101 protein-coding genes and 4 pseudogenes are annotated in these 101,609 nt (G+C 67.5%); 71 read left to right on the top strand and 34 right to left on the bottom strand.

The genetic code is table 11. The annotated features are described in order from the left end of the window. The 3 genes and pseudogenes from DQP56_RS03230 to DQP56_RS03220 form a co-directional block, all read left to right on the top strand. Positions 1-192, top strand: a pseudogene (locus DQP56_RS03230) (M24 family metallopeptidase); the annotation flags it as partial. A 15-nt stretch (positions 193-207) separates the two neighbouring features. Beyond that, positions 208-1,173 carry an enoyl-CoA hydratase/isomerase family protein gene (locus DQP56_RS03225; RefSeq protein WP_013830359.1) on the top strand — a complete coding sequence of 322 codons (966 nt, stop codon included), beginning with the start codon at positions 208-210 and terminating at the stop codon, positions 1,171-1,173. A gap of 4 nt (positions 1,174-1,177) precedes the next feature. Further along, the gene (locus DQP56_RS03220) at positions 1,178-3,559 is read left to right on the top strand and encodes a CaiB/BaiF CoA transferase family protein (protein ID WP_112683556.1); all 2,382 of its coding nucleotides are present in this window, start codon (positions 1,178-1,180) and stop codon (positions 3,557-3,559) included. 87 nt (positions 3,560-3,646) lie between these two features. Here the strand turns inward: DQP56_RS03220 and DQP56_RS03215 are convergent, their stop codons facing one another. The 4 genes from DQP56_RS03215 to DQP56_RS03200 are packed head-to-tail and all read right to left on the bottom strand — an operon-like array spanning position 3,647 to position 8,169. Continuing rightward, entirely contained in the window at positions 3,647-4,666 is a 1,020-nt protein-coding gene (locus tag DQP56_RS03215) for a phosphotransferase (protein ID WP_112683559.1), read from the bottom strand. Positions 4,667-4,713: 47 nt separating this feature from the next. After that, positions 4,714-5,553, bottom strand: a complete 840-nt coding sequence (locus DQP56_RS03210) for a mycofactocin-coupled SDR family oxidoreductase (RefSeq protein WP_112683555.1) — start codon at positions 5,551-5,553, stop codon at positions 4,714-4,716. 48 nt (positions 5,554-5,601) lie between these two features. Next, the gene (locus DQP56_RS03205; RefSeq protein ID WP_112683554.1) at positions 5,602-6,807 is read right to left on the bottom strand and encodes a cytochrome P450; all 1,206 of its coding nucleotides are present in this window, start codon (positions 6,805-6,807) and stop codon (positions 5,602-5,604) included. A 33-nt stretch (positions 6,808-6,840) separates the two neighbouring features. Continuing rightward, entirely contained in the window at positions 6,841-8,169 is a 1,329-nt protein-coding gene (locus DQP56_RS03200; RefSeq protein ID WP_435673812.1) for a cytochrome P450, read from the bottom strand. Between the two features lie 111 nt (positions 8,170-8,280). Between DQP56_RS03200 and DQP56_RS03195 the strand changes: the two genes are divergently transcribed. Continuing rightward, on the top strand, positions 8,281-8,931 hold the full coding sequence (locus tag DQP56_RS03195; RefSeq protein WP_112683552.1) for a TetR family transcriptional regulator: 651 nt from the start codon (positions 8,281-8,283) through the stop codon (positions 8,929-8,931). On the opposite strand, the gene DQP56_RS03190 is transcribed toward DQP56_RS03195, so the two are convergent. Continuing rightward, positions 8,928-9,650, bottom strand: coding sequence for an enoyl-CoA hydratase/isomerase family protein (locus tag DQP56_RS03190; RefSeq protein WP_112683551.1), 723 nt, complete (start codon positions 9,648-9,650; stop codon positions 8,928-8,930). The two genes, DQP56_RS03195 and DQP56_RS03190, sit on opposite strands and share 4 nt — an antisense overlap. Before the next feature lie 57 nt (positions 9,651-9,707). Between DQP56_RS03190 and DQP56_RS03185 the strand changes: the two genes are divergently transcribed. The 12 genes from DQP56_RS03185 to DQP56_RS03135 all read left to right on the top strand — a co-directional run bounded on the left by DQP56_RS03185 (position 9,708) and on the right by DQP56_RS03135 (position 20,740). Then, complete coding sequence (locus tag DQP56_RS03185; protein ID WP_112683550.1) at positions 9,708-11,282, top strand: AMP-binding protein; 1,575 nt, start codon at positions 9,708-9,710, stop codon at positions 11,280-11,282. A 35-nt stretch (positions 11,283-11,317) separates the two neighbouring features. Then, on the top strand, positions 11,318-12,508 hold the full coding sequence (locus tag DQP56_RS03180) for an amidohydrolase family protein (protein ID WP_112683549.1): 1,191 nt from the start codon (positions 11,318-11,320) through the stop codon (positions 12,506-12,508). A 2-nt stretch (positions 12,509-12,510) separates the two neighbouring features. Beyond that, positions 12,511-13,968: a FadD3 family acyl-CoA ligase gene (locus DQP56_RS03175; RefSeq protein WP_112683548.1), complete on the top strand. Its 1,458-nt coding sequence runs from the start codon at positions 12,511-12,513 to the stop codon at positions 13,966-13,968. A 6-nt stretch (positions 13,969-13,974) separates the two neighbouring features. Continuing rightward, positions 13,975-14,151 carry a (2Fe-2S)-binding protein gene (locus DQP56_RS03170; RefSeq protein WP_112683547.1) on the top strand — a complete coding sequence of 59 codons (177 nt, stop codon included), beginning with the start codon at positions 13,975-13,977 and terminating at the stop codon, positions 14,149-14,151. An 87-nt stretch (positions 14,152-14,238) separates the two neighbouring features. Then, positions 14,239-14,850, top strand: coding sequence for a TetR/AcrR family transcriptional regulator (locus DQP56_RS03165; RefSeq protein ID WP_112683546.1), 612 nt, complete (start codon positions 14,239-14,241; stop codon positions 14,848-14,850). Positions 14,851-14,895: 45 nt separating this feature from the next. Continuing rightward, positions 14,896-15,573 (top strand): hypothetical protein, encoded by a 678-nt coding sequence (locus tag DQP56_RS03160; protein WP_112683545.1) that lies wholly within the window; start codon positions 14,896-14,898, stop codon positions 15,571-15,573. Between the two features lie 398 nt (positions 15,574-15,971). Next, positions 15,972-17,504: a nitric oxide reductase activation protein NorD gene (locus DQP56_RS03155; protein WP_112683544.1), complete on the top strand. Its 1,533-nt coding sequence runs from the start codon at positions 15,972-15,974 to the stop codon at positions 17,502-17,504. Positions 17,505-17,516: 12 nt separating this feature from the next. After that, positions 17,517-18,308, top strand: coding sequence for a CbbQ/NirQ/NorQ/GpvN family protein (locus DQP56_RS03150; RefSeq protein ID WP_112683543.1), 792 nt, complete (start codon positions 17,517-17,519; stop codon positions 18,306-18,308). Positions 18,309-18,322: 14 nt separating this feature from the next. Beyond that, the gene (locus tag DQP56_RS25540) at positions 18,323-18,454 is read left to right on the top strand and encodes a hypothetical protein (protein WP_019736260.1); all 132 of its coding nucleotides are present in this window, start codon (positions 18,323-18,325) and stop codon (positions 18,452-18,454) included. Further along, entirely contained in the window at positions 18,451-19,137 is a 687-nt protein-coding gene (locus DQP56_RS03145; protein WP_112683542.1) for a hypothetical protein, read from the top strand. Before DQP56_RS25540 ends, DQP56_RS03145 begins: the two co-directional genes overlap by 4 nt. A gap of 13 nt (positions 19,138-19,150) precedes the next feature. Further along, positions 19,151-19,555 carry a hypothetical protein gene (locus DQP56_RS03140; protein WP_112683541.1) on the top strand — a complete coding sequence of 135 codons (405 nt, stop codon included), beginning with the start codon at positions 19,151-19,153 and terminating at the stop codon, positions 19,553-19,555. Between the two features lie 6 nt (positions 19,556-19,561). Next, on the top strand, positions 19,562-20,740 hold the full coding sequence (locus DQP56_RS03135; protein ID WP_112683540.1) for a cytochrome P450: 1,179 nt from the start codon (positions 19,562-19,564) through the stop codon (positions 20,738-20,740). Here DQP56_RS03135 and DQP56_RS03130 read toward each other — a convergent pair. Genes DQP56_RS03130 through DQP56_RS03120 form a run of 3 tightly spaced genes read right to left on the bottom strand, consistent with a single transcriptional unit; the run spans position 20,735 to position 24,244 of the window. Beyond that, positions 20,735-22,228 (bottom strand): ANL family adenylate-forming protein, encoded by a 1,494-nt coding sequence (locus tag DQP56_RS03130; RefSeq protein ID WP_112683539.1) that lies wholly within the window; start codon positions 22,226-22,228, stop codon positions 20,735-20,737. The genes DQP56_RS03135 and DQP56_RS03130 overlap by 6 nt on opposite strands. A gap of 8 nt (positions 22,229-22,236) precedes the next feature. Next, on the bottom strand, positions 22,237-23,058 hold the full coding sequence (locus DQP56_RS03125) for a mycofactocin-coupled SDR family oxidoreductase (RefSeq protein WP_112683538.1): 822 nt from the start codon (positions 23,056-23,058) through the stop codon (positions 22,237-22,239). Positions 23,059-23,080: 22 nt separating this feature from the next. Continuing rightward, a complete protein-coding gene (locus tag DQP56_RS03120) occupies positions 23,081-24,244 on the bottom strand; it encodes an acyl-CoA dehydrogenase family protein (RefSeq protein ID WP_112683537.1) in 1,164 nt (387 codons plus the stop codon). Positions 24,245-24,348: 104 nt separating this feature from the next. Here DQP56_RS03120 and fabG point away from each other — a divergent pair, with 104 nt between their 5' ends. The 4 genes from fabG to DQP56_RS03100 are packed head-to-tail and all read left to right on the top strand — an operon-like array spanning position 24,349 to position 28,186. Further along, positions 24,349-25,089: a 3-oxoacyl-ACP reductase FabG gene (fabG, locus tag DQP56_RS03115; RefSeq protein ID WP_234825482.1), complete on the top strand. Its 741-nt coding sequence runs from the start codon at positions 24,349-24,351 to the stop codon at positions 25,087-25,089. After that, positions 25,086-26,306: an acetyl-CoA C-acetyltransferase gene (locus tag DQP56_RS03110; protein ID WP_013830334.1), complete on the top strand. Its 1,221-nt coding sequence runs from the start codon at positions 25,086-25,088 to the stop codon at positions 26,304-26,306. The genes fabG and DQP56_RS03110 overlap by 4 nt, the downstream gene beginning before the upstream one ends. Next, positions 26,303-27,496, top strand: a complete 1,194-nt coding sequence (locus DQP56_RS03105; RefSeq protein WP_013830333.1) for an acyl-CoA dehydrogenase family protein — start codon at positions 26,303-26,305, stop codon at positions 27,494-27,496. Before DQP56_RS03110 ends, DQP56_RS03105 begins: the two co-directional genes overlap by 4 nt. 3 nt (positions 27,497-27,499) lie before the next feature. Further along, positions 27,500-28,186 (top strand): GntR family transcriptional regulator, encoded by a 687-nt coding sequence (locus DQP56_RS03100; RefSeq protein ID WP_112683536.1) that lies wholly within the window; start codon positions 27,500-27,502, stop codon positions 28,184-28,186. Here the strand turns inward: DQP56_RS03100 and DQP56_RS03095 are convergent. The 9 genes and pseudogenes from DQP56_RS03095 to DQP56_RS03055 form a co-directional block, all read right to left on the bottom strand. After that, positions 28,165-28,593, bottom strand: a complete 429-nt coding sequence (locus tag DQP56_RS03095; protein ID WP_013830331.1) for a type II toxin-antitoxin system VapC family toxin — start codon at positions 28,591-28,593, stop codon at positions 28,165-28,167. The two genes, DQP56_RS03100 and DQP56_RS03095, sit on opposite strands and share 22 nt — an antisense overlap. Continuing rightward, the gene (locus DQP56_RS03090; RefSeq protein ID WP_041318694.1) at positions 28,590-28,844 is read right to left on the bottom strand and encodes a type II toxin-antitoxin system Phd/YefM family antitoxin; all 255 of its coding nucleotides are present in this window, start codon (positions 28,842-28,844) and stop codon (positions 28,590-28,592) included. Before DQP56_RS03090 ends, DQP56_RS03095 begins: the two co-directional genes overlap by 4 nt. A 73-nt stretch (positions 28,845-28,917) precedes the next feature. After that, positions 28,918-30,323, bottom strand: a pseudogene (locus tag DQP56_RS03085) (HNH endonuclease signature motif containing protein). Positions 30,324-30,414: 91 nt separating this feature from the next. After that, positions 30,415-31,968: a class I adenylate-forming enzyme family protein gene (locus tag DQP56_RS03080; RefSeq protein WP_112683535.1), complete on the bottom strand. Its 1,554-nt coding sequence runs from the start codon at positions 31,966-31,968 to the stop codon at positions 30,415-30,417. Continuing rightward, the gene (locus tag DQP56_RS03075) at positions 31,961-33,469 is read right to left on the bottom strand and encodes a class I adenylate-forming enzyme family protein (RefSeq protein WP_112683534.1); all 1,509 of its coding nucleotides are present in this window, start codon (positions 33,467-33,469) and stop codon (positions 31,961-31,963) included. The genes DQP56_RS03080 and DQP56_RS03075 overlap by 8 nt, the downstream gene beginning before the upstream one ends. Next, positions 33,459-34,916, bottom strand: a complete 1,458-nt coding sequence (locus DQP56_RS03070) for a class I adenylate-forming enzyme family protein (protein WP_112683533.1) — start codon at positions 34,914-34,916, stop codon at positions 33,459-33,461. Before DQP56_RS03070 ends, DQP56_RS03075 begins: the two co-directional genes overlap by 11 nt. Further along, positions 34,916-35,707 carry an enoyl-CoA hydratase/isomerase family protein gene (locus DQP56_RS03065; protein WP_435673813.1) on the bottom strand — a complete coding sequence of 264 codons (792 nt, stop codon included), beginning with the start codon at positions 35,705-35,707 and terminating at the stop codon, positions 34,916-34,918. The genes DQP56_RS03070 and DQP56_RS03065 overlap by 1 nt, the downstream gene beginning before the upstream one ends. Further along, positions 35,704-36,510: an enoyl-CoA hydratase/isomerase family protein gene (locus DQP56_RS03060; RefSeq protein ID WP_112683531.1), complete on the bottom strand. Its 807-nt coding sequence runs from the start codon at positions 36,508-36,510 to the stop codon at positions 35,704-35,706. The genes DQP56_RS03065 and DQP56_RS03060 overlap by 4 nt, the downstream gene beginning before the upstream one ends. Before the next feature lie 16 nt (positions 36,511-36,526). Beyond that, positions 36,527-37,306 (bottom strand): enoyl-CoA hydratase/isomerase family protein, encoded by a 780-nt coding sequence (locus tag DQP56_RS03055; RefSeq protein ID WP_234825481.1) that lies wholly within the window; start codon positions 37,304-37,306, stop codon positions 36,527-36,529. A gap of 149 nt (positions 37,307-37,455) precedes the next feature. On the opposite strand from DQP56_RS03055, the gene DQP56_RS03050 reads away from it, so the two are divergent. From DQP56_RS03050 to DQP56_RS03040, 3 genes are all read left to right on the top strand, one after another. Then, entirely contained in the window at positions 37,456-38,142 is a 687-nt protein-coding gene (locus tag DQP56_RS03050; protein WP_112683529.1) for a hotdog fold domain-containing protein, read from the top strand. Beyond that, positions 38,139-39,014 carry an enoyl-CoA hydratase/isomerase family protein gene (locus DQP56_RS03045; RefSeq protein WP_112683528.1) on the top strand — a complete coding sequence of 292 codons (876 nt, stop codon included), beginning with the start codon at positions 38,139-38,141 and terminating at the stop codon, positions 39,012-39,014. The genes DQP56_RS03050 and DQP56_RS03045 overlap by 4 nt, the downstream gene beginning before the upstream one ends. 74 nt (positions 39,015-39,088) lie before the next feature. Beyond that, complete coding sequence (locus DQP56_RS03040) at positions 39,089-40,264, top strand: thiolase family protein (RefSeq protein ID WP_112683527.1); 1,176 nt, start codon at positions 39,089-39,091, stop codon at positions 40,262-40,264. A 14-nt stretch (positions 40,265-40,278) separates the two neighbouring features. Here the strand turns inward: DQP56_RS03040 and DQP56_RS03035 are convergent, their stop codons facing one another. Next, entirely contained in the window at positions 40,279-41,016 is a 738-nt protein-coding gene (locus tag DQP56_RS03035) for a TetR/AcrR family transcriptional regulator (RefSeq protein WP_112683526.1), read from the bottom strand. Positions 41,017-41,183: 167 nt separating this feature from the next. Here DQP56_RS03035 and DQP56_RS03030 point away from each other — a divergent pair, with 167 nt between their 5' ends. From DQP56_RS03030 to DQP56_RS02995, 8 genes and pseudogenes are all read left to right on the top strand, one after another. Then, positions 41,184-41,945, top strand: coding sequence for a crotonase/enoyl-CoA hydratase family protein (locus DQP56_RS03030; protein ID WP_112683525.1), 762 nt, complete (start codon positions 41,184-41,186; stop codon positions 41,943-41,945). Between the two features lie 15 nt (positions 41,946-41,960). After that, positions 41,961-42,757 (top strand): annotated as a pseudogene (locus DQP56_RS03025) (SDR family NAD(P)-dependent oxidoreductase). Between the two features lie 139 nt (positions 42,758-42,896). Further along, positions 42,897-43,751, top strand: a complete 855-nt coding sequence (locus DQP56_RS03020) for an enoyl-CoA hydratase (RefSeq protein ID WP_112683524.1) — start codon at positions 42,897-42,899, stop codon at positions 43,749-43,751. Positions 43,752-43,755: 4 nt separating this feature from the next. Then, entirely contained in the window at positions 43,756-45,006 is a 1,251-nt protein-coding gene (locus tag DQP56_RS03015; RefSeq protein WP_112683523.1) for an amidohydrolase family protein, read from the top strand. 2 nt (positions 45,007-45,008) lie between these two features. Continuing rightward, on the top strand, positions 45,009-46,631 hold the full coding sequence (locus tag DQP56_RS03010; RefSeq protein ID WP_112683522.1) for an acyl-CoA synthetase: 1,623 nt from the start codon (positions 45,009-45,011) through the stop codon (positions 46,629-46,631). Between the two features lie 10 nt (positions 46,632-46,641). Then, positions 46,642-47,481, top strand: a complete 840-nt coding sequence (locus DQP56_RS03005) for an amidohydrolase family protein (protein ID WP_112683521.1) — start codon at positions 46,642-46,644, stop codon at positions 47,479-47,481. A gap of 1 nt (position 47,482) precedes the next feature. Beyond that, positions 47,483-48,538, top strand: a complete 1,056-nt coding sequence (locus DQP56_RS03000) for an acyl-CoA dehydrogenase family protein (protein WP_112683520.1) — start codon at positions 47,483-47,485, stop codon at positions 48,536-48,538. 13 nt (positions 48,539-48,551) lie between these two features. Further along, the gene (locus tag DQP56_RS02995) at positions 48,552-49,724 is read left to right on the top strand and encodes an acyl-CoA dehydrogenase family protein (RefSeq protein ID WP_112683519.1); all 1,173 of its coding nucleotides are present in this window, start codon (positions 48,552-48,554) and stop codon (positions 49,722-49,724) included. Here DQP56_RS02995 and DQP56_RS02990 read toward each other — a convergent pair. Then, positions 49,717-50,112 carry a carboxymuconolactone decarboxylase family protein gene (locus DQP56_RS02990; protein WP_165824882.1) on the bottom strand — a complete coding sequence of 132 codons (396 nt, stop codon included), beginning with the start codon at positions 50,110-50,112 and terminating at the stop codon, positions 49,717-49,719. The genes DQP56_RS02995 and DQP56_RS02990 overlap by 8 nt on opposite strands. A 265-nt stretch (positions 50,113-50,377) precedes the next feature. Further along, a complete protein-coding gene (locus DQP56_RS02980; protein WP_112683517.1) occupies positions 50,378-51,196 on the bottom strand; it encodes an AraC family transcriptional regulator in 819 nt (272 codons plus the stop codon). Between the two features lie 25 nt (positions 51,197-51,221). On the opposite strand from DQP56_RS02980, the gene DQP56_RS02975 reads away from it, so the two are divergent. The 11 genes from DQP56_RS02975 (at position 51,222) to DQP56_RS02930 (ending at position 61,606) form a co-directional block, all read left to right on the top strand. Further along, positions 51,222-52,484, top strand: coding sequence for an amidohydrolase family protein (locus tag DQP56_RS02975; protein WP_112683516.1), 1,263 nt, complete (start codon positions 51,222-51,224; stop codon positions 52,482-52,484). A 90-nt stretch (positions 52,485-52,574) separates the two neighbouring features. Then, positions 52,575-53,390, top strand: coding sequence for an SDR family NAD(P)-dependent oxidoreductase (locus tag DQP56_RS02970; RefSeq protein ID WP_112683515.1), 816 nt, complete (start codon positions 52,575-52,577; stop codon positions 53,388-53,390). Between the two features lie 7 nt (positions 53,391-53,397). Further along, positions 53,398-54,231 (top strand): SDR family oxidoreductase, encoded by an 834-nt coding sequence (locus tag DQP56_RS02965; protein WP_112683514.1) that lies wholly within the window; start codon positions 53,398-53,400, stop codon positions 54,229-54,231. Between the two features lies 1 nt (position 54,232). Further along, positions 54,233-55,129, top strand: a complete 897-nt coding sequence (locus DQP56_RS02960; RefSeq protein WP_112683513.1) for an IclR family transcriptional regulator — start codon at positions 54,233-54,235, stop codon at positions 55,127-55,129. A 93-nt stretch (positions 55,130-55,222) separates the two neighbouring features. Further along, positions 55,223-55,375, top strand: coding sequence for a hypothetical protein (locus tag DQP56_RS24615; protein WP_165824880.1), 153 nt, complete (start codon positions 55,223-55,225; stop codon positions 55,373-55,375). After that, the gene (locus DQP56_RS02955) at positions 55,369-56,379 is read left to right on the top strand and encodes an NAD-dependent epimerase/dehydratase family protein (RefSeq protein ID WP_112683512.1); all 1,011 of its coding nucleotides are present in this window, start codon (positions 55,369-55,371) and stop codon (positions 56,377-56,379) included. Before DQP56_RS24615 ends, DQP56_RS02955 begins: the two co-directional genes overlap by 7 nt. After that, on the top strand, positions 56,376-58,601 hold the full coding sequence (locus DQP56_RS02950; protein ID WP_112683511.1) for an acyl-CoA dehydrogenase family protein: 2,226 nt from the start codon (positions 56,376-56,378) through the stop codon (positions 58,599-58,601). Before DQP56_RS02955 ends, DQP56_RS02950 begins: the two co-directional genes overlap by 4 nt. A 24-nt stretch (positions 58,602-58,625) precedes the next feature. Then, the gene (locus tag DQP56_RS02945; RefSeq protein ID WP_112683510.1) at positions 58,626-59,834 is read left to right on the top strand and encodes a thiolase family protein; all 1,209 of its coding nucleotides are present in this window, start codon (positions 58,626-58,628) and stop codon (positions 59,832-59,834) included. Positions 59,835-59,840: 6 nt separating this feature from the next. Continuing rightward, a complete protein-coding gene (locus DQP56_RS02940; RefSeq protein ID WP_112683509.1) occupies positions 59,841-60,263 on the top strand; it encodes a Zn-ribbon domain-containing OB-fold protein in 423 nt (140 codons plus the stop codon). Then, entirely contained in the window at positions 60,256-60,744 is a 489-nt protein-coding gene (locus DQP56_RS02935; protein ID WP_112683508.1) for a nuclear transport factor 2 family protein, read from the top strand. Before DQP56_RS02940 ends, DQP56_RS02935 begins: the two co-directional genes overlap by 8 nt. Positions 60,745-60,832: 88 nt before the next feature. Next, positions 60,833-61,606: an SDR family NAD(P)-dependent oxidoreductase gene (locus tag DQP56_RS02930; protein ID WP_112683507.1), complete on the top strand. Its 774-nt coding sequence runs from the start codon at positions 60,833-60,835 to the stop codon at positions 61,604-61,606. Positions 61,607-61,668: 62 nt separating this feature from the next. Here the strand turns inward: DQP56_RS02930 and DQP56_RS02925 are convergent, their stop codons facing one another. From DQP56_RS02925 to DQP56_RS02915, 3 genes are all read right to left on the bottom strand, one after another. Further along, positions 61,669-62,898, bottom strand: coding sequence for an amidohydrolase family protein (locus DQP56_RS02925; RefSeq protein ID WP_112683506.1), 1,230 nt, complete (start codon positions 62,896-62,898; stop codon positions 61,669-61,671). Between the two features lie 84 nt (positions 62,899-62,982). After that, on the bottom strand, positions 62,983-64,128 hold the full coding sequence (locus tag DQP56_RS02920) for a thiolase family protein (protein WP_112683505.1): 1,146 nt from the start codon (positions 64,126-64,128) through the stop codon (positions 62,983-62,985). Beyond that, positions 64,125-64,550, bottom strand: coding sequence for a Zn-ribbon domain-containing OB-fold protein (locus DQP56_RS02915; protein WP_112683504.1), 426 nt, complete (start codon positions 64,548-64,550; stop codon positions 64,125-64,127). The genes DQP56_RS02920 and DQP56_RS02915 overlap by 4 nt, the downstream gene beginning before the upstream one ends. A gap of 83 nt (positions 64,551-64,633) precedes the next feature. Here DQP56_RS02915 and DQP56_RS02910 point away from each other — a divergent pair, with 83 nt between their 5' ends. Beyond that, on the top strand, positions 64,634-65,650 hold the full coding sequence (locus DQP56_RS02910; protein ID WP_112683503.1) for an NAD-dependent epimerase/dehydratase family protein: 1,017 nt from the start codon (positions 64,634-64,636) through the stop codon (positions 65,648-65,650). Continuing rightward, complete coding sequence (locus tag DQP56_RS02905; protein WP_112683502.1) at positions 65,647-66,444, top strand: thioesterase family protein; 798 nt, start codon at positions 65,647-65,649, stop codon at positions 66,442-66,444. Before DQP56_RS02910 ends, DQP56_RS02905 begins: the two co-directional genes overlap by 4 nt. On the opposite strand, the gene DQP56_RS02900 is transcribed toward DQP56_RS02905, so the two are convergent. Next, positions 66,441-67,655, bottom strand: a complete 1,215-nt coding sequence (locus tag DQP56_RS02900) for a CaiB/BaiF CoA transferase family protein (RefSeq protein ID WP_165824884.1) — start codon at positions 67,653-67,655, stop codon at positions 66,441-66,443. The genes DQP56_RS02905 and DQP56_RS02900 overlap by 4 nt on opposite strands. 57 nt (positions 67,656-67,712) lie before the next feature. Here DQP56_RS02900 and DQP56_RS02895 point away from each other — a divergent pair, with 57 nt between their 5' ends. Next, positions 67,713-69,269 carry an aldehyde dehydrogenase family protein gene (locus DQP56_RS02895; RefSeq protein WP_112683500.1) on the top strand — a complete coding sequence of 519 codons (1,557 nt, stop codon included), beginning with the start codon at positions 67,713-67,715 and terminating at the stop codon, positions 69,267-69,269. A 162-nt stretch (positions 69,270-69,431) separates the two neighbouring features. Here the strand turns inward: DQP56_RS02895 and DQP56_RS02890 are convergent, their stop codons facing one another. The 3 genes from DQP56_RS02890 to DQP56_RS02880 all read right to left on the bottom strand — a co-directional run bounded on the left by DQP56_RS02890 (position 69,432) and on the right by DQP56_RS02880 (position 72,797). After that, a complete protein-coding gene (locus DQP56_RS02890) occupies positions 69,432-70,643 on the bottom strand; it encodes a cytochrome P450 (RefSeq protein WP_112683499.1) in 1,212 nt (403 codons plus the stop codon). A gap of 73 nt (positions 70,644-70,716) precedes the next feature. Continuing rightward, a complete protein-coding gene (locus DQP56_RS02885) occupies positions 70,717-71,997 on the bottom strand; it encodes a cytochrome P450 (RefSeq protein ID WP_112683498.1) in 1,281 nt (426 codons plus the stop codon). 14 nt (positions 71,998-72,011) lie between these two features. Further along, complete coding sequence (locus tag DQP56_RS02880; protein WP_112683497.1) at positions 72,012-72,797, bottom strand: SDR family oxidoreductase; 786 nt, start codon at positions 72,795-72,797, stop codon at positions 72,012-72,014. Between the two features lie 146 nt (positions 72,798-72,943). On the opposite strand from DQP56_RS02880, the gene DQP56_RS02875 reads away from it, so the two are divergent. Then, complete coding sequence (locus DQP56_RS02875) at positions 72,944-73,753, top strand: NAD(P)-dependent oxidoreductase (protein WP_112683496.1); 810 nt, start codon at positions 72,944-72,946, stop codon at positions 73,751-73,753. 38 nt (positions 73,754-73,791) lie between these two features. Then, positions 73,792-75,219 (top strand): aldehyde dehydrogenase family protein, encoded by a 1,428-nt coding sequence (locus tag DQP56_RS02870; protein ID WP_234825483.1) that lies wholly within the window; start codon positions 73,792-73,794, stop codon positions 75,217-75,219. Here DQP56_RS02870 and mig read toward each other — a convergent pair. From mig to DQP56_RS02855, 3 genes are read right to left on the bottom strand one after another with little or no spacing between them, the layout of a single operon-like run. Then, positions 75,216-76,865 (bottom strand): medium-chain acyl-CoA ligase Mig, encoded by a 1,650-nt coding sequence (mig, locus tag DQP56_RS02865; RefSeq protein ID WP_112683494.1) that lies wholly within the window; start codon positions 76,863-76,865, stop codon positions 75,216-75,218. The two genes, DQP56_RS02870 and mig, sit on opposite strands and share 4 nt — an antisense overlap. Further along, positions 76,853-77,470 carry a cysteine hydrolase family protein gene (locus tag DQP56_RS02860; RefSeq protein WP_112683493.1) on the bottom strand — a complete coding sequence of 206 codons (618 nt, stop codon included), beginning with the start codon at positions 77,468-77,470 and terminating at the stop codon, positions 76,853-76,855. Before DQP56_RS02860 ends, mig begins: the two co-directional genes overlap by 13 nt. Beyond that, entirely contained in the window at positions 77,467-78,483 is a 1,017-nt protein-coding gene (locus DQP56_RS02855) for an aromatic ring-hydroxylating oxygenase subunit alpha (RefSeq protein WP_112683492.1), read from the bottom strand. The genes DQP56_RS02860 and DQP56_RS02855 overlap by 4 nt, the downstream gene beginning before the upstream one ends. Positions 78,484-78,568: 85 nt before the next feature. Between DQP56_RS02855 and DQP56_RS02850 the strand changes: the two are divergent. The 5 genes and pseudogenes from DQP56_RS02850 (at position 78,569) to DQP56_RS02830 (ending at position 83,162) form a co-directional block, all read left to right on the top strand. Next, a pseudogene (locus DQP56_RS02850) lies at positions 78,569-79,566 on the top strand (flavin-containing monooxygenase). Next, positions 79,563-80,672 (top strand): alpha/beta fold hydrolase, encoded by a 1,110-nt coding sequence (locus DQP56_RS02845; protein ID WP_112683491.1) that lies wholly within the window; start codon positions 79,563-79,565, stop codon positions 80,670-80,672. The pseudogene DQP56_RS02850 and the gene DQP56_RS02845 overlap by 4 nt, the downstream one beginning before the upstream one ends. Further along, a complete protein-coding gene (locus tag DQP56_RS02840; protein WP_205868785.1) occupies positions 80,669-81,739 on the top strand; it encodes a phosphotransferase in 1,071 nt (356 codons plus the stop codon). Before DQP56_RS02845 ends, DQP56_RS02840 begins: the two co-directional genes overlap by 4 nt. Then, positions 81,736-82,119, top strand: a complete 384-nt coding sequence (locus tag DQP56_RS02835; RefSeq protein WP_112683490.1) for an ester cyclase — start codon at positions 81,736-81,738, stop codon at positions 82,117-82,119. The genes DQP56_RS02840 and DQP56_RS02835 overlap by 4 nt, the downstream gene beginning before the upstream one ends. Next, a complete protein-coding gene (locus DQP56_RS02830; protein WP_205868784.1) occupies positions 82,116-83,162 on the top strand; it encodes a TIGR03857 family LLM class F420-dependent oxidoreductase in 1,047 nt (348 codons plus the stop codon). Before DQP56_RS02835 ends, DQP56_RS02830 begins: the two co-directional genes overlap by 4 nt. Positions 83,163-83,251: 89 nt before the next feature. Here DQP56_RS02830 and mftR read toward each other — a convergent pair whose 3' ends face one another. Then, positions 83,252-83,851, bottom strand: coding sequence for a mycofactocin system transcriptional regulator MftR (mftR, locus tag DQP56_RS02825; protein WP_112683488.1), 600 nt, complete (start codon positions 83,849-83,851; stop codon positions 83,252-83,254). A 109-nt stretch (positions 83,852-83,960) separates the two neighbouring features. On the opposite strand from mftR, the gene mftA reads away from it, so the two are divergent. The 7 genes from mftA to mftG all read left to right on the top strand — a co-directional run bounded on the left by mftA (position 83,961) and on the right by mftG (position 90,553). After that, a complete protein-coding gene (mftA, locus tag DQP56_RS02820) occupies positions 83,961-84,062 on the top strand; it encodes a mycofactocin precursor MftA (protein WP_041318669.1) in 102 nt (33 codons plus the stop codon). Positions 84,063-84,064: 2 nt separating this feature from the next. After that, the gene (gene mftB, locus DQP56_RS02815) at positions 84,065-84,382 is read left to right on the top strand and encodes a mycofactocin biosynthesis chaperone MftB (protein WP_112683487.1); all 318 of its coding nucleotides are present in this window, start codon (positions 84,065-84,067) and stop codon (positions 84,380-84,382) included. Beyond that, entirely contained in the window at positions 84,379-85,566 is a 1,188-nt protein-coding gene (mftC, locus tag DQP56_RS02810) for a mycofactocin radical SAM maturase (protein ID WP_112683486.1), read from the top strand. The genes mftB and mftC overlap by 4 nt, the downstream gene beginning before the upstream one ends. A 3-nt stretch (positions 85,567-85,569) precedes the next feature. Then, on the top strand, positions 85,570-86,763 hold the full coding sequence (gene mftD, locus DQP56_RS02805; protein ID WP_112683485.1) for a pre-mycofactocin synthase MftD: 1,194 nt from the start codon (positions 85,570-85,572) through the stop codon (positions 86,761-86,763). Positions 86,764-86,933: 170 nt separating this feature from the next. Continuing rightward, positions 86,934-87,689: a mycofactocin biosynthesis peptidyl-dipeptidase MftE gene (gene mftE, locus DQP56_RS02800; RefSeq protein ID WP_112683484.1), complete on the top strand. Its 756-nt coding sequence runs from the start codon at positions 86,934-86,936 to the stop codon at positions 87,687-87,689. Next, the gene (mftF, locus tag DQP56_RS02795; RefSeq protein WP_112683483.1) at positions 87,686-89,101 is read left to right on the top strand and encodes a mycofactocin biosynthesis glycosyltransferase MftF; all 1,416 of its coding nucleotides are present in this window, start codon (positions 87,686-87,688) and stop codon (positions 89,099-89,101) included. Before mftE ends, mftF begins: the two co-directional genes overlap by 4 nt. A 6-nt stretch (positions 89,102-89,107) precedes the next feature. Further along, a complete protein-coding gene (gene mftG / locus DQP56_RS02790; RefSeq protein WP_112683482.1) occupies positions 89,108-90,553 on the top strand; it encodes a mycofactocin dehydrogenase MftG in 1,446 nt (481 codons plus the stop codon). On the opposite strand, the gene DQP56_RS02785 is transcribed toward mftG, so the two are convergent. Beyond that, positions 90,535-91,788, bottom strand: coding sequence for a cytochrome P450 (locus DQP56_RS02785; protein WP_112683481.1), 1,254 nt, complete (start codon positions 91,786-91,788; stop codon positions 90,535-90,537). The two genes, mftG and DQP56_RS02785, sit on opposite strands and share 19 nt — an antisense overlap. Before the next feature lie 278 nt (positions 91,789-92,066). On the opposite strand from DQP56_RS02785, the gene DQP56_RS02780 reads away from it, so the two are divergent. Further along, positions 92,067-93,710 carry a carboxylesterase/lipase family protein gene (locus DQP56_RS02780; RefSeq protein ID WP_112683480.1) on the top strand — a complete coding sequence of 548 codons (1,644 nt, stop codon included), beginning with the start codon at positions 92,067-92,069 and terminating at the stop codon, positions 93,708-93,710. A 43-nt stretch (positions 93,711-93,753) separates the two neighbouring features. Here DQP56_RS02780 and DQP56_RS02775 read toward each other — a convergent pair whose 3' ends face one another. Next, positions 93,754-94,236 carry a hotdog fold domain-containing protein gene (locus DQP56_RS02775; protein ID WP_112683479.1) on the bottom strand — a complete coding sequence of 161 codons (483 nt, stop codon included), beginning with the start codon at positions 94,234-94,236 and terminating at the stop codon, positions 93,754-93,756. A 404-nt stretch (positions 94,237-94,640) separates the two neighbouring features. On the opposite strand from DQP56_RS02775, the gene rpsJ reads away from it, so the two are divergent. The 11 genes from rpsJ to rpsQ are packed head-to-tail and all read left to right on the top strand — an operon-like array spanning position 94,641 to position 100,207. Continuing rightward, positions 94,641-94,946: a 30S ribosomal protein S10 gene (rpsJ, locus tag DQP56_RS02770; RefSeq protein WP_003883485.1), complete on the top strand. Its 306-nt coding sequence runs from the start codon at positions 94,641-94,643 to the stop codon at positions 94,944-94,946. 15 nt (positions 94,947-94,961) lie between these two features. Continuing rightward, complete coding sequence (gene rplC / locus DQP56_RS02765) at positions 94,962-95,615, top strand: 50S ribosomal protein L3 (protein WP_112683478.1); 654 nt, start codon at positions 94,962-94,964, stop codon at positions 95,613-95,615. Then, positions 95,615-96,292, top strand: coding sequence for a 50S ribosomal protein L4 (gene rplD / locus DQP56_RS02760; RefSeq protein ID WP_112683477.1), 678 nt, complete (start codon positions 95,615-95,617; stop codon positions 96,290-96,292). The genes rplC and rplD overlap by 1 nt, the downstream gene beginning before the upstream one ends. Beyond that, entirely contained in the window at positions 96,292-96,594 is a 303-nt protein-coding gene (gene rplW, locus DQP56_RS02755) for a 50S ribosomal protein L23 (RefSeq protein ID WP_112683476.1), read from the top strand. Before rplD ends, rplW begins: the two co-directional genes overlap by 1 nt. 27 nt (positions 96,595-96,621) lie before the next feature. Continuing rightward, positions 96,622-97,458 (top strand): 50S ribosomal protein L2, encoded by an 837-nt coding sequence (rplB, locus tag DQP56_RS02750; protein WP_112683475.1) that lies wholly within the window; start codon positions 96,622-96,624, stop codon positions 97,456-97,458. Between the two features lie 17 nt (positions 97,459-97,475). Further along, positions 97,476-97,757, top strand: a complete 282-nt coding sequence (rpsS, locus tag DQP56_RS02745) for a 30S ribosomal protein S19 (RefSeq protein ID WP_006245110.1) — start codon at positions 97,476-97,478, stop codon at positions 97,755-97,757. Further along, complete coding sequence (gene rplV, locus DQP56_RS02740; RefSeq protein WP_112683474.1) at positions 97,754-98,371, top strand: 50S ribosomal protein L22; 618 nt, start codon at positions 97,754-97,756, stop codon at positions 98,369-98,371. Before rpsS ends, rplV begins: the two co-directional genes overlap by 4 nt. Beyond that, positions 98,371-99,228: a 30S ribosomal protein S3 gene (gene rpsC / locus DQP56_RS02735; protein WP_112683473.1), complete on the top strand. Its 858-nt coding sequence runs from the start codon at positions 98,371-98,373 to the stop codon at positions 99,226-99,228. Before rplV ends, rpsC begins: the two co-directional genes overlap by 1 nt. A gap of 3 nt (positions 99,229-99,231) precedes the next feature. Further along, complete coding sequence (rplP, locus tag DQP56_RS02730; RefSeq protein ID WP_112683472.1) at positions 99,232-99,648, top strand: 50S ribosomal protein L16; 417 nt, start codon at positions 99,232-99,234, stop codon at positions 99,646-99,648. After that, positions 99,648-99,890, top strand: a complete 243-nt coding sequence (gene rpmC, locus DQP56_RS02725) for a 50S ribosomal protein L29 (RefSeq protein WP_013830257.1) — start codon at positions 99,648-99,650, stop codon at positions 99,888-99,890. The genes rplP and rpmC overlap by 1 nt, the downstream gene beginning before the upstream one ends. Beyond that, positions 99,890-100,207, top strand: coding sequence for a 30S ribosomal protein S17 (gene rpsQ / locus DQP56_RS02720; protein WP_083037846.1), 318 nt, complete (start codon positions 99,890-99,892; stop codon positions 100,205-100,207). The genes rpmC and rpsQ overlap by 1 nt, the downstream gene beginning before the upstream one ends. Before the next feature lie 15 nt (positions 100,208-100,222). On the opposite strand, the gene eccE is transcribed toward rpsQ, so the two are convergent. Beyond that, positions 100,223-101,425: a type VII secretion protein EccE gene (gene eccE / locus DQP56_RS02715; protein ID WP_112683471.1), complete on the bottom strand. Its 1,203-nt coding sequence runs from the start codon at positions 101,423-101,425 to the stop codon at positions 100,223-100,225. Positions 101,426-101,609 lie beyond the last annotated feature (184 nt).

The raw sequence follows: 101,609 nt of genomic DNA, 5'->3' as shown, positions 1-101,609 counted from the left end.
ATGGGTTTCGACCCGCCGGTGGTCTCGGCGCGGCTGCCGCAGACCGCCGGCGCCGAACGGCTCGAACCGGGAATGGTGCTGGCCGTCACCGGGTATGTGTTCGAGCCCGGTGTCGGCGCGGTGTTCGGGCGCGAGGCGGTTCTGATCACCGAAGATGGCCACAAAGTTTTGACCACCAGTCCGTTCAGCTGAAGGAGCACAACACCAATGTCAGACACGCGCACGGACTCGGGCCGGCCGTCCGCCGAGGAGATCATCCGCTACCACAAGGACCCGGCCACCAAGATCGCCACCATCACTTTCGACCGGCCGGAATACCTCAATGCGCCAACATCGTCCGCGCGGCTGCGGTATGCGGACCTGCTGCGCGGCGCCAGCGTCGACAACGACGTCAAGGTGGTGGTGATCCGTGGTGTCGGAGACAACTTGGGCAGCGGCGCCGACCTGCCGGAGTTCATGGAAGGTGTCGATGAGCCCGAGAAGCGGTTGGCGGAACTGCGCTTGGAGGGCACCGACGTCAACTATCCGCCGAAGGGGACTTTCCGTAACGGCGCGACGATCAGCGCCTGGTACGCGAACGTGCAGGCCGGCAACCGGCCGCTGCAGGAGCTCAAGAAGATCAGCATCGTCGAGGCCAAGGGCTACTGCTACGGCTGGCACTTCTACCAGGCCGCCGACGCCGATCTGGTGATCTCCTCCGACGACGCCCTGTTCGGCCACCCGTCGTTCCGCTACTACGGGTGGGGGCCGCGGATGTGGACGTGGGTGCAGATGATGGGGCTGCGCAAGTTCTCCGAGATGGTTTTCACCGGAAGGCCTTTCACCGCCGCCGACATGGAGAAGTGCAACTTCCTCAACAAGGTGGTCTCGCGCGATCAGCTCGAGGCCGAGGTCGACAAGTATGCGCTGGCGTGCGCTCGCAACCGCCCCGTCGACACAGTGTTCATGCAGAAGATGTTCTTCGAGGTCTACAAGCAGCACCAGGGCGAGTACATGGGCAGCCTGCTGTCGGCGTTCTTCGAGTCGATGGGCTCCGGGGTGGCCCCCGACGCGGGAGACCTGATGCTCGATGAGGCCATCGAGTCCGGCCTGTCCGGAGCGGTCAAGGACAACGACTCGAGGTTCCCGCCCGACTTCAGGTTGAGCAAATCCAGTCGCAGCAAGGACAGTTGAGGTCGTGACACCGCTCGACGGCTTCACGGTCATCGATCTCTCCACCGGGATCGCCGGGGCCTACTGCACCAAGATGCTGGCCGACGGCGGCGCGGAAGTCATCAAAGTCGAGCCGCCGCAGGGCGATCCACTGCGGTACTGGTCGGCCTCGGGTGCCGATACCGCCGGCGAAGGGGCATTGTTCAGCTTTCTGTCCGGCGGCAAACGCAGCGTCGTCACCGATCCCGAATCCGGCACCGCGCTCGTGGACCGGTTGCTCTCCGGCGCCGACGCCGTCATCTGGTCGCGCGGATCGGCGCTGGCCGAGCACCCGGCGTTTGCGCCCCACCAGATCACCCGCGACCATCCGCATCTGATCGTCACCGCGATCACGCCGTTCGGCCTGGATGGTCCGTGGAGCGATCGGCCGGCCACCGAATTCACCCTGCAGGCGTGGTCGGGTGGCATCTTCGGGATCGGGCGCGGATCGCAGGACCGGCCACCGGCATTCGTCGGCGGACAGATCGGCGAGTACCTCGCCGGCGCCTACGCCAGTGCGCTGACCCTGGCATCGTGGTTCGCCCGCCGCGACCGTGGTGACCTGTTGGACCTGTCGATGCTCGAGACACAGATCATGGGCCTGACCTACTACCCGGTGACCTACTTCGAGATGCTCGACAAGCCCTGGCGCGACACTCGCAGGCTCACCGTGCCCGGTATCGCCTCCGCCAAGGACGGCCTGGTCGATGTCGGGTGCGGCACCGCCCAGCAATGGTTCGACCTGTGCGCGATGACCGGGCATCCCGAGTGGATCGACGAGGACTCGCCGCTGTCGATCACCGAGCAGGCCAACGAGAAGGCCGAGGAGATCTACGCCTGGTTCAAAGAGCAGACCGTCGAGGAGATCCGGGATCTGGCCACCGCGTTCCGGATCCCCAACGCCCCGGTCGGCAACGGCGCCAACGTCACCGAACTGGATCACTTCCAGGCGCGACAGGTCTTCGTCACCAACCCGCGCGGCGGATTCATCCAGCCCGATCGCCCCTATCGGATGCCGCAACTGGGCTGGGGACCCCCACAGCCGGCGCCGCGTCTCGGCGAGCATACCGAGCATTACCGTTCGACGCCGCCACCAGCACGTGTTGCCGGTGGGGGTGAGCAGCACGACGCCGGGCCGTTCAGCGGCCTTCGGGTGCTCGACCTGACGACGTTCTGGGCCGGCCCGAGCTGCACCCATCTGCTGGCCATGCTCGGCGCCGACGTCATCCATATCGAATCGACCGGCAAACCCGACGGCACCCGGCTCATCGCCGGAATCCCGGCCAGTGAACCGCAATGGTGGGAGCGTTCACCGATCTTCTCGGCGCTGAACACCAACAAGCGGGGGCTCACGACGGACCTGCGTCGGGAGGCCGGCCGCGAGATTCTGCGGAAGCTGGTCGCGACCGCGGATGTGATCGTGGAGAATTTCACCCCGCGGGTGCTCGAGCAGATCGGTTTGGATTTCGACACGGTCCGCCGGTTGCGGTCCGACGCGATCTTGTTGCGGATGCCCGGCTTCGGGCTCGACGGGCCGTGGCGTGACAATCCGGCGTTCGCCTACGCGATCGAGGCCGCCGCCGGCGTGAGCTGGCTGACCGGCTTCCCCGACCGCAACCCGTACGAGCCGTATTCGGTGGGCGATCCGAACGCGGGCGTGCACGCGCTCAACGCGCTGCTGTTGGCGCTGGAGCATCGTCGTCGTACCGGCGAAGGGATCCTGGTGGAAGCGGCGATGGTCGATGCGGCCCTCAACGTCGCCGCCGAGCAGGTGATCGAGTACTCCGCCTACGGCGCACTGTTACAGCGCGACGGCAATCGGGGTCCGACCGCAGCACCGCAAAACCTGTACCGCACTTCCGATATCGACGAGTTCGGCCGGCTTGACAGCTGGGTCGCAGTGGCGATCAGCACCGACGAACAGTGGATCGCGCTCTGCGAGGCACTGGGTCGACCGGCCTGGGCGGCCGACCCGAGCCTGGCGACCGCAGCGGGACGGCGCGAACACCACGATCTCATCGACTCCCGGCTCGGCGCCTGGTGCGCCGAACGCAGTGGCGATGAGATCGTCGAGTTGCTCTGGCCGGCCGGGATTCCGGTGGCTAAAGCTGTGCAACCGCACCGACAGGCCGAATCGCCACAGTTGGCGCATCGCGGCTTCTTCGAAGATGTCGCCCACCCGGTGAACCCGACGGTGCGGCACAGCACGCTGCCGGTGCGTTCGACGCACGGGCCCAGCCGGTGCCACCGTCGCCCGGCGCCGTTGCTCGGTGAACACAACCACGAACTGCTGCGCGAGCTGGGTTTCACCGAGGCCGAGGTCGCCGCCCTGCAAGCCGATGGCGTGATCGGCAACGCGCTCGGTTAGCCGGCAACCCGCCGTCGCAGTGACGCGCACTCACGGCGCACCCTTCTCGCACCATTTCGCCATGGGCTCAGCGTCAATGATCAACGGCTACGGCTTGTCCAGCGCGTCCAGCGCCGCCCGGGTGTCCAGGTCGGTGAATGCCGCGGCGTAGCGCTGCGCGAGCGCCAGGCTGATGTCGGGCCGCTGCCAGTTGTCGCCACCGGACAGCGTGGCGATCCAGATCGCCAGGCCGTGCGCCGCGGAAGCCCGGTAGTGCAACCAGATCTGTTCGGCTGAGGGCAGTTCGGCAGACGGAAGGCCCAGGGCGCCACGGTAGTCCTCGACCAAGTCACGCTCGGCGGCCTGCCGGTCGGCGATGGTCAGCGCACCCTGCAGGAAGTAGCCCAGGTCCAGCGAGAAGTTGCCGTGCCGGACCATCTGCCAGTCCAGGAAGCCGACGTCGCCGTCGGGCAGCACGTAGGTGTTGCCGATGTGCGGGTCGCCGTGCAGCAGAGTCTGCGGCCCCCGGGCCAGGCTACGGATGTAGCGGGCCCAGATGTCGCCGAAGAGTTCTGGCCCGCTCATCGCGGTGATCTCGGCGGGAACCGAGTCGCCCAGTCGCTGGTAGGCGACGTCCAGCGGTGCGAGCTCCAGACCGGCGAACGGCACGAACGGCTCCACCCACTCCAGCGCGGGATTGCCGGTGATGCGTTCACCCCAGAACGCCCCGTGCAGGCGGGCCAGGCCGCGGACTCCCCGGGCCGCTTCGTCGAGGCTCAGCGGCCGGGTCGCGTCGCGCGGGTCGGCGCCGCGTGCCACCACATCCTCCATCAGCAGCAGGAAGTCGCGGCGCTGCTCGTCGATCACCGCCCGGTAAACCGTCGGATGGTCAAGTGGCAGTTCGACTTGCGCGAGGAACAGTCGCGGCTCGTGGTACAGGCCGCTGGTCAGCTCGACCAGATCGGCGTGCTCGGGGTCGACTGCCTTGACGAATACGGTGGCCGGACCGCTTCCGGCCGCGTAGCGCAGCGCCAGCCGAGCCCGCCGGTTGGTGCCGTCGTCGCGCAACACGACCGAGACGTCCTGCACCACCGCTTCCGGGTGATGACCGCTGATGGCAGCGGTCATCCACTCCGGCGAAATCGCTTCCCAGCTGTCGGGAATCGTCTGCGGCACTACTTGAGGCAGCTTCCGGCGTCGACGGGCAGGGCGACTCCGGTGATGTAGCGGGCCTCGTCGGATGTCAGGAACAGCACGGCGTTGCTGATGTCCACTGCGTCCACCCACGGAATCGGCAGGGTGTGGAAGAGCTGGCAGATCGGCGCCATGTCGTCGGGGCCCGGGTTCTCCAGGTCCGGCCGGAACATCTTCCAGGTGCCCTCGTTCATGATCATTCCCGTGCTGACATGGGTGGGGTGCACGGTGTTGACGCGAATGTTGTGCTGCCCCAACTCGACGGCGAAGGAGCGCATGATGCCCACCACGCCGTGCTTGGCGGCCACGTAGTTGCCGCAGTGCGGGTAGGCCTTCAGTCCGCCCACCGAGCTGGTCAGCACGATCGAACCGCCGTTGCCCCCGGCAATCAGGTGCGGCACACCGGCTTTGACGGTCTTCCACACACCCGACAGGTTGATGTCGATCATCTCCTGCCAGTCGTGTTCGCTGCACTGGTCGAGGGTGTCGCCACCGTTGCCGATGCCGGCGTTGGCGACGATGATGTCCAGGCGGCCGAGCTCCTCGACACCGGCATCGACCGCGGCCTTGAGAGCGTCATAGTCGCGCACGTCGACTTCGGCGGTGTAGATCCGGCGGTTCAGCGCCTTGACCATGTCGGCGGTCTCGGCCAGCTCCTCCGGGGTGGCCGGCGGAATGGGCGAGTTCTCCACGATCGGCTTACAGACGTCGATCGCGATGATGTCGGCGCCCTCCTGGGCCAACCGCACCGCGTGGCTGCGGCCCTGGCCGTGCGCCGCGCCGGTGATGAACGCGACCTTGCCCTCAACACGTCCGGTCATGGGAAACCTCAATTCTGTTGTTGCGGAAAACTTCGGGTGACTAGGGGTTCAGGGAACGAGCGCCGGCATGGAGACCCAGCCCCGCACCGTCGACGTGGGGGAGATCTGCGTCGCCGACAGGTCGACCTCCCACTCCGGGAAACGCTTGAGGATCTCCTCGAGCGCGATCCGCGCCTCGAGCCGGGCCAGGGCATTGCCCACACAGAAGTGGGTGCCGTGACCGAAGCCCAGGTGCGGGCGCCGTTCCCGGTGGATGTCGAACACGTCGCCATCCGGCGGGAACCGGCGGTGATCGCGGTTGGCGGCACCGATCAGCAGGAGCATCGCCGAGCCTTCGGGCACCGTCTGGCCGTAGTACTCCACGTCGCGCGTGACGTACCGGGCCGCGTGCGGTGCCGGCGGCTCAAACCGGACCAGTTCCTCGACCGCCCGCGGGATCAGTGCCGGGTTGGCCGCCAGCTGCGCGCGCTGGTCCGGGTGGTCGGCCAGCACTTTGCCGGCCCAGCCGATCAACCGGGTGGTGGTCTCACTGCCGGCGGTGGCAAGCACGGTGAGGAACAGGTGCAGTTCCTCGCGGGACATTCGGCGTCGGGTGCCGTGTTCGTCCTCGAACTCCGCGTTCATCAACTCGGTGATCAGGTCATCGGAGGGGTTCGCGGTCCGGTAGGCGATGATGTCGGCGAACACGTCACCGGTGGCGATCGGACCGTCCGGGTTGTCGGTCATCTTCTGACCGGGCTCGGTGCGGATGGTGGCGTCACCGTGCTCGGTGACGTGGCGCTGCTGATCCTCGGGAATACCCAGCAGCATGCCGATCACCCGCATCGGCATCTCCGCGCCGAGATCGGTGACGAAGTCGAATCGGCCGGTGCCCACCAGTGGGTCCAGGCAGCGCGCGCAGAACTCCCGGATCTGCGATTCGAGGGCGTTCATCCGCCGCGGGCTGAACATCCCCGCCATCAGGTTGCGGTGGATGTCGTGGATCGGCGGGTCCTCGAAGATCAGGATGCCCGGCGGAATCTCCATGCCGGACTTGATGATCTCCAGGACGGCACCCTTGGCGGAGCTGAAGGTCTGGTAGTCGGCGAACGCGGCGTGCACGTCGTCGAATCGGCTCAGCGCGTAGAAGTCGTGTTCTTCGTTGTAGTACAGCGGCGCCTCCTCGCGCAGCCGGCGAAACATCGGGTACGGGTCGTTGTTGAGTTCGACGTCGTACGGGTCATAGCGCGCTTCGTCGGTGGTGGTCACCGTCATGGTTGCCCCTTTGAGTGGGTGGGAGAACAGCGGTCAGAGGCCGGCGGGGACGGGAGCCGTCACCGGGGTGAATTCCAGGTGGAGTTCGGTCAGGCCGCGCAGGATGAAGGTCGGTTCGAAACTGAATCGGCGGTCACCGGCCGGTCCGTGCTGCGACTCGTCGAGCCGGATGTCGGTCATGCGGTCCAGGATGCGTTCCAGCGAGATCCGGCTCTCGGCGCGGGCCAGCGGCGACCCCGGACAGGTGTGACTGCCGCGGGCGAACGCCAGGTGCTCGCGCACGTTGGGCCGGTCGATCCGGAACTCGTGCGGGTTCTCGAACTTGCGGGGGTCGCGGTTGATCGCACCGGGGAACATCACCACGACCGTGCCGGCCTTGAGCTCGACGCCGCCCAACGTCGTGGTCTTGCGCACCAGCCGCGGGTCGGTCTTGACCGGGCTCTCCATCCGCAGGGTCTCTTCGAGGAAGTTCGGGATCCTGTTGCGGTCCTCGCGCAGTTGCGCGACGAGGCCGGGGTCCTCGGCCAGGAACCGCAGCGCCGCGCTGAGCAGCTTGGTGGTGGTCTCCTGTCCGGCGGCGAACAGGAACGTGGAACTCTTGACCACGTCGGAGATCTCGGGGATCGACCCGTCCTCGTAGGTGGCAGTGGCCAGGTCGGTCAGCACGTCGCCGCGTGGATTCTCCCGCCGGTCATTCAGGTAGCCGCTGAACTTGTCGTCCAGCCACGCCAGCGGGTCGTGGGCCAACTCCTCGTGATCGAGCGAGCCGATCCGGGCGCCCGGCTGCGGGGCGCCCAGTACCTCCTGGAACGCCGGCCGGTCCTCCTCGGGCACACCGAGCAGGTCGGCGATCACCAGCAGTGCGAACGGCCGGGCGTACTCGGAGAGGAATTCGCATTTGCCGCTCTCGGCGAAGTAGTCGAGCTGACGGTCGGCCAGCTGCCACATGAAGTCCTGGTTCTCCTTGAGCCGCTTGGGCGTCAGCAGCCGATTCAGCAGCGACCGGGCCTTGGTGTGCATCGGCGGGTCCATGGTGACCATGTGATCGGCCATCGGCATCTGATGGCGATGCGCCTCGATCTGCTCGCTGATGTCGTCGCCCTCGGGCTCGAACGGCAGCGGCGGGAAGGGCCCACCCACGGCGACCAGGTTGGAGTAGGTGTCGGAGTCGCGGTAGACCTCGTTCGCTTCTTCGTGACCGGTCACGGCGACGACGCCGTAGACGTTCAGCGGGGTCACCGGGTTCTGCGCCCGCAGGTAGTCGAAGTACGGGTGAGGGTCCGGTATCAGGGACTGATCGGTGAAGAAGTCGATGGTGTCGAAGTCGGTCAACGTGGACCCCTCTGCTGAATGGGCTGACATGTGCTGTGCATCTGCTTAGCATGGGCGGGAGCGGGAAGCAAGGGTTGCGGCGGCATTACGCTGGACGCCGGACGTGTAAAGGATGGAATGTGATGATGCGAAGCGGACGGCATGCCCGAACCTAAGGGGCAGCGCAGAATTGGGGCTCCGGACGCGAAGAACCGGTTGCGGTTGCTTGATGCCGCCGAGGAGCTCTTGTTGACCGCCGGCCACACCGCCGTCAGCTCGCGCCGCGTCGCCGAGCGGGCCGGCCTCAAGCACCAACTCGTGCACTACTACTTCCGGACCATGGATGACCTTTTCCTGGCGATGTTCCGCCGCCGCGGCGATCAGGGTGTGGCCGAGCAGGCCGCGGCGCTCGCGTCGCCGCAGCCGTTGTGGGCGCTGTGGCGGTTCAACACCGACCCGGCGTGGACCGCGCTGACCATGCAGTTCATGGCGCTGGCCAACGAGCGTGCGGCGTTGCGGTCGGAGATCGCCAGCTATGCCGAGCGGCTGCGCGCCGAACAGATTGAGGCGGTGGCCGGCCTGCTGGCCCGTTATGGCATCGACGGCGACGAGTTTCCGGCGACGGTGTTGACGGTGTTGATGACCAGCGCATCGCGGATGCTGATCATCGAACACGAGGCGCTGGGCATGACCCTCGGCCATGCCGAGACCATCGAGTTCGTGGAGCGGTGGTTGCATCGCTTCGAGGGCGAGCCGCAATCGGTCGTCGGCGGCGATGGACAGGTGGCGCCGGCCGGGGCCGCTGCGCGCTAGCGGTTGTTGCGCTGCTGCTGCAGCGCGTCCGCGGCCGCCCAATGCTCGTCGGAGACCCAGAGCCGGGCAAAAGCGGCCACCGCCTCGTCCGCCGACGCGCCGGCCAGCACCCGTTTGATCTCACCCGCCGACCGGTTGGCCAGCGACCGCGCCAGCCCACGCCATTCGGCCTCGAACGACTCCCGTGGCACCACCCGGTTCACCAGCCCGATCCGTTCGGCCGCGGTGGCGTCGAGCATGGTTCCGGTGCCGGCCAGCAGCAGCGCCTGACTGTGTCCGACCAGGGCCGCCAGCCGCTCGGCGCCGCCCCAAGCCGGCATGATCGCCAGCGACACCTGATTGAACGCGATCTTGACGTCGGCGGCGGCGATCCGGATGTCGGCGGCCACGGCGACCTCGGCGCCGCCGCCGAGCGCGTGGCCGTTCAGTGCGGCGATCACCGGCGCGGGGAAAGCGGCGATGCGGTCGCACAGCAACCGCATCCGCCAGGCCATGGCCTGCGCGTCCGCTTCGGTGCGGATGGCGGCGAGCTGCTTGAGGTCGCCACCGGAGACGAAGGCCCGGTCACCGCCGCCGGTGATGACCAGCGCCCGTGCCGCGGCTACCGCGTCGAGGGCACGGTCGAGCTGATCCATCGTCTCCGGGGCGATCGCGTTGCGCGCCTGGGGACGATCGATCGTGATGACCGCCAATCCTTCATCCAGCTCGACATCAACCATGACTCTCCAATGAGGATATTGGCATTCTCGGATCAGGAGAATAGCATCGCGGGGGACATGCGAAAGATTCCCGACGATCTGGTGCGGCACTACGAAGCCAACGGGTGGTGGACCCGGGAGACCCTCGGGGACTTGCTCGGTGACGGCCTGTCCCGCGGGGCCGACAACCACTTCGAGGTGCACTCGGCGGTACGCCCGTGGGTCGGCACCTTCGGTGAGGTGGAGCTGACCGCCCGCCGGCTGGCGGCCGGGCTGCGGGCCCGCGGCGTCGGGCCCGGCGATGTCGTGGCGTTCCAGCTGCCCAACTGGATGGAGGCCGCCGCGACCTTCTGGGCGGCGGCGTTCCTGGGAGCGGTCGTGGTGCCGGTCGTGCACTTCTACGGGCCTAAGGAGCTGGGCTACATCCTGGCCGCCAGCAAGCCCCGGGTATTCATCACCGCCGAGAAGTTCGGGCGGATGAGCTATCGGCCGGAGTTGGCGGCGGACATCCCGATCGTCGGGATTGTGGGCGGGAGACCGGCGAGCGTGGCGGGCCAGGACTTCGACGAGTTGCTTGCCGCCGAACCGATGGCCGGGATTCTGGCCACCGATCCCGGCGCACCGGCGCTCATCGCGTTCACGTCCGGCACCACCCGAGACCCCAAGGGCGTCATACACAGTCACCAGACGCTGTGCTTCGAGACGCGCCAGCTGCTCGATAATTACCCCAAGGATCGCGGTCGGCAACTGACCGCAACCCCGGTCGGGCACTTCATCGGGATGCTCGGCGCCTTCTTGATCCCGGTGCTGGAGAGCGCTCCGATCGACCTCGCCGACACCTGGGATCCTGCCCAGGTGCTCGAGCTGATGACCAGTCAGGGGGTGTCGATCGGCGGCGGACCGCCGTATTTCGTCACCAGCCTGCTCGATCATCCCGGCTTTGCTACCGAGCATCTCAAGCACATCCCCAATGTCGGGCTCGGCGGGGCGACGGTGCCCGCGGCGGTCACCCGCCGGCTTGCCGATCTCGGCATCTACGTCTACCGCTCCTACGGCAGCACCGAGCATCCGTCGATCACCGGCTCGACCGCCAGCGCTCCGGAGGACAAGCGGCTGTTCACCGACGGCGACGCGCGACCCGGCGTGGAGATCCGGCTGGCCCCTGACGGGGAGATATTGAGCCGGGGTCCCGACCTGTGCCTGGGCTACACCGACGATGCCCTGACCGAGGCGGCCTTCGACGCCGAGGGCTGGTATCACACCGGCGACATCGGCGTGCTCGACGCCGACGGGTATCTGACCATCACCGACCGCAAGGCCGATGTGATCATCCGCGGTGGCGAGAACATCAGCGCCGTGGAGGTCGAAGAGGTGCTGTTGGCGATGCCGTCCATTGCCGAGGCAGTGGTGGTCGCAGCGCCCGACGCCCGACTCGGGGAGCGGGCGGCCGCGGTGGTGCGGCTCAAACCCGGATTCGCGACGCCGACGATGCCGGAACTGCGGGCCCACTTCGAGCGGATGGGCGTGGCGCGGCAGAAGTGGCCCGAGGAACTGCACGTGGCCGAGGACTTCCCGCGCACCGCCAGCGGCAAGGTGCAGAAGTACCGGGTGCGGCAGGGCCTTGCCAGCGAGGTTGCACCGACACCGTTGTGAGAATATGATTCTCATGAGCCGAAAAGGAGCATTTCATGGGTCAACTGTCACATCGCGTCGAGATCCCGTTTCCGTTGTTCGACGCCGACAACCACCTCTATGAGCCGCCTGAGGCGCTGACCAAGTACTTGCCCAAGGAGTACAAGGACATCGTCCAGTACGTGGAGATCAACGGGCGTACCAAGATCGCCATCCGCGGCCAGATCAGCGAGTACATCCCCAACCCGACGTTCTCCGTGGTCGCCAAGCCCGGCGCCTGGGAGGAGTACTTCAAGTTCGGCAACCCCGACGGCAAGAGCAAGCGGGAACTGTTCGGGGAGCCGATGAAGTCGATTCCGGCCTTCTTCGAGCCGGCTCCGCGACTGGAGCTGATGGACGAACTGGGCATCGACCGGTCCCTGATGTTCCCGACGCTGGCGAGCCTGATCGAGGAGCGGTTGCGCGACGACCCGGTGGCGATCCACGTCATCATCCACTCGCTCAACCAGTGGCTGGACGAGGTCTGGGGATTCAACTACAAAAACCGCATCTTCACCACGCCGGTGATCACCTTGCCCATCGTGGAGAAGGCGATCGAGGAGCTCGACTGGTGCGTCAAGCGCGGGGCGCGCGCCATCCTGGTCCGGCCGGCGCCGGTGCCCGGCTTCCGCGGGCCGCGCTCGTTCGCGCTGCCCGAGTTCGACCCGTTCTGGGAGAAGTGCGTCGAGTACGACGTGTTCGTCGGAATGCACTCGTCGGACAGCGGATATTCGCGCTACACCTCCGAATGGGACGGCGCCAGCCAGGAGATGCTGCCGTTCCAGACCAACGCCATGTCGATCCTCAACGAGTGGCGCCCGATTCAGGACGCGGTGGCCTCGTGGGTGATCCACGGCGCGCTGTTCCGCCACCCGAAGCTCAAGGTGGGCATCGTGGAGGCCGGCTCGAAGTGGATGTTCCCGCTGTTGGACTCCATGGCCGAGGTGTACAAGAAGGCACCGGAGGCATTCCTGGGCAACCCGATGGAGGAGATCAAGAACCGCATCTACGTCAGCCCGTTCTACGAAGAGGGCATCGACGATCTGATCAACCTGATCGGGGTGGAGCAGGTGCTCTACGGTTCCGACTGGCCGCATCCGGAGGGCCTCGCCGAGCCGACCCACTACGTCACGGCGTTGTCGCACCTTTCCGTCGAGGACCAGGCCAAGATCATGGGCGGTAACCTCGGTCGGCTCGTCACCGTTTAGCGGTGCCGCGCTGGCAGACCATTCCCGAGATGGTCTTGAGCGTCGGCGATCGCTTCGGGGATGCCGAAGCGATCGCCGACGGTCCGGTGAGGCTGAGTTTTTTGCAGTTGGCCGACCGGGTCCGCTGCGCGGCGGGGGCGTTGGCCGCGGCGGGGGTCGCCAAGGGGGACAGGGTGGCCATCTGGGCGCCCAACTCCGCGGAATGGATCATCGCCGCATTCGGGCTGCTGACCGCCGGCGGGGTGCTCGTGCCGGTCAGTACCCGGTTCAAGGCGGCCGAGGCCGACGACATCATCCGTCGCAGCGGCGCCAAGCTGGTCCTGGTCGAAAAGGGTTTCCTGGGGCTGGATTTCACCGCACCGCCCGGCATCCCGGTGATCGACCTGAAATCTGACTTCCTGTCCTCAGGTGCGCCGCTGCAGCGCGCGGTCGACGGTGGCGACATCGCCGACATCATCTTCACCTCGGGCACCACCGGCCGGCCCAAAGGCGTGATGATGAGCCATCAGCAGAATCTGCGGCTCTATGCCGAGTGGTGCGACCTGGCCGATCTGCGCGAGGGTGACCGGTATCTGATGGTCAACCCGTTCTTCCATACCTTCGGTTACAAGGCGGGCTGCATCGCCGCCTGCATCCGAGGGGCAACCATGGTCCCGGTTCGGGTTTTCGACGTCGACGTGGTGGCCGAACTCATTGAGACCGAACGCATCACGATGCTGCCGGGTCCGCCGACGCTGTATCAGTCGCTATTGGACGCTCCGTCCGGGCGTGACCTGTCATCGCTGCGCGCCGCGGTCACCGGCGCCGCCGACATCCCGGTGGACCTGATCCGCCGGATCCGCAGTGAATTGCCGTTCCAGTCGATCATGACCGGTTATGGACTGACCGAGGCCGGTACGGTGACCGCCTCACGCCCCGGTGACTCATTCGAGGACATCGCCACCACGGCCGGCCAGGCCTGTGCGGACATCGAGATCCGCATAGCCGGCGACGCCGAAGCCGGCGAGGTCCTGGTGCGCGGCTACAACGTGATGGCCGGCTACCTGGATGACCCGGAAGCGACCGCCGAGGCGATCGACCCGCAGGGCTGGCTGCACACCGGAGACATCGGGACGATCGACGACGCCGGTCGACTGCGGATCGTGGGACGCAAGAAGGACATGTTCATCGTCGGCGGCTTCAACGCCTACCCGGCCGAGATCGAGGGCTTCCTGCTGGAGCATCCGGCCGTCGCACAGGCCGCGGTGATCGGTGTCCCCGACGAGCGGCTCGGCCAGGTGGGCAAGGCCTTTGTGGTGAAACGGGATCCCCGGCTCTCGGAATCGGAGCTGATCGCGTGGAGCCGTGACCGGATGGCCGGTTTCAAGGTTCCGCGTTCGGTTCGCTTCCTAGACCGGTTGCCGCTGAACGCCACCGGCAAGGTGGACAAGGGACAACTGGAGACTCAGGCCGGGGCGTGAGACGTCATGTACGTCTGCCTGTGCGCGGGGGTGACCAGTCAGCAGGTGATCGATGCCGTCGCCGCCGGTGCGTCGAATACCAAACAGGTCGGTGAACTCACCGGAGCGGGCACGGTATGCGGGCGCTGTAAGAACAACATCCGCGCCCTGATAGCGGCAGCCCAACCGGAACGCAGTCACTGACGTAAGTCACCTTCTGGCGGGGCAGTACCGAGGCGGTACTGTCGTGACCGGCGAATGGTCACAACGCAGTAGGCAGAGGATCCGGGCATGGCCGTGGCGGACAAGTCAGACAAGATGACGGCGCGTGAAGCCAAGCGCCTGCAGACACGGGAGCGGCTGCTGGGTGCCGCGACGGCCGAGTTCAAGCGGACCGGGATGGCGCAGGCCGACGTCGGCGCCATCGTCGCCGCGGCCGGTGTCGCACACGGCACGTTCTTCTTCCACTTCCCCACCAAGGAACATGTGCTGCTCGAGCTCGAGAAGCGTGAAGAGGACCGGATGGCAAAGCAGTTCGGCCGGTATCTGGCCAAGGGCCATGACCTGGAATCCGCTTTGACCGAGGCGGTGCGACTGGTGTTGGGGCTGGAACGCCGCCTCGGTGAGCTGCTGTTCAAGGACTTCCTGGCGCTGCACTTCTCCCAGACCCGCCCGGCCGCCGAGGACGGTAGTGATCACTCACTGGTCCTGCTGCTGGGCAAGCGCATCGAGCAGGCCCAGGCCGACGGGGAGGTGGACCCGGAGGTCCGGCCGATCAACAGTGCGGTGTTCTTCTTGCTCGGTCTCTACGCGCTGGCGATCACCACCAACGATCCGCTGCGTCACGAGTTGCTCGACGATTTGGTGAAGCGCACCCTGCACAGCGTTGCCGTGATCGGCTGACCAACCCTTGCCGCTCGCGACACTGAATGACTAAAGTCAGTCAGTATGCCCGGTGCACTGTCGGTTGAAGAGCATATGGAAGCGTCGCGCCGAGCCCAGCGCCAGGCGGACAAATGGCTGATCAGCGGAAGCATCCTGATCGGGACTGCGGCACTGGGCATTTTCGGCCTGCCGCTGTTCCTCCGGGGGGTGTGGCTACTCCGGCAGGCGCAGCGGAACGGCATGTCGGTGCGGCCGATGCTGGTGACCCTGCTGGGATACCTGGTCATCGTCGACTCGGCGATCAACACCGTGGGGTGGGCCCTCGACCTGATCGGTAGTCACTCCTTGCTGGCGCGTGTGCTGCTCAGCGGCTGGGGCTACATGTTCGACGCCGGATACTTCTGGCATTTCAACGAACTCTGGGTTGGCGGCGCTGCCGGCCCAGGCGAAAAGGCCATGGAAGCGGGCATGATTCTCACCGTGTTCACCATGCGGATCGCGGCGGGGATCGGGTTCCTGCAGATGAAGCGCTGGGGCCACCAGTGGATGGTCGTCACCTGCTGGATGGGCGTGGTGATCTGGGTGTTGTACGTCTTCAACATGACGATGTTCGCCGACGTGCGGTTCGCCGGGGTGATCTTCCCGGTCGTGGGCTGGTGGCTCTACGACATCTTCTACATCACCCCCTTCCTCGCGATCCCCTATCTGCACACGGTGAACCGCGAGATCTTCACCGATTGAACACGCCCCGCGCCGCGGCGCTCCGAGCCCGGACCAACCTTCTGCAGGCATCCGTTCTATTGACTGAAGTCAGTCAATGGGTTAGAAACAGTGCACCATGAAGCCACCGGTGCGCCACCTCCGGCACGACACCCGCCGACGCCCGACGCGGGCGGCCGCGGTCTTCGAGAGGCTTCGCGGCGGCGAACGAAACATCGGGCGCTACAAGTTTTCCTGCGCCGCAGCGCCCGGCCTGAACCCGTCAACAAGGAGGTCCGATTATGGACTACGTCTGGGAGATTCTGCGTTACGTCGCGGCATGGGGCGGTACCGGTCTGGTCATCTGGTTCTGGTACTGGATGTTCTCCAACATCGGCACGTTCTGAACCCGGCGCACGGCTGCCCGGGAGCGACGGTTCATGACTGACCTCGACCAGACCGCCGCCATGGCGTTGGAACGCAGCTGCGCGGTCACCGCGGTCGCGCTCAGCGAGGAGAACCGCGCCGGTGCGCGGCTGGTCACCGGCGACCACCGCGGCTTCGGCCTCAGCGCATCGCGCAGTCACGTGCACGTGCCCTACCCGGTGTTGCGGACCGACTGGACCCGGCGATCGTTGACCTGCGGGATCGCCCTGCAATGCGCATCGTCGAAGGACCGGCTGGGCCAGTACCGGATCAACGAACTGTCGGCACGCGAACTGCGGGCGCTGACCGTCGTGGAAGCCGGCGTCGCCCTGGGCTGGATCGCGGCGCGGTGGCCGGGGCTGATGCCCGAGTTCGACCGTCTGCTACCCGAACTCGCACCGGCTGACCCGCGGCTCGAGGCGCGGGACATGATCGGTCGGGCCATCGAGACGGCCCGTGGATCGGATCAGGCGGAGCTCGACCCGCTGCTGGGCCGGCTGCCGGCGATCTACACCGCGCCCACCGGGCTGACCGACAGACTGCGGCGGCAATTCGGCAGGATGCCCTGGACCACGACGCAAAAGCGGATGCCGCGGCCGTACTCGGTGCCCGTCGGCGGTGACGGTGGAGTCCGCAATCCGAACCTGCCGCCCCCGAGCCGGCCGCAGGACAACGACACCGATGTCACCCCTGAGCACCGTCCGGGAATCCCGTACCCGGAGTGGAACTCCTGGACCGAGCGCCTGATGCCCGACCACGTGGCCGTTGTGGAGTTGGCGCGTGACCGACGAGTCGGTGCTGCCACCACGGCCTCGGCTGACCTGCGCAAGTGGTTTCAGGAGGACACCCATCGTGCGATGGTCAACCGGCTCGAGGACGGGTCGGATCTCGATATCGACCAGTACGTCCGCCATTACGTCGACCTGCGCACCGGGGAAGCCGACGAGCCTCGACTGTTCCGTGACCTGTTGCCGTGTGACCGCGATGTCAGCACCGCGCTGCTGCTCGACGGCAGCTCATCACTGGGGGTACACGGGGGACGGGTGTTCCGGCTCGAGTTGGCCTGCGCGGACGCACTGTCTCGCGCCATGACCCACGCGCGTGAGCGGCACGGGATCTTCGTGTTCACCGGCAACACCCGGCATCGGGTAGAAGTCCGTTGCCTGAAGGACTTTCCGGAAGCCCGCTTCGTCCCGCCGAGCGGCATGGGGTTGTCCGCCGGTGGTTACACCCGCCTCGGCGCCCCGATCCGGCATCTGACCAGCCGACTGCTCGACCAGCCCTCGGAGCGCCGCCTACTCATCATCATCGGCGACGGGATGATCTCCGACGAAGGCTACGAGGGCAGGTACGCCTGGTCGGACGCCGCACACGCGGTGGCGGAGGCCAACGAGGCCGGTGTGTCGGTCTACTACGTGGGCGTCGGCCCGACACGCGTCGACCCGCTGCCCGAGGTCTTCGGACCCAAACGCTCACAACGGATCAGCCGGGTCGAAGAACTGCCGCGTGTGCTGTCACGCGTGCACCGCGAACTGATCAGTACGTAGGGGAGGAGCCACATGAGCAGCGACCTATATTATTCGAACGGAAACGAGGTCCGACTCTTCGAGCAGGCCTTCACTCGGAAGATCCCGGTGATGCTGACCGGCCCGACCGGCTGCGGTAAGACCCGGTTCGTCGAACATATGGGATCGCTGCTGGGACGACCCGTCATCACCATCAGCTGTCACGACGACCTGACCAGCGCAGATCTCGTCGGACGCTTCATGGTGACCGGCGGTGACGTCACCTGGACCGACGGACCACTGACCAGGGCGGTCAAAACCGGTGCCATCTGCTACCTCGACGAGGTGGTGGAGGCGCGTCATGACTCACTGGCGATTCTGCACTCGCTCACCGATCATCGGCGCACGCTGTATCTGGACCGGGCCGACGAAGTGGTCCCGGCGCCAGACGATTTCATGCTCGTGTGCTCCTACAACCCGGCGTACCGGAGTTCGTTGAAAGAACTCAAACCGTCATTTCGGCAGCGCTTCGCCACCTTGCCGATGACCTACCTTCCCCCCGAGCGGGAGGCGCAGGCCGTCGTCGCGGAGACGGGCATCGAACTCGCCGCCGCGCAGCGACTCGTGCAGTGCGCCATCGCCATCCGCACCGCCGACGAGGCGTTCCACTTCGAGCCGCCGTCGACCCGGGTGCTGGTCACCGCGGCACAGCTCATCGCGGCCGGTGCCGGCGAACTGGAAGCCGCCGAAGCGTGCATCCTTGCGCCGCTGAGCACCGATGGCGCCATCAGTGAAGGGCTGCGCGAGATCGCGGCCGCAGTTCTGCTCGACGCCGACAAACTCTAGAAAGGACACCCGAAATGGCCGACCAGCGAGAGCAGAAGCGCAAGAGGGCCTTGATCGTCTTCCAGATCGTCATCTACGGCTACCTGCTCACGATGTTCCTGATCCAGCTGTACATGTCGTTCGAACGGGGCTGGTGGTACCTGTGACCGTCACCGGGCCACCGGTCGGTCTGGAAGACCACCAGGAGCAGTCCCGCCTCGCCCAGTGGCAGGCCGACAAATGGATGATCGTCGGGGCTGCGCTGATGGGTATGTGGGCACCCGGGTTGATCGGCTTTCCGATCTTCATGCGCGGGGTGTGGCTGCAGCGTGAGGCCCAGCGGGCCGGCCTGTCGGTGCGGCCCATGATCGTCACGCTGATCGGTTATCTGGTGCTGATCGACGGCATGCTCAACAGCCTGGGCTGGTCGCTGGACCTGGTTGCCAACCACACCCTGATCAACCGGGTGCTGATGATCGGCTGGGGTCACATGTTCGACGCCGGCTATTTCTGGCACTACAACGAACTCTGGGTCGGCGGTGCCGCCGGGCCCGGGGAGAAATCCATGGTCTTCGGCATGATCCTCACGGTGTTCGCGATGCGCTGCGCCGCCGCGATCGGCTTTCTGCAGATGAAGCGCTGGGGCCACCAATGGATGATCGTCACCTGCTGGATGGGTGTGTTGATCTGGGTGTTGTACGTGTTCAACATGACGATGTTCGCCGACGTGCGGTTCGCCGGGGTGATCTTTCCGGTCATCGGCTGGTGGCTCTACGACATCTTCTACATCACCCCCTTCCTCGCCATCCCGTACCTGCACACGGTGAACCGCGAAGTCTTCACCGACTAAAAGGAGCGCAACTATGGAAACCACTGCCGCCGAAGACCTCCCGCCGGGCACCACGCCGTACTACGCGCGCATGCACACCTGGATCAAGCGCGCCACGTTGGTGTGCCTGGTCGCACTGGTCATCGAAGGCGCTTTCACCCTGCCGTTCATGGCGATCTACTACGGTTACCCGACGCTGAGTCTCACCCAGATCTGCAGCGAGCTGCTCAAGGTGCGCTACTCCGACGACACCCTCGAGTGCAAGTACCCCTACCCGCCGCTCGGCCCTCCGGAGGGCGCCGAGGGCAAGGACACCGCCAAGGACATCTGGGGGATTCAGCCCGTTCCGCAATATGACCGGCTCGGCTTCCGGGAGCTGGTCGAGCGGTACCAGGCCCGGCTGGCCAGACAGCAAGCTGCACAACCGCAGGGTGGTTGAGCGGTCATGACCGACGTGCACGTGGCACCGGCGGTGCCGCACTTCGCTTACGCCGACCTGCCGATGGCCCGCGATCGTGGTGAAGGGTGGGCGGCGCTGCGCGATCTCGGGCCCGTGGTGTACGGCGAGGGCGCCTACTACCTCACCCGTCGCGATGATGTGCTTGCCGCGCTGCGTGACTGGGAGGTCTTCTCCTCGAGGATCCCCTACGGCGACATGATCAGCCCGGTTCCGCTGGTGCCGTTGGGGTTCGACCCGCCTGACCACACCCAGTACCGGCAGCTGCTACATCGCTACTTCAGCCCCCAGACCCTGATGGCTCTGCTGCCATCGTTGCAGTCGCAGGCCGCCGAGCTCATCGCCGGGATCGCCGAGCACGACCGGTGTGAGGTGATGGCCGAATTGGCCACCCCCTACCCATCGCAGGTGTTCCTCACGCTGTTCGGTCTGCCCCTGGAGGATCGGGACCGCCTGGTCGCCTGGAAGAACGCGATTATCGCGTTGAGTCTGACCGACGACCCCGCCAGCGTGGATCTGACCCCGACAGTGGAGCTGTTCGGCTACCTCACCGAAGCGGTTGCCCGCCAACGCAAGGAACCACGGCCCGGCATTCTCTCGGAAGTGTTGCACGGCGCAGACCCGCTCGACGACGACGAGGCCACCGGACTGTCCCTGGTGTTCGTGCTGGCCGGGCTGGACACCGTCACCGCCATGATCGGCATGACGATGCTGGAACTGGCCCGCCGGCCCGGGTTGCGTGCGGAATTGCGCGCCGACCCCGACGGTGTCGCGGTCTTCGTCGAGGAGATGATCCGCCTCGAACCTGCGGCACCCGTCGTCGGGCGAGCGACCACCCGCCCGGTCACCGTCGCCGGCATTGAGATTCCCGCGGGCGCCCAGGTCCGCCTCTGCCTCGGTGCGATCAATCGAGACGGCAGCGACGAGTTTTCCGGGGGGAAGCTCGTCCTCGACGGAAAGGTGCACAAACACTGGGGATTCGGCGGCGGACCACACCGCTGTCTGGGCTCACACCTCGCTCGGATGGAGCTCAAACTCGTGGTCTCGGAATGGTTGGCCCGCATTCCCGATTTCGGGCTCGCGCCGGGTTTCGTGCCCGAGATCACCTGGCCGTCGGCGACGTGCGCGCTGCCCGCGCTGCCGCTCAGGCTCGGGTTGCAATCATGACCGTCGCGCCTCGAACAGCGCGGCGACATCGGCGGGCCGCACCTTGAGCGCGGCATTGCGCGGCAGTTGTTCGACGACGACGATCGCCACCGGCACATGATGGCTGGGCAATGCGTTGCGGACCAGCGTCATCAGCTCCTCGCTCGAGGCGGTGGCGCCACCGTGCCGCAGTTCGACTGCGGCCGCGGGAACCTGGCCCAGTCTGGCATCGGGGATGCCGATCACGCACGCGTCGCGCACTGCCGGGTGTGACACCAACACCGCGCGCACCGTTTCCGGCAGGACCTTGAAACCGCCGCGGTTGATCGCGCCATCCGCGCGTCCGTGAATCGTGACGAAACCGTCGGCATCCACCGACGCGAGATCGGTGGTGCGGATCCACTCCGGTCCGATCACCTGTACGCGGGCTTCCAAAAGCCCCTGCTCGCCGGTCGGCAGCGCGGTGCCGGTAGCCGCGTCGACGACGCGTACCTGCACCCCCGGCAGGGGTTTGCCTGAACTGTCCGGCTTTGTCCGGCCATAGCGCCGATACAGCTCCGGTGTCCAGGCGCAGACCGAGCCGGCGAATTCCGTGGCGCCGTACGCCCAGAGCAGCGGTATGCCGTAGCGGCTCTCGAATTCCTCGCGCAACCGCGGGGCCAGCGGGCCGGACCCGCCGGGCAGGTACTCCAGCGAGGCCAGATCTGCTTTGGCGACGTCGGCATCGAGCAGCATCCGCAGTATCGCGGGCTGAACGCCGGTCCGCCTGATCCGGTAGGTCTTGACCGCTCGCACCCACTCGTCGACGGTGAACTTCTCCAGCAGCACCACCCGCCTGCCGGCGTAGGGCCCGGCCAGCAGCTGGCAGATGCCGATGCTGCCGAACGGCCAATACGCCAGTTCGGGAGGATCGTCGGGTGGCGCGGCCTTCCCACGCGGGTGCTGCCCCACGGTCATGGTCAGCACCGTGTGCTGCAGTGCCGACGTCGATACCGGCACCCGTTTGGGCGCCCCGGTAGTGCCGCTGGTCAAGATGTGCAGTCCGGGTGCGAGCCTACCGTCGGGCGCCGCTACGCCGACTTGCCTTCGCACGGAGATGGTTTCGACAGCGAGCGGCTCGGGAATCAACGCGATCCCGGCCGATCCGACGTGCGTGACCGCGTCGCGCACCGGTCCGGTCCAGTCCTGCTGGTCGGCCAGGATTGCCGGTAGCCGCAGTGCGCCGATATCGCGGGCAATGGACTGCGGCGATTGGTAGGAGTAGATCATCGCGACCGGACGCCCGGCGGCGATGAACCCCAGAATGACCGCGGCGTGCGGGACCCGATTGCGCACCACCACGCCGACCAGATCAGTTGGCGCGACCCCCGCCCGGGCCAGCTGGTCGTCGACAGCTGCGATGTAGCCGGTGATGTCGTTGCCGGAAAACCATTTTTGCTCGAATTCGAGGCACGGTGCCGCGCCGTAGCCGTGCAGGCCCGCTGACAGCGTTGCGCAGAACCGGTCCATTCCCCGCCTCAGTACTGGGTGGACCCCAGATCGACCGGGATTCGTGATGCGGTGACCATGCGTGATTCATCGCTGGCCAGCCAGCAAACAGCGTCTGCGATATCTTCCGGCTCGGCAATGTAGTCGGGCAGGAACGGCGTCACCATGTTCATCAGGCCGGGGTTGGTCTCGTTGGCCCGGTGCAACGCCGCCATCATCTCGCCGGTGCCCATCGGCGTGTTGACCGCACCGGGGTGCAGGCTGTTCACCCGAATCGAATGCTTACCCAGTTCGGCGGCGAGCCCGCGGGCCATCCCGGTGACCGCGTGCTTGCTGGCCGTGTAGTGGATCATGAACGGCTGCATCTTGATTCCGGCTGCCGAGCTGATCAGGATGATCGACCCGCCCCGGCCGCCGTCGATAATGTGCTGCGCGCCGGCCATCACCGTATTCCAGGTGCCGGTTACGTTGACGTCCATCACATCGCGAAATGACTCCGGGGTGATGGCATCCCAGACCTGGGGCGCGGTGATACCGGCGTTGGCGACGATGATGTCCAGCCGCCCCAATGCGGCCACGCCGGCGTCGGCGGCTTCACGTAATCCGTCGTAGTCGCGGGTGTCCACAACCGAGGACACGATGCGCCGACCGGTGGCTTCCACCAGCTGCACCGTCTCAGCGAGCTCCTCCGGGCTCGCCGAGTCGTACGGCACGCAGTCCGGGAGTTTGCCGGCGACATCGATCGCGATGATGTCGGCGCCCTCGGTAGCCATCCGCACCGCATGCGCGCGGCCCTGCCCGCGGGCCGCGCCGGTGATGAAAGCCACCTTGTCGGTTAGTCGTCCCGTCATTGCTGTTCCCTCCGTCGGTGATTCACGATTGGCGTTGCGCCGCTTTGACCAGACCCGAGCCGATGATCAGCCGTTGGATCTCGCTGGTGCCCTCATAGAGCCGCAGCAGCCGGACATCGCGGTAAATACGTTCGACCGGTACCCCCCGCATGTAACCGGTGCCGCCGTGGACCTGTACCGCGAGATCGGCGACCTTGCCGGCCATCTCGGTGCAGAACAGCTTCGCCGCCGACGGCGCGATTCGCCGGTCTTCGTCGGTGACCCACTTGCGCGCGGCGTCACGAACCATGGCGCGGCCGGCCAAAACGCCGGTCTGCTGGTCGGCCAGCATCGCCTGCACCAGTTGAAAGTTGCCGATCGGGGTGCCGCCCTGCGTGGCGGTGGCCGCATAGCCGACCGACTCGTCGAGCGCGCGCTGCGCCGCGCCGACCGCCAGCGCGGCGATGTGCACCCGGCCCCGGGCCAGCGACGTCAATGCCGCCCGGTAGCCGAGATCTTCGCTCCCGCCGACCAGCGCCGCATCGGAGACGCGTACGCCGGTGAAGCTCACGTCGGCCGTCCACGCCCCTTCCTGGCCCATCTTGGCGTCTTTGACGCCCACCTCGACCCCGTCGGCCCCGGCGGGCACCAGAAAGACCGCGATGCCTGCGCCCTGCTCATCGGCCGGGCGGGTGCGGGCGAAGACGATGAACAGCTCGGCCGTGGGCGCGTTGGTGATGAACCGCTTCTGGCCGGTGATCAGCCAGTCCGAACCGTCGCGGACCGCCTTGGTCAGCAGCCCGGCCGGGTTGGAGCCCGCACCCGGTTCGGTGAGCGCGAAGGAGGCCACGACGTCACCGGTGGCAATGGGGGCCAACCAGCGGCTCTTCTGCTCCTGCGTGCCGAACCCGACCAGCACCTGACCGGCGATGCCGTTGTTGGTGCCGAACATCGAGCGCACCGCCAGCGACGTGTAGCCCAACTCCATGGCCAACTCGACGTCCTGGGCGAGGTTCAGGCCCAGCCCGCCCCACTGCTGCGGGATCGCGTAGCCGAACAGGCCCATCGCCTTGGCCTGTTCGCGCAGATCGTCGGGCACGCGGTCCTCGGCGAGGATCTCGGCCTCGCGCGGAACCACCGAGCTGCGAACGAAATGGCGGGTCTGGGCGAGAATCTCGGCGAAATCCTCGTCGTTGACTTCACTCATCGACGCCGCTTCTCCTCACGTTCGACACTTGAACGGCCCGTTACCGACGACGATCATATATGAAATATGATGACGTAAACATCTCACAGAAGGCGGGTGATCGAGTGTCCTTGCTGACCGGTCAAACAGCGGTCGTCACCGGCGGCGCCCAGGGTCTGGGCTACGCGATCGCGGCGCGATTCATCGCCGAAGGTGCCCGGGTGGTGCTCGGCGACGTGAACCTGGCGGCCACCGAGGAGGCCGCCGCGCAGCTGGGCGGATCCGAGGTGGCGCGAGCGGTGCGCTGTGATGTCACCAGTTCCGCCGAGGTCGACGCGTTGGTCGCCGCCGCGGTGGAGATGTTCGGCGGGCTGGACATCATGGTGAACAACGCCGGCATCACTCGCGACGCCACCATGCGCAAGATGACTGAGGAGCAGTTCGACCAGGTGATCTCGGTACACCTCAAGGGCACCTGGAACGGACTGCGCGCGGCCGCCGCGATCATGCGGGAGCAGAAGCGCGGCGCGATCGTCAACATGTCCTCGATCTCCGGCAAGGTGGGCATGGTCGGTCAGACGAATTACTCGGCGGCCAAGGCCGGCATCGTCGGGATGACCAAGGCGGCCAGCAAGGAGCTGGCGTACCTGGGGGTGCGGGTGAACGCAATCCAGCCCGGGCTGATCCGCTCGGCGATGACCGAGGCGATGCCGCAGCGCATCTGGGACTCCAAGGTGGCCGAGGTGCCACTGGGCCGGGCCGGGGAGCCCGATGAGGTGGCTAATGTCGCGCTGTTCCTGGCCTCTGGGATGTCGTCCTACATGACCGGCACGGTGCTCGAAGTAACCGGCGGCAGGCATCTGTGAGCGTCCGGGAGGCGGTGATCTGCGAGCCGGTCCGTACCCCGATCGGCCGCTATGGCGGGATGTTCAAGTCGTTGACCGCCGTCGAGCTCGGCGTCGCCGCTCTCAAAGGCCTGATGGACCGCACCGGTCTGCCCGCCGACGTGATCGACGACGTGGTGCTCGGCCACTGCTACCCCAATAGTGAGGCACCGGCCATCGGACGGGTGGTCGCGCTGGATTCCGGTCTGCCCGTGACGGTTCCGGGCATGCAGGTCGACCGCCGCTGCGGCTCCGGGCTGCAGGCGGTACTGCAGGCCTGCCTACAGGTGAGCAGCGGTGATTGCGACGTGGTGATCGCCGGCGGCGCGGAGAGCATGAGCAACGTGGCGTTCTACTCCACCGACATGCGCTGGGGCGGGGCCCGCGGCGGGGTCCGGATACACGACGGCCTGGCGCGCGGTCGGACCACCGCCGGAGGCCGGCACTACCCGGTGCCCGGCGGCATGCTGGAGACCGCCGAGAACCTGCGCCGCGAGTACGGCATCTCCCGCGTCGACCAGGACGAGCTGGCGGTGACCTCGCACCGGCGCGCGGTGGCGGCCCAGCAGTCCGGGGTGCTGGCCGAGGAGATCATCGGCGTCAGCGTGAGCTCCCGTGCCGGCGAGCAGTTCATCGACACCGACGAGCATCCCCGGGCCGACACCTCGGTGGAGTCGCTGGCCAAGCTGAAACCGGTGCTGGGCAAGACCGATCCGGATGCCACCGTCACCGCCGGCAACTCCAGCGGCCAGAACGACGCGGCGTCGATGTGCGTGGTGACCACCCGCGAGAAGGCCGAGCAGCTGGGTCTGACCCCGTTGGTGCGACTGGTGTCGTGGGGAGTCGCGGGAGTCGCGCCCAACGTCATGGGGATCGGGCCGGTACCCGCCACTGATGTCGCACTGGGCAAGGCCGGGCTGCGACTGGCCGACATCGACCTCATCGAGCTCAACGAGGCGTTCGCCGCGCAGGCACTCGCGGTGATGGCCGCCTGGGAGTTCGGCGCCGCCGACCGGGAACGAACCAACGTGCATGGTTCGGGAATCTCGCTGGGGCATCCGGTCGGCGCGACCGGTGGGCGGATGCTTGCCACACTGGCCCGCGAGCTCAACCGGCGCGGCGCCCGCTACGGACTGGAGACCATGTGCATCGGCGGCGGCCAAGGGCTCGCCGCCGTCTTCGAAAGGGTCGGGCCGTGACCAAACTCGCACAAACCTTGGGGCTCACCGAGTTCCAGACCGAGATCCTCGACACCGTGCGTCGGTTCGTGGACAAGGAAGTCATTCCGGCGGCCGGCGAGCTGGAGCGGACCGACACCTATCCGCAGGCCATCGTGGACTCGATGCGGGAGATGGGCCTGTTCGGCCTGATGATCCCCGAGGAATACGGCGGGCTCGGTGAATCGCTGCTCACCTACGCGCTGTGCGTCGAGGAGTTGGCCCGCGGCTGGATGAGCGTCTCCGGTGTGCTCAACACCCATTTCATCGTCGCCTACATGTTGCGTCAGCACGGCACCGACGAGCAGAAGCAGCGTTTCCTGCCGCGGATGGCCACCGGTGAGACCCGCGGCGCGTTCTCGATGTCCGAGCCCGAACTGGGGTCCGACGTCGCCGCGATCCGCACTCGCGCCACCCGCCAAGCCGACGGCGGATACGTCATCGACGGACAGAAGATGTGGCTGACCAACGGCGGCAGTTCCACCCTGATCGCCGTACTGGTGCGTACCGACGAGGGCGCCGACAAACCGCATCGCAACCTGACCGCGTTCCTGGTGGAAAAGCCGGTCGGCTTCGGCGAAGTGGTTCCCGGCCTGACGATTCCGGGCAAGCTCGACAAGCTCGGCTACAAGGGCATCGACACCACCGAGCTGATCTTCGACGGGTACGCCGCCGCCGCCGATGACGTGCTGGGCGGGGCGCCGGGTCAGGGTTTCTTCCAGATGATGGATGGTATCGAGGTGGGCCGGGTCAATGTGTCGGCCAGGGCCTGCGGGGTGGGCATCCGGGCGTTCGAGCTGGCGGTGCGCTACGCCCAGCAGCGCGAGACCTTCGGCAAACCTATCGCCGAGCATCAGGCGATCGCCTTCGAGCTTGCCGAGATGGCGACCAAAGTCGAAGCGGCGCACCTGATGATGGTCAATGCCGCCCGGCTCAAGGACTCCGGCGAGCGCAACGACGTGGCCGCCGGGATGGCCAAATACCTGGCCAGCGAGTTCTGCTCGGAGGTCACCCAGCAGAGTTTCCGGATCCACGGCGGCTACGGCTACTCCAAGGAGTACGAGATCGAACGGCTGATGCGCGATGCACCGTTCCTGCTGATCGGCGAGGGCACCAGCGAGATCCAGAAACAGATCATCAGCAAGCGACTGCTCGCCGACTACCGGATCTGAGACGTGGGCGCCCCCGACTTCCCGGTGCGGTCACAGCTCTCCGAGGACGTGGCCCGCTTCGTGCGCAAGCGAATCTTCAACGGGGACTATGCAGCTGGGCAGTACGTGCGGCTGGACCAGCTGGCAGCCGAGCTGGGCGTCAGCGTGACCCCGGTGCGCGAGGCGCTGTTCGGCCTGCGCGCCGAGGGGCTGCTCGACCAGCAGCCGCATCGCGGATTCGTCGTGCTCCCGGTGACGCGGCGCGATATCACCGACGTCTCCGACGTCCAGGCGCACATCGGCGGCGAGCTCGCCGCGCGGGCGGCGGCCAACATCACCGACGACCAGCTGCGCGAACTCGACGAGATCCAGCACCAGCTCGAAGCGGCCTACACCGCCGATGACGAAGAACGGGCGGTGCGGCTCAATCACGAGTTCCATCGCGCCATCAATGTCGCCGCCGATTCGCCCAAGCTCGCTCAGCTGATGTACCAGATCACCCGCTACGCACCGGAATCGGTGTTTCCCACCGTGTCGGGCTGGCCGGCCGAATCGACCAAACACCACCGCGCCGTGCTGGCGGCGCTAGCCAAGCGCGACGAGGATCTGGCCCGCACCGCGATGGCCGAGCATCTGGCCGCCGGCGCGGCGCCGCTGATCGATCACCTGGTGGAGCACGGGGTGGTGGATCAGGACGGGCGGGTGTCGTAGGTCGCCAAGCCCAGTTGCGACCATGCCGCCAGCAGGCCCCGGTCACCGGATGCCGCGACCAGCATGTCGTCGGCGAGTTGAGCGGCCGATGCGCAGTGCACCGCGTCGTAGCCTCGCAGGGACAGTCGGTACGCGAGGTCCGCGGCCCGGTTGATGACCTGGTCGTCCGCTTCCACGATGTCGATCTCCAGCCACATTTCGTCGAGCCGCCGACGGCTTTGTCGATGCTGCCCCTGGGTCATCCGGCCCATCCGATACGCCTGGGCAAGTGCAGCCGCCGTCTCGACGTACAGCAGCCTCGATGAGACGACCACGTCGGCGTCGTCCCAGAATCGTCGGCATGCCGCGCTGGTCTGCTCCTCGATCAACAACGGCACGAACGCCGCTGTGCCGAGGTAGCCGATCACCGGCGCTGCTCGCTAATCAGGTCGCTGACAGTGCTACCGGTAGCCAGCGGTTCGGGCGCAGGGCGTTTGCGATTGCGGGCGCCCTGGACACGGCCCTCCGCACGGAGTTGCTCCAGCTTCGTCGGTCGCGCCACCGGGACGATCCGCGCGATTGGACGCCCGTGATCTGTGACGGTCACGGTCCTTCCTTGCCGCACCTCGGCCAGGTGCCGGCTCAGTTGGTCGCGCAGCTCGCGAACACCGATCTCCATGCCGACCCCACTAGATATAGCCATATATTCAGATCAAATTATAGCCACAAAATGGCCAACTCCCCCCGCGTCATTACGTCGGGGGAGGGTCGGGGTCGGCCAGCAATTCCTCGGGATGGTGGGCACGGTTGACCTGAAGCGAGGTGGTGCCGTCGGTCCAGCCCAGGCGGCCATCGACGGCGGCGGTGGTGTAGTGGCCGCGGGTTTCGGCACTGTGGTCGAACGGGCAGGCGAACCAGAGTTGGTCGGGGTTGCTGCGCCCGCCCATCGCCCAGCCCGGGCAATGATGAACCTCGCAGCGGTAGCCGGGCTGGGTACATCCGGGCCTGGTACAGCCGCGGTCTCTGGCGTGGCAGATGATGCGATGATCGGTGGTGGCGATGCGTTTACTGCGACCCAGGTACAGCGGACGCTTGCTGTGGTCGTCGAAGACCGCCAGGTAATGAATCGAACCGGCCGCCATTTGGATCAGATCCCGCATAGGCAGCCGGCTGCCGCCGCCGGTGCGTGCCGGGGCGGGCATGGCGACGGTGGGATCGACGATGGCGTGGGCTGCCTGGTTGATCTGGTCCAGGGTCGTGGTGACGATGACGGTCACCGGTATGCCGCGGTGGGTGCCGAGCTTCTCGGATTCGATCGCGTGACGCAGCGCGACTTTGAGTGCGTCGTGGGCGCGCTGGCCCTCGTCACGTAGATCCGGCTGCGTTGTGCCGCCTTCAGACTCGTCGGGTTGGTGGTGGCCGGGTCGCACGGCGGCGATGATGGGTTCGAGGTAGGCGCGGGCGGCCGGGTCGATGTAGCCGGTCAGACGGCTCATACCGTCGAGTTGTTGGGGTCCCAGTGTGAGCGAGCGGCGTCGTGCGCGGTCGGTGTCGCAGTATTGGCCGGTGCGTTCGGCGATGGTGTCGGCGATGGCGCGCCCGACGGCCGCCACGAACGGGGCATCCTGTTCGCGAGCATTGGCGACCAGGAGGTGTTCGGCTTGTTCCTGGTCGGCGGGGTTGCCTTGGAGGGCAGCTGGTCGAGGGCTCGGGTGACGGTGGCGATGTGGTCCTCGCCGAGGTGGCCGGCTTCGACTGCGGCGGCGAGCTCGGGCAGCGCCGGAGGCAGGGCGGGGCCTGTGAGCCGACGGCGGGGCAGGATTCGGGCAGCCAGCCGGAAGCGGCGGGTCACCTCGCCGCGGGTCAGCCGTAGCCGCCGCCGCAGCAAATCGCGAGCGCGTACACCGGGGGGTACATCGGGGCTGCCCAAATCATCGATGGGATCGGCGATCTCACCGAACATGCGGTACGACAGGCCGCGGTTGACGCGGTGCTGGGTTTCCAGGCGTTCGGCGACCTCGATGCGGAATGCGGTACCGACCAGGTCGGTGGTGGTATCGCGCATACGTTGCTGGGCTTGGTCTATGACGTCCAGGTCGGCAAGAAGCTGTGCACGCGCGGCATCGGCGGGCAGCAGGTACTGGTCGGCGGCGGACATGACACCACGGTATCGAACAATTGTGCGAATCAAGCGTTGGATTGTGCAGGCTGTGGATGAATACGACAACTGTGGATGGCGGCCAAAACCCCTACTGGGCAGCCGGAGGAGCATTTCCCAATGGCGCCTCAGTGACGCCCGTCAGCATCATCCGGAGTTCCCGAACGTTTACCTTGCCGGTTGGCCCGCGGGGCACGGACCCGTCGGAATCCGCCAGCAGCCACACTGTCGGTATTTTGAACGGGCTCAACAGCGTTCGAGCCCGATCCCGCAACTGACCCACCGTCAATGCGTCGCACACCACCACCGCCCCCACCCGATCCCGGACGCCGTCCGGCACATTCGTCACAAATGCCGCCGATACACCGTCGATGGCCCGCAGTGCCTTCTCGACCTCGCTGGGATACACGGTGGCGCCGCTGACCTTGAACATGTCGTCGGATCGGCCGTGGTAGAACAGGAACCCGTCGTCATCAAGGCGTCCCAGGTCACCGGTGGGGTAGAAGCCGTCGGCGGTGAAGGTCTGCTCGCGGCTGCGGCGGCAGATGCCGCGCAGCATGTGTGGCCCGCGCAGCTGGATCATGCCCACCGTCCCGGCCGGTACTTGCTCGCCGGTGTCGGTGTCGACGATCCGAACCTCCATGCCGGCGAACGGTTTTCCGCAGCTGCCCCAGGCGGACCGGGGCATGTCGGTGTCGGCGGGATAGCCGCAGTACGGTCCGAACGATTCGGTCATCCCGAACAGGTTGGCGCGTGCGCCGGGCTGGGCGCGCAACTGCGGCGGCAGCAGTGCTTCCAGGCTGCCGGGTTGCAGCGCCGACAGGTCGGCGTCGCCGCGATGGCGCGCCAGTGTCTCGGCTTGGTCGGGCCAGCCGCGAAACAACGTGACGCGTTCGGATTCCAGCAGTTTCAGGGTTGTCTCGGGTTTCGGGATCTGCTCGGTGACCAACGTCGCGCCCGCCAGCAGCGCCGATAACACGCCGCCGCCGAAGCCGCCGACCCAGAAGAACGGCATCGGCAGGTACAGCCGGGTGCCGGCGTGGATGCGGCGGGCGGCCAGACCGGCCCGGACGGCCCCCAGTGCGCTGCCGTGCGAGTGCAGCACCCCTTTCGGCGGGCCGCTGCTGCCGGAGGTGAACATGATCACCAGCGGGTCGGAGGGCGTGACGGACGCGGCGAGCGCGTCGACGACCCGGGCGGATCCGGCACCGGCGGCGGCGGAAGCCAACTGTTCGGCATCCCAAATCTGTTGCAGCGCGGGAAGGTCAGCAGTCTGCGTTTCCAGCCCGTCGAGGTAGCGGCGGCCACGGAATTCGTCGACGCTCACCAGAAATTGCACCGCCGCGACGCGAAGCTGCGCGACCAGTTCCGGCGGGGTCAACAGGGTGCTCAGCGGCACCAGCACCGCGCCGATGCGGGTCAAGGCGATCGCCGTGCGCACCCATTCCACGCCGTTGGGCATGAGCAGCCCCACCCGGGACCCCTTGCCGACACCGGCCTGCACGAAGACCGCCGCCAGCTCACGAGACGCTGTGTCGAGTTCGGCGTAACCGACCCGGGTGCCCGGATCGATCACTGCTGGCTTGTCGGGATGCGAACCGGCACGAGATCGGACCACGGCGTCGATGGTCGTGGCCTCAGGCATCGAAGACCTCCACCAGCCGGCGCCGATCGACTTTGCCACTGGTCAGCAATGGCAGCTCGGCGGCCGGGATCGCGGCAAAGCGGCGCGGAATCTTGTAGGCCGACAGCTCCGGCTTGAGAAGCTCCGGCAGCGATGCCAGATCCAGGTCGGCGTCCTGCGCCACGACGACGGCCGCCACCAGCTGTCCGCGATCGGCGTCGGGAAGGCCGACCACGTGGGCCACGGCCCCGCCGGTCACCTTGGCGAGGGCGCGTTCCACCTCGACCGGTGAGACATTCACACCGGCGGTCTTGATCAGCGCGTCACGCCGGCCCTGGTAGTAGTAGAAGCCGTCGGCGTCGGTGCGCACCAGGTCCCCGGTGGCAAACCAGCCGTCGGCGTCGAAACACTCCTCGCGGCTGCGCTTGTGATAGCGCTGCATCAGGTGGCGTCCGCGCACCAGCAGTTCGCCGTCGCGGATTCGGCACTCGAATCCGGGTGCGGGCCGGCCGAAACTGCCGCGCCGATGCTCCGGCTGGTCGGTGACGTCCGCACTGAGCAGCACCGGGCCACCGGTCTCGGTCATACCCAACATCTGGTGTCGCAACTGGGGATCGGCGGGACGCGCGTCGGGGGCCATCAGCGGATACAGGTTGCCGCGGCGCAGCGTGGACAGATCACGGCGGGCCAGGCTCGGGTGACGCGCCAGAGCCGCTATTCCGCTGACGAAACCATTGGTTATCGTGGGCTTTTCGGCCTCGATCAGGTCCAGCGTGGCGCCCGGGTCGGTGGCGTTGGAGCACAGCAGCGTCGATCCTGCCAGCAGGCTGGCCAGCAGCGCGAAGGCGAACCCCCCGATCCAGAAGAACGGCGAGTTGCAGAACAGGATGTCGGCGGCGGTCAGTCGGCGGATGTCGTTCAGATTGCGCTGATGTCCCAACAGGCCGGCGTGGGTATGGATCACGCCTTTGGGAGCCCCGGAGGATCCGGAGGTGTAGATGATGCACAGCGGATCGCTGCCGTCGACATCGGCCTCCAAGGCTTCCAGGAATTCCGGCGTCTCGCCGTCGGCATCGGCATCGAAGACCACCCGGCGCAGCTGCGGGGCATGGACGCTGAATACCGGCTCACCACAGTCGAGCTCGACGTCCAGCGCCTCGGTGAGTCGCTGCCGGTAGTCATGAGACCGGTAGGACTGGCCGGCCAGCAGGATCTGTACATCGCTGTGGGCCAGTTGGCGGCGCAGCTCCGAGGCGGTGGCGAAGGTGGGTAAGGGGACCACCACCGCTCCGATACGAGCGGCGGCCAGCATACCCAGCAGGAAGGCCACGCCGTTGGGGTACAGCAGGCCGACGTGGCTGCCCCTGCCGACCCCGAGCGCGAGCAGTCGGGCGGCCAGCTGAGCGGAACGCCGCTCGGCGTCGCGGTAGGTGATCCGTTCGGTGTCGCAGATCAGCAGCGGATGAGACCCGCGCGAATGAGCTTGGGCACGCAGGATTCCCGGTAGGGCATCAGTGGACATGCCGTCCCTGTGAGCCGATCAGCTCCCGCACCGCATTGAGGTCGGCCTTGCCCGACGGGGTCCGCGGCAGCGCCTCGACGATCGTGATGTCGGTGGGGATCTCGTAGCGGGCGAGCCGAGTGCTCAGGAAATCGGCCAGTGTCTCGGCATCGGTGACGGCGCCGGTGTGCAGCTCGACCGCGGCCACCGGCGTCTGACCGAGGCGATCGTCGCTGCATCCCACCACGGCGGCGCCCTTCACCGCCGGATGGGTCTCCAACGCGACCCGCACATCGTCGGGCATCACCTTGAAGCCACCGCGGATGATGGCCTGATCCGCCCGGCCGAGGATCCACAGGAATCCGTCGGCGTCGATGCGGGCCAGGTCGGTGGTACGCATCCAGTCCGCGTCCGGCCCGAGTTGGCCCGGCTTGACCTCCAGCAGTCCGGGCTCATCGGGACCGAGCGGGGACCCGTCGTCACCGACCACCCGCAGTTGTGCGCCCTGGCTGGCCCGTCCCACGCTGCCGCGCTTGTCCCGCCAGAACTGCTGGTAGTCGCCCAGTGACCAGCCGGCGACACCGCCGCCGAATTCGGTTGCCGCATAGGAGGTGAGCACCGGGATGCCGAATTTGGCGGTGAAGGCGTCGGAGTCGTCGGCCGACAGCGGCGCGGTGCCCGAGGTGACGGCGCGGATACTGGACAAGTCCTCGCGGGTCAGGTCCGAGTGCAGCACCATCCGCAACGCGGCCGGCACCAGCGACACCGCCCGCGGCCGATACTTCCGCACCGCCGCGGCCCAGCCGTTCAGCTCGAAGCGGTCCAGCAGCACGAAGGAGCGCGCCTCGGCGACACACTGCAGGATCCGGAACACTCCACCGATGTGTACCAGCGGTGAGTTGACGATCGCGACACTGCTGCGCAACTCGATGGGCGCCGGGCCGGGGCCGATCACGCTGTGCGCCAGCATGTCGTAGGTCAGGTCGATGCGTTTCGGTGGGCCGGTGGTCCCGCTGGTCAGCATCCACACCGCCACGCCGGGGCGGGCGGTGTCGGAGGCGGGTTCGGTGGCATGGGTCAACACTGGTTCGGCGGCGAGGTCGGCGATCGACACCAGCGTGGTGTTCGGTGTCGGCGTGACCAGGGCGGCCAGATCGTCGGGTTCGCCGATGACCACCGGCAGTTCGAGCGCGGCGATGTCCGCCCGGGTGCGGTCATCACCGCGCGACGGGTTGATCACCACCACGCAGCCTCCGCCCAACAGCACCCCGAGCAGCGCGGCCAGCTGCGGGGGACGGTTGCGCAGCAGGATCCCGACGCGGGTGCCGGCGGTGGTCAACTCGGCGATACCGCGCGCCGCGTTGCCGAGCTGCGACCAGGAGAACCACTGGCCGGCGTGCTCGAACGCGCGCGCGTCGGGCTGCAGCTCGAGCACCGCGGCGATCCGTTCGGTGAGCGGGTGCGCCATCAGCGGATCCGGGGCTGGGTGGCAGGGCGGGGTGGTTGGGCGTCGAGTTCGGCTTTGCCGATTGGATTTCCCAGCCGGGTGTAGATCAGGCCCTGGTCCAGGGCGGCGCGGTAGGGTTTGTCCAGCGATTCCCAGATCGCCTTCACCGTGCCCTGGGTCGCCGACGGAGGCTTGGCCGCGATGGCGGCCGCGATCTCGTGTGTGCGGGCCCAGAGCTGTTCGGGCGCCACGACTTCCGACACCAGGCCGATACGCAGCGCGGTGTCGGCGCCGATGCGTTCGTCGTTGCCCATCAGCGCGACCCGCAGAGTCTCGCCCAACCCGATGCGGCGCATCAGCCCGATCGGTTCGAGTGCACTGACCAGCCCGGCCGAGACGTGCGAGTCGAAGAACGTCGCTTCGGTCGAGCAGATCACCACGTCGGCTTCATTGACGAAGTAGAAGGCGCCCGCGGTGCACATGCCCTGCACCGCGCAGACCACCGGCTTGAACATCTTCTGCCACTTCGGGCTGAGCAGCTCGCCGGGATCCTCGTGATTCCAGACGTTGTCGGGCTGCCCGTAGGAGGACTTGATGTCCAAACCGGCACTGAAGGCCCGGTCGCCGGCGGCTCGCAACACGACGGCGTTGACATCATCGTCGAGTTTGACGATGCGCCATGCCGCAGCCATCTCCTCGCACATCGTGCGGTTGAATGCATTGAGCCGATCCGGGCGGTTCAGCGTGATGGTGGCGACCCGGTCGGCTCGGTCGACATCGAGCAGGATCGTCTCGAAACTCGGCGGCTTCATCGGCACTGCCATTCCGGTGCCCGCTTCTCCACGAACGCCTTGGGCCCCTCCAGTGAATCCTGGGTGTGCAGGTTGCGTTCCCGGAAGGCCTCGGCGAGCATTTCGGCTTCGTGCAGCGGCAGGTCGAGGCCTTTGAGGATCGCCAGCCGAGTCCCGCGCACCGCCAGCGGCGCATTGGAGTTGAGGATGCCGGCGATCTCGTGGGCGCGTTCCAGCAACCGGTCGTGCTCCACCACCTCGCTGATCATGCCGAGGTCGTAGGCCCGCTGGGCGTCCATCCGTTCGTGTTTGCCCATCATCGCCATACGCAGTGCGACCGAGCGGGGCAGTACCCGGGCCAACCGCACCACCTCGCGGCCGGCGACCAGGCCGATCGAGACGTGCGGGTCGAAGAACGTGGCACGCTCCGAGGCGATGACGATGTCTCCGGTGGTCACCCAGTCAAGCCCCGCGCCGCAACAGATTCCGTTGATCGCGGCCAGGACCGGTTTGGCCATGGTCCGGAACGGCGGCGTCCCCTCCTGCGGGGCCTCCCACTGCTCGTAGGTCGACAGGTAAGGCCGTTCGTTGATCACCTTCCCGTCGCCGGGGATCGCCTTCACATCGGCGCCGGTGCAGAACGCCCGCCCGGTTCCGGTCACGATCAGCAACCACACCCGCTCGTCGTTCTCGGCCTCGGCGTAGGCGGCCCGCAGTTCGGTGACCATATGCGGGCTCAGTGCGTTGAGTGCCTCGGGACGATTCAGGGTGATCGTCGCGGTATGGTCCTCGCGTTCGTAGGTGATGGTGTCGAATGTCGGCATGACCGGTCCCTTCTCCTCAGCGTCCGGTGAATCCCGGCGGGCGCCGCTGCGAAAACGCGGCCAGTCCTTCTTTGAAATCCATGGTGCGGCAGCTCAGTTCGAGGTTGAAAAGCTCCTGGGTCATAGATTGGGGCAACGTTGCGTGCTGGCCGTAATGCAGCGCCTGCTTGGTCAGGCCGATGGCGACGGTGGGTCCGTCGGCCAACCTGCCCAACAGCTCGTCGGCCGCCGCGTCGACGTCGTTGGGCGCGACGGCCTGATGGATCAGGCCCCAGTCTTCGGCGCTGGCGCCGTTCACCTGCTCGCCGAGCAGCAGCATGCGCTTGGCCCGGGCCAGCCCGACCAGTCGTGGCAGCAGCCAGGTGGCTCCGGAGTCGGGGCTGAAGCCGCGGGCCAGGAACGGCTCCCAGAAGACGGCGTCGGAGGCGGCGATGGTGAAGTCGGCGGCCAGCGCCAGATTGCAGCCCAAACCGACCGCCCAGCCCCGCACGGTGCACACCACCGGCAACTGGATGGTGTGCACCAGTTCGATGACCCGGTGGGCGGCGTGCGGGATACGCCGGACCAGATCGCCGGTGCGGGGTCGCCGGTCGTCCGCGTTGGTGGCGACCCAGTCGGAGCCCGCGGAGAAATCCTCGCCGGAACCCCGGATGTGGACGGCCCGCAGCGTATCGTCGTGCGCCGCCTCGGTCAGGGCGCTGATCAGCGCTTCGGTCATCGGTGGACTCAGCGCGTTCCGGCGATCAGGGCGGACCAGCGTCAGTCGCAGCAGTGCGCCGTCGCGCAGCACCGTCACCGAGCCATCAACCGGGGAGTCCGCGGGACTAGACCCGGAATCGGGAGAGTCGGCCACTGTGCTGCCCGCCTTTCGACACCATATCGTGAGAGCTACAGTATGCTATACGATTGGCGCGTTTCGCCGCGGATTCGACCGGGAAGGGCCTCATGACCGACGGCTCGGGCAGCTCAGTGGCTTCGGCCGGTAGCAGCCGTTTCGGCGAACAGCCGCTGCAGCAGACCGTGGCGGCGGCCGGCGCCCTGCGGCGGCTGACCGGGCTGCTGCTGGCGCTGGAGCATCCGCACCCGGTGGTCGACGACATGCTGGCGCGATTCGCCGACTGGGAGCGACAGCTGGGCGCGGTCTCCCGGGCGGAGGCGACGCCCCGCCTCGAATCCGATGACAGCGGCCGGGTCTACCTCAACCACGCCTTCGACGTCGGGGCGTTCAACCCCTGCTTCCCGGAGTATCGGTTCGACCTGCTCGACAGCGACACGGCGTCGGGACGCGTCACTTTCCCGCTGGCCTACGAAGGGCCCCCGGGGCTGGTGCACGGCGGGTTTCTGGGGGTGTTCTTCGACTGCGTCACCCAGCACCAGAGCTGCGCGGCGGGGCTGGCCGGCCGCACCCGCTCATTGCTGGTCACCTACCGCCGCCCGACGCCCATCCTCACCGAGTTGGAATTCGACATCACACGAGCCGAGACCGAGCGCGGGATCACGTCCACCGCGCGACTGAGCCATGGCGGCGACCTGCTGTGCACCGGCGAGGTGTCCACCGCGGCGATGCCGCCGGAGCAGGTGAGCGCCAATCGATTCGGTCGCAGGCGGCCGGGCAAGGAGACGCAGCGATGAGCGACGGCACCGACGACCGGGTGCTCTTCGACGTCGACCCCGACGGGCGGATCGCCACCATCACGCTGAACAACCCCGGCCGGCGCAACTCCTACGATCCCGCGATGCGGGATGCGATCGCCCGCTTCCTGGACCGGGTGGCCGACGACGATGACGTCGTCGTGGTGCTGCTCCGAGGTGCCGACGGCGTGTTCAGTACGGGAGCCGACATGAACAACGCCTACGGCTGGTACGGCGAGCGGGGCGAGCAGCCGCCGGCCAAGAGTCGGCCGAGCCAACGTCGCCGTCTCGCCGTGGACCGCCGCTCGTTCGGCTTCTACCACAACCTGATGGGCTTTCCGAAGGTCACCGTCGGCGAGATCAGCGGGTACGCGCTGGGGGGCGGTTTCGAGATGGCGCTGATGACCGACATCTCGGTGATTGGGCGCGACACCAAGATCGGCATGCCCGCCACCCGCTTCCTGGGGCCCGCGCTGGGCAGCCTGCACATGTTCTTCCATCGCCTGGGTCCGGTGCTGGCGCGGCGACTGCTGTTGACCGGGGACATCATCGAAGCGGGCGCGGTCGAGCACCTCGGCGTCTTCACCGAGACCTGTGACCCCTCGGCGGTTTCGGCGCGGGCACGCTATTGGGCGCAGAAGGCGGCCAAGATGCCCGCCGACGGCGTGGTGATCGCCAAGGAGGCCTTCCGGCTGGTCGAGCAGAGCCAGGCCTACCAAGGCGAAGAGGTGGCCAGCTACCTGTTCCACGCCTATGGCACCAACCTGCAGTTCGGACCGGGCGAGTTCAACTTCGTCAAGACCCGCGCGCTGCACGGCACCAGGGAGGCGTTCCGGCTGCGTGATGAGCATTTCCACGTGCCGGAACCGTGATCCGGCCCCGGGCGGCGCCTGCCGCCGCAAACCGGTAGCTTTACAGAAACAATCAACAATGTAAGGTTCGAAGAATGTCCACACCTGTCATCGTCGGCGCCGTTCGCACAGCCATCGGACGCTCATTCAAGGGAACACTGGCCAACACCTCCGCGGAGACGCTGATCACCACGGTCGTGCCCGAGGTGATCCGCCGGGCCGGTATCCCGGTCGCGGATATCGACGACATGATCTTCGCCGAGTCCCACTACGGCGGTGGCGATATGGCGCGCTTCGCGGCCGCCGCCTGCGGGATGGAGTCGGTGCCCGGCCAGGCCGTCAACCGGCACTGCGCGGGCAGTCTGACCGCCATCGGCAACGCCGCCGCACAGATCGGATCCGGGATGGAGCGGGTGCTGATCGCCGGGGGCGTGCAGACCCTGTCGATGCTGCCGGTGATGAAGATGCGCATCCCGGGCCCGGAGCTCAGCTTCGCCGAGCCGTGGATGCCGCCGACCCACCCGGAGACCGTGGATGCGCCCACCCGCGACATGTCCATCACGGTGGGCTGGAACACCGCCCAAGCCGTCGGCATCAGCCGCGAGGAGATGGACGCGTGGGCGGCCCGCTCACATCAGCGGGCGATCGCCGCGATAGACGCCGGCAAGTTCGCCGACGAGATCGTGCCGCTGAAGGTGCAACTGCCCGACGGCTCCGTCACCGAGTTCACCGTGGACGAGCACCCCCGCCGCGACACCACGGCGGAGAAGCTGGCCGGCCTGAAGGTGCTGCACCCCGAGATCGAGGGATTCACGATCACCGCGGGCAACAGCAGCGGCACCAACGATGCCGCGGCCGCGGTGGCCCTCGTCGATGACGGCTACGCGAAAGCGCAGGGGCTCAACGTCATGGGCACGGTGAAGGCGTGGGCGTCCGCCGGTGTGGCCCCGCGTGACACCGGCCTCGGCGCGGTCAAGGTGATCGGCAAGGTGCTGCAGCGGGCGGGCCTGCAGCCCGGCGACGTCGCGCTGTGGGAGATCAACGAGGCGTTTGCCTCGGTGCCGATCGCGGCGTGCCGCGAGTACGGCCTCGACGAGGAGCTGGTGAACTTCTCCGGCAGCGGCTGCAGCCTTGGTCACCCGATCGCGGCCTCCGGCGCGCGGATGGTGACCACCCTGGCCTACGAGCTGCGCCGGCGCGGTGGCGGCATCGGGGTGGCCGCGATGTGTGCCGGCGGCGGCCAGGGCGGCGCCGTGGTTATCGAGGTCTAAGACGACGCCGAGGTTTACGGTGAGCCGGTGCGACGCCGCGCCGGCTTACTGTTCTGCTCGATCAACCGCTCGGCCTGGTCCAGGATGCAGTTGAGCCCGTATTCGAAGTTGATGTCATCGGCTGCACCGATCCGATGACCCTGCCGCTTGGTCTGCGCCAGCAGCGGGGTGGCCTCGGGGTCGATGACGAGCGCCTCCTCGAAGTCCGACGGGCCCTCGGCGTCCGACGCCTGGTTCTTCTCGTAGAGCCGCCGCAGCACAACCGAGCCGCGAATGTGCAGCGAGATCGCCGAGTAGATGTCGAAAGCGTCCTGCGGGGAGAGCCCGGCTTCCACCAGGCCGGCGATGGCGCGCTCCACCTCCTGAACCCCGAGCTGCGCGGCTCTGGGGCTCAGCGCGGCCCGAATCAGGATGAGGTCGCACAGAATCGGGTTGCCCAAGAACGTCGTTCGCATGGTGTGGGCATGGTTGCTTAACGTCTGGCGCCAATCCTTGGCCTGGACGTACGGGGTGGCGAACACGTACTGGCGCAGCGCCCGCGAGGTCATCGCGTTGAGCAGATCGTCCTTTTTGCGGAAGTACCAGTAGATACTCGTCACCCCGACACCGAGGTGTTTGCCGAGCAACGGCATGCTCAGGTTGTCGACCCCGATCTGTTCGGCGAGCTCGAACGCGCCGTCGATGATGTCATCGGGATTGATGGATCCGCGTTCGCGCCGCTGCCGCTTCTCGGCGACAGGCTGTTTTGCCACTGCGGGTACCTCCAGTTCTGGTCGACACGGCCGGATTCTTCGCCGTCAAACCTAGCCGTCAAACTTACCTGTGCCGACCGCAGTTACCGGGCATTGAGCTTCTCTTACCGTAAAGCATATGGTAAGAATTTTGATATCAATTGTCGCTACGCGTGTAGGGGTGGCCGGTGTCAGAAGCAGTGCTCAGCGAACGTCGTGGACGAACCCTCATCATCACGATCAATCGTCCGGAGGCCCGCAATGCGGCCAACAAGGCGGTGGCCGAAGGCCTGGCCGCCGCCTGCGACGAGCTCGACGACACCCCGGAACTGTCGGTGGCGGTGCTGACCGGCGCGGGCGGAAACTTCTGCGCGGGCATGGATCTCAAGGCATTTGCCGCCGGAGAACTGGCGTATGTCCCGGGTCGGGGGCTGGGCTTCACCGAACGCCCGCCGCGCAAGCCGATCATCTCCGCGGTCGAGGGTCACGCGGTGGCCGGCGGCACCGAGCTGGTGCTGGCCACCGACCTGGTGGTGGCGGCCAAGGGCGCGAAATTCGGTATCCCGGAAGTCAAACGGGGCCTGGTGGCCGCGGGCGGCGGGCTGTTGCGGTTGCCACACCGCATCCCCTATCAGAAGGCGCTCGAGCTGGCGTTGACCGGCGAGAGTTTCACCGCCGACGAGGGTGCGCAATGGGGCTTCGTCAACGTGCTGACCGAGCCGGGTGAGGCACTGAACGGGGCGATCGAGTTGGCCGAGCGGATCACCGCGAACGGTCCACTCGCGGTGGCGGTGACCAAGGAGATCATGGTGAAGGCCGCCGGGTGGTCCCAGGACGAGATGTGGGCCAAGCAGGGCGAGCTGATCGCGCCGGTGTTCGCCTCCAAGGACGCCAAAGAAGGTGCCATCGCGTTCGCCGAGAAGCGTGCCCCCAACTGGACCGGCGCCTGACCCCGGCGGGTAGCCGTGGATCTGGGCTTGCGCGACGCGCGCGCCGTTGTCGTCGGCGGCGGTCGCGGGATGGGGCTGGCCACCGCGCGCTGCCTGGCCGACGACGGCGCACGGGTCGCTGTCGTGGCGCGCACGGCCGCCGACCTCGAGCGCGCGACTGACGATCTGACCCGGCGCGGCAGCCCGGACGCGCTCGGATTGGTCGCCGACGCCGGCGACGAACAGCGCATTGAGCAGGTCTTCGCCGAGCTGAGTGAGCGTTGGGGCGGCGAACTCAACATCCTGATCAACACCGCCGGACCAGACGTGCAGGGCAGCTTCGACGAGCTCACCGACGAGCAGTGGCGCCGGGCCATCGACCAGGCGTGATGGGGATGGTGCACACCGTGCGGGCGGCATTGCCGTTGCTGCGCAACGCCGAATGGGCCCGAATCGTGAATTTCTCGGCGCATTCCACGCAGCGCCAGAGCACCGTGCTGGCCGCCTACACCGCGGCCAAGGCGATGGTCAACAGTGTCTCGAAGAACCTGTCGCTGCTGCTGGCCCCCGATGAGATCCTGGTCAACGTGGTCTCCCCGGGCAGCGTCGCCTCCGAGGCGCTGACCGGCTGGGCCCGCTCGATCGGGGTGGACAGTGATGACCCCTACCGGCTGATGGACGCCATCACCGAGCATTTCGGTCATCCGGCGCACCTGCCACGGGCCGGCCTGCCGGACGAAGTGGGCGCGGTGGCGGCCTTTTTGGCCTCGCGCCGCAACTCCTACATGACCGGCGCCAACGTCAACGTCGACGGCGGCTCGGATTTTCTCTGATCGAAGCGGCAGAATCCAGCTCTGACCTGCTGACATGCCAGTCCTCGTCGGGATGGACGTGGGTTGCAGAATGCGCTACCGAAAGGTATACAGTAAGAATCATTCCGAATGATTCCCAAGGTGCGGAGGTGCGGGATCGATGGCCGCTGCCGACGACGGCACGCTCGTTGACGCTGGCGCCGCGGTTCTCTACGAGGCGCGAGACGGTGTCGCGGTGCTCACCTTCAACCGGCCGCAGCGGCTCAACTCCTGGGGCGCAGACACCGCAGCGGGCCTGTACGCGGCGATCGACCGCGCCGAGGCGGACCCGGACGTGCGGGCGATCGTGCTGACCGGCACCGGCCGCGGGTTCTGTGCCGGCGCGAGCCTGGGTCCCACCACCAGCCTCGAAGCCGACGGCGACAGCTCGCAGACCGATGTCGCCCAGCTGGTCGGGGACCGTCCGGCCTATTTTCTGACCGAACTGCGCAAGCCCGTTATCGCGGCGATCAACGGCGCCTGCGTCGGCATCGGGCTCACCCACGCCCTGATGTGCGATGTCCGATTCGCCGCTGCGGGAGCCAAGTTCGCCACCGCGTTCACCCGCCGCGGCCTGATCGCCGAACACGGGATCACCTGGATCCTGCCTCGACTGGCCGGCTTGGGGGCGGCGATGGATCTGCTGCTCAGTGGCCGGACCTTTCTCGCCGAGGAGGCCCGCGAACTCGGCCTGGTCAACCACGTCGTCGCGCCGGAACAGCTGGTGGAGCGCGCCATGGCCTACGCCACCGACATCGCCGCCAACTGTTCGCCGGCGTCGCTGGCAGTGATCAAGGCGCAGGCCTACCGCGACGCGCTCGACGACGTCGCGGCGGTGAGCGCGCGCGCCGAGACGCTGATGTACGAGTCGCTGCAGCGGCCCGACCTCATCGAGGGGATCACGAGTTTCTTCGAGAAACGCCCGCCGAACTTCCCTCCTCTCAGGGACTTCCCTCCTCTCACGGAGAAAGGTTGAGCACATGACTGCCACACCGCAACGGCTCCCGTACTTGGCCGTCGACGTCGACAACCACTACTACGAGCCGCTGGACGCCTTCACTCGGCACCTGCCCAAGGAATTCCGCAGTCGCGGTGTCCAGATGGTGCAGGACGGCAATCGCACCCTGGCAGTGTTCGGCGGGGTCGTCAACCACTTCATCCCGAATCCGAGCTTCGATCCGATCATCGAACCCGGCTGCCTGGATGTGCTGTTCCGCGGCGAGATCCCCGAAGGTGTGGATCCGGCGTCGTTGATGAAGCTCGATCGGCTCTCCGAGCATCCCGAATACCAGAACCGCGACGCCCGCGTGCAGGTGCTCGACCGGCAGCGGCTGGAGACGGTGTTCATGCTGCCGACGTTCGCCTGTGGTGTGGAGGAGGGACTCAAGCACGATATCCCCGCCACCATGGCGTCGGTGCACGCGTTCAACCTCTGGCTCGACGAGGATTGGGGTTTCGACCGTCCCGACGGCCGCGTGATATCCGCACCGATCATCTCGCTGGCCGACCCCGAGAAGGCCATCGAGGAAGTCGAATTCGTGATCAGTCGTGGCGCCAAGCTGGTGTGTGTGCGTCCGGCGCCGGTGCCCGGCGAGGTCCGGCCCCGCTCCCTCGGTGACCCGGTGCACGACCCGGTGTGGGCGCGCCTTGCCGAGGCGGGCGTCACAGTCGTCTTCCACCTGTCCGACTCCGGTTACATGGCGATCCCCGCACTGTGGGGCGGCAGCGGTGTGTTCAAGGGATTCGGCAAGCGCGACCCGCTGGACATGGTGATCATGGACGATCGCGCCATCCACGACACCATCGCCTCGATGATCGTGCACCAGGTGTTCACTCGTCACCCCAAGCTCAAGGTGGCCAGCATCGAGAACGGCTCATACTTCGTTTACCGGCTGATCAAGCGGTTGAAGAAGTCGGCCAACAATGCGCCGTACCACTACAAGGAAGATCCGATCGAGCAGCTGCGCAACAACGTCTGGATCGCCCCCTACTACGAGGACGACGTGAAGCTGCTGGCCGACACCATCGGCGTCGACAAGATCCTGTTCGGTTCGGACTGGCCGCACGGCGAGGGCCTGGCCGACCCGACCACCTTCACCGCCGACATCCCACAGTTCCCTGAGTTTAGCGTGGAAGATACCCGAATGGTGATGCGGGACAACGCATTGACCCTGCTGGGCGATCCGAACCGTACTGCACCCGGCGCCGCCCACCTGGCAGCTTCGGTCTGACGGTGGGCGAATGGACGATCGGCGGCGTCGTCGACGCGATCGCCGAGGTCGTGCCCGATCGTGAGATGACGGTATGCGGCACCCGGCGTAGCACGTTTGCACAGAGTGCCGATCGCACTCGCCGGCTGGCCAATTTTCTGGCCGGCCGCCGGCTGGGCGTCCGGCGAGAGCGCGCCGAGCTGGCGAACTGGGAGTGTGGCCAGGACCGAGTCGCGCTGCTCATGCACAACGACCTGTACCCCGACATGGTGGTCGGCTGCCTCAAGGCGCGGACCGTTCCGGTCAACGTCAATCACTACTACACCCCGGTCGAAGCGGGCGAGCTGCTGGACTACGTGCGGCCCCGTGCGGTCATCTTCCACGCGAGCCTGGAGCCGAAATTCGCCGACACGCTGCGGGACTGCGGGGCCGACTTGCTGATCCGGATCGACGACGGTGCCGCCGACGCGCCGATCCTGGACGCGACATCGCTCGATGATGCGCTGGCGCAAGGCGATACCGATCAGCAGATTGTTCCGTCACCGGACGACGTGTTGATGATCTGTACCGGGGGGACCACCGGCCGCCCGAAAGGTGTGCTGTGGCGCCAAAGCGACATCTACGTCTCGTCGATGGTCGGCGACGACCATGCGTCGGCCGCGGAAATCCACCAGAAAGTGCAGTACGCCGGCCCGCCGTGGTTCGCGCTGTCACCGCTGATGCACGCCGCGGGACTGTGGACGGCGTTCTCGGCGATTCTGAGCGGGCAGACGGTGATCCTCAACGACACCCGCACCAAGTTCGACCCCCGTGCGGTATTGGAAACCATCGAGCGCGAGAAGGTCGGGTTGATGACCATGGTCGGCGACGCCTACGCCGCACCACTTGTCGCTGAACTGGGACGCTCGAACCACGACCTGTCGTCGCTGCACTCGATCGGAACCGGTGGCGCGGCAACGAATCCGAAATACCAGGCGGCACTGCTGGAATACCTTCCGCAGATCACCCTGATCAATGGGTACGGGTCCTCGGAGACCGGGAACATGGGATTCGGGCGCAGTCAGCGCGATGCTCGGCGCGACACCTTCGAGCTGCGGACCGGGGGATCGGTGGTTTCGCAGGACCGTACCCGATTCCTGCAGCCCGGTGATCCCGAAATCGGCTGGGTGGTGCGGGCGGGCCGGATCCCGCTCGGCTACTTCGACGATGCCGACGCGACCCGACGCACGTTCTGTGAGGTCGACGGTCAACGGGTGGTGATCTCCGGAGACCGGGCATCGATCGAGAAAGACGGAACCCTGCGTTTCCTCGGCCGTGATGCACTGGTGGTCAACACCGGCGGGGAGAAGGTATTCGTCGAAGAGGTCGAAGAAGTGATACGCGCCCACCCCGGGGTCGCGGACGCGCTGGTGGTGGGACGTCCCAGCGAGCGGTGGGGCGAAGAACTCGTTGCGCTGGTGGCACTGCAGCCGGACGCCGATATCAGCGACGACCTGCTGGCCGCACAGTGCAAGTCGGTGCTGGCCGGATTCAAGGTGCCCAAGGAGTTCATCGTCGTCGCGCAGGTGCGCCGACTGGGTAACGGCAAGGCCGACTACCGGTGGGCGAAACGCCGGGTGAATCAGGAGGCGTCCACCCCGTCATGAGAGAGCCAACATGAGAGCAATCGACTGCCTGGTCAATGTGCACTTCGGCGAAAGCGAACAGCCGGCCTGGATGCGCAAGACGCGCGACGAGTACTTCAAGGGGCCGGCGTCGATGTTCGATCCGGTCGACATGTCGGCGCTGCTCGACGAGATGGACGCCAACGGTGTGGCCAAGGCCATCTTGATGGACAACCTCACCAAGCCATCGGTGACCGCGCGAAAGTTCGTGGCGGACAGGCCGGATCGTTTCGCCCTGGCGATGGGCGGGGCGAACCTGTTACGGCCGGTACCGTCGCTGCGCGAACTCAGGGCCGTGGTCAAGGACCTGCCGGTCGCCTACGCCGTGGTGGGGCCCAGCTTCTGGGGCGATGGCCAATACCCGCCCAGTGACGCTGTCTACTATCCGTTGTACGCCAAGTGCGCAGAACTGGATCTGCCGTTATGCGTCAACACCGGCATTCCCGGCCCGCCGATCCCCGGCGAAGTCCAGCATCCGATTCACCTGGATCGGGTCTGCGTGCGCTTCCCGGAACTGCGGCTGTGCATGATCCACGGTGCCGACCCCTGGTGGGACGTTGCCATCCGCATGCTGATCAAATACCGCAACCTGCGACTGATGACGTCGGCATGGTCGCCGAAGCGGTTGCCGGGGGCGCTGCTGCACTACATGCGCACCCGCGGCGCCGACAAGATCATCTTCGCCTCCGACTGGCCGGTGTTGCGGATGAACCGCGTGGTGCCCGAAGCGTGCGCACTTGACCTGCCTGACGAGGTGATGGACAAGTACCTGTACCGCAACGCCAACGACTTCTTCTTCACCGACCCGCGCGTCCCCGAACACGAGAGCTGATATGGACCGTTTCGAGCTGCGCAGGCTGGACTACAGCCTGACCGAGGATCACCAGGCGCTGCAGGCCGCCTACAAGCAGTTCTTCACCACCCACTGCGATATCGAAACCGTATGTGCCGCCGAGGAATCCGGCTTCGACAAGAATCTGTGGGAGCGGCTGTGCGCGATGGGCGCCACCACAATGGCGCTGCCGGAGTCGGCCGGCGGCGACGGCGCCACCCTGGTGGACCTCACCCTGGTCGCCGAGGAGATCGGCCGGGCGCTGGCGCCGGTGCCCTGGATCGACCATGTCTGCGCCGCACGGCTACTGGAACGGCTCGGCGCACTGTCGAACGGCGACATCGTCACCGGGACACGCTTGGTCGCGTTCGACCCGCATCAGGACAGCGCTGTGGGCCCGCGGCTGCTGCCCACCGGTTCGGTCGCCGACGAGATCATCGTCCGCGACGGTGACCAGATCGTCCGCCTGGTCTTCGATACCCGGCCGGCGACCGTCGACAACATCGGCCGGCTGCCGATGGCCTGGATCGACCCCGACACCGCCGACGCCCGGACCGTGCTGGCCGAAGGTGCCGACGCCGTCGCGGAATACCAGCGGGCGCTGGATGAATGGCGGCTGCTGACCGCCGCCGCGCTGGTCGGGATGGTGGAGCAGACCATGACGATTGCTGCGGAGTTCGCCAAGACCCGCTACACGCTCGGGGTTCCGATCGGGACCCTGCAGGCGATCTCACACCCGCTGGCCAACATGGCCATCACCGTTGCCAGCGGTCGCAATCTGGCCTACCGCGCCGGCTGGTTCATGGACAACGAGCCCGATGAGCGGCCGGAGCTGGCCGCCTCGGCGTTCGTGTTCATGGCCGAAGAAGCCGCCAAGGCCGCCACCATGGCGGTGCACATCCAAGGTGGTCTCGGGGTCTCGGCGGAGGCCGCGGCCACGGCGTATCTGGTGCGGGCCCGCGGCTGGCCATTGGCCGGCGGCGACCCCGGTTCCAGCGCATGCCGCATCGCCGAGATCGTCGCCGCCCGTGAAACCGCCGACCCCGCAGCCGAATAGGACACCGAACATCATGGACTTCTCCCGACCGCAACTGACAGACGACGACCTGGCTTTCCTCCAAGAGGCACGTACCTTCCTCGCCACCCACGTCACCGAGGACGTCAAGCGCCGCGACCGCGAGACCGGAGACAATTTCGACGAAGGGGTTCACCTGGCGCTGGGCGCCGCCGGCTACCTGGAAAAGGAATGGAAGACCGAGGCCGACGGCGGCTTCTCCCGGGTGCGCCGACGCATCTGGGAGCTGGAGAAGCGCCGCGCGCACGTGCCCTGGGTGACGTGGGGGACCACCGCAATGGTGGCGCGCTCGGTGGCGTCGTTCGGTTCGCCGGAGCTGTGCGAGGAGATCCTGCCCGGCGTCTTCAGCGGCCACATCCGGCTCTGCCTGGGCTACACCGAACCCGAAGGCGGCTCCGACGTCGCCACCTGCAAAACCCGGGCGGTCCGCGATGGGTCAAGCTGGATTATCAATGGCTCCAAGATGTTCACCACCGGCGCCCACAACTGCCAGTACGTCTTCCTGATCACCAACACCGACCCGGAAGCGCGAAAGCACAAGAGCCTCACGATGTTCCTGGTGCCACTGAATTCCCCGGGTATCGAGATCCAGGGCCTGCGCACCGTCGACGGCGACCGGACCAACATCGTCTACTACAGCGATGTCCGCGTCGACGACAAATACCGGCTGGGGGAGGTCAACGGCGGCTGGACGGTGCTGCGCGTACCGCTCAACGTCGAACACGGTGCTGTGGACGCCGATCCCGACGGGCTACAGGATGTGTCGATCATGATGCACCAGGCCGGCTTCATGGCCGAGGCCGTCGACAGAGCCGGCGCGGTCGTCGGGCGGTCGGGACGCATCGACGATCGTTCGGTGGCCTACCGACTCGGTCGGGCCGCCGCCCGGGTGGAGGCGTCCCTGTCGGCCCCGTCCATCTTCGGCCGGGTCGCGCTCGCGCAGGCGATGCGCGACGTGTCACCGGATCTGATGGACCTGCTCGGCAGCGCGTCGGCGCTGCCGATCGGCACCGACGGCGCCGTCGACGACGGTGCGTCGGACTACGTCTACCGGTTCGCTCCGCTGGTCGGCATCTACGGCGGCACCCTGGAGGTGTTCCGGAACATGATCGCCCAGTACGTGCTCGGGCTGGGCAAGCCGAATTATTCGCCGCCGCTGGTCAAGTGACGGCGGTTTCGCCGTTGTCGGCCCGCTTGGCGAAGGCCCGTAGGGCCGCCTTCTTGGCCGCGTTGGCAGCGGGGAAGCCGACGTAACCGGTGGTGTGATAGACCACTTCGGCCAGTTCGTCGCGGGTCAGGCCATTCTGCTCGGCGATCCGGAAGTGCGACTCGAGTTCATCTTCGGCGCCCAGTGCTATCAGCATGCCCAGCGTGAGCAGACTGCGGTCCCGGCGTGCCAGGCCTTCGCGCGACCACAGCCGGCCGAAGACGCCTTCGACGCCGATATCCATGAGTTCCGGCGCGAACCCGTGGTGGAAGTCGACGTCGCCATCGGGCAGCACGCCCGGCAGCATCTCCCGGAAAACTCGAAGACCTTTGGCACGCCAGTCCGTCATACGCTCATCCCTTGGGTTAGGTGTGGATCAGTTTGGTTGCAGGATACGGTTATTCAGTAGGCCTCGTCACTCGGGCGGCCTATTCGCCGCGTCGTCAAGCCGTCGTGCCCCCGCGGCGGTTCCAGCTTCGGCTCTCCTGCGTCGAGCCTCGCTAAACCGCCGTGCCCCCGCGGCGGTTCCAGCTTCGGCTCTCCTGCGTCGAGCCTCGCTAAACCGCCGTGCCCCCGCGGCGGTTCCAGCTTCGGCTCTCCTGCGTCGAGCCTCGCTAAACCGCCGTGATCCGGCGGTGGTAGCGCGACGGCGCTTCGCCGGCGAACCTGGTGAACGCTCGAGTGAACGCGGACAGGCTGTCGAATCCAACGGCCGTCGCCGTCTGCTGCACCCCCTGATCGGGCGCCGCCAGCAGCGCCATCGCCTGCAGCATCCGGGCGTGCAGCAGATACGTCCGCCACGACATCCCGGTCACCGCTTCGAACTGCCGGCGCAGCGTGCGCTCGGAGACCGCGACAGCGCGGCTCACCTCGGCCGCGGTCGCCGAGGCGAGATGCGCCTTGGTGTAGACCATGGCCGGGCCCACGATCGGGTGATCGGACACCGGTAGGCTCAGCGGGGCCTCGTGGTCGAGCGCGGCCGAGACCAGATGACCCAGCGTGCGGAAGAAGTCGTCGGAGACCGTGTCGCCGTCGGATCGCTCGATCGGCCAGCGCAGCGAGTACAACATCATCTCCCGGATCAGCGGCGAGACGGTCAGGATGCGGGCGCGATCACCGGCGTGCGCGACCAGTTCCGGGTCGAACATCACTGCCACGGTGCGCACCTCCGGGCGCATGACGGCCTGATGCTCCAGCCCCGCCGGAATCCAGGCCGCCTGCTGCGGCGGCAACAGGTAGTGCGCCGCGGCGGTCTCGACCTCCACCACCCCGCCGACGGCGTACTCGATCTGGTGCATCTCATGGGAGTGCCACCCGGTGACCAGATGCTGCCCCTCGTAGAGATAGCTGCCGGCGCGGGCACGACCGCCCCGACGCAGATCGATGTTGGCCGGTTCTGCAAAGTCTATGGCCGAACGCGCGGAGACGGTCACGGTTTTCCAGGGTACTAGTAGAGGTATGAACATCGACGACTTGATCCTGGTCAGCATCGACGATCACGTGGTGGAGCCGCCGGACATGTTCCTGCGTCACGTGCCCGCCAAATACAAGGACGAGGCACCCATCGTCGTCACCGACGACAAGGGTGTCGACCAGTGGATGTACCAGGGCCGCCCGCAAGGGGTCAGCGGGCTCAACGCGGTGGTGTCGTGGCCGGCCGAGGAGTGGGGCCGAGACCCCGCCGGGTTCGCCGAGATGCGCCCCGGCGCCTACGACGTGCACGAGCGCGTCCGCGACATGAACCGCAACGGCATCCTCGCCTCGATGTGCTTCCCGACCTTCACCGGGTTCTCCGCGCGCCACCTCAACATGACCCGCGAGAACGTCACGCTGGTGATGGTGTCGGCCTACAACGACTGGCACATCGACGAATGGGCGGGCTCGGCGCCGGGCCGGTTCATCCCGATCGCGATCCTGCCGACCTGGAATCCCGAAGCGATGTGCGCGGAGATCCGCCGGGTGGCGGCCAAGGGCTGCCGGGCGGTCACCATGCCCGAACTGCCGCACCTGGAGGGCCTGCCCAGCTATCACGACGAGGACTACTGGGGGCCGGTGTTCCGCACGTTGTCGGAGGAAGACGTGGTGATGTGCCTGCACATCGGCACCGGCTTCGGTGCGATCAGCATGGCCCCCAACGCCCCGATCGACAACATGATCATCCTGGCCACCCAGATCTCGGCGATGTGCGCCCAGGACCTGCTGTGGGGCCCGGCGATGCGCAACTACCCGAATCTGAAGTTCGCGTTCTCCGAGGGCGGCATCGGCTGGATCCCGTTCTACCTGGACCGCAGCGACCGGCACTACACCAACCAGAAGTGGCTGCGCCGTGACTTCGGCGACAAGCTGCCCTCGGAGGTGTTCCGGGAGCACTCGCTGGCCTGCTACGTCACCGACAAGACCTCGCTAAAGCTGCGCCACGAGATCGGTATCGACATCATCGCCTGGGAGTGCGACTACCCGCACTCGGACTGCTTCTGGCCGGACGCACCCGAACAGGTGCTCGCCGAGTTGGAGGCCGCCGGTGCCGACGACTCCGACATCAACAAGATCACCTGGCAGAACTCCGCGCGGTTCTTCAGCTGGGATCCGTTCGCCCATACCCCGCGCGAGCAGGCGACGGTGGGTGCGCTGCGCGCGAAGGCCACCGATGTCGACGTCTCGATCCGGCCGCGTGCCGAGTGGGCGCGCCGGTACGCCGAGAAGCAGCTGGCCAAAGCTTGACTTCAATCTGCCGCCGCTGGTGCGGGACCCCGGTTCGCTGCGGGCCGCTGATCTTGCCTGCGTCGGATATTCGACGTATCGTTCGAAAATGTGACGGTCGATGTCGGCAAGTACGGGCCGTGGGCGCTGATCGTCGGCGCCTCTGACGGCGTCGGCGCGGCTTTCGCCGAGGCGCTGGCCGAAGGTGGGCTCAACGTCGTGCTCGTGGCGCGCCGCCGGCAGCTGCTCGCCGAGGTCGCTACCGGGATCGCGCAACGTCATGGCGTCCAAACCCGAACCGTGGCGGTCGATCTCACCGAACCCGGCGCGGCGAACACCGTGATCGACACGGCGAGCGACTTGGACATCGGGTTCCTGGTGTATTGCGCCGGCGCCGACCCCGACTTCAAACCCTTTCTCGACAACACGATTACGGCGGCCGAGGCGATGGTGCAGCGCAACTGCGTCGGGCCGATGCAGCTCTGCCATGCCCTTGCCCCGGCCATGGTTCAGCGCGGGGCGGGCGCCATCGTGATCCTGGGCTCGGGTGCCGGCTTCGTCGGCGGCCCCAACATGGTGGTCTACGGTGCGTCCAAAGCCTTTGACATGGTGTTCGCCGAGGCACTCTGGTGCGAGTTGCGTGACACCGGCGTCGACGTGATCGGCCTGATCCTGGGCAAGACCGATACCCCGGCGCTGCGGCGGCTCGAGCACGAACGCGGCCAGATCGGGTCGACAGAACAGGTGCCGCCCGGCGCCGCGCCCGTCGAGCGGGCGGTGGCCACGGCACTGAACAACCTCAGCAACGGACCCACGGTGTACGTCGGCGACGAGATCACCGGCGCGGCACAGTTATTCGCTTCGATGGGCCGCAACGAGTCGGTCGCGTTCATGGCCCAGGCGATCAGCGCCGCCATGGGGAAGTGAGGGAGTCATGTCAAAGGTATCGGTGATCACCGGCGGTGCAGGAGGTATGGGTGTGGCCACCGCGAAGGTCGTCGGACGCGATCATGCGGTGGTGCTCTGCGATGTCCGGCAGGACCGGCTGGACGCCGCGGTCGCCGCGCTGAAGGACCTTGATGTCACGGTCATCAACGGTGACGTCACCGACCCCGACGCCGTCGCACGGCTCTTCGACACCGCAGCCGCCGTCGGGCCGATCGCCTCGGTGATCCACGCCGCCGGGGTCAGCCCGAGCATGGGTGAGGCCGATTACGTCATGCGGACCAACGCGATCGGCACGCTGAACGTCAACGAGGCGTTCTACGGCGTTGCGCCCGAAGGGGCTGCGATCGTCAATGTGGCGTCGATGGCCGCGCACCTGTTGCCGGAGGAACTGATCCCGGTCGGCAAATTCCCGGCGGCGCTGCGCGAAGCCGACTCCTTCCTCGCCGATATGGCGGCGGTCTGCGAGCCGATGCCGGCGGAGGTGCGCTCGGGTATCGCCTATGCCGTGAGCAAGGCGTTCGTGCGCTGGTACAGCAGTGCGCAGGCGGAACGGTTCAACGGCCGCGGACTACGCATCGTCTCCGTCTCGCCGGGGTCGATCGACACCGAGATGGGCCGGTTGGAGGAACAGGCCGGCGCGGGTGCGCTGGTCGCCGACGCCGCGGTCCCGCGCTGGGGCAAGCCCGAAGAGATGGCGGAACTGCTGGCGTTCTGCGCCAGCGACCAGGCGGGTTACCTCACCGGGACCGATATCCTCAACGACGGTGGAGTGGTCGCCTCGGTGCGCGAGCGCGCGCGTTTAGCCACCGAAAACGCCTGATATGACGGCGAATGTCGGCGAGCCCGGCCGGCCGGTGTCGTCGCCGCCGACCGAGCGGGTGATCAGGATTCTGGAACTGTTGGCGTCTGATCCCGAACGCGGCTTCTCGCTGTCGGAGATCGCCCGGATTCTCCATATCAGTCACGGGACCTGCCACGCGATCGTCACCACGTTGGCGGCTCGGCAGTGGATCGTGCGTGACCGGCACTCCGGCGGTTACTCATGGGGGCCCGCGCTGGCCGCGCTGACCCGGCCGGTCAACAAGGCGGCGTTTCGCCCGGAACTGCAGCGGCTCTCCGACACCGTAGGCATGCAGGTCGTGCTGGGTGCCCGGCAGGGACCGACGGTGGTGGTGACCGACACCGTCGGCGAATCACTGGCGGCACCGCTGGTCAGTGTCGGGTTCCGGATGCCGATAGTGGCCCCGTTCTGCCGGGAGTTCGTCGCCGAGGCCGGCGACCAGGTCAAGCGAGAGTGGCTAGGCGGATTGGGCGCCCCCTCACCGCGCCTGCGCCGGCGGCTGAGTGCGGTGCTCGACGAAGTGCGCAGCCGCGGGTACGCGATCGAGCGGATGAGCCGCGAATATGTCCGGGTCTATTCGGCGCTGCAGGCGCTGGCCGCCGAGGGCGAGCCCGACGAGATCACCGCCCGGCTGGCCAGCGCCTTCGCCGACCTGACGGTGGTGGACTACCTGCCGGGTGAGCTCGACAGCACTGAGCACCGGGTCGCCAACGTGGCCGCACCGATCCACGACGCGGATGGCACGGTCACCATGTCGGTGGGGGCGTCCCCGTTCGCGACGATGACTCCGGCAGAGGTCAGCGATTTGGGCGCGGCCGTGCGGGAGACCGCGACGCGCATCGAATCATTGTGGGTGGCAAGGAAGGATCCAGCATGACTGGCCAGGACGCTGCGAAAGCCGACATCACCGATGTCCTGCTGCGGTATGCGACCGCGATCGACACGAAGGATTGGGAGCTGTTACCGGAGAATGACGATGCGCGCTGTGGTGCTCAACGAGGGCGGACTGACCGTCCGCGAGACCGCCGACCCGGTGCCCGGCGAGGGGCACCTGCTGCTGCGGACGCTGCCCTGCGCCAGCTGCGGTGGCCACAGCATCGGCCAGCAGCGAGTCACATGGTGAAAAAGAAATTGGTGATCGGGGCAAGCGGGTTTCTCGGCTCCCACGTCACCCGACAACTCGTCGACGCCGGCGAAGACGTACGGGTCCTGATCCGCGCCACCAGCTCGACACGCGCGATCGACGGCCTCGATGTCGAGATCCGGCGTGGCGATATCTTCGACCAGGACGCCGTGCGCTCGGCGATGAGCGGATGCGATGTCGTCTACTACTGCGTCGTCGATGCGCGGGCGTGGCTGAGCGATCCGGAACCGTTGTACCGCACCAACGTCGAAGGCCTGCGCTATGTCCTCGATGCTGCGGCCGGTGCGGAACTGGACCGGTTCGTGTTCACCAGTTCGATCGGAACCATCGGGCGGGTCGATCACGGTCTGGCCGATGAGCGCACCGCGCACAACTGGCTCGACTCCGGTGGGGACTACATCCGCAGCCGGGTGCAGGCGGAGAACCTGGTGCTGGATTACCACCGGGAGAAGGGCCTGCCGGCGGTGGCGATGTGTGTCGCCAACACCTACGGCTCCGGCGATTGGCAGCCCACCCCGCACGGCGGGCTGGTCGCCGCTGCCGTCCGCGGGAAGCTGCCCTTCTACATCTGCGGTGCGCAAGCCGAGGTCGTCGGCGTCGATGATGCGGCGCGCGCCCTGATTCTGGCCGGGCAACATGGTAGGCCGGGCCAACGCTACATCGTCTCCGAACGGTTCATGAGCGCTCGCGAGATCTACCGGACGGCATGTGCCGCGGTCGATGTCGAGCCACCCAGATGGGGCGTGCCGGTCGCGGTGATGTCGGCACTGGGACATCTCGCCCGGTTCGCGGCGCGGCTGCGGCGGCGCGACACCGCACTCACCCCGCTGTCGATACGACTGATGCACATCATGTCGCCGATGAGTCACGACAAGGCTGTCCGGGAACTCGGCTGGGAGCCCGCGCCGGCCACCGAGGCACTGGCCGAAGCCGCCGGCTTCTTCCGCAGCAGGCGGCGCACCAAGAATAAGGAGGGCTCGTGAGCGTGGCACTCACCGTCGAGCAGCGGGAACTCGGCGAATCACTGCGACGCTTCGCCGCCCGGCACGCGCCGATCGCCGACGCCCGCAAGGCTTTCGACGCGCTGGCGGCAGGGGAGCTGCCGGGATGGTGGCCGGAGCTGGTGGCCAACGGCTTTCACGCCATCCACTTGCCCGAATCGTGCGGCGGGCAGGGCGGCGGCCTGCTGGACGCCGCCGGTGTCCTGGAGGCCGCCGGAAAAGCGTCCCTGCCGGGGCCGCTGCTGGCGACGGTCACCGCGGGAGCGGTCGGGCTGCTCGCCGATGCGACACCCGCCCGCGAGGCGTTTCTGAGCGCCTTGTCATCGGGTGCGCCGGCGACCGTGCTCCTGCCGCAACACGCGAAGCTCACCGCGCTTCCGATCGGCGATGGATGGCTCATCGACGGTGCCGCCGAACTGATCTCGGCGGTCTGCTCGGCGCGGCTCGCGCTGGTCTGTGCGGAGCTCACCGACGGTGCGGCGATCTGGCTGGCCGTGGACATGTCCCGGCCGGAAGTGGCGGTCCGGCCGGCCGCGGGTACCGATCTGCTCACCGACGTGGGAACGATCACGTTTACCGGCTACCCCGCGGCGGCGGCAGACGTCATGACCGGTATCGACGCCGGCCGTGCCGAATGGCTCACCGTCGGGCTCGCCGCGGCGGTATCTGCAGGTATCGCCGGTTGGTGCGTCGAGGCGGCCACCCAACATCTGCGCACCCGCGAACAGTTCGGCAAGCCGATCGGGACATTCCAGGCGCTGCAACACCGAGCGGCCATGCTGTTGGTGAACAGCGAACTGACCAGCGCCGCCGCCTGGGACGCTGTTCGCGCGGCCTCCGACGATCCCGGCCAGCATGAGATGGCGGCCGCCGCTGCCGCGTTGATTGCCATCGCGCCGTGCCCGGATGCCGTCCTGGACACGCTGACGATGTTCGGCGCCATCGGCTTCACCTGGGAACACGACCTGCACCTGTACTGGCGCCGGGCTACCAGCATCGCCGCATCGATCGGCGCCGTCACCGGTTGGGCACGACGCCTCGGCGAGCTCACCACCACGCAGCAGCGGGATTTCACCGTCGATCTCGGCGGCGCCGAAGCCGAGTTCCGGGCGGAGATCGCCGCAACGCTTGATGCCGCGAGTTTGCTGCGCAACGACGGACCCGGACGGCAAGGCGACTATCCGCACTTCGAGACAGGTCCGCAGCGAACCCTGATCGCCGAGGCCGGACTCATCGCGCCGCACTGGCCGGCGCCGTGGGGTATCGACGCCACCCCGTTGCAGCAGCTCATCATCATCGAGGAATTCGCCAACCGCCCTGCGCTGGTGCGGCCGTCGCTGGGCATCGCCGAATGGATCTTGCCGTCGCTGCTGCGGGCAGCGCCGGAAGCCCTGCAGCAGCAGCTGATTCCACCTACGCAGCGCGGTGAGCTGGCCTGGTGCCAGCTCTTCAGCGAACCCGGGGCCGGTTCGGACCTGGCGTCCCTGACCACGCGGGCGGTCAAGGTCGACGGCGGCTGGCGCGTCAACGGACACAAGATCTGGACGTCGTGTGCGCAACGCGCCGACTACGGCGCACTGCTGGCCCGTACTGATCCCGACGCGGCCAAACACCGCGGCATCGGCTACTTCATCGTGGACATGCGCTCGGAGGGTATCGAGATCCAGCCGATCGTGCAGGCCACCGGCGACTCCGAGTTCAACGAGGTCTTCCTCACCGACGTCTTCGTCCCCGACGACATGCTGCTCGGCGAGCCCACCGGGGGCTGGCAGCTGGCGCTTGCCACCATGGCCGAGGAACGTTCCGCCATCAGCGGATACGTCCAGTACGACCGGGCTGTCGCATTGCGGCGGCTGGCAGCCGCCCCGGGCGAGCAGCGCGACGACGCGGCGCGGGCGCTGGGCGAGCTCGACGCCTACACCAATGCCATCAAGGCGCTCGGCATACGCGAGACCATCAGACTGCTGGACGGGCAGGGCCTGGGGGCGGCATCAAGCATCGCCAAAGTGGCGATGAACGTCCTGCTGCGCCGCACCTTCCGGGCCACCCTAGCCATCGCCGGGCGGCTGGCGATGACAACCGACTCCGACCCGGCCGTCGTCGAACCGTACCTGCTGTCGCCGGCCGAACTGCTCGGTGGCGGCACCAACGAGATCCAGCTGAACGTCATCGCCCAGATGATCCTCGGCCTGCCCCGCAAGTGACCGCAATCAGATAGAGGACAACACATGGGATTACGTGGAGAGGCCGCGATCGTCGGCTACGTCGAGCTGCCGCCCGAGCGGATGAACAAAGCCGCCCCGGCCCCGTTCACACTCGAGCAATGGGCCGAGTTGAGTGCGGATGCGCTTGCCGATGCGGGCATATCGGGCGAACGAGTCAACGGCATCGTCACCTCGCACCTGGGCGAGTCGGAGATCTTCGTCCCCTCCACCATCGCCGAATACCTGGGCGTGCCGGCCCGCTTCGCCGAGATCGTCGACCTGGGTGGTGCCAGTGCGGCCGCCATGGTGTGGCGGGCCGCGGCCGCGATCGAGCTGGGAATCTGCGATGTGGTGCTGTGCGCGTTGCCGGCCCGCTACATCACCCCGATGTCGGAGAAAAAACCCAAGCCCCTGGTCGATGCGATGTTCTTCGGTTCGTCGAGCAACCAATACGGTTCTCCCCAGGCGGAGTTCGAGATCCCCTACGGCAACCTCGGCCAAAACGGCCCCTATGGGCAGGTGGCCACCCGCTACGGAGCGGTCTACGGCTACGACGAGCGGGCCATGGCCAAGCTCGTCGTCGACCAGCGGGTCAACGCCAACCACACCGACGGCGCCATCTGGCGTGACACGCCGCTGACCGTCGAGGACGTATTGGCCAGCCCGATCATCGCCGATCCCCTGCACATGCTGGAGATCGTGATGCCCTGCGTCGGCGGTGCCGCCGTGGTGATCGCGAACGCCGAGGTCGCCCGGCGAGGCCGCAACCGTCCGGTGTGGGTCAAGGGGTTCGGTGAGCACGTGCCGTTCAAGACCCCCACCTACGCAGCGGACCTGCTGGCCACTCCGATCGCCGAGGCCGCCGACACCGCCTTTGCGATGACCGACCTGACCCGCGCGGACATGGACATGGTCTCCATCTACGACTGCTACACCATCACCGTGCTGCTGTCGCTGGAGGACGCCGGCTTCTGTGAGAAGGGCAAAGGCATGCAGTTCATCACCGATCACGACCTGACCTTCCGCGGCGATTTCCCGCTCAACACCGCCGGTGGCCAACTCGGGTTCGGGCAGGCCGGCCTGGCCGGCGGCATGCACCACGTCTGCGACGCCGCCCGCCAGATCATGGGCCGGGCCGGTGCCGCCCAGGTGGCCGACTGCAACCGGGCCTTCGTCTCGGGCAACGGCGGCATTCTGAGCGAACAGACCGCTCTCATCCTGGAAGGGGAATGAGCACCGATGACCACCTTCGAACGCCCGATGCCGGTCAAAACGCCGACCACCGCCCCGTTCTGGGACGCACTGGGGCAACACCGCATCGTCATCCAGTACTCGCCGTCGACCGACAGCTACGTGTTCTACCCGCGGGTCCGGGCGCCGCGCACCCTGGCCGACGACCTGGAATGGCGCGAGATCTCCGGGATGGGCACGCTGTACTCCTTTACGGTTGCCCGCCGGCCGGTCGGCATCCACTTCGCTGACGCCGTGCCGCAACTGCTCGCGATCGTCGAATGGGATGAAGGGCCACGGTTCTCCACCGAGCTGGTCAACGCCGACCCCGCGGACCTGGTCGTCGGTATGCGGGTGCGGCCGGTGTTCTGCGACTACCCCGAGCATGACGTGACGATGTTGCGCTACGAACCGGCGGCGAACCATGACTGACGACGCGGCCACCGAGATCGAGGCGATCAAACGCCTGAAGTCCCGCTACTGTCGCTACCTGGACACCAAGGACTGGGCGGCCTGGCGTGCCCTGTTCACCGACGACTTCGTCAGCGACACCTCCCGCGCCGGCGGCAAACTCATCAGCGGCGCCGACGAATTCGTGGCCTTCACCCGCAAAAGTCTGCGCGATCAACCCACTGTCCATCAAGTCCACGCACCCGATATCGAGGTGACCTCGCCGACCACCGCACACGGGGTGTGGGCGCTGGAAGACGTGGTGCGGTTCGGACCTGGCGTGAACCTGCGTGGTTACGGTCACTACACCGAGACCTACGAGAAGGCCGACGGCCAGTGGCGGATCAAGACCTCGACGCTGACCCGGCTGCGCGAGGACATATTCAACGGGTTGTTCGCTGTCTACCTCTCGCCGCGCATCCGCGCGGTGCTGGGCGCACTCGCCGGGCGGGTGATGCGCTGACCCGGTGTCCCGAATGCATTACGGGAAGGCATATAGTATATGCGCCGGGCCGGGTCCCGGGTTGTCGTATCCGAAAAGGGGAACGTTCGTGGAGATCGAAGGCAAAGGCGCGATCATCGTCGGCGGAGCATCGGGCTTCGGCAAGGCGACAGCAGAGCTGCTGGCCAAGCGCGGGGCCAAGGTGGCGATTCTGGACCGGCCGCAGTCCAAGGGCAAGGAGGTCGCCGAATCGATCGACGGCCACTTCTTCGACGCCGACGTCACAGATTTCGCCGGGATCGAGCAAGTGCTGAACGAGGTGGTCAAGGCCCTGGGCGGCGTGCACATCGTCGTCACCACCGCCGGCGGGACCACCGCGGGCGGCGGTATCGGTGAGCGCACGATCAAACGCGACGGGCCGCACGATCTGGAGACGTTCCGCAGCACCCAAGATCTCAACGTCGTCGGCACGTTCAACGTGAGTCGACTCGCCGCCTGGCACATGAGCACCAATGAGCCGGAGGACGACGAACGCGGCGTGATCATCAATACGTCCTCGATCGCGGCGTTCGAGGGCCAGATCGGCCAAATCGCCTACACCGCATCCAAGGCCGCGATCGCGGGGATGTGCCTGACGATGGCCCGCGATCTCGGTGGCGTGGGCATCCGGGTGCTGGCGATCGCTCCCAGCCTGTTCGCCACGGGCCTGACCCAGGGGATCCCGGACGAGTTCGCCGCGGTGCTGACCAAGGACGCGGCGTTCCCCAAGCGTTTGGGCCGACCGGAGGAGTACGCCAAGCTGGCAGCGGCGATCGTGGAGAACCCGATGCTCAACGGCCAGTGCATCCGACTGGACGGCGGCCAGCGCTTCGCGCCGAAGTGACGTTGCGGTCAGGGTTGCTGAATCACGTTGTGCCGCAGCCCTGACTGCAAAGTCAAGGCCGGTCAGGCACCGGCCAGCGCTGGCGGCTTGGCGGCCGCCGGGTCCGGGTTGGCGATCGGCAGGCCCATGAATCGCCGGGCGTTGTCGCCCATGAAGTCATAAGTGCGCCGCACATCCATGCCCTCGGCATACTTCCAGAAGCCTTTCGGCTCGGCCAGGCCTTCGGGGTGGGGATAGTCCGACCCGAACAGCACCTTGTCCCAGCCGACCGTGTCCACCACGTCGGAGACGGCGCCCTCCCAGAACGGGCTCACCCAGATGTTGCGCCGGAACACCTCGTGCGGATGCTCGGGGAAGTTCTGCGGCATCTTCTTGTACAGATCACCGAAGTCGTGAAACAGCGGTCCGATCCAGGAGCTGCCGTTCTCGACGCTGGCGATACGCAGCCTGGGGAAGCGGGTCAGGGTGCCGTGACAGATCAGCGCGGTGATCATGTCGGCGATCTCCCGATGGCCCAGCACCATCCAGCGGAATGCGCTTTGCGCCATGAAATTCTGAGTATAGGGCGGCTCCCACTTGCCGACGTAATCGTCAAGCGGCGGGAAGCTGGCGTGCAGCACGATGGGCAGGCCAGCTGCCTCGACATCACGCCAGAACGGGTCGAACTCCGGCAGTGCCGGCGACCGCCAGCCGTGGACGCCGTTGACCGGCCCGGGCTTGATGAGCGCCACCGCGGCGCCGTGATCGAGGATGTACTCCAGTTCGCGCTGGGCGCCGTCGACCTCGGAGAGGTTGATGATCGGCGTGGAGAAGACCCGGCCGTCGTAGTTGTAGGTCCAGTGCTCGGCCATCCACTGATTCAGCGCGTGAATGATGGCCAGCGTGAGCTGCGGGTCATCAGCGCTGGAGTGCTCCACCAGGCTGGCCAGCGTCGGATAGTTGAGCGCCTCCACCACACCCTGGCGGTCGAGTTCGGCGACCCGGTCGGCGGGGTTGCGGGTGGCCGCCGGCGCCTCGATGGCGGGTCCTTGCATCTCGCGCAGGGTCAGTCCCTCAATGTTCTCGCCGGCGAAGAACTTCTCGTGGGCGCCGGGAGCGGCGACCCGTTCAAAGGTCGGATTGGGGATGAAGTCGCTGACGCGGTTGTTGATGATGATCCGGGTCTGGCGGCCGATCTGCGCGAATTGAACTGCGCGGGAGTATTTCTCCGGCAGGTACTTGGTCAGCGCCTCGGGGGTTTCGTACATGTGCTGGTCGGCATCGAAGATCGGTGCGTCACGGAACTGGCTCATGGAGGGCTCCTTTCCCACCGCGAGCAGTCGCGAAAGCCCCTAAAATCAGTGTGTTTTGGGGGCTTTCATGTCTGCTCGCGGTACTTATGTCGTCAGGATGGTGGCCGCAGCGGTGCCCGGCGCCCCGTAGAGCTGAGCGAACCCCACCTTGGGCTCGCCCGGCACCTGGCGGTCACCGGCCTCGCCGCGCAGTTGGCGCACCAGCTCGTGCAGCTGGCGCAGGCCCGAGGCGCCGATCGGCTCGCCGTTGGCGATCAGCCCGCCGTCGGTGTTGACCGGAAGCGACCCGGAGATCTCGGTCGCCCCCTCGGCGAGCAACTTCTCCTGGTCCCCGTCGGCGCAGAAGCCGCACTCGGCCATGTGGATGATCTCCGCGCCGGCGTCGGTGTCCTGCAGCTGGATGACGTCGACGTCTTGCGGTGCCACGCCGGCCTTCTCGAACGCGGCGCGAGCGGCGTAGACAGTGGGCGCCACGTCCTCGGTGACCGGCGCAAAGGTGGTGTTGACCTCGTAGGCGCCGTAGCGGCGGGTACGGACCTCCACCGCGCGCAGGTACACCGGCTTGTCGGTGTAGCGGTGCGCGATGTCCGCGCGGCACATCACCACCGCGGCCGCCCCCTCATCGGGTGCGCAGAACATGTACTGCGTCAGCGGGTAGTTCAGCATCGTCGAGCCCAGGATCTCCTCCTCGGAGATCGGCTTGCGCCGAAACGCATTCGGATTCAGCGCCCCGTTGCGGAAGTTCTTGGCGGCGACCTTGGCCAATGTCTGTTGGGAGATACCGTGATCGTGCAGATACCGGTTGGCCTTCATGCCGAAGAACTGGGTGGTCAGGTACTGGCCGTTCTCGGCATACCAGCGCGGCATCCCGACCAGCGCTGGGTCCTCGGTGAACGCCCCGCGGGGATGCTTGTCGAGGCCGACGGCGATGCCGATGTCGTAGTCGCCCAACCGGATACCGTCCGCGCAGACCTTGGCGGCGCTGGCCGCCGTCGCGCAGGCGTTGAACACATTGGTGAACGGGATGCCCGACAGCCCGACCATCCCGACGATCGCATCCGGGTTGGCCACCGTCCAGCTGCCGCCGGTCGCGGCGCCGATGTCCGACCATGCCACGCCAGCGTCGGCGACGGCGGCGAAGATGGCATCCACCCCCATCTGCATCGCGGACTTGCCCTCGAAGCGGCCGAACGGGTGCAATCCCACCCCGATGATGGCGACCTCGTTCATGCGCCCTGCTCCATCGGCCGGAAGGCGAACGTGATGATCTCGGTGCCGTCGGCGTCAGTGGCGAACGGCACCATGGTCAGCTCCACCGGCATACCGAACTCCAGCTTCTCGGGGTCGTTCTCGGTGAGCCGGCCTTCCACCCGCACGGCATCGCCGAGCTGCACCAGGCCCACTCCGAACGGGACGAAGTCCTTACCGGTCGGGCCCAGATACGGTGGGCCGGGCGGGAAACCCTGGGTGGTCCAGGCCACCAGGGTTCCGGTGCGGGGGAGCAGCTGCTGTGCCATCTGGTCACCGCTGCAGCTCGGGCAGCGCGGCTGCGCTGGAAACACCGTGGCCTCGCAGTCCGCGCAGCGACTGCCGACCAGCTGCGGACTCTCCGCCGGCCAGGTCGAGATATCGGGAGCTAGCGCCTTCTGCATGGAACCTCCGCGCAACGGGTCTATTAACTGTAATGCTTACAGTAATGTACGCTAGCGCAGGTTGAACAGCGGGGTTTGAGGCGATGACAGCGAACAACGAATCGGCCGGGCGACGCCGGGCCCTCGTCATGGGCGCCAGCGGCAACGTCGGCGCCTGTGTCACCCGGCAGTTGGTCGCCCGCGGCGACGACGTGCGCGTGCTGTTGCGCCGTTCGAGTTCCACCAAGGGCATCGACGGACTTGACGTGCAGCGGTGCTACGGCGACATCTTCGACACCGCGGCCGTCGCCGCGGCCATGGCAGACCGTGACGTGGTGTACTACTGCGTCGTCGACACCCGCGCGGAACTCCGTGACCCCGCACCGCTGTTTCGCACCAACGTCGAGGGGCTGCGCAATGTCTTGGAGGTGGCCGCGGATGCCAACCTCGACAAGTTCGTCTTCCTGAGCACCATCGGCACCATCGCGGTGGGGCGCAACGGCGAAACCGTGGACGAGGAAACGCCGTTCAACTGGGCCGACCAAGGTGGGGCCTACATCGCCTCCCGCCGTGAGGCGGAGCGGCTGGTGCTGTCCTACGCGGCCGACCGCGGCGTGCCGGCAGTCGTCACGAACGTGTCGAATCCGTACGGTCCGCCGGACTGGCAGCCGCGCCAGGGCATGCTCGTCCAGCTGGCGGCGCAGGGGAGGATGCCGGCCTACGCGCGTGGTGTGGGCTCGGAGGTGGTGGGCATCGACGATGCCGCCCGAGGCATGATCCTGGCCGCCGAACGGGGGCGGATCGGCCAGCGCTACATCATCTCCGAGCGGTACATGAGTCAGCGCGAGATGCTCACCATCGCCGCTCACGAGGTCGGGGCAACGCCGCCCCGCTTCGGCGTACCGATGGCGGTGTTGCATATCGCCGGGCATCTCGTCGGGGCGCTGGGGGCGCTGTTGCGCCGCGACTTCGCGTTCACCGCAACGGGTGCCCGGCTCATGGCGTTGACGTCGCCGGCCGACCACAGCAAGGCCACCCGCGAACTGGGGTGGCATCCGGAACCGACCGAGGACGCGATCCGGCGCGCCGCCAAGTTCTACCTGGAGCGCAGCAAGACATGATCCCGTTCACGGTTCGCCGCGACAACGACCTGGTGCCCAATCCCATCGCCCACGGCGGGTGGGGGCCGACACTCGGCGGACAGGTGGTCGGTGGCCTGTTGGCCCGCGCCGTCGAGCAACAGGTGCCCGAGAACGACCTGCAGCCGGCGCGACTCACCGTCGAGATCCTGCGCCGGGTGGCCACCGAACCGCTGCGCGTCACCGCGTCGGTGGTCCGCGCCGGGTCGCGGATGCGCGCGATAGACGCCGCCATGACCCAGGACGGCGAACTGGTGGCCCGCGCATCGGCACTGTATCTGCGGCGTGGCACCCAGCCCGACGGTGAGTTCTACACCACCGAAGTCCCCATGCTCTCGGTGCCGGAGGAGCCCGCGAGCCTTGATGAATCCGTGCCGATGTTCATCCAGACCTACGGCAGCGACGACGGTGGCCGTTTCCCGTGGCAGCACGCCGGTCCGCGCTACGCGTGGCTGCGCGAGATCCGTGACCTGGTCGACGGCGAAGAACTCACGCCGTTCGTGCGGGCGGCGATGGCCGTCGATGTCACCGCCTCGCTGACGAACTTCAGCACCAAGGGACTGGCGTTCATCAACGCCGACTACACCCTGACGCTGAGCAGGCTGCCGGTCGGCCCCTATATCGGGCTGGCGTCGCTGACCCACTACAGCGACGCGGGCGTCGCCACTGGAAGCGCCGCACTGTTCGACACATCCGGCCCGATCGGCAACGGTGTATCGACTGCCATCGCGAACTTCAACTTCGATCCGAGCAGAGAGAAATCTGCGGCAGGCTAGGCGATAGCGCCGGACTCCTTCAGCTTTTCGATGCGGTCCCAGTCGATTCCGAGTTCCATCAACACCGTCTCGGTGTGCTCGGACGCCTGCGGAGCGCGGGTGGTTTCCAGCGGCTCGTGGTTGAACTGCACCGGACCACGGACCACCTTGAACGCCGGCCCGCCATCGCCGGCCTCGACCTCCACGATCATGTCGTTGGCGATGGCCTGCTCGTCGGAGCCCAGGTCCACCAGGCTCTGGAACGGCGCCCACTGGCCCTTCATGGTCTTGAGGTTCTGACGCCAGTATTCGAACGGCTTGGCGCCGATCGCGGCGACGATCAACTCACTGGCCGCATCGGCGTTCTCCATCAACGGCAGCACGTCGGAGAAACGGGGGTCGTCGGCGGCCTCGGGGATACCGAGGTGCTCGAAGGTGTCCCGGATGTATCCGGTCGGGCTCACGATGCACAGGTTGATGGTGCCGCCATCGGAGGTGGTGTAGTTGCCCAGGAACGGATTCGCCGGGGAACCACCGGATTGCGGCATCAGCGAGCGCATGGCCTCGCCGGTCTCCATCCCCTGCGTCACGCTGGCGCCGGCCGCCCACCACGCGGTGGACAGCAGCGATACATCGACCTCGAGCGCCTCCCCGGTGCGTTCCCGATGCAGCAGCGCCGCGGCGATACCGCCGGCGATGTTCATGCCGCCGACTGAGTCGCCGAACGCCGGAATCCCCTGGGACAGCGGCGCGCCCAGTTCTTCCGGGCTCAGCGCGTGGCCCACGCCGCTGCGGGTCCAGAACGCGGTGCCGTCGAAACCGCCGATGTCGCGCTCCGGGCCCTTGTCGCCGTAGGCGCTGCCGCGCGCGTAGATGATGTTCGGGTTCGCCGCACGAATGTGCTCGACGTCGAACCGGTTCTTCTGCCGTGCTCGGGGAAGGTAGTTGGTCAAGAAGACGTCTGCGGTCGCGGCGAGTTCGTGGAGCACCTGCTGGCCCTCGGGGGTCGAGACATCGATGCCGACGCTGCGCTTGCCGCGGTTGGGATGCTCGATCAGTGGATGCCGGTCGGGGTCGAGTTCGAAACCGCCCATTCGGATGAATCCGCGCTGAGTGTCGCCGCGCACCGGGTGCTCGACCTTGATGACGTCGGCGCCCCAGTCGGCCAGGATCGCCCCGGCTGCCGGGACGAACGTGAACTGCGCGACCTCGAGTACTCGGAAGCCGTCCATGACCTTGATCAACTCGGCACGCTCCTGACATCCGACCAATTGGAGTATTCTACTGTAATGGTTACGGTTGGGCATCCGAAAGATGCCGGCGACGTCAAGGTCACCAGCGTCGAGATCGGCGAACGGGCCGCGGCGGCCGCCGAGCCGCGGATGCTGGTCGACGGCAAACTGGTCGACGCGGCATCGGGTGCGCGGTTCGACAGCATCGCGCCGGCCACCGGGCGGGTGCTGGGCGCCACCGCGGCGGCTGACGCCACCGACATGGACCGGGCAGTCGGCGCCGCCCGCCGAGCGTTCGACGACACCGACTGGGCGACCAACCGGGACCTGCGCAAGCGATGCCTGCAGCAGTTGCAGTCGGCACTGGAGGCCGAACAGGAGCAGTTGCGCACCGAGCTGATCGCCGAAGTGGGCTGTCCAGTGATGACGACCCAACTGGCACAGCTGGATTGGCCGCTGGCCGACGCATTGCGCTACCCGGCACGGCTGATCGATGAGTTCGAGTGGGAGCGGCCGCTGCAGGGCGGCGGGTTATTCGGCGAGCGCAATATGCGCACCGTGGTCAAGGAGCCGGTCGGAGTGGTGGCGGCCATCACCCCGTCCAACTTCCCGATCGAGGTGATCCTCAACAAGCTGGGGCCGGCACTGGCGGCCGGCAACACCGTCGTGCTCAAGCCCGACCCGAACACGCCGTGGAACGCCACCCGGCTGGGGCGGCTGGTCGCCGAGCACACCGACATCCCCGCCGGCGTGCTCAACGTGGTGCCCACCGGGTCCAACGAGGTGGCCGGTCTGCTCGGCACCGATCCCCGCGTCGACATGATCTCGTTCACCGGATCCACCGCGGTGGGCAAGCTGCTGGCACGCCAGAGCGCCGACACCATGAAGCGCACTTTCCTTGAACTGGGCGGGAAGTCGGCGCTGATCGTGCTCGACGACGCCGACCCGGCCAAAGTGATCCCGGGTGCGGTCGGAGTGTGCGTGCACGCCGGGCAGGCCTGCGCGGCCACCACCCGGATGCTGGTGCACACCTCGCTCTACGACGAGGTGGTGACCGCGGTGACCGCGGCTTTCGCGGCGGTGACGGTGGGTGACCCGGTGCTGTCGCAGACCCTGGTGGGTCCGCTGATCAGCGCCGCGCAGCAGCAGCGGGTGCTCGATGCGATTGCGCAAGCGCGCCGCGACGGAGCTGAGATCACCACCGGCGGAGGCGAAGTCACCGGGCTACCAGATGAGCTGACGGGTGGGTACTACGTGCAGCCGACGGTGATCGTCGGCGTCGACAACAGCGCGGCCATCGCCCAACAGGAGGTGTTCGGTCCGGTGCTGGTGATCCTGCCGTTCGGGGATGACGACGAGGCGGTGCGGATCGCCAACGACAGCGCCTACGGGCTGGCCGGCGCGGTGGTGTCGGCGTCGAGTGAGCGGGCCATGGCCGTGGCCCGCCGGGTACGCACCGGGGCCATCGGCGTCAACGGCGGCATGTACTACGGCGCCGATGCGCCCTTCGGCGGCTACAAGAGCAGCGGCTGGGGTAGGCAGTGTGGGATCGAGGGGTTCTCGCAGTACCTGGAGACCAAGACCATCGGCTACCGCAGACCGCGGGGGGCCTGAGTCCCCCGCCGCGCCGTGTACCCCGCTCGGGCTCCGGTTCCGGCGTCTGGCGAGTTTCGACCATAGGCGTTTGTGCCCGGCTTGTAGCGACAATGCCTGCCGCGGGCGAGGTCCGGCGCAAATTGTCGCTACGAGGCGGGCAAACGTCTTACTGTCCGCAGCTCACTTGCTGGTGAACGTCACCGGCAGCGACCGCGGCGAGCGGAACGGTTGGCCGTAGATGTGCGGGTTGTCGTCGGTCACTAAAGTGATGTCGCCGAGCCGGCCCAGCAGGCACTCCATCGCAACGCGCATCTCCATGCGGGCCAGATGCAGGCCCATGCAGGTGTGCTCGCCGGCGGCGAACGTGATGTGCGGAATCCATTTGCGGGAGATGTCAAACTGCTCCGAACGCTCCCACCGGGTCTCGTCCCGGTTGGCCGATCCGATGCAGACATCGACGACGGCACCGGCCGGAATCGGCACACCGGCGACCTCGGTATCGCGGATCGCGGTGCGTTGCACGGTGGTCAGCGGGGTTTCGTAGCGCAACCCCTCCTCGATGGCGGGGCCGATCAGGTCGTGGTCGGCCCGTACGGCGGCGAACTGGTCGGGATGGGTCAGCAGCAGATAGAGCAGGTTGCTGGTGGCCCGATAGGTGGTCTCCAGCCCGGCCGGCAGCAGCAGCCGTAGGAACGAGTAGATCGCCTCGTCGCCCAACTTCTCGCCGTCGATCTCGGCCGTGACCAGATCGCCGATGATGTCGGCGGTCGGGTGCGATTTGCGCCTGTCCATCTGATCGAGGAAGTAGTCCTTCAACGCCGCTGACGCGCTGAACGCACGCTCGTAGTTGACGGTGTAGCTGATCAACTCGATCGCTCGCTGCCGAAACCACGCTAGGTCCTCTTCGGGAAGGCCCAGCAACTTGGAGATGACGCGGGTGGGGAACTCGAAGGTGAACCCGGACACCAGATCGGCGGTGCCGGCGTCGATGAACTCATCGATCAGGGCGTTACAGACGGGCCGCACCACGTCCGGTTCCCAGTGCACCAACGATTTCCGCTTGAAAGCCGAGGACACCAGGTTGCGGTGCTTGCGGTGGGGCTCGCCCTCCATCGCCAGGATGGTGGGCCCCAGGAACAGCCCGATCGTCATGTCGTAGATGCGCGAGTTGAAGGAATCCGCTTCGCGGAACACCTGGTTGACTGCTTCAAAGGAGACAGCGGCGAATGACAGCTTCGGCCGCAGCGATTCCGGGGTCTTGGAGTAGTCCATGACCGTTCCGGGGAAGATGCCCGCCTCGCGGCGCTTGGCCTCGAAGTACGGGTACGGGTCCCGGATGAAGCCGGCCGGCTTGTCGAGTGCGGTGGCGGCGCCGTCAACCTGGCTCTCCACGACTGATCTCCCGTCTGGCTGAGTAGAATACTGTAAGCATTACAGTAAATGATTACACCGGCCCTGCGCCACCCTAGGCCAAGCTGATCGGCATCCGCTTGATGCCGTGCACGAAGGTGCTCTGCAGATACTCCGGCTCGCCGAGCGTGACCTCGGGCAGCCGCGTCAGCAGCTCGTAGAACAGGTGGCGCAACTGCATCCGGGCGACGTGAGTGCCCAGACAGTAGTGCGCGCCGCCGCCGCCGAACCCCAGGTGCGGGTTGGGGTCACGGGTGATGTCGAACTCGTGCGGCCGGTCGAACACCGCCTCGTCGCGGTTGGCCGAGCAGTAGAACAATGCGATCTTCTCGCCGGCCTTGATCTCGGTCCCGGCGACTTCGGTGTCCACCACGGCGTGGCGGGCGAACGCGAGCACCGGTGTCGACCAGCGCACGAATTCCTCGACCGCCCCGCCGATCCGGTTGTCGAAGTCGGCCAACAGCCAGGCGCGCTGCTCGGGATGATCGATCAGCGCCTTGAACGCGTGCGTGGTGGTCTGTTTGGTCGTGTCGTTGCCCGCCGAACCCAGCAGCACCATGAAGGAGCCGAGTTCTTCGTCGCTGAGCCGGTGGCCGTCGACCTCGGCGTTGACCAGTTCGGTCATCAGGTCATCGTGCGGCTCGGCGCGACGGCGCTGCGCCAACTCGACGCCGGAACCGGCCAGCACACCCAGCTGCGTCATGACATGCACGGCCCGCTCCTCCAGCGAGGCGTACTCGTCGTCGCTGCCGCTGAACAGACATTCGGCGGCGTAGGCCACCTTCTGCTGATCGGCGGGATCGATGCCGATCATGTCGGACACGGTGCGCATCGGCAGCTGGCCCGAACAGCTTGCGACGAAGTCGATCTGGTTGCCGGTGTGCAGCTGCTCGAGCAGATCGTCGACGATGCTGCGGGCGTTGGTCTTGATCTGCTCCTCGATGCGGCGGACCTGGCGCGGGGTGAAGCCCGAGCTGATCAGCTTGCGGTAGCGGGTGTGCTCCGGGGGGTCCATCGCCAGGAAGAAGGTCATGTTGCGCTGGATCTCGGCCGGCATCGGATCGACGCTGACCCCTTCGCTGGAACAGAACAGCTCCTCGTGCTGGCTGACGAACTTGACGTCGGCGTGCCGGGTCGCCGCCCAGTAGCCGGTCTCTTCGTGCGGGAATACGGCCGGTATCGGCCGGTGCCAGCTCAGCCCCGGTTCGCCGCGCAACGTTGCGAAACTCTCGTCGCGGGAGCGAAAGTCATTGCCCCAGAAGGCTGGATCCGAGATGTCGAGTCGGTGGTAGGGGCGCGGCGAAGTGGGCGGGCTGGCAGGTGAACTCAGGGTCATGTCGTCCTCTCGGCTCAGACGGTGATGGGGGTGCCGGCGGTGATCGAGGTGATGAAGCCGCCGTCGACGGCGATGTCCTGACCGGTTATCCAGCCGGCCTGCGGCGAGCCGAGGAAGTCGATCAGTGGCACGATGTCGTCGACGACGCCGTGCCGGCCGACGGTGTTGCGCACGGTGTCGAGCACTTCTTTGCCCATCGACTGCTCGAAGTCGGCCAGGATCGGGGTCTCGACCGGGCCCGGGCTGACGGTGTTGATCCGCACCCCGTACTTGGCGTGCGCTGTCGCGGCCAATCGCTTGGCGTACAGGATCATCGCCTGCTTGGAGGAGGTGTACACCGGGAACGCCGGATCCTGGCCGGCCTGCCAGCGCAGCACCGACTCGGCATCGGTTGCGTCGAGCAGCCCGTTGAGCGTCTCGATGCGCTGCTCCCAGCCCAGCGCGGCTGTGGAAGCCACCGCGACCACCGCGCCGCCGGGGCGCAGTCGCGGCAGCATGCCCTCGATCATCAGGCGCATGCCCAAGTAATTGATGGTCAACACGTCGGCGGCCGGTGCGGTTCCGGGTACCCCGGCGACGTGGGCCAGCAGGTCCCAGCCGTCGCCGATCCCGCCGGTGAACTCGGCGATGGCACCGGCGTCGCGCAAGTCGCAGCAGACGTGCTGCGACGCCGGGGTCTGCTGTGGGCGCACGTCGACGGCGAGCACGAAATCGCCGCGCTGGTGAAAGTGCGCGGCCGTCGCCGCGCCGATCCCCGATCCGGCGCCGACGACCACCACCCTGCGCTGAGCGTTGCTCATTCTCGCCAGCTTTCTGGTGAACCCGAAATGTCGACAGTAAGCTCGACTGTAACGAACTCGGGGCCTCCCGACAATGCTACGGTTGGCCCTCCGGACCCCCGCTGATCTCCCGGCAGGGGCGGTGCGCGACGCAGGAGGAGCCGAGCATGACCGACACCATCGGGTTCATCGGCGCAGGCAAGATGGGCGAGCCGATGGTGCTGCGGCTGCTCGATGCCGGCCACCGCGTGCAGGTGTATGCACGCCGGCCCGAGGTGCGCGAGCGCCTGGCGGCCGCCGGTGCGGTGCCGGTGGAATCGGTCGCCACGGTCGGTCGCGAATCCGACCTCGTGATCAGCTGCCTGTTCTCCGACGCGCAGCTGCTCGAGATCGCCACCGGTCCCGACGGCCTGCTGGCCAACGTCAAGCCCGGCACCGTGGTGGTGTCGCACACCACCGGCACGGTGAGCACTCTGACCGGACTGCTCGAGCAGTTCCCCGCCGGGCCGGTGCTGGCGGACGCACCGGTCAGCGGCGGCGCCCACGACATCGCCGCCGGGAAGCTGACGGTCCTGCTCGGTGGCCCCGGCGACGCGGTGGCTCGCGCCCAGCCGGTGCTGGCCGCCTACGCCGACCCGGTGATCACCACCGGTGCGCTGGGCACCGCCTTGAACCTCAAACTGATCAACAACGTGCTGTTCGCGTCCAACGCGCAACTCGTCGCGGCCGCCGTCGAATTGGCGAAGAACCTCGGGGTGCCCGAAGCCAGCCTGTTCGCAGCGCTGGAGCACTGCAGCGGCGGCAGCCGGGCTGCGGGATACGTGCAGTCGGCCGGGGGAGTCGAGGACTTCGGCAAAATCGTTGCGCCCTTTATGCGCAAAGACGTGGCAGCGTGCATCGAGGCCGCCGCGGACCGCGGTGTCGAGCTCGGGCAGCTGCGTACCGTGGCCGAAACCGGGCCGCTGGACCTGTCGTGACCGCGCCGGCGGCCGGCGAGATCGCCGACCTGCAGAACCTGCTGGCAACGCAGCGGCAATCGTTCGTCGCCGACGGACCGCCCGATGTGGACGTCCGGCATGGCCGCATCGACCGGTTGCTGGCCCTGGTGCTGGACAACACCGATGCCTTCGTCGATGCGATGGCCGCAGATTTCGGGACCCGGTCGCGGGCGGCGTCGCTCTCCACTGAGCTGGTCGGCATGATCCCGGTGATCGAGCACACCAGATCGCATGTCAAGCAATGGATGCGGGCCGGAAAGCTGATGCGGGCCGCACGGCTGGGCGGGCTGCGGGCCGAGGTGCAGCCCAGCCCGCTGGGCGTGGTCGGCATCATCGGCCCGTGGAATTTCCCGCTGCAACTGGTGGTGCTGCCGGCGGCGGCGGCGTTCGCCGCGGGCAACCGGGTGATGATCAAGATGTCCGAAATCACCTCGCGTACCGCCGAGTTGATGAAATCTCTGGCGCCGGGATACTTCGATGCCGACGAACTCGCCGTCGTCACCGGCGGCGCGGACGTGGCGGCCGCGTTCGCGGGGCTGCCGTTCGACCACCTGTTCTTCACCGGGTCGCCTGCGGTGGGTGCGCTGGTGCAACGCGCGGCGGCCGAGAACCTGGTCCCGGTGACACTGGAGCTGGGTGGCAAGAACCCGGTCGTGGTCGCTCCGAACGCCGACGTCCGGCGATCGGCGAAGCGGATCGCGTCGGCCCGGATGGTCAACGGCGGTCAGGTCTGCGTATGCCCCGACTATGTGCTGGTGCCCGAGCGCGACATCGACTCGTTCGTCGAGGTCGCCCGGCAGACGCTGCAGGAGATGTTCCCGACCATTGTGGCCAACGGTGACTATTGCTCGTCGGTCAACGAGGCCAATTTCGACCGGGTGCTGGCCCTGGTCGACGATGCCCGCGAACGCGGCGCCAGGGTGGAAACCATTGCGCCGGAAGGTGAGTCGCTGCCGGATCGCGCCTCCCGCAAGATCGCCCCGACCATCGTTCGCGACGTCGACGACACGATGCGGATCGCCGAGGAGGAGATCTTCGGGCCGGTGTTGATGGTGCAGGGATACCGAACCGTCGATGAGGCGATCGATCAGATCAATGCGCGTCCCGCGCCGCTGGTCGCCTACTGGTACGGCCCCGACGACGGCAGCTTCCGGGATTTCGTGCGGCGCACCCGAAGCGGTGGTGTGGCCCGCAACGACTTCGCCGCGCAGATGATCCCGTCGGCTGCCCCGTTCGGCGGTGTGGGGCGCAGCGGGATGGGCGCCTATCACGGCAAGGCCGGCTTCGACGCCTTCAGTCACTACCGAACGGTGGTCGGCTCAGACCTGCCGTTCAGCCTGACCGGGTCCGCGGCGCCGCCGTTCAAACCCGGGATGCGGTTCTACGCCGATGCGATGTTGCGCAGGGCGCGCAACCGAACCCACCGGCGGCTCAAGCGCGGCTAGCCCTGTTCGGCCTGCTCGCGGGCCCACCGGTAGTCGGCCTTGCCCGCCGGGCTGCGCACGATCTGCGGGCGGAAGACGATCGCCTTGGGCAGCTTGTAGCGGGCCAGCGATCCGCCGGCGTGCTCGATGATCTCGGCCGAGGTGGCGGACGCCTGGTCGGCCAGAGCGACCACGGCCACCACCTCCTGCCCCCAGCGTTCGCTGGGCCGGCCGGCGACCACCACGTCGACCACGGCCGGGTGCGAGGCGATCGCCATCTCGACCTCCTCGGCGAAGATCTTCTCCCCACCGGAGTTGATCGTCACCGAATCCCGGCCGAGCAACTCGACCGAGCCGTCGGCCAGATGACGGGCCCGGTCACCGGGCACGGCGTAGCGCACCCCGTCGATCACCGGGAACGTCGCCGCGGTCTTGACCGCGTCGCCTTTGTAGCCCAACGGGACGTAGCCACGCTGGCCCAGCCAGCCCAGACCGTCGTGGCCGGGTGCCAGCACCGAACCGAGATCCTCGGCGACCACGCAAGTGTCCGGCCCAGCGCCGAACGTCCCGGTCGAGACCGCGCCCGACGTCGACATGTGGCGCATCTGGGCGCCGGTCTCCGAGGAGCCGACCCCGTCGATGACCATTGCCCCGGGCAGTGTCTCGACGATCTGCTGCTTGACGTAGGGGGTCAACAGCGCGCCGCCGTTGGCCACCACCATCAGCGACGACACGTCGGCCTCGCCCCGCTGGATCGCCGCGATCAGCGGCCGGGCCATCGCGTCACCGACCACGGTGACCGACAGCACCTTCTCCCGCTCGATGGTGCGCACCACGTCGTCGGCGTCGAAATGGTCGACAACCGAAGGGAAGACCAGGGTTTGGCCGGTGTTGATCGCCGTCATCACCGCCCACTGCGCGGCGCCGTGGATCAGCGGCGGCAGGATCATCAACTTCACGCCGGGGTTCTCGGCGGCCGGCCCCACGATGTCGTCGATGGAGCCGACCTCGTCGCCGGTCATCAGGTTGCGGCCGCCGAACGAGCCCATGAAGATGTCGTGCTGGCGCCACAGCACGCCCTTGGGCATGCCGGTGGTACCGCCGGTGTAGAGCACGTAGAGGTCATCGGGGTCCGGCTGCACCGGCGGCGGTTGCGGCGAACTGTCCGCCAGCACCGTCTCGTAGTCCACGGCGCCGTCGAGCAGCGCATTGCCGGAGTCGTCGGCGATCTGGATCAGCACCTTCAGTTGCGGCAGCTCGGGCAGCACCTCGGCGAGCGTGGGAGCGAACCTGGCGTGATACACCAACGCCGTGGCGCCGGAATCGGCCAACAGGTAGGCCAATTCATTGCGCACGTAACGGTAATTGACGTTGAACGGCGCGACCCGCGCCCGGAAACTGCCCAGCAGGGTCTCGATGAACTCGTTGCCGTTGTAGGCGTAGATTCCCAACAGGTCTTGGCCGGTCTGGTGTCCGAGCAGGTCCGATCGCGGCGTGTGGCAGCCCAGCCCTTGCGCATGCAGGTAGGACGCCAACCGGTTGGACCGCTCGACGATCTGGGCGTAGCTGAAGCGCTGATCGCCCTGAACCACCAGGTCGCGATCGGGAATAGCCGCGGCCACCGCGTCGATGACGTCCGGCACGGTGAATTGGGTCAGCGTCGCCACGTGTGCATCAGCTCCTCGGTGGTGGTGATCGTCGCCAGCAGGGACAGGGTGTTCTTGATCATCGCAGCCCCGTACTCGGCCGGCACACCGGCCACCGCGTCGCGGGGCAGCACCACCCGGTAGGCGGCGTTGACCGCGTCCATCACCAGATTCGGGATGGCCACGTTCAACGAGACGCCGGCCACCACGATGGTCGAAATCCCCAGGTTGCGCAGCACCGCATCCAGGTCGGTCCCACCCATCGGCCCCACGCCGTGGCAGCGGCTCAGAACCAGATCCGATGGCTCCGGACCGAATTCGGGCAGCAGGCTGGCACCGGGGCTACCCGGATCGATGCTGACGGCGTCACGCCCCGCGGCGAACAGCCGCGCGTTGTGGTTGGATCCCCGACCGTCCGGCCGTCGGTGCACCAGGCAGTGCACCACCTGCACTCCGGCGGCTCTGGCCACCGGCAGCAGCCGTGCGATGTTCGGACACGCTTCGCGGCGGGCCTCGGCGGCCAGTACCGGCAGTCCGGCATCGGGCCCGACGACTGCGCCCTGCAGCTCCTGAGTCACCAGCGCGGTGTGGCCGGGCGCCACCAGCTCCGCCAGGGCGGCCGTCACGGCAAGGCTGCCGCCGCGGACTCCGGCGCCACATCGTAGAACTGCGTCGCCCATTTCCGCAGCGTCATAAAGGGTTTCGCGTCGACCTTGGACAGCGCCGGATGCTCGACGTAGCGCTGGTAACGCCAGATACCCAGGTCGTCCTCGACGGTGGACAGGAACTGCTGCTCGACGCGGGCGCGGATGTCCTCCAGCGGGGCGTCGGAGTCATCGCCGGGAATCCGTGGCCACCAGATCGAATAGAACAGGTCCGAGTGGCCCTCGTCGACCGGGGTGCAGGTGAAGATCAGCCGATGTTGCTGCACGCCTTCGAAGATGCTGATCGCTCCGCCGAGGCCGAACAGATGGGAGTGGAAACGCAGCGCCATCTGATCGGGGTCGTCGCTGTTCACATCGGGGAAGCCGGCGACGAAGTGCCACTCCCGGTCGGTCATCTGCCAGTCCAGCAGCCTCGGGGTCACCGTGGCGTGGTGCACGTACTGGAAATGCGCGCTGTCGGCGGCGTTCTCGGCGACGATCTGCGGATGAACCGGCTCGTCGGCCAGTCGGCGGGAGAACTCCGGATACGCCCGGTAGTAACCCTCGGGGCCGGTGGTGAACTGCGGGAACTTGCCGAAGATGTCCGGCATCTCCCACCCGGGCTCAGCTCCGTCGGGATGGTGCCAGACAAACACGCAGCCGTACTGCTCCATCACCGGATAAACGCGAAGGCGCAACGCCTTGTTGGGTCGGTCCGGCTGGTACGGGATGAACTTGTTGCAGCCGTCGGGTCCCCACTGCCAGCCGTGGAACGGGCATTCCACCCGGTCTTCGACGACCTTGCCGCCGTGGCCGAGGTGGGCGCCGAGATGCTTGCAGTGCGCCTCCATCACGTGCAGCTCCCCGGACTCGCCCCGGTAGGCGACCAGATCCTCACCGAAATAGTGCAGCGCGCGGGTTTTGCCGACCTCGAACTCGGGTGACCAGCCGATCATGAACCAGCCGGTGACTTTCCAGGTGAACGGGACCTTCATTTCGTGTTCTCCCGCGGGCGCATAACTGAATACCGTACCGTAAACCCATCGGTAGAGGAACCCGAAACTTGGAGGCTGCCACAGCATGGCCCATTCCGTTGCGGCCGCGGACGTGTCACACCCGGGCGGAGCCGCGGAGCACTTCGACGCACTGGTCATCGGGGCGGGATTCTCCGGGCTCTATGCCTTGCATCGATTGCGCGAACTCAACGTGCGCACCCGAGTGCTGGAGATGGCCGATTCGGTCGGGGGTACCTGGCTGGTCAACCGCTATCCCGGAGCCCGTTGCGACATCGAGAGCATCGAGTACTCCTACAGCTTTTCCGATGAGATCCAGCAGGAGTGGGTCTGGACGGAGACGATGCCGGCCCAGCCGGAGATCGAGGCATACCTGAACTTCGTCGCCGACCGACTCGACCTGCGCCGCGATATCGCTTTCCACGCCAAGGTCGTTGCGATGACCTTCGCCAGGGCTACTACGAGACGTTCAACCGCGACAACGTGACGCTGGTCGATCTCCGCACCGAGCCGATCAGCGCGGTCACGCCGACCGGTATACGGACCGAGCGGGACCACTACGACCTCGACGTGATCATCTACGCCACCGGTTTCGACGCCATGACCGGTGCGCTGAGTCGCATCGATATCCGTGGCCGTAACGGGGTGTTGCTACGTGATGTCTGGGCCGAACAGGGGCCGGTGTCCTACCTGGGGCTGCAGGTCGCCGGGTTCCCGAATCTGTTCACCGTTCAAGGCCCCGGCAGTCCCAGCGCGGCAACCAATTTCATCGCCGCTCTGGAGCAGCACGTGGAGTGGATCGGCGACTGCATTGCCTATCTACGGGCCAACGGGCACCGCACCATCGAGGCGTTGGCGGCGGCTCAGACCGAATGGATCGAACACACCTCGTCCTTGGTCGCGCCGACCGTGCTGGTTCACCCGAGCTGCAATTCCTGGTACAACGGCGGCAACGTCCCCGGCAAGAAACGGATGTATATGGGATACACCGGAGGCATCCCGGAATACCGCCGCCGCTGCGAGGAGATCGCCGCCGCCGGCTACACCGGATTCACCCTGGGATGACGCCGATGGGCCCGCCGCAACGGCTACCGCAGATCATCCGGGGACTGGGCGGCGTGCTACCCCGGTCGGTTCGCGCGCTCAGCGGCGCTCCGGACTGGGCGGCGGGCTCGCCACGGGGGCTGCGCCAGCTGGGGGAGGTGCTGCTCGACGAGCTGACGCTGACCGGTATGACGCTGCTGGCTCCGACCCCGGTGCTGGCGCGACCGCTGTCCGAGTGTCTGGCGGCCGCCGACGAGCTGTCCGGACTGGGAATCGAGGGGGCGCACACCGCGCCGGATCCACTGCGGGTGGCGACGATTCGTCGGCGCCGGGCGGCAGGGCTGACCGTCGAGCAGCTGAGGTTCCGCCATGATCCCGGACTGCCCCCGTCGCTGGCGGAGTTCGACGGTCCGGCGACCGCCGCCGTTCAGCTGTGCCGGCACGCCGGTGGACCGCGCCCCTGGCTCATCTGGGTGCACGGGGCCGGCCAGGGCAGCTGGCCGGATCTGCTGGTGGCCCGGGTGCGGCGACTGCACCGGCTTGGATTCAACATCGCACTGCCGGTACAACCCGGTCACGGCGTGCGTCGCCGCGCCTGGCCGCCCTACCCCGGACATGATCCGCTGGCCAATATCGCCGGGATGATGCGCGCGATCTCCGAAGTCCGTGCGGTGGTGCGGTGGGTGGCGCCGCAGGCCACCACCGTGACGGTGGCCGGGGTGTCACTGGGCAGCCCGATCGCAGGCCTGGTGTCCCACCTCGAGAGAGTCGACGCCGTCGCGGTGTACACGCCGATTGCCGGGCTCAACTCGATGATTGCGCACCATCTGTGGCGGTGGGGACCGGCGGGGCTCTCCGTCGCCGACGCGTTGCGCTCGGAGACGGCCGCAGCATTGATGTCGGTGGTCGATCTGTTGGCCACCAATCCGAGACCGGCTGCCGATCGCCGGCTGATCGTGGCCGCGCGCCACGACCAGATGGCGTATCCCGAGCCCGCGGTGGCCCTGCAGGATCGGTGGGGCGGCCGATTGTATTGGCACGACGGCGGCCATGCCGGACATATCTTCTCCCGGCGGGTGCAGGCGGAGACCGAACGGTTGCTGTCGCAGATCGGAGCTGGCCGATGACCGCGTTGGCGATTCCCTCCGGCATCGACGCTGTGACACCGCAATGGCTGACCAGGGCACTGTGTTCCTGCGGCACCATCGCCGACACCGCTGCAGTCACCGGGGTCTCGGCTGAGCGGATCGCCGAGGACACCGGGTTCTCGGCGTTGTTGTATCGGCTGCGGATCACCGGAAGCCAGGGGCTGCCACCGAGTTTGATCGTCAAGCTGCCCGCCCAGTCCGAGGCCAGGGGGGCCATGGAGATCCTGGGCGGCTACCAACGTGAACTGTCGTTCTACCAATCGGTGGCGGGCAGGGCGCCGCTGCCGACGCCCCGGGTCTACGCCGCCCTGATCGACGGCCCGGATTTCGTGCTGGTGATGGAGGACCTGGCGGACTGGGTCAATGCCGACCATCTCGCCGGACTCTCAATGCGACAAGCCCGCGTGGCGATCCGGCAGTTGGCCGGTTTGCATGCCTGGTCGGTCACCGCCGCCGACTCTGATGCGCTCGCGGTCTTTCCCAGCCTGGACACGCCGGTGGTTCGTGAGCTGCTGGTTGCGGCCTTCGGAATCGGATGGCAGATCTACCGCGACAAGTCCGCGGCCCCAGTGCCCGCTGCGGTGGCTCGGTATGCCGAGCGGTTCACCGAGTTCGCCCCGCAGGCGTTGGTGGCGCTGACAGAACGCCGGATGCTGCTGCACGGCGATATCCGTGCGGACAACATGTTCTTCGACGGCGATGCGCTGAAAGTCGTCGACTACCAGTTCGCCTCGCTGGGTTGCGGCGTCGCCGACATCGGATATCTGGTCAGCCAGGGGCTGCCGGTGCAGGACCGCCGCGGCCACGACGAGGAGTTGGTGCACGACTACCTGGCCGAGCTCGCCGCGCGCGGCATCACCGACTACGGTTTCGACGAGGCGTGGCGGCACTACCGGATGGCGGTGGCGTATCTGCTGTTGTTTCCCGTCCTTGCCCTGATCGGCTGGGACACGATGCCGAAACGCTCCCGCGACTTGTGCCTGACGCTGACCGACCGGGCGGTGGCGACGATCGACGACGTCGATGCGATCGGGGCGTTTGCGTGAGCAGCAGGGTCCGCAGCGCCCGTGAGGTGGTGGAGCTGTACAACTTGGTGGTGTGGAACGAGCGCGATTTCGCGCTCGCCGACGAATTGATCGGTGACGTCGTGGTGCGACACGAGGTGGGCGAAGCGCACACGCTGACGCATGACCAGGCGGTTGCGCGGGTGGTGGATCACTGGAAGCTGTTCGACAAGCTGCGTTTCGAACTCAACCTCGTCGTCGCCGGCGACGACGGCGAACATGTCGCCATCGTCTACCAGTCGCCGATGACGCTGACTGACGGGACTGCGATGGCCATCAGCAGTATGGAGGTGTTCCGCGTGGTCGACGGGAAGATCACCGAGGTGTGGAACTGCGGCTACAAGCAAGGAGTTTGGGCATGACCGACCGGGTACTCGACGAACTGGGCTACTACCTGCTGGCCGGCGCCGGTGGCGAAGGGCCGGCTGCGCTGATGGACGAGGCCCGCCGTGGCGAGCAGCTCGGCTTCGGTACCGCGTTCATCTCCGAGCGCTGGAACGTCAAGGAGGCGTCATCGCTGGTTGGGGCGGCTTGCGCGGTCACCAGCAGGATGCAGATCGCCACCGCTGCCACCAATCACAACACCCGTCATCCGTTGATCACGGCGTCGTGGGCGACCACCATGCACCGGCTGTCCGGCGGCCGGTTCACGCTGGGCATCGGCCGCGGCGTGGCGGCCATGTATGCCGCGTTCGGTATCCCCAGCGTCACCACTGCGCAGATGGCCGATTTCGCGGCTGTGATGCGGCGGCTTTGGCAGGGTGAGGTGATCTTCAACCACGACGGGCCGATCGGTCGTTATCAGGTGCTGTTTCTGGATCCGGACTTCGACGAGAACATCAGGCTGGCGCTGGTGGCGTTCGGCCCGAACACGCTCGAGCTGGGGGGCGCGATGTTCGATGACGTCATCCTGCACACCTACTTCACTCCGGAAACGTTGCAGCGCAGCGTGAAAACAGTCAAGGACGCTGCGGAACGGGCCGGTCGCGATCCGGACAGCGTGCGGGTGTGGTCGTGTTTCGCCACCGTCGGCGATCACCTGCCCGAGGAGTTGCGGCTGAAGAAGACGGTCGCGAGGCTCGCGACCTACCTGCAGGGCTACGGCGATCTGATGGTGCGTACCAACAACTGGGATCCCGCTGTGCTACAGCGGTTCCGGGAGGATTCGGTGGTGACCTCGATCGCCGGCGGCATCGACCACAAGGCCAGCGCCGATCAGATCGAGCACATCGCCACCCTGATCCCCGACGAGTGGCTGGAACCGGCGGCCACCGGTTCGGCGCGGCAGTGCGCTGACCGGATCCGAGCGGAGTTCGGCTACGGCGCCGACGCGGTGATCATGCACGGTGCCACGCCCGACGAGTTGGAGCCAGTGGTGCGCGCCTACCGCGAGATCGTGCCCTGAGCCATCCGCGCTGCTGCGCGAGCGTGCGCAAACCCGGTCATGTGTTCGGTGTGTCGGCCGGGGACGCGCACACTCGCCGGAGAAGGCGCTCAGTCCAGGCCGCCGCGGATGGTGTCGAACGCCTCGCCCAAGGCCTGCGGCAGCGCCAACTGCTCGTCGCCGAGCCAGTGTTCGTAGGCGCTCAGCGCAACCCCGAGCATCATCCACGCCACCGTCTGCGGCCGCAGGTCGGCCGGTGCCAACCCGGCCCGGCGTGCCACGAACTCGGCGATGACACTGCGCCAACCCGCGTACATCGTCATCGAATACGCCTGCAGTTCGTCGGTCTGCAGGATCACCCGCATCCGGCGGCGATGCCGTGCCGTCTCACCTTCGTCAAAGGTGTTGAACGCCAACAGCGCCGCGCGCAGCGCATCACCGAGTGGGGCTTCGGGCTCGATACCGTCCAGTAGCTCGCGCAGTTGGCGCAGGTGGGCATCGAAGTCGCCCCACGGGATGGCGTTCTTCGAGGGGTAGTACCGAAATAGTGTGCGGCGGGCGATCCCGGCGGCCTGCGCGACGTCGTCGACACTGACCTCACTGAAGCCGCGGGTGGCGAACAGGTCGATCGCCACGTGGGTGATGTGCTCCCGCGTGGTGGAGCGGCGACGGCCGACGCGCGCCTGCGCCTGCGACTCGGTCCCGGCCACTTTTCTCCCGACCCACTTCCATATCGGCACTCGATGCCATATTCTGTCCGGGATTGTGACCGATCCGACAGTGCGCTGTCGACCCCCACCGCGAAGAAAGGCCCGGCCCATGGACGCTCAGCAGCAGACCGAAGCCAGCACCGACACCGACCTCGTCGTCGAGAACCTGGTCGAGGAAGTGTCCATCGACGGCATGTGCGGGGTCTACTGACCGTGACCGTCGCCGCCGGGGCGGCGCGCGTCACCGACAGCTTCGACCCGGACCTTGGCTGGCGCCTGCATCCGCAGGTGTCGGTCCGGCCCGAGACGTTCGGCGCGCTGCTGTATCACTTCGGGACGCGCAAGCTGTCGTTCCTGAAGAACCTCACCATGGTCACGCTGGTCACCTCGCTGGCCGAGCACCCCGACGCGCGGTCGGCGTGCCGCGCCGCCGGCATCGATCCCGGCGCGGAGCCGGCTTACCTGCGTGCCCTGGGCGTCCTGGCGGCGTCCGACATCCTGATCCCCACGGACCCGAAGGAGACCCCGTGACCGCTCCAGCCGTCGCCCCGAGCCTGGTCGAACACTTCGAGCACGGCCTCGACGCACCGATCTGTCTGACCTGGGAGCTCACCTACGCCTGCAATCTGGCCTGCGTGCACTGCCTGTCGGCGTCCGGGCGGCGCGACCCGCGGGAGCTGTCCACGAGGGCGTGCAAAGACATCATCGACGAGCTGGAACGCATGCAGGTGTTCTACGTCAACATCGGCGGCGGCGAACCCACGGTGCGAGACGACTTCTGGGAACTGGTGGACTACGCCACCGCCCACCACGTCGGGGTGAAGTTCTCCACCAACGGCTTGCGGATCACTCCGGAGGTGGCGGCCCGGCTGGCGACCAGCGACTACGTCGACGTCCAGATCTCGCTGGACGGCGCCACCGCCGAGGTCAACGACCCGATTCGTGGCAAGGGCTCCTTCGACATGGCGATCCGTGCGCTGGAGAACCTGTCCGCGGCAGGCTTCGCCGACACCAAGATCTCGGTCGTGGCGACCCGCCACAACATCGACCAGCTCGATGACTTCGCCGCGCTGGCAGCGCGATACGGCGCCACGCTGCGAATCACCCGGCTGCGCCCGTCCGGTCGTGGCGTCGACGTCTGGGACGATCTGCACCCGACCGCCGCCCAACAGCGCCAGCTCTACGACTGGCTCGTCGCCAAGGGCGACGGGGTGCTGACCGGGGACTCCTTCTTCCACCTGGCGCCGCTCGGCGAGTCCGGTGCGCTGGCCGGCCTGAACATGTGCGGGGCCGGACGGGTGGTCTGCCTGATTGACCCGGTCGGCGACGTCTACGCCTGCCCGTTCGCCATCCACGACGAGTTCCTGGCCGGAAATGTGTTGACCGACGGCGGGTTCGATCAGGTGTGGAAGCACTCCAAGCTGTTCAACGAGCTGCGCAGCCCCACGGCGGGCGGTGCCTGTGCCAGCTGCCCGCTGTATGACACCTGCCGGGGCGGCTGCATGGCCGCCAAGTTCTTCACCGGCCTGCCGATGGACGGGCCCGACCCGGAGTGCGTTCGTGGGTTCGGCGAGCAGGCGCTGGCCGGCGACCGGCAGAAGCCGCGTCCGAGCAGCGACCACTCGCGTGGAACGCGCAGCAGCGCAAGGCAATCCCTGACCCTGCTCACACCGACGAAGCCGCCCAAACGGCTGTGCGATGAAAGTCCGGTCTGATCAATGGCTCGTGATATCTGGTTCGAAACCGTCGCCATCGCCCAGGAGCGCGCGCGCAAACGCCTCCCGAAGTCCGCGTACTCGTCGCTGATCTCAGCCAGCGAGAAGGGTGTGACCGTCTCCGACAACGTCGAGGCGTTCAGCGAGTTGGGTTTCGCTCCGCACGTGGTCGGCGCGTGCGAGAAGCGTGATCTGTCGACTACCGTTATGGGCCAGGAGCTTTCGTTTCCGGTAATGATCTCGCCGACGGGTGTGCAGGCGGTCGACCCGGACGGTGAGGTCGCGGTCGCCAGGGCGGCCGCCGCGCGCGGCACCGCGATGGGCCTGTCGTCGTTCGCCAGCAAGCCGATGGAAGAGGTCATCGCCGCCAACCCCAAGACCTTCTTCCAGGTCTACTGGCTCGGGGGCCGCGATGCGATCGCCGAACGCGTCGAGCGTGCCCGGAACGCTGGTGCGGTGGGCCTGATCGCCACCACCGATTGGTCCTTCTCGCACGGCCGGGACTGGGGAAGCCCCAAGATCCCGGAGCAGATGGACCTCAAGACCATGATCAAGATGATGCCCGAGGCCCTGAGTCGGCCGCGGTGGTTTCTGCAGTGGGCCAAGACCCTGCGACCGCCGAGCCTGCGGGTGCCCAACCAGGGCCGACGCGGCGAACCGGGTCCGCCGTTCTTCCAGGCCTATGGCGAGTGGATGGGAACACCGCCGCCGACCTGGGAGGATATCGCCTGGCTGCGCGAACTCTGGGGCGGGCCCTTCATGCTCAAGGGTGTCATGCGCGTCGACGATGCGAAAAAGGCTGTGGACGCTGGAGTTTCGGCGATCTCGGTGTCGAACCACGGTGGTAACAACCTGGACGGCACACCGGCGGCGATCCGGGCGCTGCCCGCTGTCGCCGAGGCGGTCGGCGGCCAGATCGATGTTTTGCTGGATGGTGGCATCCGACGGGGCAGCGACGTCGTCAAGGCGCTGGCACTGGGCGCCCGGGCGGTGATGATCGGCCGCGCCTACCTGTGGGGGCTGGCCGCGGCCGGCCAGCCCGGGGTGGAGAACGTCCTAGACATCCTGCGTGGTGGGATCGACTCGGCCCTGATGGGGCTCGGGCGCGCCTCCGTGCACGATCTGTCACCGGACGACATCCTGATCCCGTCCGGTTTCGCGCGCGCGCTCGGTGTGCCCTCCGACGGAGGCCGGTAGCCCGCTCAGCGCCGTCCACCTGCGAACTCCCGGCCGGTCCCTGGTACTGCCGTGGCGCACGGGACGGGCGTGATGTTCGGCGATCGCTCCGGAATGCCGAAGGCCAGGAATTTCGTGCGTTCCCTGTCAATAACTGGTGTACGGCAGGTGAATTCGCTTACCATCGTCCGATGGCGGTTCGTGGCGACCTCGGTAGTTCGACCTGGGACGAGCTGCAGAACCGGCTACAGCGCCAGCTGCCGGGTCAGTCGTTGACCCTGCTGGTCCCGGTCGGCTCGACCGAACAGCACGGACGGCACCTGCCGCTGGACACCGACACCCGGATTGCGCAGGCACTTGCCCGGGCGGTGGCCGGGCGGCTGCGCAGAACCGCGTCGGGCCGCGATGAGCACGCCTGGTCGGTGGCGCCAGCGGTGGCCTACGGCGCCAGCGGCGAGCACCAGAGCTTCGCCGGAACCATCTCGATCGGCACCGAGGTGCTGAGCCGGGTGTTGCTGGAGTACGGCCGGTCGGCCTGCTGCTGGGCGCAGCGGGTGGTCTTCGTCAATGGCCACGGCGGCAACGTGCCCGCGCTGGCCGAGGCGGTAGGCCGGTTGCGCTTCGAATCGCGCGATGTCGCCTGGCTGCCGTGTGCCACCGCGGCGGCTGATGCGCATGCGGGCCACACCGAAACCTCTCTGCTGCTGTATCTTTCGCCCGACGACGTGAGATTTGAGCAGGCCCGGCCGGGTAACAGCGCCCCATTGGCGCAGTTGCTGCCGGCAATGCGGCGCGGCGGTGTCGCCGCAGTGAGTGCCCTCGGAGTGCTCGGTGATCCGACGACCGCCACCGCCGCCGAGGGGCAGCGACTGTTCGCCGAAATGCTGGACAGCGGTGTGGCGGCCATCCACGCCTGGGCTCCCGGGCCGGACGGGATGCTGCGATGACCCCGGCCCGACTTCCCGACGGTTTCGCGGTGCAGGTAGACCGGAAGGTGCGGGTGCTGGGCCGCGGGTCGACGCTGCTGGGCGGTTCACCCACCCGGCTGTTGCGGCTGGCGCCTGCCGCCCAGGGGATGCTCTCCGACGGTCGCCTGGAAGTACGCGACGCCGTCAGCGCCCAACTGGCCCGTACCCTGCTCGACGCCACGGTGGCCCATCCGCGGCCGGCGGGCGGGCCGTCGCACCGTGACGTGACCGTCGTTATCCCGGTGCGGGACAATGTTATCGGGCTCAGACGGTTGATCGCGTCGTTGCGTGGGCTGCGCGTTGTCGTGGTGGACGACGGGTCGCAGGTCCCGGTCTGCAGGGATGACCTGGCAGCGGCGGATTGCTGCGAGGTCGAGGTGCTGCGCCACCCGGAGGCCAGGGGGCCCGCGGCCGCCCGCAATACCGGACTCGCGGCTTGCACGACGGATTTCGTGGCGTTTCTGGACTCCGACGTGGTACCGCGCCGGGGCTGGCTGGAAGCGCTGCTCGGACACTTCTGCGATCCCACCGTGGCGCTGGTCGCCCCCCGGATTGTCGGTATGGCCGACAGTGACCACCTGGTGGCGCGGTACGAGGCCATCCGTTCGTCACTGGACCTCGGCGGGTGCGAAGCCCCGGTGGTGCCGTACGGCAAGGTCGCCTATGTGCCCAGTGCGGCGATCATCTGCCGCTGCTCGGCGCTGCGTGAGCTGGGCGGATTCGACGAGGAGCTGCGTTCCGGCGAGGACGTCGACCTGTGCTGGCGGCTGGTGGACGCCGGCAGCAGGTTGCGCTACGAGCCGATCGCGCTGGTGGCTCACGATCATCGGGTGGCGTTGCGGGATTGGGTGGCGCGCAAGGCATTTTACGGTGGCTCGGCGGCACCCCTGTCGGCGCGTCACCCGGACAAGACGGCGCCGATGGTGATCTCCGGCTGGGCGCTGGCGGGTTGGGCGGTGATGGCGCTCGGGTCGGTGCTGGGCTACCTGGTGTCGGCGGCGATCACGGCGCTGACCGGCCATCGGGTCGCCAGGTCGATGCGCGGAGCCGACACCGCGCCCGCCGACGTGCTGGCGGTGACGCTGCATGGGCTGGCGGCGGCCGGGCTGCAGATCGCCTCGGCGCTGTGCCGGCACTACTGGCCGATCGCGCTGCTGGCCGCGTGCCTGTCGCAGCGCTGCCGGCGGGTGGTGCTGCTGGCAGCGGTCAGCGACGGAATAGTGGACTGGCTGCGGCACGCCCGCTGCGACGGCGACGACACCCGCCCACTCGGGCTGCCGGCTTACCTGCTGCTCAAGCGGGTCGACGATCTGGCGTACGGGGCGGGCCTGTGGGGCGGGGTGCTGCGGGAGCGCAACTTTGCCGCACTCAAGCCACAGATCCGCAGTTAGGCCGCCTTGACGGTTCCGGTGGCGCACAGTGATGTGCTCGTGGTGGGTGCCGGTAGTGCGGGGTCGATTGTGGCAGAACGACTCTCGGCGGACCCGGCGTGCACGGTGACGGTGTTGGAGGCCGGCGTCGGCTTATCCGATCCGGTGCTGGCTGCCAAGGTGGCCGACGCCTCGCTGTTGCCGATCGATACCGCCAGCCCGTTGGTGCGGCGCTATGTCGCGCAGTTGACCGGCCACCCGAGCGCCGCGATGACGATCGTGCGCGGCGCGACCGTCGGCGGCTCCGGCGCGGTCAACGGCGGCTACTTCTGCCGGGGGCTGCCCGGCGACTTCGATAGCGACCTACCCGGCTGGTCGTGGCCCGAGGTGCTGGAATCCTTTCGGGCCATCGAGACCGACTTGGACTTCGGCGGTGACCAACACGGCGACCACGGACCGATACCCGTTCGGCGCACCCGTGAGATGTGCGAAGGCACAGCGCGATTCATTGCCGCAGCGGAGCGAGCGGGTTTCAGCTGGATCGCAGACCTCAACGATGCCGCTGCCGCAGCCGAGCCCGGAGTGGGCGCGGTGCCGCTGAACGTAGTCGACGGGGTACGCACCGGACCGGGGGCCGCCTATCTGCTCCCGGCATTGCCGCGGACCAACCTGACGCTGCTCACCGGGGTGGCGGCGTTCGGCGTCGACATCGTGGCGGAGCGAGCCGTGGCGGTACGCGCGCTCGGCCCGGCCGGTCCGATGCGCCTGACGGCCGACCGAATCATCTTGTGTGCCGGTGCGATCGGGTCGGCACATCTGTTGATGCTGTCCGGTATCGGTGAGGAGGCGATGCTGCGGCACGTCGGCGTTGCGGTGCGAGCGGTGCTGCCGGTCGGGGCGAGCTGTGCCGATCACCCGGAATGGTTGGTGACCCCGGACTGGCAGGGAACACCGGGACGTCCGCCATTGGAGGCGGTGCTCTACCACGATGATCTCGAAATACGGCCCTACACCACCGGTTTCGCCGGCATGGTCGGCGAATATACCCCCGGGGAGCCGCCGCGCGTCGGCGTGGCATTGATGTCGCCGCGAGCGCGGGGGCGCCTGACACTGGTATCGGCGGATCCGCGGGTGGCGCCCCGTATCGAACTCCGCTACGACAGCGAGCCAGGCGACCTGGCGGCGCTTCGGGCCGGGGTGGAACTCGTCGGGGCCACGCTGGGCGTGAAAGCCGATGTCGCTGCGCCGCACTGGTCGACGTCCCAACACCTGTGTGGCAGTGCCCCGATGGGCCGGGCCGGCGACACGTCCGCGGTGCTCGATGCGCAGTGCCGGGTGCGCGGCGTCGAGGGGCTGTGGGTGATCGACGGCTCGGCGCTGTCCCGGGTGCCCGGCCGTGGCCCGCATGCGACGATCGCGATGCTGGCGTATCGCGCGTCGGGGATGATCCGCGGTCAGTCCCGTAGCCGGTAACGGATGGGCAGGTGCTTGACGCCGCCGACGAAGGTCGTGGAGATCAGCTGCGGCTCACCGGTCAACTCGATGGCGTCGAGCCGGGGGATGAGTTCACGGAAGAAGCTGTCGATCTCCATTCGGGCCAGCGCGGACGCCACGCAGAAGTGCACGCCGTAGCCGAACGACAGGTGCTTGTTCGGGTCCCGGCCGACGTCGAAGGCGAACGGGTTGTCGAAGACCTCCTCGTCGTGGTTGGCCGAGACATAGGACAGGTACACCGATTCGCCCTTGGCGATCGGCACGCCGCGCACCTCGGTGTCGGCGGTCGCGGTACGCATGAACTCCTTGACCGGCGTGACCCAGCGGATGATCTCCTCGACCGCGGTGGGCATCAGGTTCAGATCTGCGCGGAGCCGCTCGCGCTGGTCGGGATGTTCGATGAGCGCGCGCAGCCCGCCGCCGATCGCGGCGCTGGTGGTGTCGTGGCCGGCGGTGGCGATGATGACGTAGTAGGAGACGGTGTCGAGATCCGACAGCGGCTCACCGTCGATGCGGGCGTTGGCGATGGTCGACGCGAGGTCTTCGGTGGGGTTCGCCCGGCGGTCGGCGGTCAGGGCGTTGAAGTAGGCGAAGAAGTCCAGCAGCACCGGCAGCTGTTCCTCCGGGGTGACGCCGCGCCGGTATTCGTCGTCGTCGCCGCCGAATAATTCCTGGGTCAGCCGGAGCATGCGCGGGAAATCCGACTCCGGCAGGCCCAGTAGCGACATGATCACGTACAGCGGGTAATTCAGCGCGATGTCCTGAACGAAGTCGCATTCCGGGCCGATCCGCAGCATCTCGTCGACGTAGCGTTTGGCGAGTTCGTCGATGCGTGCCTTCATCGCCCGCATCGCCTTGGGCCGGAACCAGTCGGAGACGATGCTGCGCATCTTGTGGTGGTGCGGGTCGTCCATGTGGATCAGCGTGCGCAGTCCCATTCCGGACTCCAACAGCGAACGCTGGAGATCGTCGGCGTCGGCAGGGGCCAGCACCGGCCGCGGCTCGTTGATCCACAGCTCGTTGTCGCGTTCGATGTCCATGATGTCGGCGTGCCGGGTGATCGCCCAGAACGGCCGGTAGGGACGATGGTCGACCAGTGACACCGGCGCGTTCGCCCGCAGATGCGTCAAGGCTGCGTGCAGCCGTGGTTCGTCGGCGTAAGCGCTCGGGTCGGTGAACACCCGGGCGGCCTGATCGATTATCGGTGCGCTCATCGCGGCTCCTTGCCATTTTCTTGACACGTGTCAGCTTCGTTCCAGTGTCGGCGATATCCGAGCGTCGTGACGACGCTTTGCCGGTATTGGGCGGGGTTTGATTCGGCGGTCCAGGTTCGGCTCTCCTTCGTCGAGCCTCGCTAACCGCCGGTGTTGATGCGGCGGTCCAGCTTCGGCTCTCCTTCGTCGAACCTCGCTAACCGCCGGTGTTGATGCGGCGGTCCAGCTTCGGCTCTCCTTCGTCGAACCTCGCTAACCGCCGATTAGGCTCATCGGTCATGTCGACCGGATCTTGTCGCCGCCGCGGACCGCTGGCCGGTGCCGTCGTGCTGGCGCTGCTCGCCGGGCTGCTCGCCGGGTGCGGGCGATCCGACGGCGCGGCGCTGCAACCGGGCTTCGGGCCACGGGCCGTCGCACTCAACGCCGACGTGGTGCGAAGCTCCGCCGGATTGTTGCGGGGCACGGTCGGCCCGGATCACCGGCTTTTCCAAGGGATTCCGTACGCCGCAGCGCCGGTCGGGCCGCTGCGTTGGCAACCGCCGGCGCCGATGCCGGCGTGGCAGGGAGTGCGCGACGCCGTCAAACGCGGGCCGTGGTGCATCCAGCCGGATGCCGCCGAGGTGGACCCGATCAGCGAGGACTGCCTGACGCTCAACGTGTGGACGCCGACCGGTTCGGCGGCCGAGCCGTTGCCGGTCATGGTGTGGATCCACGGCGGCAGCTTCATGCGGGGCGCCGGTGACATCTACCACGCGCAGCGACTGGCGGTCCGCGGCCGCATCGTCGTCGTCACCATCAACTACCGGCTGGGCGCGCTGGGCTTCCTGGCCGACCCCGCACTAGGAGAGGTCGGCAACTACGGGCTGGCCGACCAGCAGGCAGCGCTGCGCTGGGTGCGCGACAACATCGGTGCGTTCGGCGGCGACCCGGCCAAGGTGACGATCGCCGGTGAGTCCGCCGGCGGCATGTCGGTCTGCGATCACCTGGCCGCACCGGAGTCGGCCGGGTTGTTCCGGGCCGCGATCATCCAGAGCGGACCGTGTCAGGCGCAGGTCGAGGCTCCCGACGCGCGGCGGATCAGTCGCGACTACACCGAATCCGTCGGGTGCGCCGAGCGGGGTAAGCGGGCCGCCGCCGAGAATGCGGATGTGGCCGCCTGCCTACGCGGGCTGTCGGTCGACCGGCTGACCAAGCCGTTGTGGTACGCCCGGTTCGGCACCGACCAGCTCAGTGGACCGGTCGTCGGGACCCCGCTGCTGCCGGCCGATCCGGTGCGGGTGTTCCGGGACGGCGGCGCGGCCCGGGTGCCGGTGCTGCTGGGCGTCAACCGCGACGAGTTCACCATGTTCGTCGCGCTGCGTTATCTGCGTGTCGGCCGGGAGATCGCCGCCACGGAGTACCTGGACGAGCTGGAGGACACCTTCGGCTCCGGTGAAGGCCCCGCGGTGGCCGAGCACTACCCGCCGGCACGATTCGGCGACAGCACCTCGCTGGCCTACGCGGCGGCGGCCACCGACGACATCTTCGCCTGCCTGGCCGATCGGATGGCTCGCGGGCTGGCCGCCGGCGCGCCGGTGTACGGCTATGAATTCGCCGACCCGCACGCGCCGGCGCCGGAGCTCTTCGACCATCTGCCGTTCCCGATCGGTGCCACCCACTCGCTGGAGATGCGCTACCTGTTCGACATCGGCGGCGCCCCGCCACTGGACCCCGTGCAACGGCGGTTGTCCGACCAGATGGTCGAGTACTGGACCGGTTTCGTGGTCACCGGCGCCCCGGTGGGCGTCGGCCAGCCCGACTGGCCCGCGGCCGCAGCCGGCGCCGACCGGCGGTGGATGTCGCTGCGACCCGACGGCAGTCGGATGATCACCGACTTCGGCGCGGCGCACCAGTGTGACTTCTGGGCAACCGTGCGGAGTTGATCCGCGCCCACCCGCCGGACGGGCGGCAGGGGAGCAGTGGCGATCAGGTCCGAGTCACCCAGGTGGTGATCTCGGCGTGCACCACTTCGACGCCGGATTCATCGGTGACGCTGACCGGCACCGTGACCTCCACGCCGTCGCTGATGGCCTCGAAGTCCGGCAAGTCCGGCGGGGCCAGTCGGGCGGTGGCCCGCAACGACGTCGTCGCCTTGGCCAGGTAGGCCACGTTCATCGACTTGGGGATCCAGCGATGGCTGCGCGGCACCGTGGCCTCCATCAACATCCCCATCGCCACCTCGGCGGCGTTGCAGGAGGCGATCGCGTGCACGGTGCGCAGATGGTTGTAGACGAACGGCCACTTCGGCACCAGTACCTCGGCCAACCCGGGCTCCATCCGGACCACGTGCGGCAGCACCGATGCGAAGTAAGGGACTCTGGCCATGGCCGCGGCCGAGAACAGCCGGGTGCCGCCGGGCAGGCCCGCCAACCGGCGCCAGGCCTGATATGTACTGGTAGGTCCGGTCACGGCGAGCTATCTTACCGACAAGTAAGATCGCTGGCGGGGTGGCTCCACCGGGTCACGGCCGGAGGGCCGGCGTCGATGTGACCGGGGATTTGGCCGCTGACCCGATCTGGGGCATACTGTTCAGGTTCGCCTGCGCCGGGGTTGCCCTGGTCGGGCATACGACCAGCGCCCAACCGGGCGCGTCCGGTCCCACTCTCGCAGCACGGAGTTTTTTCGCCGTGAACGAGGCCGCGTGCGGGCGACACGCCCGACCGCGGGGACCGGTGGACCAGGACAGGTAAACAGCGGCGGCAGCGCCCAGCGCAATGTCGGCACAGGGTCGATGGCCCTGAAAAGGCAGCAGTGCGCGCGGGCGCGAAGGGTTCGAAAGCCGGACCCCTTTGCAGGAGTGAGGTAGCAGAAGCGTGGCGGGACAAAAGATCCGCATCAGGCTCAAGGCCTACGACCATGAGGCTATTGACGCCTCGGCGCGCAAAATCGTCGAGACGGTCACCCGCACCGGTGCGTCCGTGGTGGGCCCGGTGCCGCTGCCGACCGAGAAGAACGTGTATTGCGTCATCCGGTCCCCGCACAAGTACAAGGACTCGCGGGAGCACTTCGAGATGCGCACCCACAAGCGGCTGATCGACATCCTCGATCCCACGCCGAAGACCGTTGACGCCCTGATGCGCATCGATCTGCCGGCCAGCGTTGACGTCAACATCCAGTAGGAGCCACGAGAAACCATGGCACGTAAAGGTCTTTTGGGTACCAAGCTGGGCATGACGCAGGTGTTCGACGAGAACAACAAGGTCGTGCCGGTCACGGTCGTCAAGGCCGGGCCCAACGTGGTGACCCGCATCCGCACCCCCGAGCGCGACGGCTATTCGGCCGTGCAGCTCGCCTACGGCGAGATCAGCCCTCGCAAGGTCAACAAGCCGCTGACCGGTCAGTACGCTGCCGCCGGGGTCAACCCCCGCCGGCACCTGGCCGAGTTGCGGCTTGACGACGCCGAGGCCGCCGCGACCTACGAGGTCGGCCAGGAGCTGACCGCCGAGATCTTCGCCGACGGCGCCTACGTCGACGTGACCGGCACCTCCAAGGGCAAGGGCTACGCCGGCACCATGAAGCGGCACGGCTTCGCCGGTCAGGGCGCCGGGCACGGCGCTCAGGCGGTGCACCGCCGGCCGGGTTCGATCGGCGGTTGCTCAACCCCGGGCCGGGTGTTCAAGGGCACCCGGATGTCGGGCCGGATGGGCAACGACCGCGTCACCACCCAGAACCTGGTGGTGCACAAGGTGGACGCCGGGAACGGCGTGCTGCTGATCAAGGGCGCCATTCCGGGGCGCAACGGTGGGCTGGTTCTGGTCCGCAGCGCGATCAAAAAGGGTGAGAAGTAATGGCTTCCAAAGAGCAAACGGCACTGACGATTGACGTCAAGAGCCCGGACGGCAAGACGAGCGGCTCGGTCGAGCTGCCCGCCGAGTTGTTCGACGCTCCCGCCAACATCGCGCTCATGCACCAGGTGGTGATCGCTCAGTTGGCCGCGGCCCGTCAGGGTACGCACTCGACCAAGACCCGCGGCGAGGTTCGCGGCGGTGGCCGTAAGCCGTACCGGCAGAAGGGCACCGGCCGGGCCCGGCAGGGTTCGATCCGGGCGCCGCAGTTCACCGGTGGTGGCGTGGTGCACGGTCCCAAGCCGCGCGACTACAGTCAGCGCACCCCGAAGAAGATGATCGCCGCCGCACTGCGTGGCGCGTTGTCGGACCGGGCCCGCAACGGTCGCATCCACGCGGTCACCGAGCTGGTGAGTGGACAGACCCCGTCGACCAAGAGCGCCAAGGCTTTCCTGGGCACGATCACCGACCGCAAGCAGGTGCTCGTGGTCATCGGCCGGGCCGATGAGACGGGCGCCCGCAGCGTGCGCAACCTGCCGGGTGTGCACATCCTGGCCCCGGACCAGCTCAACACCCACGATGTGCTGCGTGCCGACGACGTGGTGTTCAGCGTCGAGGCCCTCAACGCCTACATCTCCGGCAGCGCGGCGCACACCCAGGAGCAGGAGGTTTCGGCCTGATGGCGACCGTCAGCGACCCCCGCGACATCATCGTCGCGCCGGTCATCTCCGAGAAGTCCTACGGGCTGATCGAGGACAACGTGTACACCTTCGTGGTGCACCCCGACTCGAACAAGACGCAGATCAAGATCGCGATCGAGAAGATCTTTTCCGTCAAGGTCGCGTCGGTGAACACCGCGAACCGGCCGGGTAAGCGCAAGCGGTCCCGGGCCGGCTACGGCAAGCGCAAGGACACCAAGCGCGCCATCGTGACCCTGGCGCCCGGCAGCAAGCCGATCGACCTGTTCGCCGCACCGGCCTGACCGGAGTGAAAGAGAGACCTAACTGACATGGGAATCCGCAAGTACAAGCCGACGACCCCCGGTCGTCGCGGTGCCAGCGTCTCCGATTTCGCCGAGCTCACCCGCTCTCACCCGGAGAAGTCGCTGGTCCGGCCGCTGCACGGCCGTGGCGGGCGTAACGCCCACGGCCGGATCACCACCCGGCACAAGGGTGGTGGCCACAAGCGCGCCTACCGGGTGATCGACTTCCGTCGCCACGACAAGGACGGCGTCAACGCCAAGGTCGCGCACATCGAGTACGACCCGAACCGCACCGCGCGGATCGCGCTGCTGCACTACCTGGACGGCGAGAAGCGCTACATCATCGCCCCGCAGGGCCTGTCGCAGGGCGACGTGGTGGAGTCGGGCCCCAACGCCGACATCAAGCCGGGCAACAGCCTGCCGCTGCGCAACATCCCGGCCGGCACCATGGTGCACGCCGTCGAACTGCGGCCCGGCGGCGGTGCCAAGCTGGCCCGGTCGGCCGGATCCAGCATCCAGCTGCTGGGCAAGGAAGGCAGCTACGCCTCGCTGCGGATGCCCTCCGGCGAGATCCGCCGGGTCGACGTGCGCTGCCGCGCCACCGTCGGCGAGGTGGGCAACGCCGAGCAGGCCAACATCAACTGGGGCAAAGCCGGCCGGATGCGGTGGAAGGGTAAGCGCCCCTCCGTCCGTGGTGTGGTCATGAACCCGGTGGACCACCCGCACGGTGGTGGTGAGGGCAAGACCTCCGGCGGCCGGCACCCGGTCAGCCCGTGGGGTAAGCCGGAGGGTCGCACCCGCCGGCCGAACAAGCCCAGCGACAAGCTCATCGTCCGACGCCGGCGCACCGGCAAGAAGCGCTAGGAAGCGGAGGGAAAGCGATGCCACGCAGCCTCAAGAAGGGTCCGTTCGTCGACGACCATCTGCTCAAGAAGGTCGACGTCCAGAACGAGAAGAACACCAAGCAGGTCATCAAGACCTGGTCGCGTCGGTCGACGATCATCCCCGACTTCATCGGGCACACGTTCGCCGTTCACGACGGCCGCAAGCACGTCCCGGTATTCGTCACCGAGTCGATGGTCGGGCACAAGCTCGGCGAATTCGCCCCGACGCGCACCTTCAAGGGACACATCAAGGACGATCGGAAGGCTAAGCGCCGGTGACCGTAACGACTGAATTTCCGTCCGCTGTCGCCAAGGCCCGCTTCGTGCGGGTCTCGGCCAGCAAGGCGCGCCGGGTGATCGACCTGGTGCGCGGCAAGTCGGTGTCCGAGGCACTGGACATCCTGCGCTGGGCGCCGCAGCAAGCCAGCCTGCCGGTGGCCAAGGTGATCGCCAGCGCGGCGGCCAACGCCGAGAACAACAACGGCCTGGACCCGTCCACCCTGGTGGTGGCGACCGTCTACGCCGACGAGGGCCCGACCGCCAAGCGGATCAAGCCGCGCGCCCAGGGACGTGCCTACCGGATCCGCCGGCGCACCAGCCACATCACGGTCGTGGTGGAGAGCCGGCCGTCCAAGGGCGGTCCGGCGCAGTCCGCCGGCGCCGCCCGGGCGCGTCGTGCGCAGGCCAGCAAGGCCGCCTCGGAGAAGGGCGCGGCGCCGGCCAAGAAGGCACCGGCCAAGAAGGCTTCCGCGGCCAAGGCTGCCGAGAAGACGACTGAGAAAGCGGCGGCGAAGAAGGCGCCCGCCAAGAAGGCTTCGGCGGCGAAGGCCGCGGAGACGGCCGCAGCCAAGAAGGCGCCTGAGACGTCCGACGCGAAGGAGGGCTCGGAGTAATGGGCCAGAAGATCAACCCGCACGGCTTCCGGCTGGGCATCACCACCGACTGGAAGTCGCGGTGGTACGCCGACAAGCAGTACGCGGACTACGTCAAGGAGGACGTGGCGATCCGCCGGCTGCTGTCGACCGGGCTGGAGCGCGCCGGTATCGCCGACGTCGAGATCGAGCGCACCCGTGATCGGGTCCGCGTGGACATCCACACCGCCCGGCCGGGCATCGTCATCGGCCGCCGCGGCACCGAGGCCGACCGGATCCGCGCCGACCTGGAGAAGCTGACCGGCAAGCAGGTGCAGCTCAACATCCTCGAGGTGAAGAACCCCGAGTCGCAGGCGCAGCTGGTGGCCCAGGGCGTTGCCGAGCAGCTGAGCAACCGCGTGGCGTTCCGCCGCGCGATGCGCAAGGCGATCCAGTCGGCGATGCGCCAGCCCAACGTCAAGGGCATCCGGGTGCAGTGCTCGGGCCGGCTCGGTGGTGCTGAGATGAGCCGCTCGGAGTTCTACCGTGAGGGTCGGGTGCCGCTGCACACGCTGCGCGCCGACATCGACTACGGCCTCTACGAGGCCAAGACCACCTTCGGCCGGATCGGTGTGAAGGTCTGGATCTACAAGGGCGACATCGTCGGTGGCAAGCGCGAGCTGGCCGCTGCCGCACCGTCCGCCGACCGCCCCCGCCGGGGGCGGCAGTCGGGCGCGCGCCCGCGCCGCAGCGGCGCCTCGGGCACCACCGCCACCAGCACCGATGCCGGGCGGGCCGCCGAGACCATCGAGAGCACCGCTGCTGCCGAACCGGCCGTCGAGGGCCAGGGAAGCGCTGCGGCCGCGGAGCCGCAGGCAACGCAGAGCACGGAGAGCTGAATCATGTTGATTCCCCGCAAGGTCAAGCACCGCAAGCAGCATCACCCGAAACAGCGCGGTCTCGCCAGTGGCGGCACCGCGGTGACCTTCGGTGACTACGGCATCCAGGCACTGGAGCACGCCTACGTCACCAACCGGCAGATCGAGTCGGCGCGTATCGCCATCAACCGGCACATCAAGCGTGGCGGCAAGGTGTGGATCAACATCTTCCCGGACCGTCCGCTGACCAAGAAGCCCGCCGAGACCCGCATGGGTTCGGGTAAGGGCTCGCCGGAGTGGTGGGTCGCCAACGTCAAGCCGGGCCGGGTGCTGTTCGAGCTGAGCTACCCCAACGAGGCCGTCGCCCGCGCCGCACTGACCAGGGCGATCCACAAGCTGCCGATCAAGGCGCGCATCGTCACCCGAGAGGAGCAGTTCTGATGGCAGTGGGAGTTACCGCCGGCGAACTGCGCGAGCTCAATGCCGACGAGCTCGTCGAGCGGCTGCGCGAGTCCAAAGAGGAGCTGTTCAACCTGCGTTTCCAGATGGCGACCGGGCAGCTCAGCAACAACCGTCGGCTCCGCACGGTGCGCCACCAGATCGCGCGCATCTACACCGTGTTGCGCGAACGGGAACTGGGCCTGGCGTCCGGTCCCGATGGTTCTGAAGGCGAGGCATCGTAATGGCACAGGCTGCAAAGGCTAACGCCACGGAGAAGGGCCCCAAGCACACTCCGCGCACGGAGAAGCCGCGGGGCCGCCGCAAGACCCAGATCGGTTACGTGGTCAGCGACAAGATGGAGAAGACCATCGTCGTCGAGCTGGAAGACCGGGTGAAGCACCCGCTCTACGGCAAGATCATCCGGACCACCAAGAAGGTCAAGGCGCACGACGAGAACAACACGGCCGGCATCGGCGACCGGGTGTCGCTGATGGAGACCCGCCCGCTGTCGGCCACGAAGCGCTGGCGGCTGGTCGAGATCCTCGAGAAGGCCAAGTAGCAGCCGGTCTTCCGGTCAAGCCGGGAGTTTGACCCGCGCGAGCGGTTGCTGCGTGGTGGGCCCGAGCGGCACCTGCAGCGGTTCGTGGTCGTCCAACTGCCGGGCGGGCACGGCCAGCGTCCGGCGCAGGGGCGTCGGCAGGCTGGTGCGCAGCGCCGTCAATTGCCGGCCGTTGAGGCGGTTCAATCCGGCCCACATGTTGCGGCGCAGCCGACGACCGGTGTGGTAACGCACCAGCACCGACACGTCGGTGTGGTTGTTCTGTGCTGTGAGCCGGACGGTGACGGCCGTGGTGTCGGCGGCGCGCTGCCAGAGCTGTTCCAGATTCGCCGTGGTGATGTCGCGCGGCGACATCCAGAAGGTGGCCGCGTACTGCCTGGGACCCTCGCGTTGCTTCTGCTTCAGCCGGCGTCGGCGCCGCCGGATCCGGGTGGGCTGTAGCCCGGCCAGCACCGTCGCGTCGACCCGGCCGAACTCCTCGGCCGGTAGTACCCGGGTGACGATGTGTCGCTCCTGCAGGGTCTGCGCGAGCCGTTCGGTGGCCGCCGCCAGCGTCGCCGCCACCGAGTCGCGTACCGCCACCGCTTCGGCGTTGCGCATCGGATCCATCCGCAGTACCAGCCAGGTGTCGCGGGGGCAGGCGGTGTCGGGGACGGCCGGTGCCTGCTCGTCCTCGGCCGGGCCGGTGTCGGTGTCGCCGTCGGAGGTGGTGTCGCACGTTCGCACCGAGACGATGTCGATGCCGTCGAGGCGGACGTCGAACTGCCGCAGGGCGGCGGCGGCCAGACCGGCCGGTAGCGCGCTCAGCGGTTGGTGTCGACGGGCGTCGCGGCCCGAGGTGGCTACCGGTCGCGGCGCCACGGCGATCACGGTGACCAACTGCCCCCGGTGTTCGCGCATGCCGACGACGTCGTGGCTGTAGCGGCGGCGGTGATCGAAGCCGGGCGTGCAGCCTTCGTTGAGAAACCTCGCGGGGTTGGCGAACCGATCCAGTACCCGTGCCAGCACTATCGAGGTCAGCGGGACCCGGCGGTGGGTGATCAGCGCGGCCGCCGTCACCACTGCCGCGACCCCGACGCCCGGCCACCAGGCGCGGGCCGGCGATCCCAGCTCGGTGGGCCAATGGCCGGCGAGTCGCAGAATCGCGAGATCGATGAGGAACACCGTCGTCACACGCAACCAGGACAGATTCAGTCCAAAGCTATGCTGCGCTTTCACCGTTGCGCCTGCTTCATGACCCCCCCGGGAGATTGTCCAGAATTTGCGCGCTGACCGGGTTTCCCGGTCGTGTCGGGACCCAAACATCCCAGGCCCCGGCTGCTGGAGGCCTGGGATGCCGGGCCGGCCGCGCGCTCCGGCGGCAATGGCCGCTTGCTCAGAGGCCCAGGAAGCTCAGCGGATC

The organism is Mycolicibacter senuensis (assembly GCF_003284925.1).
Classification (GTDB): domain Bacteria; phylum Actinomycetota; class Actinomycetes; order Mycobacteriales; family Mycobacteriaceae; genus Mycobacterium; species Mycobacterium algericum_A.
This window is presented reverse-complemented; position numbering and strand designations above follow the sequence as displayed.

Bases quoted from the DNA above. Each gene is read 5' to 3' on its own strand.
- DQP56_RS03050 (WP_112683529.1), top strand. From the start codon at position 37,456: ATGACCGACGGCTCGGGCAGCTCAGTGGCTTCGGCCGGTAGCAGCCGT.
- DQP56_RS02955 (WP_112683512.1), top strand. From the start codon at position 55,369: ATGGTGAAAAAGAAATTGGTGATCGGGGCAAGCGGGTTTCTCGGCTCC.
- DQP56_RS03165 (WP_112683546.1), top strand. From the start codon at position 14,239: ATGGCCGTGGCGGACAAGTCAGACAAGATGACGGCGCGTGAAGCCAAG.
- DQP56_RS02995 (WP_112683519.1), top strand. From the start codon at position 48,552: ATGGACTTCTCCCGACCGCAACTGACAGACGACGACCTGGCTTTCCTC.
- DQP56_RS02875 (WP_112683496.1), top strand. From the start codon at position 72,944: ATGACCGACACCATCGGGTTCATCGGCGCAGGCAAGATGGGCGAGCCG.
- DQP56_RS03065 (WP_435673813.1), bottom strand. From the start codon at position 35,707: ATGAAGCCGCCGAGTTTCGAGACGATCCTGCTCGATGTCGACCGAGCC.
- DQP56_RS02845 (WP_112683491.1), top strand. From the start codon at position 79,563: ATGACGCCGATGGGCCCGCCGCAACGGCTACCGCAGATCATCCGGGGA.
- DQP56_RS03060 (WP_112683531.1), bottom strand. From the start codon at position 36,510: ATGCCGACATTCGACACCATCACCTACGAACGCGAGGACCATACCGCG.
- DQP56_RS03075 (WP_112683534.1), bottom strand. From the start codon at position 33,469: ATGTCCACTGATGCCCTACCGGGAATCCTGCGTGCCCAAGCTCATTCG.
- DQP56_RS03015 (WP_112683523.1), top strand. From the start codon at position 43,756: ATGACTGCCACACCGCAACGGCTCCCGTACTTGGCCGTCGACGTCGAC.
- DQP56_RS03200 (WP_435673812.1), bottom strand. From the start codon at position 8,169: ATGTCAGCCCATTCAGCAGAGGGGTCCACGTTGACCGACTTCGACACC.
- DQP56_RS02830 (WP_205868784.1), top strand. From the start codon at position 82,116: ATGACCGACCGGGTACTCGACGAACTGGGCTACTACCTGCTGGCCGGC.
- mftF (WP_112683483.1), top strand. From the start codon at position 87,686: ATGACCCCGGCCCGACTTCCCGACGGTTTCGCGGTGCAGGTAGACCGG.
- DQP56_RS03040 (WP_112683527.1), top strand. From the start codon at position 39,089: ATGTCCACACCTGTCATCGTCGGCGCCGTTCGCACAGCCATCGGACGC.
- DQP56_RS02960 (WP_112683513.1), top strand. From the start codon at position 54,233: ATGACGGCGAATGTCGGCGAGCCCGGCCGGCCGGTGTCGTCGCCGCCG.
- DQP56_RS03130 (WP_112683539.1), bottom strand. From the start codon at position 22,228: ATGGACCGGTTCTGCGCAACGCTGTCAGCGGGCCTGCACGGCTACGGC.
- DQP56_RS03185 (WP_112683550.1), top strand. From the start codon at position 9,708: ATGCGAAAGATTCCCGACGATCTGGTGCGGCACTACGAAGCCAACGGG.
- DQP56_RS03210 (WP_112683555.1), bottom strand. From the start codon at position 5,553: ATGACCGGACGTGTTGAGGGCAAGGTCGCGTTCATCACCGGCGCGGCG.
- DQP56_RS03170 (WP_112683547.1), top strand. From the start codon at position 13,975: ATGTACGTCTGCCTGTGCGCGGGGGTGACCAGTCAGCAGGTGATCGAT.
- DQP56_RS03205 (WP_112683554.1), bottom strand. From the start codon at position 6,807: ATGACGGTGACCACCACCGACGAAGCGCGCTATGACCCGTACGACGTC.
- rpmC (WP_013830257.1), top strand. From the start codon at position 99,648: ATGGCAGTGGGAGTTACCGCCGGCGAACTGCGCGAGCTCAATGCCGAC.
- rpsQ (WP_083037846.1), top strand. From the start codon at position 99,890: ATGGCACAGGCTGCAAAGGCTAACGCCACGGAGAAGGGCCCCAAGCAC.
- rpsC (WP_112683473.1), top strand. From the start codon at position 98,371: ATGGGCCAGAAGATCAACCCGCACGGCTTCCGGCTGGGCATCACCACC.
- DQP56_RS02965 (WP_112683514.1), top strand. From the start codon at position 53,398: ATGTCAAAGGTATCGGTGATCACCGGCGGTGCAGGAGGTATGGGTGTG.
- DQP56_RS02780 (WP_112683480.1), top strand. From the start codon at position 92,067: ATGTCGACCGGATCTTGTCGCCGCCGCGGACCGCTGGCCGGTGCCGTC.
- mftE (WP_112683484.1), top strand. From the start codon at position 86,934: ATGGCGGTTCGTGGCGACCTCGGTAGTTCGACCTGGGACGAGCTGCAG.
- DQP56_RS03190 (WP_112683551.1), bottom strand. From the start codon at position 9,650: ATGGTTGATGTCGAGCTGGATGAAGGATTGGCGGTCATCACGATCGAT.
- DQP56_RS03120 (WP_112683537.1), bottom strand. From the start codon at position 24,244: ATGAGTGAAGTCAACGACGAGGATTTCGCCGAGATTCTCGCCCAGACC.
- DQP56_RS03215 (WP_112683559.1), bottom strand. From the start codon at position 4,666: ATGACCGCTGCCATCAGCGGTCATCACCCGGAAGCGGTGGTGCAGGAC.
- DQP56_RS02920 (WP_112683505.1), bottom strand. From the start codon at position 64,128: ATGAACGAGGTCGCCATCATCGGGGTGGGATTGCACCCGTTCGGCCGC.
- DQP56_RS02975 (WP_112683516.1), top strand. From the start codon at position 51,222: ATGAACATCGACGACTTGATCCTGGTCAGCATCGACGATCACGTGGTG.
- DQP56_RS02910 (WP_112683503.1), top strand. From the start codon at position 64,634: ATGACAGCGAACAACGAATCGGCCGGGCGACGCCGGGCCCTCGTCATG.
- DQP56_RS03005 (WP_112683521.1), top strand. From the start codon at position 46,642: ATGAGAGCAATCGACTGCCTGGTCAATGTGCACTTCGGCGAAAGCGAA.
- DQP56_RS03090 (WP_041318694.1), bottom strand. From the start codon at position 28,844: ATGGAGATCGGTGTTCGCGAGCTGCGCGACCAACTGAGCCGGCACCTG.
- DQP56_RS02905 (WP_112683502.1), top strand. From the start codon at position 65,647: ATGATCCCGTTCACGGTTCGCCGCGACAACGACCTGGTGCCCAATCCC.
- DQP56_RS25540 (WP_019736260.1), top strand. From the start codon at position 18,323: ATGGCCGACCAGCGAGAGCAGAAGCGCAAGAGGGCCTTGATCGTCTTC.
- DQP56_RS03000 (WP_112683520.1), top strand. From the start codon at position 47,483: ATGGACCGTTTCGAGCTGCGCAGGCTGGACTACAGCCTGACCGAGGAT.
- rplB (WP_112683475.1), top strand. From the start codon at position 96,622: ATGGGAATCCGCAAGTACAAGCCGACGACCCCCGGTCGTCGCGGTGCC.
- DQP56_RS03070 (WP_112683533.1), bottom strand. From the start codon at position 34,916: ATGGCGCACCCGCTCACCGAACGGATCGCCGCGGTGCTCGAGCTGCAG.
- rpsS (WP_006245110.1), top strand. From the start codon at position 97,476: ATGCCACGCAGCCTCAAGAAGGGTCCGTTCGTCGACGACCATCTGCTC.
- DQP56_RS03225 (WP_013830359.1), top strand. From the start codon at position 208: ATGTCAGACACGCGCACGGACTCGGGCCGGCCGTCCGCCGAGGAGATC.
- DQP56_RS03160 (WP_112683545.1), top strand. From the start codon at position 14,896: ATGCCCGGTGCACTGTCGGTTGAAGAGCATATGGAAGCGTCGCGCCGA.
- mftD (WP_112683485.1), top strand. From the start codon at position 85,570: ATGGCTCGTGATATCTGGTTCGAAACCGTCGCCATCGCCCAGGAGCGC.
- DQP56_RS02915 (WP_112683504.1), bottom strand. From the start codon at position 64,550: ATGCAGAAGGCGCTAGCTCCCGATATCTCGACCTGGCCGGCGGAGAGT.
- rplW (WP_112683476.1), top strand. From the start codon at position 96,292: ATGGCGACCGTCAGCGACCCCCGCGACATCATCGTCGCGCCGGTCATC.
- rplP (WP_112683472.1), top strand. From the start codon at position 99,232: ATGTTGATTCCCCGCAAGGTCAAGCACCGCAAGCAGCATCACCCGAAA.
- rplC (WP_112683478.1), top strand. From the start codon at position 94,962: ATGGCACGTAAAGGTCTTTTGGGTACCAAGCTGGGCATGACGCAGGTG.
- DQP56_RS02840 (WP_205868785.1), top strand. From the start codon at position 80,669: ATGACCGCGTTGGCGATTCCCTCCGGCATCGACGCTGTGACACCGCAA.
- DQP56_RS02855 (WP_112683492.1), bottom strand. From the start codon at position 78,483: ATGAAGGTCCCGTTCACCTGGAAAGTCACCGGCTGGTTCATGATCGGC.
- mftA (WP_041318669.1), top strand. From the start codon at position 83,961: ATGGACGCTCAGCAGCAGACCGAAGCCAGCACCGACACCGACCTCGTC.
- DQP56_RS02880 (WP_112683497.1), bottom strand. From the start codon at position 72,797: ATGAGCAACGCTCAGCGCAGGGTGGTGGTCGTCGGCGCCGGATCGGGG.
- DQP56_RS03155 (WP_112683544.1), top strand. From the start codon at position 15,972: ATGACTGACCTCGACCAGACCGCCGCCATGGCGTTGGAACGCAGCTGC.
- DQP56_RS02925 (WP_112683506.1), bottom strand. From the start codon at position 62,898: ATGAGCCAGTTCCGTGACGCACCGATCTTCGATGCCGACCAGCACATG.
- DQP56_RS02945 (WP_112683510.1), top strand. From the start codon at position 58,626: ATGGGATTACGTGGAGAGGCCGCGATCGTCGGCTACGTCGAGCTGCCG.
- DQP56_RS02990 (WP_165824882.1), bottom strand. From the start codon at position 50,112: ATGACGGACTGGCGTGCCAAAGGTCTTCGAGTTTTCCGGGAGATGCTG.
- DQP56_RS02895 (WP_112683500.1), top strand. From the start codon at position 67,713: ATGGTTACGGTTGGGCATCCGAAAGATGCCGGCGACGTCAAGGTCACC.
- DQP56_RS03195 (WP_112683552.1), top strand. From the start codon at position 8,281: ATGCCCGAACCTAAGGGGCAGCGCAGAATTGGGGCTCCGGACGCGAAG.
- DQP56_RS03080 (WP_112683535.1), bottom strand. From the start codon at position 31,968: ATGCCTGAGGCCACGACCATCGACGCCGTGGTCCGATCTCGTGCCGGT.
- DQP56_RS03125 (WP_112683538.1), bottom strand. From the start codon at position 23,058: ATGACGGGACGACTAACCGACAAGGTGGCTTTCATCACCGGCGCGGCC.
- DQP56_RS02940 (WP_112683509.1), top strand. From the start codon at position 59,841: ATGACCACCTTCGAACGCCCGATGCCGGTCAAAACGCCGACCACCGCC.
- DQP56_RS03020 (WP_112683524.1), top strand. From the start codon at position 42,897: ATGGCCGCTGCCGACGACGGCACGCTCGTTGACGCTGGCGCCGCGGTT.
- DQP56_RS02785 (WP_112683481.1), bottom strand. From the start codon at position 91,788: ATGAGCGCACCGATAATCGATCAGGCCGCCCGGGTGTTCACCGACCCG.
- DQP56_RS03135 (WP_112683540.1), top strand. From the start codon at position 19,562: ATGACCGACGTGCACGTGGCACCGGCGGTGCCGCACTTCGCTTACGCC.
- DQP56_RS02885 (WP_112683498.1), bottom strand. From the start codon at position 71,997: ATGACCCTGAGTTCACCTGCCAGCCCGCCCACTTCGCCGCGCCCCTAC.
- DQP56_RS03180 (WP_112683549.1), top strand. From the start codon at position 11,318: ATGGGTCAACTGTCACATCGCGTCGAGATCCCGTTTCCGTTGTTCGAC.
- DQP56_RS03140 (WP_112683541.1), top strand. From the start codon at position 19,151: ATGGAAACCACTGCCGCCGAAGACCTCCCGCCGGGCACCACGCCGTAC.
- DQP56_RS03045 (WP_112683528.1), top strand. From the start codon at position 38,139: ATGAGCGACGGCACCGACGACCGGGTGCTCTTCGACGTCGACCCCGAC.
- DQP56_RS02900 (WP_165824884.1), bottom strand. From the start codon at position 67,655: ATGGACGGCTTCCGAGTACTCGAGGTCGCGCAGTTCACGTTCGTCCCG.
- DQP56_RS02935 (WP_112683508.1), top strand. From the start codon at position 60,256: ATGACTGACGACGCGGCCACCGAGATCGAGGCGATCAAACGCCTGAAG.
- DQP56_RS24615 (WP_165824880.1), top strand. From the start codon at position 55,223: ATGACGATGCGCGCTGTGGTGCTCAACGAGGGCGGACTGACCGTCCGC.
- DQP56_RS03150 (WP_112683543.1), top strand. From the start codon at position 17,517: ATGAGCAGCGACCTATATTATTCGAACGGAAACGAGGTCCGACTCTTC.
- rplD (WP_112683477.1), top strand. From the start codon at position 95,615: ATGGCTTCCAAAGAGCAAACGGCACTGACGATTGACGTCAAGAGCCCG.